Genomic DNA, 115,343 nt, shown 5'->3' on the forward strand with positions numbered 1-115,343 from the left:
CGTTATCCGTAAGCGCAGCGTTCCGTCATCCGTAAGCACTGCGTTCCGTTATCCGTGAGCGCAGCGTTCCGTTATCCGTGAGCGCAGCGTTCCGTTTTAAATCCCGTACTGATCGCGGTAAGCACTAACAGATGCTAGTTGCGCTTCCATACCCGGCTTGTCAGATAGGTAGTTGATCAAGTCTTCAAGCTTGATGATAGACACGATGTCACAACCAAAGTCACGCTCGACTTCTTGAATTGCAGACAACTCGCCCTTGCCCTTCTCTTGGCGATCCAGCGCAATCAATACACCCGCTAATGCAGCCTTGTGCGCTTCGATGATCTCCATTGATTCACGAATCGCTGTACCTGCAGTGATCACGTCATCAACTAGCATTACACGACCTTGTAGATCGCTACCTACTAGGCTGCCACCTTCACCGTGGTCTTTCTTCTCTTTACGGTTAAAGCAGTAAGGCATATCGATATCGTGGTGATCGCACAGAGCTACCGCAGTCGTGGTTGCAATTGGAATCCCCTTGTATGCAGGACCAAATAGCAAGTCATACTCCATACCTGAGTCAACAAGCGCCGCAGCATAGAAACGACCTAGACGCGCTAAATCGCGGCCAGTGTTAAATAGGCCAGCGTTAAAGAAATAAGGGCTAGTGCGGCCTGACTTTAACGTAAATTCGCCAAATCGAAGTACCTGACGCTCTAGGGCAAATTCAATAAACTCACGTTGATAGGCTTTCACAATCTCTCCTTAAAAATGTAGGGGTAATACTCAATCTACTAATTAGTATTATTGGTATTTTTTAATTTTACTTCACTTACAAAAAGGACCCCGTAGGGCCCTAATAACAAAAACAATAATTAGCTTAACGCCGCTTTCTGTGTATCGACGATTTCACGAATACCGTGCTTAGCTAACTCAAGCAGGCTCATTAGCTCTTCATGGCTAAATGGCTCGCCCTCTGCTGTACCTTGGATCTCAATGATCTTACCGGTTTCAGTCATTACCACATTCATATCAGTTTCAGCAGCGCTGTCTTCTACGTACTCTAAGTCGCAGATTGGCTCGCCTTTATAAATACCAACACTGACCGCAGCAATTAGGAACTTAAGTGGGTTAGTCTTTAAAATACCTTTACCACGTGCCCAATTTAGTGCATCAACTAACGCAACACATGCGCCAGTAATCGCAGCAGTACGAGTACCACCGTCCGCTTGGATCACGTCACAATCAATAACAATCGTGTTTTCGCCTAGTAGCTTCATGTCTACCGCAGCGCGTAGTGAACGGCCGATAAGACGTTGGATCTCTTGGGTACGACCAGACTGCTTACCGCGAGCGGCTTCACGCTGCATACGGCTATGAGTCGAACGTGGCAACATGCCATATTCAGCAGTAACCCAACCTTGGCCTTGGCCTTTAAGGAAACGCGGTACGCCTTCTTCAAAACTTGCAGTACACAGTACTTTGGTGTCACCAAACTCAACTAAAACCGAACCTTCGGCATGAGCAGTAAACTGGCGAGTAATAGTCACAGGGCGAGACTGTGCTGGAGTTCTGTTGCTTGGGCGCATGATGAATTCCTGTATTTAAGGGCATGGGTAATTTGGGTGCATATTATAGGGATATGTGCGCCACTATGCTATCTGAATCAGTCAACTGAGCCGAAAACAGCCTTTTAGTTAGCGTATAAGCGTGCAATAACAACAATAGAGCCCAAAAGCCGCGCACTGTTAGCGCATCAATAGCGCTACGTGAGCAAATTAAATGCACCTTGAATTTGTTTGAGTATATAATCACAACTCACTTAGACGAATCACACTGGAAATCATCAATGATCCAAAGCATGACAGCCTACGCTCGCATTGAGCACAAAGCAGATTGGGGCACAGCCTCTTGGGAAATCCGTTCAGTTAACCAGCGCTACCTAGAAACCTACCTGCGCCTACCAGAACATTTCCGCAGCTTGGAGCCTGTTCTTAGAGATCGTCTACGTAAACGCCTTAACCGCGGTAAAGTTGAAGTAAATCTACGCTACGACTTAGCCGAAAAGAGCGATAACCAACTGCAACTAAACCAAGACCTAGCCAAGCAGATCATCAATGCTGCTAACTGGGTAAAAAATGAAGCAGGTCAAGGTGAGCTAAACGTGGTTGACGTACTACGCTGGCCGGGCGTAATGTCAGGCTCAGAGCAAGACATGGACGCGCTTGGCAAAGAGTTACTAGTGGCGTTTGATTCGGCAATCGATCAATTTATCGAAGCCCGTGGCCGCGAAGGTGATGCAATCAACACCATGCTACAAACCCGCCTTGACCAAATTGTTGAGCAAGTTGCTATCGTGCGTGAGCACATGCCACAAGTGATGCAGTGGCAGCGTGATAAGCTAACTAACCGTTTAGCAGAAATCACCGGTGAACTTGACCCAGCTCGTATGGAGCAAGAGATGGTACTGCTAGCGCAGAAGATGGATGTTGCCGAAGAGATGGACCGTCTTGACGCTCACGTAGCAGAAACCCGCCGCATTCTAAAGAAAGGTGGCGCACAAGGCCGCCGTCTAGACTTTATGATGCAAGAGTTTAACCGTGAGTCAAACACCTTAGCGTCTAAGTCAATCAGCGCCGAAGTGACTGCTGCAGCGGTAGAGCTAAAAGTACTTATCGAGCAAATGCGCGAGCAAATTCAGAACGTAGAGTAAACCTCTATCGATTCAAGTTAGTGTTTTAAGCCCAGTTTATCGCTGGGCTTTTGTTTGCCCTTATGGAGAAAATTAGGCTCTTTGACTGGAACGTTAACCTCTAATTACTCAGCCATCAGTCGCTTTGCTCTATCCTTTAAACCATCCAAAATCGAATCCCTTATATGTACAGGAAAGTCACTCAACTACTGAGCTTTTACTGCTTTTCAAACTGCACATCAAAAAGTGTATCTTGCAACCCTTTTAAAGAGCACAACCGCACACATTATCTAAATGTGTACGATCATGCACTTTTAAGTAAAATCGTTGTCACTCACGGTAATAGTGTAGGTTGTTACACTTTAATCTTGATTCATGACATACAAAGCACTAAAGTAACCATAAGTACACTTTTACTGGCAACATCATGGTCACTCAACTAGATCCAAGCACCTTAGGCAAATTAATCAAAGACCGCCGAAAGGCCGCTAACATGACGCAGGAAGTCGCCGCATCATTTTGTGGTGTTACCAAGAAGACCTTGATCAGAGTAGAAAAAGGTGAAGATGTATACTTTTCAACTATCATCAAAATCCTCAGTGGCCTTGGTATAAAACTGACCGTCGATACTCCTAACAGCGAAAACAACTTAGGGGACAGCAATGAGTGGTTCTAACTTTCACACCTTAGAGATGCACTTTAGAGGCAAGATTATTGGGGCGATTAGTTTTGACATAGACACTGAACAATTTTCTATTGAATATACTAAAGCTTGGCAGCAAAATGGTTTTGCTATTTCACCAAAGCTCCCACTTAACGGGCAAGCTAGCAGTTCGCAAATATCTATTTACCTCACCAATCTACTACCCGAAAATAAAGGGCTTGATCACCTTATTGAAGCCCTAGGTATTACCAAAAGTAATACATTTGCTTTGATTAAAGGCATTGGGTTCGATACCTCTGGTGCAATATTGTATCTGCCTGAAAACATCAAACCACCAGTAACGTCTTTTAACCCGATTAGCAAAGAAGACCTTATCAAGCGAATCGAAGACCCAGAACATTGGCCAATGGAAGTCTGGGACGGAAAACCACGTCTTTCAGTTGCAGGGGTTCAATCAAAAATAAACCTATTCCACACCGACACAGAATACGGATTTGGTGAAGGTCAGCTCTGTTCAACCCACATCATTAAATTTGAAAAAAACAGTCAACAGTACCTCGTACTCAATGAATTTATAACCATGACTCTTGCCGGCCTCATTGGTATGCAGGTGGCCCAAGTAGAAATAATGCCAATAGGAAAATACAAAGCATTATCCGTCACCCGCTTCGATCGCATGTACGACCCTGAGCGCCATATTGTAATGCGTCGACACCAGATCGACGCATGTCAGGCTCTGGGATTTTCCGTCGCAAGAAAATATGAACGACATCTTGGTAGTGGTCGTGACGTACGAGATATCCGTGAAGGAGTAAGCCTAGAAAAACTGTTTAGCATCGCTGAGCACTGTGCTAACCCTGCACAAGCCAAGTTTGACATGCTTCGTTGGACAATCTTTAACTTACTCGTCTGCAATGCAGACTCGCATGGCAAAAACTATTCATTCTATGTCACTGCTAATGGGCTTGAACCGACCCCATGGTACGATCTAGTCAACGTGCAGATGTACCCTGATTTTGATCAAGAGCTTGCTATGGCTATTGGCGATGAGTTCGAGGCTGACAAGATCCACGCCTACCAATTAATGACATTTGCTGAAGAATGTGGAATTAAGCAAAACATACTTGAATTAACCCTCAAGCAACTGGCGAAAGCAATTATCGATAACCTAGATAAAGCGGCAAAACAAGCTGGGCAGCTTACGGATGCAGAATCCGAGTATGTTGAAGCGTACAAAGCAACCATTCAAGCACGATGTGAATACTACCTAACTCAGGTTGAAGAAATGAAGCACATTGAGCTATAGCGACGTAACAACGCTAATATCAACACCATGCTACAAACCCGCCTTGACCAAATCGTTTAGCAGAAATCACCGGTGAACTTGACCCAGCTCGTATGGAGCAAGAGATGGTATTGCTAGCGCAGAAGATGGATGTTGCCGAAGAGATGGACCGTCTTGACGCTCACGTAGCAGAAACCCGCCGTATTCTTAAGAAAGGTGGCGCACAAGGCCGCCGTCTAGACTTTATGATGCAAGAGTTTAACCGTGAGTCAAACACCTTAGCGTCGAAGTCAATCAGCGCCGAAGTGACTGCCGCAGCGGTAGAGCTAAAAGTGCTCATCGAGCAAATGCGCGAGCAGATCCAGAACGTAGAGTAAGTTTTCTGCATTTGGATTAGTCGCTTTAAAAGACAAATCGTAAAAGATACAAAGCCCAGCTAAATGCAGGGCTTTTTGTTGGCTGCAAATCTGGATTTCAAGCACAAATAACATGTTTGAACATCACTACTTATTTCTGTTAATCAATTCGGTTATTCTTAGTTAACTTAAAATAATTAAAGCACTTTTTATGAACCAAACCGGCATATACGAGCAACTGATAACTCAGTTAGTCGAACAGAAATTAGATCGAAAAGCTTTCTATGTTGGCGAACGTTCATTAGAAAATGGTGAAGCGGCCTCTTGGCTCTCTCGCTTTTTAACTCGAATAATCGAAATAGCAATCGACTCTGTGCCTAATGGCAATGATCGTGTTTTTGAGCAAATCAGTTTAGCCAATAAAGTCATTGAATGGCTTAGTGCTAACATTGGCGATAGTGAACTAATCAGTGAAAACCTGATTGATAGCCAAGGCAAAATCCTGACCGCATTGCTCGATAAGAAAAATCCCATATCGTCAGATTTGCCAAAGTACATTGAAGGCATCATGCCGCTAACAGGACTCACTCAGAGCGAGTTGTTTTGTGGGAGCAATGCAGGCTTATCTCTTGAAACTGAAATAAAACGAGAAATCCAATCTTCCGATAAAATCTATTGGCTGGTCTCATTCATTAAATGGGCAGGGATCAGGATCTTTAAAAAAGAACTAGAGGAGTTTACTCGCAGCGGTAAACAGCTAAAGATTATCACTACCTCCTATATGGGAGCGACAGATGCCAAAGCTGTTGAATTCTTAGCATCTTTGCCAAATACCGAGGTGAAGCTGAGCTATAACACCAACAGGGAACGCTTACACGCAAAGTCCTATCTATTTATGCGTAATTCGAGCTTTCACACTGGTTATATCGGGTCATCCAACCTGTCGCATTCAGCTTTAACCAGTGGCCTAGAGTGGAACTTAAAGATCACCTCGCAAGAGATCCCACATATTATTGAAAAATCTCTCAGTACATTTGAAACCTACTGGGAATCACCCGACTTCGAATATTTTGATGGTAAGGCTCAAAGCAAAAAGCGCTTAGTTAACGCCTTGCAAGAAGCCAGAGACACTTACGATACATCCGCACATAGCTTTTATTTTGATATCAAACCTCACTCACATCAGCGAGCGATCTTAGACAAACTAAAAGTAGAACGAGAGCTTCATGGTAGATATCGAAATCTTGTTGTCGCAGCAACTGGCACAGGCAAGACTATTATCTCAGCTTTCGATTTTGCGGAGTTTTATGCAGCAAACCCAGAGGTTAAGTTTTTATTTTTAGCTCATAGAGAGGAAATTTTAAAACAAGCGAGAAGTGCATATCGCGGCGTTTTAAAAAGTAATCAGTTTGGTGAGTTACTCGTAGGACAAAACAAACCACAAAAGTTTAATCAGTTATTCGCATCAATCCAAAGCTTAAACAATCAACTTGCGACGATTCAATTAACTAAAGATTACTTTGATTACATTGTTATTGATGAAGTCCATCACATAGCTGCAAACAGCTATCGAGCTATTCTAAAACACTTTACGCCACAAGTTTTACTCGGTTTAACAGCCACACCAGAGCGCCATGATGGCGCAGATATTCTTAAAGACTTTTGTAACGTCATTGCTGCTGAAATCAGATTACCAGAAGCGATTAATCAGCGTCATTTATCACCGTTCCAATACTTTGCAGTTGATGATGATACCGATCTGACAAAGATTTCATGGGCAAAAGGCCGTTATGATATCGCCGAGCTAACTAAGCTCTACACTCACAATGACCAAAGGGTTTTGCGAATACTGCAAAGCTTAGAAGAAATTGTCACTGACATATCACAGATGCGCGCATTGGCGTTTTGCGTCAGTAAAGATCACGCTAACTTCATGGCGCAAAAATTTACTTTAAGCAATATCCCTTGCGGCGTACTCACCAGTGACAATTTAAAAGAACGAGACATTCAGCTGCAACGTTTAAAATCAAAAGAAATTAACGTTTTGTTTGTGGTTGATATATTCAACGAAGGTGTAGATATTCCAGAGCTAGATACTTTGCTATTTTTAAGACCAACAGAAAGTCTGACTATCTTTCTTCAACAATTAGGTCGCGGCTTACGACTGACTAAAGATAAAGAGTGCTGCACCGTCATTGATTTCGTTGGTAACTCTCGTCCTGAGTATGACTTTTCGCATAAGTTTAGAGCGCTTATCGGCAAAACCAACCAATCTATTTCAAAGGAGATCAAACAAGGGTTTCCACATTTACCTTTAGGCTGCCGAATAGAGCTGCAAGAAAAAACGCAGCAAATAATCTTAAGGAACATATCGCTAGCAACCTTAAACAAAAACAGACTGCTGGGCTTAATTTCAAACTACCCCAACGTGACAGATTTACCTCTTACGCTAGCAAACTTTCTACATATCTATCCTGACTTGTCATTAGAGAATATCTATAAAGTAAAAGTAGGTAAGTTTGGTGGTTGGCGAGCACTTGTAGAAACAAGCCGCGGTGAGGAAGTACAACAGAACCAGTTAGACATTTATGCCGCTTACTATCGTGCAATCAACAATCGCTTATTAAGTTGTACTTCCATCTCTTATTTACGGTTCATACAAGCTTTGTGTGAATGTAACTTCTCACTACCGACTCAAACCAGTGTCATGCCAAAAGATGAGCAACACAATCTGCTTCACTCAACCATGTGTCATTATGACTTTTGGGATAAAACGGGTAAGCAAGCCGGATTTGATACCATTGAGCAGAGTTTACTTGCGCTAAAACATAAGAAACTACAAGACGAGCTTAATGAGGTTATTTCACTGCTTATTGAACGCTTAGCGACACAAGAATTTAAAATGCCTGCAGTTAGCAATGAAGTAGTGGATAATTCGCCATTGAAGATGCATGTACGTTATCCCAAGGAACATATATTAGTGGCGTTTGGCGATAGTACATTTAACAAGAAATCATCCAGTAGAGAAGGTGTACTTAATATTGCGGGAGCGAATACAGAACTGCTGTTTGTTACCTTGGATAAATGTGAAAAGCAGTTTTCTGCAACGACCATGTACCATGACTACGCAATTAGTCCGACGCTATTTCACTGGCAAACCCAAAACAGCGCCAAGCCAACTTCAGGCAAGGGCTTGGGCTATATAAACCAGCAAGAAAATAACAAGACATTTATCTTATTTGTTAGAGAACAAGCTAAAGATGAATATGGGAAGACCATGGGGTTTGTTAATTTTGGGCCCGTAGACTTTGTTAAGTATGAAGGCTCTCAACCAATGAATATTACATGGAAGCTAAAACAAGCTATGCCAGCATATATGTGGCATGACACAGCTAAACTAGCTGTCGGCTGATAGGTATCGAACCATAAGCCCAGTTCCCAACTATTAATCGAGTGGCTCTTTCTCAAAGTAAAAGTACGCCACTCCTCTCTAATCAACTCCAATAGCCCCCACCAACTAGCCTGTTTTTTTAAACACTGTTTTCTAATTTAAAATCATTGCCACACTCTACAAGTTCAACAAATAAGCAGGTTTTGAAATATCCTTACAAAACAAGTAGTAACAACAGCATAAATTTAGCGATAATCGTCAAGAATTGTGCACTTTTTAGGCCACCGAAACCGCAACAAGTATTTTACTTTTCATTTCGTTGTTTAGCCCAAATCTCGTTGCTACCATCCGCGCACTTTCCATTTGAAGTTATTTGTCATGCCAACTTGCGAGCAGCCAAAAGCTGAAAAGTTAGACCCTGAACACGTAAACTCTACCCAGTCACACAATGAAAAGTTACCCTCAAAAATGCTAAAACCTATCTTAGTTCAAGGCGCGATGGACGTTGAAGTCGAGACCCTCGTTGCCGCCCTAAACGATGTACAACAAAAAACATTTGGTTCGTGGACATTCTGGCAAGGCCTATTAGATGGCTACCCAGTTGTGGTGTCGCGCACCGAGATTGGTTTGGCTAACGCCGCCGCATCTACCACCCTTGGTATTGAGCACTTCCAGCCAAGAGCTATCATCAATCAGGGCACCTCTGGTGGCCACGATCCTAAGCTTTACCGCTCTGATATCGTCATTGGTGAAACCAGCTTTAACATGGGCGCTTACAAAATCGAGTTCGTAGAAAAAGGCCAAGGCATCCACCCTACGACTTGGCAGAACTTCGATATGCCAATGTACCTGCGTGAAAACGGTGTGGTGGTTGAGCACAATCACTTTAAAGCTGACCCTAAGCTTGTTGAAGTTGCCCTGTCGCAAGCCAGCAGTTACAGCCATGGCAAAGTGGTTGTAGGAAGAATTGGTAGCTGTGATGAATGGAACCGCGAAGTTGACCGTATTAACTGGTTCCACGAAACCATGGGTACCTCAGTTGAAGAGATGGAAACCTCTGCGGCTGCGCAAGTTGCCGAAGCTTACAAGCTGCCTTTTGTGAGTATTCGCGTACTGTCTAATACCGACCAACATAAACAAGAGTTTGAGCCACAAACGGCTATTGACTGTCAGGTTTATGTGCTTGATGTCATTAAGGCATTAATTAAGACCTTTTAAAACCAGTAAAAAACGAATAAGAGACGGGAATAACACTGCTATTCCCGCCCGCTTTCGCTCGCTTTTAAAACGTTAATTTGATGCTTATTCGCACTAAAAAGTGTTTATAGGTTGTTTTATCCATTGGGGGAGAAAACTCGCTTTCTCCTTTCATCAACTTAGATAGTAATAGACAAATTCAATGCAAATTTTAATCAGTATTGTTGGCATCATCGCCATTCTTGCCGTGGCGTTTTTGGCCTCTGAAAACCGTAAAGCCATTAACTACCGCACTGTGGGTATGGCATTTTTACTGCAATTAGTCATGGGTGCGTTCGTCATCTACTCGTCGTTTGGCCAAGCCGTTATTTTTAATATGGCAGAAGCAGTTTCAACCGTGATTGGTTACAGCAACCAAGGTATGTCGTTTATGTTCGGCGGCCTGGTTAGCGACAAGATGTATGAGTTATTTGGCTCTGGCGGCTTTGTACTTGCATTTAAAGTACTGCCAATTATTGTGTTTTTCTCGGCCATTTCTGCGGTGCTTTATTACCTAGGCATTATGCAATGGGTGGTGCGCATTGTGGGTGGTGCTCTGCAAAAAATCCTTAATACCAGCAAGGCAGAGTCTATGTCTGCTAGCGCTAACATCTTCTTAGGTGTGACTGAAGCGCCGCTGTTAATTAAGCCTTATATGCCAAAAATGACCCGTGCAGAATTGTTTGCAGTAATGTGTGGTGGTTTAGCGTCAATTGCCGGCACTATGCTAGCGGGTTACGCTCAGCTCGGCATTAAGATGGAGTACCTGTTAGCAGCCTCATTTATGGCGGCGCCAGGTGGTCTATTGTTCGCTAAATTGTTGATCCCACAAACTGAAAAAGTAGAAGATGAAAGCTTAGCGGTCGTTGAAGAAAATCCACCAGCTAACATTATTGATGCGGCAACAACCGGTACCATGAACGGTTTATCTCTCGCCATGGCTGTAGGCGCTATGCTGTTTGCTTTTGTCAGCTTAGTGGCATTAATGAACGGTATGTTGGGTGGCATTGGTAACTGGTTTGGTATTGATGGCCTTAGCCTACAAATGATTTTAGGTTATCTGTTTGCGCCTATTGCTTGGTTGATGGGTGTAGCTTGGGATGAAGCACTATTAGCGGGTTCTTTCATCGGCCAAAAGATTGTCATCAACGAGTTCTTTGCTTATATCAATCTAGCACCTTACCTAACGGGTGACATGATTGTTGAATCAACTGGCTTGCCGATGTCTGAGCGCACTCAAGTGATCCTATCATTCGCACTGTGTGGCTTTGCTAACTTAGGTACGGTAGCGATTGCGATTGCTGGTATTGGTGGTTTGGTGCCTGAGCGTCGCTCTGAAATTGCATCACTTGGCTTAAAAGCACTGTTCGCTGGTATCTTGTCTAACCTAATGGCGGCAACGATTGCGGGCTTGTTTATGAGCTTTGTTTAATCCGCTCATGACATACGCTAACTAAAAAACAGGCCCATTTGGCGAGTTGCCAAATGGGCCTGTTTGTTTTTGTAAAGCTTAACTTTAGCGATTAGCCAGCTTAAAGATGGCTAATATTCTATGCTAATTGGTTTGCACTGCAGCGCTGCGGAACATTGGGGTAATATTATCCCTTGCTTGTTCTGCTGCCATAACAGCATTACCTGAACAGATCGCTTGCACTAAAGCCTGATGGCTAGAAGCGCTATCTGATAAGTCATAATCTTGATGTGTTAGCGCAATATACGCCTGCAATGGGTAAAGTATTTGCTTGTATTGATTGAGCATGCGCGCACTGCCGCAGATCTCAACTATCAGCAGATGTAACTGCCAGTCCATCTCACTAATACGACGAGTATCGTCACCATGTTGTAAACACAGCAATTGGTATTCTTGGAAAAAGTCAGCTAAACGGCGCTTATCATCACTACTGGCCCACTTAGCGGCCATAGCTGCGGCCTCACCTTCTAGTGCTAAACGCATGTGGTATAGCTCCCACAAGTCTTGCTCGTTTACCTCTACCACTTGCCAGCCTGAATAGGGCTTTTGGATCACTAATCCGTCGTTGACCAATGAATTTAAAGCCATGCGCACTGTGCTGCGCGATAGCTCTAGCTCTTTGGCTAAGGCACTTTCCACCAGCTTTGCGCCTAACTTGATATGGCCTTCCAATATGTGGCTACGCAAATAGCGAATGGCTTGTGACTCTACACTTTCTTTGGTGATTTTCATGTTGGTTACTGCTGGCTCAAATCGTGAGTAGTTATCATGGTAAATAATTCAACAATTGAATTAAACTCGACTAATGTCGGGTTAATCCAATACCGCTTGGCGCACAAACTCCATAAAGTTAATGGCATGGGGTGATAAGGCTTTATTTTTGCGAGTTAGAATATAATACGCGCGCTGATGGCGCACTTTTAACTCTGGAAACGGCATCACCAAACGCCCATCTGCCAGTTCCTCTTGGATCTGCTGGTAGGCACACACAGCCACACCAAGCCCGCTCATCGCAAGCGACATAACCACTTGGCTTTCACTGGCATAATGGCACTTTTGCAGCTCTAACTTTGCCACTGGATAGTAGTCAAGCCAGTAACGCCAGTCGAAGTTATCGCGGTCATGAATAATACTGGCATTGGCTAAGTCTGCCGGTACAGTTAACGGTTTGCGCTTTAAATACTCAGGCGAACAAACTGGCACGTAATCTAAGCTACATAGAAATTGCGAATCAAAGCCTTCCCATTCACCGTCGCCCCACTTAATAGCCAATTCGGTTTGCGGTAAAAAATCAAAGTGATTGGTGGTCAGCATTTGACCGACTAGTAACTTAGGGTATTTGGCTAGAAACTTAGGCAGTAACTTGCTGATCACTTGCCGGCTAAATACCGGCTCCATTTCAATGTGCAGTGTATAGTGATCAGCATCGTTGTGGAAACCGTCAACCACGCCCATTAATTCTTGGATAGGTTGGTTAATTTGCCGCAGTAAACGCTGGCCGTCTTCTGTCAGCTGGATCTGTCTACCACCCCGATAAAATAGCTTAGTACGCAACACGGCCTCAAGCTTAGCAACCTGTTGACTAATGGCCGATTGTGTTAAACACAGCTCGCGGCTAGCCTCGGTAAAGCTTTGTTTATCGGCCACCGCTTTGAATGCCATAAACCAAGATAACTGCGGTAAGCGGGCACCTGTTGAACTAACTTGAGTGGTATTCATAACATCCTGCGTTTGGTAAGCCCCTATAGTGCTATTTATATAGGGGCGTTGCTTAACTCGCCACAGTTATCTCATGGCTAGCATTAACAATTAGGCTTAAAACGGAGTACAGTTTCTAAGCGCTGATCTTTTTGATAAAGGCTACAGTAGCTATAACCAAACTCTTCAATATTGGTTTGTTGCCCTTGGGCAACTTGGCTAACTTTAGCAACGATGCGTTCAGCTACACTTTCTACACCTTCTTCGGCGCGCATGATACCAGAAGCGTCAATATCTATATCTTCATTTAGTAAATATTGGTTACCGCTCACACGGATCACCGGCACGATAGGGTTATTAAAGCCTGCGCCGCCAGTTGTCCATAAAATCAGATGCGCGCCCAAAGCGGCAAAGTGCATACCTGCGCTACCACATAAGTGAGTGGCTTCTGATAGGTAGAATCCTGGCTGAGTTGGTTTTTCATGTATTAGGTGGTTTATCTGCAACACACCTTGAATTGGCCGAGTACCGGTTTTGCTCAATGCACCAAACGACTTTTCTTCTAACGTTGTTAATCCACCAACACTGTTACCAATACTCATGGTTTCTACTTCTGCACCATCGACATGCCAGCGTGCTTCTTCTTCATGGATTAAGCGCTCTAGTTTATCGGCTACTTCTGGCGATACTGCGCGCTGACGTAAAATCGCTTCGCAGCCCACCAGCTCAATCAGTTCACCGGCAATAGCAGTCGCGCCCAAATCCACTAGTGTATCGACCGCGCGGCCAACACTTGGGTTAGAGGCAATACCCGAACTGGTATCTGACCCGCCACACTTCACACCAATAACGAGATCTGAAATCGGCGTTTCTACTCGCGGCGCTGCATTGGCGGCTTGCTGTAGCTCTTGTGCTAACGCTTTACCTTGGTTAATAGTAGCGCGAGTACCTTGTTGCTTCATACATACCAGTGAAAATGCAGCGCGGCCCGTTGTGCGAATTGGCGCTGCTACAATTTCAGGATCGATACTGCCACAGCCCATAGCCAGCACCAACACACCTGCCACATTGGGGTTATTACCCGTGTGGATCATGGTGTTGATCATCTCTTCGTTGCCGCCATACATACAGGTGTTGTAGTTGGTGACCACTATGCCATTATCAATACTGTCAGCAATAGCACGGGCAATGCCCTCACAGCATTCATCAACGGCCATAATCAATACATGATTACGAATACCTACGCTGCCGTCAGCGCGACCAAATCCCATAAACGTGTTCATCATGCTTGTTCAATCCGCATCTGTTTAATAATTTCTTCAATGATATTGTCTGGAATATCGAGGCGTTGGCTACGCACATTTTGCACATGCACTAGCTCGCCGCGAGGAATTGGCATAATCGCTAAACCAATTGGATAACTTGCTTTAGTAATAAGCTGTTTGTCAGCAATATCACTCAGCGCAACCTTATTACCAAAACTAATAGCTTGTAGGCAGCGAACGCTATCAATCACTTGGTTATTGGCGGAGATGATTTCTATCTCGTCTCCCTTAACAGCATCAACCAGCAAAGTGGCTACGTTGTCGCTTGGGTCGAGTTGAATGGCTTTCTTCATATTGGCTCAAATCAAATTGTAGGACAATCCGACAATTTATCGATTTTTATTGATTACGCAATCTGCAAATGAACATTTTGCGCACGCTTACCACGCCACATATTACGAAATGTGATACAGCATCCATTTTAAGTGCTATCTGTTTTACTCATAACAGCAGCTAATGAGTTGACTGCTGCTATTTAAATTAATCTTGGCAAACTGCTTTAACTCGGTTTTTCGGCCAACAAAAGGCGACGCATGCCTCACTATTTCATCTGTACACCAAACAAGCTGTTAACAGCTAACACAGCCCCTCAACCTCGCGCGATAAATAACTACATATCGATTAATGTTTCCGCAATCACGCAGCTAAAAGTACCTAAGTGATCTAGCTCTTAGTATTACGTTTGCTAATAGCTAAATAAGTTTTTATTGTTGTCACTTTCTGCATATCTGGCCGAAAATCCGCCCGAATAAAATTACCCGTGCGGTTTACCCCAAGATGTAAATTGCACGACCACTTTAGTAAGGATGTAGTCGTGACAGATATAACAGCGGCACCGGCAGCAGAACCAACTGCGCCCCAGCAATCCCCAGCTCAAAACAATAAAGGGCAAAATGAAAAAGTTCAAAACGACAAACTGCTGATCTCGGTCAGTTTGGCCGTTGTATTTGCTGTTGTATTGATGTTGGTGTTTAACCCTGATCAAGTACAAGCTGCAGGCAAAACAGCCTTTGCTGCACTAACCAATACCTTTGGTTCATTCATCCAGCTATTTGCTTTTGCTTCTGTATGTACCATGTTGTACATCGCTGCAAGCCGTTACGGCACTATCAAACTTGGTGCTGGCGCACCTGAATACAGCAACATGAGCTGGTTGTTCATGTTTATCTGTGCAGGTCTTGGTTCAGCGACCATGTACTGGGCGTTTATGGAATGGGCTTACTACTACAATGGTATTGGTCTAAACATCGAAGCACAAAGTAACGAAGCGCTACGCACTAGCTTGTCGTACGTGATGTTCCACTGGGGCATTACGCCTTGGGCTATCTATGGTTTGGCGTCTATCGCAATGGCGTACCACTTCCATGTTAACCGTGCTAAAGGTCTTAACCTATCATCGTTAATGGTGTCTATTCTTGGTATGAAAGAAGACAGCACTGCTAGCCGTGTTTTAGGTCGCACGTTAGATCTTATCTTCCTATTCGCAACGTTTGGCGGTCTTATCTTAACCACAACCGTTACCGTTAACACGGTATCGACTGGTTTTGCAGAACTGTTTGGCATGGAAAATACCTTCATGATGAAGACCATCCTGCTAGCACTGATCACCCTAACCTTTACCCTAAGCTCTTACATTGGTATTGCTGAAGGTCTACAAAAAATCGCTCACGCAGCATGTGGTATGTGTTTTGTGTTTGCACTTATCGTACTCGTGCTTGGCGACACAGGTTTTATTGTTGACTTCTTTGTTAACTCACTCGGTCTAACTTTAAGCAACTTCGTTGAGATGAGCCTATTTACTGACGCGACTAATGGCGGCACCTTCAACAAAGATTGGACAGTGTTCTACTGGTTATACTGGTTCACGTATACGCCTGCGGTAGCTATCTTCGTTACTCGTATCTCTAAAGGTCGCTCAATTCGTCAGGTGGTTTTAGGTCTTATCGCCGGTGGTTGCGCAGGTTGTTGGTTCTTCTTTGGTGCACTAACAGGTTACTCTGTTGACGCTATGGTTGACGGCGTGGTGAACGCACCTGCATTGCTAAACACTGCAACTGGTGACATAGCTGTAGCTCAGCTTATTGCTAACCTACCGTTTGGTACCATCTTGTCAGTATTCTATTTCGTACTAATGATGTTGTTCCTTGCTTCTCACTTAGATGCGACTGCATTCACCGTAGCTGCAGTAAGTACTAAGAACCTAAAACAAGGCCAAGATCCAAGCCGTGAACTACGTGTGTTCTGGTGTGTAATGCTAAGTTTATTACCGCTAGCAATGCTGTATATCAATGCCTCTTTAGATACATTGAAAACTGCTGTAACCCTAACAGCTGCGCCATTTGTCATCGTACTAATGCTATGTATGTTCGGTTTAAAGAAATTCCTGTCAAACCACAAGTTTGATGACTGTGCTGAGAAATAAATCATGTTAAAAATTACCGATATTGAAGTGATCCACCTACGCGTTCCAGCAATGGATGCTGACTGTGAATGGGGTGAAGACGCCGTCATCGTTAAGGTACACACTGATAAAGGTATTGTGGGTGTTGGCGAAGCTGACTCTAGCCCACTAGTGGTTCAAGCTTGTATCGAAGCGCCACAAACTAACTTTTACTGCAACGGCCTTAAGCGTCTGTTGATCGGTGAAAACGCGCTAGAAATTGAGCGTCTGTGGAACAAGATGTACTGGGGCTCTAACTACATGGGTCGTCGCGGTGCAGGTATTCACGCCATTAGTGCCATCGACATCGCTCTGTGGGATATCGCAGGTCAGTTCTACGGTGTGCCTGTACACACGCTACTAGGCGGTAAGTACCGTGAAAAGATCCGTTGTTACGGTACTTTCATTCCGGCTGATAAGCCTGAAGATAACGTAGCGATTGTACAGGGCTTAAAAGACCAAGGTTTTACTAGCATTAAGTTTGGCGGCGGCGTGATGGGCGATGACCCAGACACAGATTACGCTATCGTTAAAGCGGTACGTGAAGCAGCAGGTCCAGAGATGGAAGTGCAGATCGACCTAGCCTCTAAATGGCACACCTGTGGTCATTCAGCCATGATGGCAAAACGCCTAGAAGCGTTTAACCTCAACTGGATTGAAGAGCCGGTATTGGCAGACAGCTTGATCAGCTATGAGAAGCTATCACGCCAAGTATCACAAAAGATCGCTGGCGGTGAATCACTAACAACTCGTTACGAGTTCCAAGAGTTCATCACTAAGTCGAATGCCGATATTGTGCAGCCAGACATCACTCGTTGTGGTGGTATTTCTGAAATGAAGAAGATCTACGATATCGCGCAAATGAACGGTACTCAATTGATCCCACACGGTTTCAGCACAGGTATTTTGTTGCATGCGTCAGTGCACTTCTTAGCAGCTTGTGAACACGGCACGCTAATGGAGTTCTCACAAAGCAGCAGCCCACTGTTCACTAGCTTAGTGAAAAACCAGCTGCAGTTCGACAACGGCTATGTTGCTGTGTGTGACAAACCTGGTTTAGGCATCGAGCTAGACGAAGAGTTAATTGCTAAATATCGTGTAAATTAATCAATCGCTTTAAGCTCGTTCAACTGAGTGACTAAAATAACAATGCCAGTAAGCTAAGCTTACTGGCATTTTTTTATTCTATATTGTTAATTATACGAAGCATTCTAGCTAGCAATGACACTCTCCATAGTGCTCATAACTACATATCCTAGAGATTTCTAATCACCACGCTATTTTAAGGCAAACTCAAACACTGTCTGATAATCACACCACCTATGCTTTGTAAGCGATAGGCTTAAAAGAAAAGAACCATGAGTGCACTTAAAGTAAATGCAAAATATCTCGCTTAATTTAGCCTCATGGTTCTAACCACCCTATTGGTAAGGTGTATGCAGGTCTGATTGCAAACGAGATAAATCATATGCAACAAAGTTTACACCTGTCAACCTTGCGATATGCTAAAGCTGTCATATGAGATCAACGCCTCTAAACACTTAAAATTTCGACTCAAATCACCATTATTTTATCTGCAAGCCTGATAGCTGCTAATAAGCACTTATTTAAGATCACGATTACAAGCTAATTTTTGACCAACCTCAAATAACAAGACAGCAAATTACACAACTGTATACCTATTGCGATCTAGATCACTCAAAAAGTAAACACCTGTCTCTACAATTACCTCGAAATAAGTACTAAAGATATTTAATTGCGTTTCTTTCGAAATGATAAGTGTGGGATAGATGATGAGAATCTTACTAAAAATCGGAGTGTTAATAGCTTTTACCGCTAGCTCACTCTTTATTACGCCTAGCGTAAGCGCTAACCAAGCAAGTACTCCCTTAGAGCAGGTATTGGTTAATAAATTCACCGAGGCAAAATACTCAAACAAAGGTGCTGACACCTGTATTGCATGTCATAAAAAGTCTCAATCTGTGATGGCAATTTTTAATACGCCACACGGTGATACTAATAAAGACCCTATGGCTGGTCTGCAGTGTGAAGCTTGCCATGGCCCTCAAGGCAAACACCGCGGAAAGAATGAACCCATGCTGACTTTCGGCAACGAGATCTCAGTAGAAGGCCGTAACAGTGTTTGTGAGTCTTGCCATACTCAAGAGCACACTCCGTTTCATGACCAAGCCTGTAGCGATTGTCACAACATTCACCAAGCAGAGTTGGCAGTCAAGCAACCTCAAGCTCAGTGTTCAAATTGCCATATGCAACAAGAGTCTGCCAAATTCAAACGCTCTACTCACTTAGAAAACTTAGCCTGTAGTGATTGCCACAACCCGCATCAAGAAGCCCCACTAGCAGTAAATGACACCTGTTACAGCTGTCACGCCGAAAAGCGTGGTCCTACGCTATGGGAGCACTCGCCTGTTGTTGAAGACTGTACCACCTGCCATAACCCCCATGGTTCGGTAAATGACAACTTACTTAACAGCCGCGCGCCCCAACTATGCCAAAGCTGCCATAGCCAAGCCGGCCATCCAGGTGATGTTCACAATAACTTAGACGGCTTCACTCAAGGTCAATCGTGCATGAATTGCCATAGCAAAATTCACGGTTCTAACCACCCTTCTGGCCACTTGTTTGAGAAATAGGAACTGATGATGAAAACTAAACTCACTTTAGTAGCACTCGCTGTTCTCTCAGTTAACGCTACCGCGGCAAACTTTTCAGTGCCGCTAGATATAGAAAAAGACTACGCCTGTAAACGCTGCGTTGCTAATGAACACAGCAATAGCCTTGGCGTAATGACAGAGCAAAGCACCCACTTAGATAGCCAATACGGTGCCAATGCTGATATCCGCAGTGAACACTTCAGTGTCGATGCTAACAATGCTGGTGCTGATAATGGTTACTTAAAGGCTGCGGCTTACTATGGCGACTTTGCCTTGGAGCTGGCTTATGTCGACCGCTGGAACTTAGATGACAACGATATTGGTGCGGAGCGCAAACAGTTAAGTGCTGGCGCCAAATACCAAAACCAGTTAATCACAGCCTTTGTAAAGGCAAGCAGTGAAGATAAGCAAGGCCAGCGCATTAGCTCTGTCGTTGACCCTAAGCCTACTAACTACTTAGAAACCATCGACCACACCACTCAGGTGATGAATGCAGGTGTACAGCTGCACGGTGACTTTTGGAACCTAGGTGTTGCCGCATTTAATTCTGACTTTACCGATAACGCAGGTGTTGATGCTGACAACAGTGCCCAGCAAGCCAGCGTAAAAGGTGGCCTTAACTTCGGCACCACCCGCCTGAGTGTGAGCGCGGCCTCGGGAAAAATGATCCAAGACGATGCCATTGAGCAAGAAAACTCATTAGTGCCTATCGCCAATTTTGATGGCGAAGTTGAAACCTTAGATTATAACGCTCGTATCAGTTCTCGCTTTGCAGGAATTAAACTCAATGGCTTTTATCGCTATAGCAACCGCGATAATGTCAGTGGTTCTTACCCGTTTTTCGATGCGATTAATACGCCTATCGATACCAGTAAAACTCAATATGGGTTCGATGCAAGCTACCGTTTAGGCAGTGCTAAGTTTAGCGCTGGCTTTGAACAGAACGACCGCACTCGCAACGATAGCGACCGTGAAGAAACCCAAGAAAATGAGCTATTTGCTCGTGTGGATTATCGCCTAAGCGCGTTTAACTCCCACATTAAGTTCACCACCGGTGAGCGTACCGGCTCAGATTATCGTATTGGCGATGATATTTTCGAAAAATACTACTTAGCAGACAGAGACCGCCTCAGCACTGAGCTTGGTCTTGGCTACAGCCGCAACAACTATGGCGCTAACCTAAAGGTTATTTTAGCCAGCGATGACTACTCAAATAGCTCTGCACTGAAAAAGTCTGATGAAGTACTAGTCAATCTCGACGGCTTCTACCGTTTCAATGACCAGTTAGTTCTAAATGCCTACGCAGGTACACAAACAATCGACAGTCTCGAGTTGCACAACACTGAGATTGCCGATGAGTTTAGCTACTTTGGATTTGGCCTAGAGCAATACCAAATTAATGACGATATCTCTGTCGGCAGCAGTTATACCTTCTCGTTTTCTGGCAGTGACACCTCTGTCGATAGCATCGAAATGGGTGACTACTACCAATACCAACACCTTGCTGAAGTCCATATGGATTACCGCATCAATGCGCGTTTCTCGACTCGCCTGGCTTACACCTACGAGCGCCACTACGACACGAATTACGCCAATCAACCGATTGAGAGCATCAATTCCATTGCTGATCTCAATCAGAATTATACCGACCACAAGATCGGTGCATTTTTCACAATTAAGCTGTAAGGGACAATTATGAAACGTCGCGACTTTCTCAAAGTCAGTGCAGCATCAGCCGCAGTAGCAACGGTTACAGGTTGTAGCTCTGACTCAGCAGATCCTGCTAAGCCAATCGAGCAACCTATCACTGATCCAATCGCTGGTGAAAGCCATGCTTGGGCACAGTGTCAAAGTAACTGCTGGGCCTGGTGTCCGCTCAAAGTCATTACTAAAGATGGCAAAATTATTCGTGTCGAACCACATTCAGAAGGTGACGATAACTTCAATACCGGCCGTATTCACAATAAAGCGTGTGCTAAAGGCTTGATGCTTAAAGAGCTTGTGTATTCTCCTGAGCGCTTAACTAAACCACTAAAACGCACAGGTCCACGTGGTTCTGGACAGTTTGAAGAGATCAGTTGGGAACAAGCTGCGAATGAGGTTGCTCAGTCGCTACGTAGCACTATTGATACCTGTGGTAACCGTGCTGTTATGCTAGGCAATGGCTCAGGCGCTGCCCATAGTTCTTACCCAATCATGGGCCCCCATGTGCGCCTAATGAATATGCTTGGCGGCTTCCAAAAAACGTATGGCTACTATAGCGCTAGCATGAAAGAGATGGCTATCGCTTACACCTTTGGTGAAGGCACCAAAAACTTTGCCTATGGTCAAGGCACGGGCTCTTCGTCTGTAACTGAGATGAAGTACTCTGACTACGTTTTATCATTTGGTTACAACCCAGTTGAAATGTTTATGACTGGCGGTGGTGAAGGTCACCACTTTATTCAAACTCTAGAGCAAAATGACCTCAAGTTTGTCTATATTGACCCGCGTTATACCGACACTTGTTTAGGCCGTGAAGATGACTGGATTGGCATTCGCCCGATGACAGATGGCGCGTTCATTGAAGCGCTATTTCATGAAATCCTCACCGCCTATTACATTGACGGCAGCCATGTCGAAAAACGTCAGTTTGCTGAGTCATTCATTCTTGGTCTAACGGCTGAGACATTAACTGAATACTCAGCAAATCTAAGCCCAAGTGATGACAACTATGGCTATAAAGATTACATCCATCCAGAAGAGAACCTAAAAGACTACATACTCGGTTTAGGTAAGTTTGCCGATGAAAATGGTGCTAACACACATGCTAAAACTCCCGAGTGGGCTGCACCAATATGTGGAATTCCAGCTCATAAAATCCGCCAAGTAGCGCAAGATCTACTATCAGCAAGTGCACCATTTATTTGCTCAGGACAAGGGGTTCAACGCTCAGCGCAAGGCGAGCAGGTAATGCGGATGATTTACACATTACCAGTACTGCTTAATGCAGTTGGTCGTCGAGGCACTAACAACGGTGACTTACCAATGGTGGCGTCGGCTGGCCCTGGTGCAGCTCCTATTCCAATGGCTGCTTGGTCCGACCCTACCTTCCCAGGCTTTTTAGGTGGTACAGCGCCAGCGACTGTGATTAAAGCCAAAATACCAACCTATAAAACCTATGAAGCCATGGAGCGCGGCTTTGAAATGACTAACCGCAGTGATGGGGTTCGAGGTCTAAAGTTTGATATTAAAGATCCGAGTAACGATGAAACTTACGGCACCAATATCAAATTCTTGATGACAGTCGCAGGCAACACAGTAAACCAGCACGGCGATATTAACGAAGTAAAACGGATTTTAAGCATCGAGCCAAGCTCACCTGGACAACCAGAAGAACCTGGGCTTGATATGCATGTGGTTATCGACACGCAAATGACACCAACTGCGCAGTGGGCAGATATTGTTTTACCCGATACCACTTGGACAGAGCGCTGGGATCTCATTGCCTCTGATAACGCAACCGTACTAACAGTGCCAAGCATTAAGCCTATTGGTGAAAGTAAGCCAATGTTCGAATTTATGGTAATGCTAGCGGACAAGCTTGGTTTAAGTGGCTATGCAACCAAAGGCAGAACTCAAGAAGCACTGACTAAAACATTCCTAGATGAAGCGATCAATGGCGTGTTAGGCGATACAACGCTCCCTCCATTAGAAGGTCATGAAAAGACAGGTTATGTCTATATTCACCCGTTTGATGAGCCAGCAATTGGAATGGAAAAAGAGTTCAGCAAGCCTGATAAACCAGGGCTAAGCACTCCGTCTAAGTTAGTCGAAACTTACTCGCCACGAATTGCATGGATGGCATCAGCCGAAGGCTGGGAAAAAGATACCGAAGCATATGGCGCAACAGGTGGCCTATCGGCTATCCCTAAATACGTGCCGACTTGGGAAAGCTTTGAATCAGACGATGACGGCTACCCACTGCAACTGGTGAACTATCACACTAAAGGCCGTGCTCACTCAACATTCCACAACTGCCCAACACTGCGCAAAGTCTATGAAGATGCAATTTGGGTTAATCCCTATGACGCCAATACTCTCGGCATTATTTCTGGAGAGATGCTGGATGTAACCAGCCCACGCGGCACCATTCAAGTTGCGGCAAAAGTAACTCCAAGAATCGCTATGGGTGTCGTCGCAATAGGCCAAGGTGCTTGGCATAAAGAGCTCGCAGGCAAAGATGTTGGCGGTTGTGCTAACACCTTAACTCGCCAAAAAGCGACTCCACTCGCCAAAGGTAATCCAATGAACACTGTGCGCGTTCGCATCACTAAAGCATAAGGAGCTTAATTATGACTCAAGCTAATGAAAATAAAGCTTTTGCGTTTTACTTTGATGCATCTCGCTGTAATGGCTGTAAAGGCTGTCAGGTGTCTTGTAAAGATGGCCGCGGCTTATCTATAGACCGCAACTTTCGTCGTGTTTATGAATACGGTGGTGGCACCTTTAGCCAAAATGGCGATGGCACCATGGAGCAAAGCTCATTTGCCTATTACGCCTCAGTGAGTTGTAACCACTGTGAAAAACCAGCGTGCACTAGTGCTTGCCCAACAGGTGCCATGCACAAAAAAGCCAACGGTATTGTCGCTATCCATGATGATATCTGTATTGGTTGCTCAAGTTGTGCAGAGGCTTGTCCCTACGATGCGCCACAGCTCGATACTAACCGCGGCAAGATGACTAAGTGCGATGGCTGCTTCGAACGCCTTGAATTCGGGCTTAAACCTTTTTGCGTGCAGTCTTGCTCTCAGCGTGCACTCGATTGCGGCACAGTCGCAGAACTGCAAGCAAGATATGGTGGTGCTCCCGGCGTTGGTCATATTGCGCCACTGCCAAATTCAAACATCACTCAACCGAATTTGTTGATCCGTAGTTCACCTTGTACTCGTCCAACAGGTGACACCAACGGCAGCGTACTTAACCCCAATGAAGTGTAACCAGCTTTAAGACAACTTTAATCAAATCAAGATCCGTGAGTAGCCGAGCTCCAACGTCAGCTACTCACTAAATAAAAAGGTAAATATGATGACTATGATGAGAAAACTACTCGCTGTATCTATCACCACAGCACTTACCCTTGGCATGACTGCTTGTAGTAGCGATGAAGAAACGGTAGAAATTGAAGTACCTGTTCCAGCTGCTCCGCTTGAAGTCACATTTGAGCGAGCTTATAAAGCCACACCTGATGGTGCTTGGTTTGGGCTACACGATGAACGTAACGAGCTAAACTATCAGGAATATAATGCAGGCCGCCCGATGCCAAATGGCGCAGAACCATGGATTAACTCCCAGTATGTTTTAGCTAGTACAGCAACTGAAACTAAAATTTGGTATGGCGCTGCTACCTCGGTTTATTGTTACTGGCCTATGGTATCTATGGCTATGCCAATGGCATTGATGAACTATGAAACCGAGCGTCAAGCTTGTCAGCTTATGGCACCTACTGGCCAAATGCCAGATGCACAAGCATTTGTATTTGATCCAGCAACAGGTGAAAACATTCACCTTAATGACAAGACTGTTAAAAATGGTGAGCAGTACTGGGCCGATATGATGGACTTCCATGGTCATGAAATCGGTATTAAGAATGCTGTTAAAGCACCTGAAGGTACAGATCCTAAATTAGTTGACGAAGATGGCTGGTTACTTGATGAAAGTGGCGATCTTGTTCTAGAGGACGACCAAACTCGCTACCCATTTAGCTTCCGAGGTAACGGTCAGTCACAGGGTCTTGTTTTCGTCATGGGCTATCTAACCACACCAGATCCAGACATGGTCAATAAAGGCGACTCTCCAAAAATTGGTTACAACCGTCTATTCGTCTTTAACGAAGCAGAGATGGAATACTTAGGTTACGCTGAATTTACCTATGACACCGTTCGTCGCTTTATCACAGTTGAACATAAAGATGGCAGTGAAGGTATGTATTGGTTTGGTGGTCCAGATCAATCAGGCGGACAAGCTGGTGTGGCTAAAAACCAAATGTTGCGCTGGGTTGGTACACCAGATGAACCGCTAAAAGGCGGGTCTCTAGGCAACGGCTTTGACATTGTTTCTGATGACAGCTTCCTGGATTATGGGGTTGTTGGTGACGTCGACATATTCCAAGACAAAGATGGCGACAACCGTCTAGTCATGTCTAGCTGGTACAACCCTACTGGCAGTGCAGCAGCCAAACCATATACAAGTAAAATGCCGGACTCAGGCTTTACAGCAGAAAACAAGGCAAGTTACAAAGATTTCTTTAAGTACGATCAATACGATCCCGATACAACTGCCGCCCATGGTTCGAAACTTGCTGCACAAGCTTTTTATGACGGTTACTTGTACTTTGGTTCATATCATCAAGGTACATCAGGCGCTTACGATCATCTGATAAAGAAACACTGCGTAACAGTTGGCTTCAATGACGACGGCACTCCAATTGAAGAAGGCTCACTATGTGAACTAAAAAATAGTATTCAACAGCAAGACGAGCTAACGATAGCTAAGCATGATGAGTTTATGATGAAGACTTGGCGCGCCCTTTCTCTGTTCCGAATAAAGACTGAGGATATCGTAGATGGTAGTGTCGATGATGTTGAACTCTTATATGGTAATGAAGAAGACTGGGTGTTTGTTGATGATGGTAAAGATGGTTACCATTTTGAAATGCAGCCAAACAAAATGGGGCAAAAGCCACTATTTGGTAAAGAAGGCTTTGGCCATGAAGGCCTAGTTTATGCTTTCACCATGACAGAGCATGACGGCAAGCTATTCTTGGGTACTTGGAATGCAACAGCAGGTCTTTACGATATCTTCGAAAATGGTATTGAGGGTTATAAGCATCCTGATAGCCATAATAAAGTAGCTTTAGGTACAGAGGTTATTAATCCAAATGATATCGCGGCTCAGATTGGCCAGGAAACTGAAAAAGGTATTTATGATGAAATGTACGCTCAATTTATAGCCGACGGTATGAGTCCAGAAGAGGCACATAAACAAGCCTTAATTATGTCTAAGCTTTTAAATCCAATCCCAACCGATGGCGGCATGGCTGGTGAAGAGCGTGTCGTACAAAACAATCCTGCATACTTTTTGTATAATGCAGTAAAAGAACAAAACCAAGATGATGATCTAGCTGGTCGTGGCGGCTGGTTAGCAGTGTTTGAAGATAGTCAAAACCCTGCAACTATCGTAGACAAATATGGTTTCGGTAACACTTGTAACAACGGTATCCGTAACTATTCTAAAGTTGGTGGAGAGCTTTACTTTGGTACAACGAGCTATTGTAACCTTGGTGATGAAGCTGGTCTTGAATTCTACAAGTACACTGGCGACAATCGTTAATCAATAACAACTAGTTGCTAACAAAGGCAATAAAGCCCAGCTTGAGCTGGGCTTTTTCTTACCTAGATGTTTGCGTCCCAACAAATAACTAATACCAATTAGTAAAAAATCATACCCAGATCAAATCTCAATCAAACACACCTGTATACACAAGAGAATATCTGACATAATTTCTATTATTGAAACACGCTAGTGGAGGTAGCTATGAACTTAATTCAACGACAGTTAAAAGTTGTCTCACTGTCATCAAAACTAGAATCATTTATCAGTGAACAACTTAATATTACGGGGATATTTAGATATGTCTCTTTAACGACTGTTTGCAACTATATTGCCACTTGCGCCATCGAACAGCCTGAAGAAAACGATGAGCTAGCCCAGTGTTTGATTGCGCTCGCCTTTTGTGCCGCGCAAATACCTGCCGATAGAAGTCCGACTCAGAATATCGCTCTGTATATCATTAAAGTCGCGGCGAAATCCTATCCTGGACTAATCCCATTATTAAATAAAGCCACCGTACAAATAAAGCCACGCAATATGCTTAGCTAATATTGTGAACTAAAAATGCTATTAACTAGCAATCATGCAGTTACGTTCAAACTTACCAATTGCCTTTAATATCTTTTCATAGTCAGTATCAATGTGACCTGATTGCCATTGAAGATTATCGGTATACTTAATCAAGTTTTCATACACATCATAAAGCGGCCTGCGGATCTGCCCCCCGATATTCATGATACTCTGCGGGATAAGCACACAACCTCGCTGATAAGGATAAACCGCAGCCATAACTTGTGTAATCTGCTCTTTCTCCGCAATCAGTGAACCATTTTTTACCGGCATCATCCAGAACTGGGTATGGATAACTCTGAGTTGCTCTAGGATCTGTTCTAATTGTTGTTGCTGTTTTTCACCAGCAAAAGAGTATATTCCAGGGTTAGCGCTCAAAAATGCAATACCTAAAGTGTTCTTTGTACTAGAAGATATAGAGACAGGCGCTAACATAGCAGTAAGCAGTTTTTCTCGATCATTAAGCTGCTCATAATTTAATATATCCACCAGCATTTGCCGCGTGTTACCTGCATCGTGTACAAATAAGCTAACTAATACATCTTCTTTACCTGAGAAGTATTTATATAGGGTAGCTCGAGATATCTCTGCACGTTTCGCAATATCTGTAAACTTAAACGACACCATCCCATCCTCAAGAATCAATTCTCTAGCGATGTCGAGCAACTTAGCTTCTCTATCCTGTCTCATCATTAATCGTAAAAGCCCTAATTAACCTATACCTGATAATGTACCAAAAGGGATTAATTTAAACTGCATTGAAAAGCGAAATAGTGATGAAGATCGGTGCTATTTAGGCAACTTTATCATAACCACTTCAAATGAGATCTGCTCCTTAGAAGTATAACTAAATATACATTACCATTATGATTAATAAGCGTAAAAGTGCAGCACTTGCTATAGCCACAAAAATATTTAAACGAAATTAAAGTCTACTTTTTTACAGTATGGTGACGAAAATTAATAGCGTAAGTCAGCAAGCATTATCTGTACGTGCCATTATCACCGGCATGGCTCTTGGCAGCTTGCTGGTTATGTGTAACCTGTATATGGGCCTTCGAATTGGCTGGTCTATAAACATGTCTGTTCTATCATCACTATTAGGCTTTATTATTTGGCGGGGTATAAGCGCTGCAACCCCCATTCGCGCTTGGGAGCCTCGGGAAGCCAATATCCAACAAACAGCGGCTTCTGCTGCAGGAGGCACAGTATCAGCAGGACTCGTATCAGCCATCCCTGCTTATATGATAATTAGTCAATCTACTTTTGATTACTGGCCCATGGTCGTTTGGATGGTAAGCATTAGCTTACTCGGGATTTGCGTGGCATCAGCCATCAGACCTGCCATGTTGCATAATGAGCGTTTACGCTTTCCTGCCGGTATAGCAACAGCTGAAGTTATCAACGATATGTTTAGTGGAGCTCGAGTCGCTCAGCACAAGACGATTGCCTTACTGTCTGCAATGGCTGTCACCATAATGCATCGCTTTTTTATTCCAGTGAGCTATAAAATTCCTCTGGGCTTTTCAATTCCCGGACAAGGAGCTGTTGCTGGTAGCAGCATTAGTGCCAAGAATTTAGGCTTTATTATTGATCCCTCATATATGTTACTCGCTTTTGGTGCCATTATAGGTACTAAATCTGCCCTAAGTTTATTCTTGGGCTCTCTCATCGCATGGCTGGCTGTGGGTCCCTATATTGTAAGCCAAGGTTGGGAAAAACCTGGGCCCGTTGATAGCCAATGGTTCAGCTACTTAATCGACTGGTTAGTATGGCCGGGAGTGGCGATGATGCTAGCCTCTGCAATAACGACCACCACAATATCGTTATTTAAATCGCAAAATAAAACTAAGCTGAAGTTAATGTGGGGCTGGCAAGAGTGTTTACTACTGGCCTTATTAACCCCCGTTTTAATTGGCTTACAAGTTTACTTATTTGGGATTAGCTTGTTTGCAGCAATACTGGCAGTACCATTAGCATTTATTTTTGCCATTGTGGCCGCACAAGTGGTTGGCGAAACAGGAATTCCTCCCATTGGAGCACTAGGCAAGTTATCACAATTAAGCTTCTCGGTAATTAGTCCAGGAAACTTAACCACCAACCTAATGACTGCTAACGTTGCTAGCGGCGCTGCGGGTCAAGCCACAGATCTACTGAATGACTTTAAAGCAGGACAACTGTTAGGCACTAACCCTCGCCAGCAAATGTTTGCCCAAGCGATGGGGATTTTAGTTGGCTGTCTAACCAGTGCTGCGGTGTTTATATTGCTGATCCCAAATCCAGCGGAGCAGTTAATGACTGAACAATGGCCCGCACCAGGAGTCGCAGCTTGGACGGCAATAGCCCAAGCCTTAACTCAAGGACTTGAGGCCATCCCCCAATCTGCCAGATATGCCATGTTTATAGGCATAGTCGTAGCAACAATAAATGAGTTGCTGTTGTTGCTCATCCCCCCCAAATGGCACCCTTATTTACCGAGCATGTCCGCTGTAGGCTTAGCATTTATCTTACCAGCACAAGTGAGCATGATGTTATCTATTGGTGCTTTATTAGCTTGGATTCTACGCAAATTAGCCCCACGCTGGTCAAAGCGATTTTTAATTGCATTAGCCGCTGGTTGTATTGCTGGTGAAAGTCTCGCGGGTGTATTGGGATCGCTAGTTTTTTTATTTAATTAACTTCATACTAAGTAAAGTGTTGCACCTTTATAACCGTAGCTCCCATGTGTGGCCGACTCAATATTATTGATGACATGTTTGTACAAGCCTTGATGGAAGACTTGCGGATTAACAATCAGCAAGAAATGCTGTTTGGCCGCTTTAAAATGCCAACGAACGACATCAGCATTGTGCGGGAAATAGATGGTGAGCGCCACTTACAAACTGCGACATGGTGGTTGTTACTCGATACCCTTTATGAAGGTTTTAAACCCAGTCGCTATACCTCATTTAACACTCGATCTGACAAACTAAATACACCAAATAGCGCAGGTTTTAACGCCTTTAGAGAAAGTCGCTGCTTAGTCATTGCTAGCGGTTTTGGCGAAACAGAAAAGAAAGGTAAACAAACCTATTACCATGACTTTATTGCTGACAACTCTGCAATTGTATTTGGTGGTTTATTTCGTGACTGGCAGCACCCAAAAACCGGTGAAACCATCACATCTTGCTCTATTATCACTAACCCGCCTCATCCGGACTTAATGCCTTACCACAGCAAAGCCAGTCCAATGATTTTGCCGCAAAACGATGAGGTGCTCGATGCGTGGTTAAACCCAGCCAACCAGCAAGTAGAGATGTTTGCTGATTTACTCAAACCAGCCCTGCGCCATGATTTCAGTGTGCAGCAAATAAATAAGCCGAGCCAATATCAACCTATTGGTCAAACTGCTCGGCTTATTCCTAACGATTATGTTGTAAATACCTAGTTTAAATAGGCGCTCAATGTTTCTTGTTGATTCAACAAGCTCTGATACATAGTAAACTGGTTCGCAGCTCGCTCTAGGTTATGACCTTGATGGTGAATCTGAAAGTACACATCGCCGTTTAAATGATCGGTTAAGAACCTAACACCAATCATCAAACACATCACTCTGGCCCCTAGCCATAAGCTCTTGCGTTCATCATCAGATAACACATCACCAAGCTCACTCAAATATCCTTTACAAATAGCACCGAAGATAGACTCTCTAACCTGCACTTTATCCAGTGCTGTGGAATCTTCCTCTTCAGGACTACAGAAGGTGCGTACCATATCGCCAAAGTCATACATGAGATAGCCTTTCATGCAGGTATCTAAATCGATAATAGCTAGACTCGACATATCACGCTTATCAAAAAGCATGTTATTGATTTTAGTATCATTATGACAAATGCGACGCGGCAGTTTAGCTTCAACTTGTGCAAGTTCTTGTAACAAGCCTTGCTGCGCCAATACAAAGTCAATCCACTGCTGACAACCTTCAACTCGGTTTTGACTATCAACACTGATTGCCTGTTGAAGTAACTCTATTCGCCCCGGCAAATGATGGAAGTTAGGGATCACATCTTCAATCTGATCAGCGTCAAGTTCAATTAACGCGCCAGAGAAGTGACCAAAAGCTTTTGCCGCCATCTCAGCATCAGCCTCACAACCGACTACATCAATACTATGACTGTACGGCAGATAATTCATTCCGCGCCAAAAACCTTGCTCACCAAGATCAACAAATAGGTCTCCATTCGCAATAGCTTCGGGTGAAACAACTTGCAAACCATAAGCACTTTCAGCGACTTTATTTTGCAAATGCTGGCTAATTTTATACGCATTATTTACTAGAGCATTAGGTGTTTTAAATACATCTGTATTAATTTTTTGCAATACAAAATCACGCTCATTTCCACGAACTAAAAAGGTATAGTTAATGTGGCCATTCCCCAACGGGGATACTTTGGCGCTACCGGCATCAACACCAAAATGTGACAAAACATGTTGTCTTATAAAATCAATCACCCAACACTCCAGCTATTTTTTAAATCACTTTGCTATCCAGTCTTTCTAGCATTTCCCTGCAAAGCATTAATTAACATCTTTAGTTAAACGACATACGCGGCTATCTAGCGTTAACCGCTTGTTGTAATTTTAATTTAACCCACTGCACATCTTCAGGGTAAGTCACCCCATACCAGGACTCTTGCGCCACACTAACGTTAACGCCCCAGCTTGATTTACTCTGTAAGCTTTTATCTATGCGGGCTTGCACCACGCTCGGCAAATAACACTCTGTTTTCGCCTGCTTGCCATTAAGCTTTATAAACTCACAAAACTCTTGTTCTATCACCGTAAAAATATCAGCTTTAAAACCCCAGCAAGTCATAGAGACCACTGCATTGTCATCAATGGTCGATCTTTCTTCGTTGAGCACACCAGTTAAGCCTGATGCGTCTTGACGGATCTCAAGCCACTCAGCCACATCAACAAGTTTACCGTCAACCACTTGGCAAACACCGCGGTTTACACCACCATTTTCAGACAAGGTTAACCCTATTGGGTAGCCAACCATCATCCAGTCATCATTAGCAACCGATAAGCCTTGCACCAACAAGCTAAAGGCACTGTCACCATAGAAGTCATCGGCGTTGATTACCGCCATAGGCTCATTCACATGGTGGCGTGCACTCCACAACGCATGTGCAGTTCCCCAAGGTTTTTGTCGCTGCGTTAGATCGGCATGCGCTCTCGCAGCTTCAGGTAAGTCATCAATGGACTGCAAGCAATACTCAATCTTAAAGTCATCATCAAACTTATCCTGTAGTGCTTTATCTAACAATGGCGCTAACTCGGGACGAATAACTAACACAGCTTTAGTAAATCCAGCCTTATAAGCACTCTTTAAAGAGAGCTCCAACATGGTTTCGCCATTAGGCCCAAGCTCAGCAAGCTGTTTATCACCACCAAAACGGCTGCCTAAACCGGCAGCTAAAATCACTAAGGTCAATTGTTGCTTGCAGCTATTCATGATTAAATTTGTCTCTCTGGTATGGCGTTAGCCGACACGCTAAATAAGGCGAGCGAGTTTAAAGACTCTGCTTTTCAATATCCAGCGCTAATCGCAAACAACTGTTATTGTGCTGCCGTTATTATAAAAATGCTCTAAACTCTGCCGTCTTACCTAATGCAGCCTGACTGCCCTTTAGGCTAAAGTTATAGCCACAAAGACTGACATTGCCCCTGCGCGCCATATCTACCACTATCGCCTCTGTATCCAACGGTGAAAAACGCGCCTCAGTACCAGTATCTGCTAGCAAATCCACAACCATAGGTCGATACTCTGTGCCATTATTAAAGCGTAAACGAGAACAGGTTTTATCGCCTTTTGCTGTGGCTAACGACCACAAATTTTCCGGCGTTCCGCTTTCTCCTAGCCAGCGCATAATCAGCACATCTTCTTCAAGTGCTAAGCTAAAACCATCTGGCATAGCGGTTGAGATCCGCTCAACTTTTGGCTCGGCGACTTCAGTCTCATCAACCACATTGACGCTTTCATTATGGGTCTCTGAGCTCGGGAGCAATGTCCATAGGCTTATCAATAACAAACACCCCACAACACTGCCTGCAGCAATTATTACCGCTTTGCGATTTGCTTCAATAAACTGTTGAATTGATGCTAGTTGAGATTGCGCCGTTCTACTCCGATTCCGAGTACTATCTTGATCTGTATAAGACTGATAACTCTCCGCTTTCACCTGCTGCTGATATTCAGTTTCAACGCTAGTTGGAATTGACTCTTCTCTTCCCTCACTCGGCGCGATGCCGCCCAGTGTTGGTTCAACTCGCGCACGACCACCTTGTGAGCGAACAGGCCGCGCTGCGTCACCCATCTCAACAGGACCAGAGTAACCTTGAACATAATCAAGGTTTCGAGCAGCTGGTAGCATAGCCAAATAACCGATAGCAAAAACCGCTAACACCATAAAAGTTAATAGCAACATCATGCTATGAACATGCACTAACGTAACAATGACAAATATAAAAGGTGCCATAGCCACTAGTGCTAGTTGTGCAGGTTTGCCTGCATCACGTAAACGGCGCAAACTGGTTAACGCCAAAATTGGCGCCAGTATTAACCCAGGTACGTACAGTAATCCCGTTGGCCCGACAAGCGCTACAGATATAAATAACGCTAAATAAATCAGACCACTAATCGTTGCAAAACGCTGGCTATTATCTAAACCTTTAACACACAAAAGCGACTTCATTTGCATACAATAACCACCCTAAAAATTCTTATACTGAGCCGATAATGTCACTGACTTAAGTAACAATAGGCTATTTATGCTCAGGCGAAAGCACAAAATCGAATCGGTTAGCCTACCGAATTTAGCATTCAATGTCAGTGCTTTCAGGCAATAAACTTGCTTCAGACTACGCAAGCTTTTCAAAGTCACACAGGGGAAAACCGCCACTAAAATGCGTAATAAATTCATCTGCGACTAGCACAAATATCACCCTAGGCTGTATAATGGCTCGCTTAATCTTTTACCCGCATGGACTTAAACCTCTAAATGTTTAATCCCGTGCACACATCGGATATAGCAGCTAATGACCGCTCGCGGAAACCTATTTATCGTCTCGGCGCCAAGTGGCGCAGGTAAATCATCGCTTATTTCAGCCCTATTAAGGGATCAACCGTTAGATAAGCAAGTTTCAGTTTCGCACACCACAAGGCAACCTCGCCCGGGTGAAGAGAACGGTCAACACTATCATTTCGTTAATCAAGATGAATTTAAACGCTTGATTGCTGAAAATGCATTTTTTGAGTGGGCTGAAGTATTCGGTAACTATTATGGCACCTCTCGAGTCACTATCGAGCAGACGCTAGCTAAAGGCATCGACGTATTTTTAGATATCGACTGGCAAGGTGCACAGCAAGTGAAAAAACTAATGCCAGAGTCGATTGGTGTATTTATTTTGCCACCATCGAAAGCCGAGCTTGAACGCCGCCTTACTGGCCGCGGACAAGATAGCGCTGAAGTCATTGCTGGCCGCATGGCACAAGCAGTTTCAGAAATGTCACACTACAATGAGTATGACTTCGTTATAGTAAATGATGATTTCGACAAAGCATTGGCCGATCTTTTAGCGATCATTCGCAGTCAAAGATTAACCTCTGCTAGCCAAATTCATACGCAGAATGATATGATTAAAGATCTGTTGGCAGGCTAACTGTCTTCATGTACAATTTTGCGTCATTTTTTTCAATCGATTAAACACTGGAGTTTCCAAACATGGCTCGCGTAACTGTAGAAGATGCCGTAAACCAAATCGGCAACCGTTTTGACATGATTCTGGTTGCAGCGCGTCGTGCTCGCCAAATCGCTGTTCAGGGTAAAGACCCTATGGTTGAAGAAGAGAACGACAAGCCAACGGTTATCGCCCTGCGCGAAATCGAACTAGGTTTAGTCACAGCTGATACTTTGGATGCTGATGAGCGCCAAACAGTTCGTGAACGTGAAGCAGCTGAAATCGCTGCTGTTGCTGCCATCGCTGAAGGCCGCAACGCTATATAAGGAGTGCTGTCACTTGTATCTGTTTGAAGGTCTCAAGGAGTCTGCTTCAGGTTATTTAGAATCTGAGCAGGTAGAATTACTCAAGCAGGCCTATCAGGTGGCGCGTGATGCCCATGAAGGTCAGATGCGCACGAGTGGCGAACCTTATATTACCCATCCGGTTGCGGTTGCCCGCATCCTGGCCGATATGCGTCTCGATCATGAGACGCTTATGGCCGCACTCTTGCACGACACTATCGAAGATACCCCTGTTACCAAAGAAGAACTAGCCGAGCTATTTGGCGAGTCTATTGCTGAATTGGTTGAAGGTGTTTCTAAGCTCGATAAGCTCAAATTCCGCGATAAGAAAGAAGCTCAGGCAGAAAACTTCCGCAAAATGATGATGGCGATGACCCAAGATATTCGCGTCATCTTAATCAAGCTTGCCGATAGAACCCACAACATGCGTACCTTAGGTGCTCTACGTCCAGATAAGCGTCGTCGTATTGCCCGAGAAACCCTTGAGATCTACGCTCCTATTGCCAACCGTCTTGGTATTCATAATATTAAGAGCGAGTTAGAGGATTTAGGTTTTCATGCCTATTATCCAATGCGATATCGCGTACTCAAAGAGGTCGTTAAAGCTGCCCGTGGTAATCGTAAAGAGCTAATTCAAAGTATTGAAGCTGCAATTAAAACCCGCCTCGAAGACACAGGTCTAGAAGGCGCAGTTAAAGGCCGCGAAAAGAACCTTTATTCCATCTACAATAAGATGCGTAATAAAGAGCTGCAATTCCAAGAAGTCATGGATATCTATGCCTTCCGAGTCATCGTTGACTCTATCGATACTTGCTATCGCGTAATGGGTGCAATGCATGGCCTTTATAAGCCGCATCCAGGCCGATTTAAAGATTATATCGCTATCCCTAAAGCCAACGGCTATCAGTCATTACATACTTCACTTTTTGGACCTCACGGCGTGCCAGTTGAGATCCAGATCCGTACCGAAGATATGGATCAGATGGCGGATAAAGGGGTCGCGGCTCACTGGCTGTACAAAAAAGGCAGCTCAGCCGAGCAAGGCACGACCACCCAAGTTCGTGCCCGTAAGTGGATGCAAAGCTTGCTCGAACTTCAGCAAAGCGCTAGCACCTCTTTTGAATTTGTTGAAAACTTTAAGACTGAACTCTTCCCTGAAGAGATTTACGTGTTCACCCCTGAAGGCCGCATTTTAGAGCTTCCAGTAGGGGCAACACCTGTCGATTTTGCTTATGAAGTGCATACCGACGTGGGTAACACCTGCGTTGGCGCTAAAGTAAATCGTCAAGCTTATCCGCTTAGTCAGCCACTGATCTCCGGCCAAACCGTTGAGATCATTACCGCAAATGGCGCACGTCCAAATGCAGCTTGGCTTAACTTTGTCGTGACAGGTAAAGCCCGCGCTAAAATCCGCCAGCTACTGAAGAGCTTAAAAGAAGATGATGCCATTTTATTAGGCAAACGCTTACTCAATCACGCTCTTGGTGAAACTAAGCTAGATAGCCTGTCAGCTGAACAGATTGAAAAAGTCGTTAAAGATACTAAGCATGACAGCCTTGATTCACTGCTTGCCGATATAGGTTTAGGCAATGCTATGAGCATTGTTATTGCTCAGCGTTTGCGTGGTGATCAAGTCGAGGCTGAAGAGCACAAAGAAACTCACACCATGCCTATTCGTGGTGCTGAAGGTATGTTGGTAACCTTCGCTAATTGCTGTCGCCCAATTCCGGGTGATGCGGTTATTGCCCATGTCAGCCCAGGTAAAGGCCTAGTGGTACACATGGAAAGCTGTGCCAATATACGCGGCTATCAAGGCGAACCAGATAAGTATATTCCTGTGCAATGGGACAGTGCTGAAGGCGTTGAGTATCAAGCCAACCTACGCGTGGAGATTGTTAATCACCAAGGCGCGCTTGCCAAAATCACTTCGATTGTCGCAGCAGAAGGCTCAAATATTCATAACTTGACTACAGAAGAGCGTGATGGACGGGTATTCCTGATCAACTTACGTATTTCTGTACGCGACCGTATTCACTTAGCTAACGTAATGCGCCGCATCAGGGTATTACCAGAAGTATTACGAACATCTAGGAATCGCTAACACACTCAAATTTGTACTCAGTAATCACAAGGAAAGATTATGGCAGAGAAAATCATTATCGCTACCGCCAAAGCACCACAAGCTATTGGCACCTACTCGCAAGCAGTAAAAGTGGGTAGTACGGTTTATTTATCGGGCCAAATCCCACTTGTTGCTGAGACAATGGAAATTGTCAGTGATGAGTTTGAGGCGCAAGTAGTACAAGTCTTTGAAAACCTTACAGCAGTTTGTGAAGCTGCAGGCGGTTCTCTAAGCGATATCGTCAAGCTTAATATCTTTATGACAGATCTAAGTAACTTTGCCACCGTCAACGAAGTGATGGGGCGTTACTTTGAACAGCCTTACCCAGCTCGCGCAGCTATCGGTGTTAAACAGTTACCGAAAGACTCGCAAGTTGAAATGGATGGAGTGATGGAGATCTAACGCTGCAATGACTCCAGAAAACGGGCGCCAAGGCGCCCATTTTACTATTTAGTGACTAACCGATTAACCGTACACAATAGAAGCCTAGCATGAGTCCTGAACGTTTCGCCCGCATCAATCAGATGCTTGATAATCGCCAACCTGATCTTACCGTTTGCTTAGACACTGTACACAAAGGTAATAATATTGCCGCGGTATTGCGTACTGCTGACGCTGCAGGTATTCATGAAGTACACGCGGTATGGTCTGATCTTGAAATGCGGGTATCGGGCAACACAGCCTCAGGTAGCCAGCAATGGGTTAAGACTCGCGTGCACCACACTATGGCAGAGGCTGTAGCGGAATTTCGTACCAAAGACATGCAAATTTTAGCCACCACCTTTTCAGACACTGCGGTTGATTTTCGTGAGATTGATTACACCAAACCCACAGTGATTATTATGGGTAACGAACGTGATGGTGTTAGCCCTGAAGGCATCGCGAGCGCCGATCAACATATCATTATCCCTATGATAGGTATGGTGCAGTCACTAAATGTGTCTGTTGCCTCGGCGCTCATCATGTATGAAGCGCAACGCCAACGCACTGAAGCAGGAATGTACGGCAAACGTAAGCTAGATGATGCCTACTGCCAAACTAAATTGTTCGAACAGGGCCACCCTATATACGCCAAAGCATGTCGCCGTAAGAAATTGCCTTATCCAAGAGTTGATGATCAAGGCCAAATCGTTGCCGATGAAGATTGGTGGCAAAAAATGCGCGCGCCGTCTGACGAGGAATAACGATTTCTCACCCAGCACTCACGCTTGCAGTGCTGGGAATACTTTCAAGCTTACTTGCCTCCTCTGCTCAATCATCTGCTTTTACATATCCACAAAAATGTAACACCCGTTTGAAAAAGTTTGTCTTAGATCACATTTTTCGCCATACTCAAGATAAAACCAGCTTATTAAACGAACGATTAAAACAACTTAAAAGTAATAAGCTGAATTGGAATCAACAAAATCAATATGGAAATGCGATGGAATCTTCTATGAAAACACCAATTGAGATGCTTGAACATTGGGTTGAAAAACAAGGCGATCAAGTTTATCTAAAGCAGCCAATTGATGGTCAATACAAAACGTTCACTTGGCGTGAAGTACAAACTAAAATGCAGCAAATTGCTGGCGCATTAAGACACCTTGGCCTCAACCCTGGCGACAAAGTTGCCGTACTTTCTAAAAATTGTGCCGAATGGTTTATTACAGACTTAGCCTTGATGCATGGCGGTTATATCAGCGTGCCAATCTACCCAACTGCCAATGCCGACACTATTCGCTACACGTTAGAGCATAGTGAAGCCAAAGCGATATTTATTGGCAAACTCGATTATTGGGCAGATCAAGAAGCCGGCGTAGGCGGTGATATTCTGCGCATAGCGATGCCATACGACACCATGCCGTCACAGTATCACTGGGATAAGATGCTCAATATGGGGCAGCCATTAATTGATGCACCACTGCCGACTGCCCAGCAGGTGATGACCATCATCTACACCTCTGGCTCAACAGGCAAACCCAAAGGCGCAATTCAAAACTTTGCTAGCTATGCATGGACCTGTACTGCAGTTGTGCGCGATTTAAAAACGACTGTTGAAGACAGATTACTTTCATACTTGCCACTGGCGCATATTACTGAGCGTGTAGCGATTCAAGGCTCATCATTCTATTCAGGTAGCAGCGTTGCATTTGTCGAGAGCTTAGATAGCTTTGTTGCCGACGTGCAGCGTGCAAGGCCTACGGTATTCTTCTCCGTTCCGCGCCTATGGAGTCTGTTCCAAAAAAATATCATCGACAAAATTGGTTACAGCAAACTCAATTTCTTACTCAAAGTACCTATTATTAGTGGCATCGTAAAACGTAAGATCCACCAAGGCTTAGGTTTAGAGCATTGTCACTTGCTAGGCTCTGGCTCAGCGCCAATTCCACCATCGCTAGTTGAGTGGTATCACAAGATAGGTCTCGATATCTCAGAAGCTTGGGGTATGACAGAGAACTGTGCTTATTCAATTATCAACCATCCATTTGATGTGAAAAAGATTGGCTCTGTTGGCCGCGCCGTTGAAGGCTGTGAAATCAAGCAATCAGATGTTGGTGAGCTACTCGTTAAAAGTCCGGGGTTAATGCAGGGCTATTATAAGCAAGAGGAGGAAAGCGCTAAATGCTTCGATGAAGACGGCTTCTTCCATACTGGCGACTTATGCTCGATTGACGAGCAAGGCAACGTTAGCATTACAGGCCGAGTAAAAGATAACTTCAAAACAGCTAAAGGTAAGTACGTTGCACCAGTACCAATTGAGCGCAAGTTGGCTCAAGACCCTCATGTCGAGATGATCTGCGTTATCGGTTCAGGTTTACCGCACCCTATTGCCCTAGTGCAACTATCAGAAGGCGCGGCATTGCAACCTAGAGAAGAAGTGCGTGCATCATTAAAGGACACTGTCGATGCCGTTAACCCACATTTAGAGTCCCATGAAACCGTTGACGCGATTGTTATTGTTAGCGAGCCATGGGATGTGGAAAATGATGTATTAACACCAACACTTAAAATTAAGCGTCATGTGCTAGAGAAGAACTTTAGTGAAAAAGTGGATGGTATTCGCGGTGGCAAAGTATGCTGGGAAGATGAAATCTAATATAAATTAGCGCGACTCAGTTGTTATAACGGCACACTTTAACGTGTGCCGTATTTATATCTGACAAATAATCATCAATTAACTAAATTTAATGCATTAGAAACCAGTTTTTGATTGCGCAATTTGTGAAAGAAACTATTCTTGCCATCCTTTCAGCGAAATCCAATTTATAGAGTTAACCATGCTAATTTTTATGTCGATACTCGGCGGCTTTTTGATTCTTACACTAGGCGCAGAAGCCTTAGTAAGAGGAGCAAGCCAAATAGCCCTAAGATTAGGACTTACACCACTTATTATCGGTTTAACCATTGTTGCCTTTGGTACCAGTGCCCCTGAACTTGCAGTCAGTGTGAAGTCTGCAATTGCAGGTAATAGTGGCATCGCCTTAGGTAACGTGATCGGCTCTAACATTGCCAACATTGGCCTAATCCTAGGTTTAACGGCATTGATCCGCCCGATCAAAATTGAATCACAAATGGTGCGTCGTGATATTCCGATTATGATTGCTGCATCACTGTTGTTTTGGAGCTTGTTACTCGATGGCGATCTAAGCTTTTGGGATGGTGCAATTTTAACGGCATTACTCATTGCTTATCTGATGTTCAGCTACTTCACCGCTGAAAAACAAACAGACGATGATATTGAAGATACTAAGCAAAACCCGTTGTTATCTGTGCTGTTTATCATTGTCGGTATCAGCATGTTAGTGGGCGGTGGTATTTTGTTTGTTGATGGCGCTGTCGCTATGGCGAAATCTTTCGGGATCAGCGAAGTGATTATCGGTCTAACTATCGTGGCTATCGGAACCAGTATGCCAGAGCTAGTGACATCTATTGTTGCCGCATTAAAAGGCGAAAGCGATATTGCGATTGGTAACGTTGTTGGCTCAAACCTATTCAATATTTTAGGTATTTTGGGTGTCACAGCGCTTATCCACCCAATTATTGGCGGAGAGATCAGCAACCTAGATTGGAGCGCAATGATTGCTTTTGCCGTGATCTTATTGCCGTTTGCCTATACAGGATTACGTATTGGTCGCCGTGAAGCTGCTCTGCTAGTGCTAGGTTACCTGGCGTATGTTGGCTACTTGGTGGCACAAGTTTAAACCTTAACTGATACGCAAAGACTAAGATGGAAATGGCCTAAAGCGAATGTGCTTTAGGCCATTTTTTTATCCTTAATCAACATAAACAGACCTTTAGTTGAAAATGACAAATGTCACCTTAAAGTCATGACGTTTGTGTCTGCATTTATTATTCGCAATCTCCAATACTAGAGCCGTAGCCAACAATACCAACCGCAATAAAGCCGGTATTACACTCAAATGGAGATTGATATGAAAACACTACTACTCACTACTTCACTCGCTCTATCGTCAGCACTAACAAGTCAGCTTGCCAATGCCGACAGTATTGACAATATCGATGCCGCAGCCAATCAGATGGATGTGAACACGCTTAAAAGCTATAGCCAACAAGATAGCGATTACAGCCAAGCTTATGCAAATTATCGCTTAGCCATAACCGCCAATATTGTAGGTCAACCTCAACTCGCCGTGAGCGCGTTACAAGATGCCAAAGCAAGCTTAGAAAACCTTACCGCTTCTAGCAGTAATGCCGACAATCAGGCACTACTTTCAGCGGTATATGGCATGCTCATCGCCTTAGACAACAGTAAAGCTGCTGTTTATGGGCCGAAAGCTGAACGTGCAATTGAACAAGCTAAACAACTTGATGCAACCAACCCTAGAGTTGCGCTTGTACAGGCTATCAGTGCTTTTAATACGCCAGCAATGTACGGTGGCAGCATGCAGCGCGTAGCAGACTTAGCGGGGCAAGCTATTGAACTTTATGCCAATCCTTGCGATAACATCTGCTGGGGACATGCAGAAGCATATACATGGCGCGGCCTAGCAAAACAAAACTTAGGCGATATTGATGGTGCACTCGCCGATTGGCAGCAAGCTTTAGCAGTTGAGTCAGACTACGCTTGGGCACAGTTTTTACTTAAGCAAAATGGTCAGCCAGTCGAGCAAAGTGCCAAAAGGTAGTCACCAGCAGAAACTTATTAAGCGATTCGCTTAAACAAGTCACAACGGAGAGTGCTGATTGCGAGGTACAGATCGCTAAGCATTCATTGCTAAGCGCTCTCCAACTAAAAGGAATTAACCATGTCACAAGACAGCATCAACTCAACATGCAAATCAGAAGACAAGTTTGCCTGGGTTTATCTCATCAATCTGGTTTTTTATTTTATTCCCTATTTCATTATCGACATGCCTGTATGGCAAATTGGCCTGAGTTTAGCGGCGTTAGTACCTTTTATTTATTGCTATTTTTGGGCTTATCGCAGCACGAGCAGTCGCGCTCACTTACCGATATTAGCCATGATAGCAATTGCCATCATCGCCACACCTCTCAATACTGGCTCGTTATCGCTATTTACCTTTGCCGGTTTTTTTATTGGTTTTTTTTACCCTTTACGCAAAGCCATGTTGTGTATATTAGCTCTGATCACCACGCTGTTTTTGCTCAATCAAGGACTTAACTTCGACCATTATTATTGGGTTATTTATGGCGCGGCATTAGTTATAGGCGTAAGCCTATTTGGTGTTGTTGAGCGCACACGTATTGAAAACAAACACAAACAACAGAAAAGCCAGCAAGAAATTCGTCAGCTAGCCACTATGCTTGAGCGCGAGCGCATTGCTCGCGATCTGCACGACATTATGGGGCATAGCTTGTCATCGATTTCTCTCAAAGCCGAACTGGCTGAAAAGCTATTAGCTAAAAATAATATTGAGCAGGCACAACTGCAACTCAGTGAGCTCAATAGCATTGCCCGTGACAGCCTTAGCCAAATACGCCAAACCGTATCAGGTTATAAACACAAAGGGCTTACAGCTAGTGTGACTAACTTGTGCCAAACCTTACGAGATAAAGGTTTAAACGTCGAGTTAGATGGAGATATCCCGACTCTCAACAACGACCTCGAAACTCAGGTGATCTTGAGCCTAACTGAGCTATGCAACAATGTGATCCGTCATAGCCAAGCCCAAGAATGCAGGTTAAGCTTTAGCCAAAATGAGCATGGCACCATTGTCCAAGTGACTGATAATGGTCAGCCCAAATCGATAGTTCAAGGTAATGGTTTAAAAGGCATTCAAGAACGTTTACAACAATTTAAAGGCTCGCTGACTTGGGATTTAAATCAGCACTGCCAATTTACAATTACATTGCCACAGCAATAATCAACACTGATTGAAGCAAGGGATATCGCTAACATGAAGATTCTATTAGCCGAAGATCAAGCCATGGTCAGAGGCGCATTAAGTGCATTACTGAGCTTGAGCGGTGAGTTTGAAGTGATTCAAGCCGCCGATGGCGATGAAGCACTATCGCTACTGCAACAGCAAGATTTTGATTTATTACTCACAGACATAGAGATGCCAGGAAGCACAGGTTTAGAGCTGGCATGCTGGTGCCAGCAGCATAAACCTGAATTAAAAATTGTCATTGTCACCACCTTTGGCCGCGCAGGTTACATCAAACGCGCGATAGAATCCGGTGTCGGTGGTTTCTTGCTAAAAGATGCCCCTTCTGACACCTTAATTGATGCAATTCATCAGGTAATGGCCGGTAAACGTGTTATCGATCCAGAGCTTGCGATTATGGCAATAGGCGAGCAAGATCCACTCAATGATAAAGAGCGCCGTGCCCTTAGGCTTGCAGCTGAAGGCAAAAGCACCGCCGAAATCGCAGCCAGCTTATTTATCGCTGAAGGTACCTTAAGAAACTATTTAAGCGAAGCAATGAGCAAACTACACGCGAGTAATCGCATTGATGCCGCCAGAATCGCCAGACAAAAGGGCTGGTTGTAATATCAGCCAGAGTAATAGTAATCAGTGTGATAATCGCCAATGATCAAATTTGCGTAAAGCTATAACTCTGATAATATATGTATAAATTTACAGTGTTTGAGCGCTAACCTTTTGCAAAGACTCGACCTTGTCCCGATTACAGCTCTCAAAGGCGTCGCTAAAAAGATGGCCGAGAGATTAGCTAAGCTGAGTATAACAACAGTGCAAGATCTGTTGTTTCATCTGCCGCTGCGCTATGAGGATCGTACTCAAGTCTACCCTATTGCCTCACTTTATCCCGGCAGTTACGGCACCATTGAAGCCGTTATTCAATCAAGTCAAATTATTCAAGGCCGCAAGCGCATGCTTACCTGTAATGTGCGCGACGACAGTGGCAGTTTAACCCTACGCTTTTTCAATTTTTCAGTTGCTCAGCGTAACGGGCTAGAGATAGGCATGACCATTCGTGCTTACGGTGAAATCCGTCGCGGCAAACACAACTCGGAGATCATTCATCCTGAATATAAATTGATTGCTCCCGGTGAAGATCTACAACTAAGTGACACCCTCACGCCAGTTTACCCAACCACTGAAGGGCTAAAACAAGCAAGCTGGATCAAGCTAACCGATCAAGCCCTAGCTATGCTCGAAGAGGGCGGCTTACAAGAGTTGCTACCACCTCACCTGCAACCAAATAATTTAGATCTCAAGCAAGCGCTGCAAATTTTGCACCGTCCGACTAACCAGGTTTCACTATTTGAGTTAGAGCAAGGTACTCATCCTGCGCAGCAACGCTTAATCCAAGAAGAGTTACTCGCCCATAACTTAAGTATGCTGCGCCTGCGCCAACGCAGTAATCGTGACCATGCAGTCAGCATGGCGGCAACAGGACAATTACTTAATCCTTTTTTAGCTTCACTGCCGTTTAAGCCAACAGGTGCACAGCAGCGAGTGGTTGCCGATATTGGCCGTGATCTTGAAAAAGCCGAGCCTATGATGCGCCTTGTGCAAGGTGATGTCGGCTCAGGCAAAACCTTAGTGGCCGCTTTAGCTGCGCTGCAAGCCATAGAGAGCGGCTATCAAGTTGCCATGATGGCACCAACTGAACTATTAGCCGAACAGCATGCAATTAACTTCGCAGCTTGGTTTGAGCCTCTAGGCTTAAAGGTCGGTTGGTTAGCAGGCAAACTAAAAGGCAAGGCTAGAGCCCAGTCATTAGCTGATATTGAGTCCGGCGATGCCCATATCGTGATAGGTACTCATGCGATTTTTCAACAACAAGTCGTATTTAATAAACTGGCGCTGATAATTATCGATGAACAGCACAGGTTTGGCGTGCATCAACGCCTAGGCTTGCGTGAAAAAGGGATTAGCCAAGGCTTTCATCCACATCAGTTGATCATGACGGCAACCCCTATCCCGCGTACACTGGCGATGACCGCGTATGCCGACTTAGATACTTCCATTATCGATGAACTGCCGCCGGGCAGAACTCCAGTTACAACCGTAGCAATTGCCGACCAACGTCGTGATGATGTGATTGAACGTGTCAGACAAGCTGCAATTAACGACAAACGCCAAGCCTATTGGGTATGCACTTTAATTGAAGAATCTGAAGCCCTTGAGTGCCAAGCTGCAGAAGATACTGCAGAGGAACTAAAGCTAGCCCTACCAGAACTAAAAATTGGCTTAGTGCATGGGCGGATGAAACCAGCTGAAAAGCAACAGATTATGGCCAATTTTAAAGCGGGTGAGCTCAATTTACTGGTTGCAACTACCGTAATTGAAGTTGGCGTGGATGTACCTAATGCCAGCCTTATGATTATTGAAAACCCTGAACGCTTAGGCCTAGCTCAGTTACATCAGCTGCGCGGCCGAGTTGGTCGTGGCGCAGTAGCTAGCCACTGTGTACTGCTTTATAAGGCGCCACTTTCAGCAACAGCCACCAAGCGTTTAGGGGTGCTTAGACAAAGTAATGATGGCTTTGTTATTGCCCAGCAAGATTTAGAGATCCGTGGACCCGGCGAAGTACTTGGCACTAAGCAAACTGGTATCGCCGATATGAAAATTGCCGATCTTATGCGCGATCAAGCACTTATTCCCCATGTTCAAAAACTCGCAGTGCATGTCATGCAACAAGCACCTGATAGCGTAGATGCTATTATTCAACGCTGGCTTGGCGACAGAGAACAATTTGTACAAGCGTAACATGCTAATTTTGTAAGCTTTTGAAATTAAATATACTTAATACAGCTGAAGCCTATAGACAATCTGTTGTATTTTTGCAAAATGGATTGAAACTGTATTTTATTATTAGGTCGTATCACTGCGAAGGCGCAGAGGAGTTAACATGCAACTCAGTCAAGAAGATAGAATTTCTCCACAAGAAAAAGGTTCAAGTACCAATGGCCTAGCGATTATCGCGATTATCGCCGTTGTGGCACTATCAGCAGGCGGCTACTACTATCTTAGCGGTAATGAAAAGCCCGCCGAACCGCAAATTATTGCACCAGTCGTCATTCCAGATCCTGTGCCAGAACAGCCACTTGAAACCGAAGCTGTGCCAGAGCCTGAGGTTGTTGAAGTGATACCAGAACCAGTACAACTTCCTGAAGTTGAGCCAACACCTGAGCCTGAACCACTGCCAGCGCTGAGTGATAGTGACGCATATGTACAAAAGCAAGTTACAGCAGTTGCTGATGGTATGGCAATTGAACCACTGCTAATTGAAGATAATGTTATCCGTCAATTCGTAGTATTTGTCGATAATCTGGCCCAAGGTGAGCTAGCGCGCAAAGTCAGCCCACTGAAATCACCGAGTACGAGTTTTACGGCATCTGATATTGCCAACAAGACCTATATCGATCCTGACAGCTATCATAGATATGATCTTTACGCTGACTTTTTGGCAAGCCTTAATGATGAGGAGTTAGCTAAAACTTACAAACAGGTTACACCGCTACTCAATGAAGCTTTCGCAGAGCTAGGCTACAGCCAAACAACTTTCGATGAGCGTATGCAACAAGCTATTGATGTGATGTTAGATGCACCAATTATCGAGCAACCAATTGAACTAGATGGTGTAAGTGTTAACTATCAATTTGTTGATCCTAAGCTTGAAGCACTGCCGAATGCACAAAAACTGATGGTGCGTATGGGCCCAGAAAATGCCCGCAAAGTAAAAGCAGCACTTCGCCGCCTGCAACAGCAGCTAAATTAATAACTCATTAGACTATCTAGGCGTAAGGAATTACGCCTAGAAAGCCACAGTATTTAACCTTATAGCTACCTATTAGTATCAATCGTATCGCAAAAGAGCTTATTACCGTCACGTTTAATGATGTAGAATAGCTGCCATTACCATTTACTTTGGCTAGAGACGCCAGAAAGTTTCAACGCCAAGTGATTTATTACAAATCAGGTCAATACGAAAGGATATTCGTATCTGAGGCAGTGCATTTGAAGTTCAGCATTCTTTCATGGGGCGCATGGTCGCCACAATATCAACAAGCCGCTGATTGGCTACACTGGCAAAGCGAAGCCACAGAAGATGCAGCGCCAAGTTCCGCTGCTCCCAAATTGGCACATGTGCCAGCAATGCAGCGTAGACGTCTAAGTAAACTCACAAAAATTGTTCTTGAAGCCGTGCATCAATGCGCACCAAAACCGCAATGCCGCAGCATTTTTGCATCACAACACGGTGAAATTAATCGCACTATCGACCTGCTCAACAACATTGTCGAAGGTGAAGCATTATCACCAACCGGCTTTAGTCAATCAGTACATAATACGGCCAGTGGTATATTCAGCATATTCAATGGTAACCGCGCCGCATCTACTTCCATTGCCGCTGGTAGCAATACATTTTCCCAAGCCTTTATTGAGGCCTATGCGCAACTGCATAGCAATCCAGAGCCACTACTATTAGTCTATGCCGACGAGCCCGTACCGCAGGTATATAGCCAATTTGCCTCACAACCAGAATGGCCTATCGCCATTGCATTTGTACTTGCACCAGCGGATGTAAACCAAGACAAAGTCGCAACCCTCAAGCTCAGTGCTCAAACTCAAACTGAAGTAACCGAGTTGCACTACGGCCAACTGCTCGCTAGCTTAGCCGCTAACGAGCCACTAACTGGGCGACTTTCTGGCTGGCACTGGGAGCTAAATTGTGACTAAAGCCACAGTAGAAAAAACCATGCAATTTCGGCAACCTCGAGCCAAAAAACTGACCGGCATCGCTTATCTGCCGCGCTGGATAGGTGGCACTCTGTGTTATATGTCGTTCGGTTTAGGTGGGCTATTGAGCTCGCTAACCATATTACCAATTTTACGATTCTGGCCCGGTACCCGCCAACAACGCATTGAACGCGTTCAGCTGGCAGTGCACATCATGTTTAAGGGCTTTGTACGCATGATGAGTTGGGTTGGCCTGATTAGCGTGAAGTATCAAGATATAAGCCGTCTCAGTAACGCCAAAGGCATGATCGTTACCGCTAACCATCCGACCTTAATTGATGTGGTGGTATTGATAAGCTTAATGCCAAACGCGGGCTGTATTGTCAAACAAGGTCTGTGGCGGAATCCATTCTTACGCGGCGTTGTTTCATGTGCCGGTTATATTCCTAACCGCGGTGCAGAACTGCTACTTGAAGACTGTAAATCGGTACTTGCACGCGGCACCAACCTCATTATTTTCCCTGAAGGGACTCGCACCGTTATTGGTGAGAAAATAAACCCATTCGCCAGAGGTGCAGCCAATATCACCCTGCGCACGCAAAGCGATCTATTGCCAGTGTTTTTAAAAACCAATACCGTTGGCTTTAGTAAGCAGCAAAAATGGTATCAACTTCCGCGACGCACTATTGGAATTGATATTGAAATTGGCGAAACCTTTGAATATTTGCGTTATGATGCTGCCGCAGGTGGCGATGCAAAAATGGCGCGACAAATGACACGCGACCTAGAAAACTACTATAAACAACAATTAGATAGATACTTATGAGCTTAGATAACGAAATTAAACAACTGATCATCGACTGCCTTGACCTTGAAGACGTCAGCATTGATGACATCGACTCTGAAGCCCCACTATTTGGTGAGGGTCTAGGGCTCGACTCAATTGACGCACTAGAACTAGGTTTAGCAATTAAAAAGCAGTTTGATATCAAAATCGAAGCGAACTCTGATGCAACCAAACAGCACTTTTACAGTGTTGCTAGCCTAGTCAGCTTTATCGAGTCACAACGAGCCTAGGAGGAAGTATGCAAACTCGTGAACAGATCCTAGACATGCTCACCCAAATTCTTGTCGACGAATTTGAAATTGATGCTGACGATATCACGCTTGAAGCATCACTTTATCAAGAGCTTGATTTAGACAGTATTGATGCGGTTGACTTAGTGATTAAGCTGCAACAAATGACCGGCAAAAAAATCAAGCCAGAAGAGTTTAAGGCAGTAAGAACTGTCAACGATGTGGTTACTGCGATTGAAGGCTTAGTAAAAGAGTAATGCGGCTGTTTTTGCAAATAGTGACTGCCACAATCGTTATCGCTTATCCGTTAGCGGTCTATTTTGGGCTGAACTATTTGCCAGCAGGCAGCATCGCCCTCGTCTTATGTGGTGTATTGGTTGTTAGGCTGTTACTACAACAGCAGCAAGTAAAAGCCCTATTGCTACCAATCATTGTTGGTATTAGCCTCACAGCAGGTAGTTTTATTGCTAAACAGCATGACTGGTTACTGTTGTACCCAGTGGTGATTAACCTGACCATGCTGAGCTTGTTTGGCTACTCGTTAAAGCGTGGACCGAGCATGATTGAAAGGCTTGCTAGACTCAAAGAGCCTGAGCTACCCGATGCAGCGATTGGCTATCTAAACCGGGTAACCTTGTTATGGTGTGGCTTGTTTATTTTTAATGGGGCAATGGCACTATATACGGCTCTGTATACTAGCCTGGAAACTTGGACCTTATACAACGGCTTGATCGCCTATCTGCTTATTGGCTCGCTACTTGGTGGCGAATGGTTATATCGAACATTTTGGTTAAAAAAGTCATGACGAATTTACTGAAAGCTTGGTTAAACCAAGGCCCTACAGCGCAGCAACTGATTAGCTTTAATCACCATGATATTGTCACTGGTTCGGCTTTTTGTGCCCAAGTGAATCAACTACATCAACAGTTACTTGCCGCAGAAGAGCAGCGTTGGTTACTTTGTAGTGATAGCAGTGACCTATTTGCTGTCGGCCTTTGTGCTGGTTTGCTTGCTGGTAAACAGGTGATTTTGCCAGCCAATGCCCAAGCAGGCACATTAAGTGAACTGACCCATGAATACGATGCAGTTATGGCCAATATGCCAATCTGCGAAGGCAAAGCTTTTATCCGCCTCGACAAAGAGCTCAATCCACCAGCGAGCAGTTGGCCGCAAGTACAAAGCTACGGCAAGCTGGTGCTATTCACCTCTGGTAGCAGCGGCAAACCCAAACGTGTCGTAAAAAGCATCGAGCAGCTCGATGCCGAGGTCAGTGTACTTGAGCACACTTTTGCTCAGCACTTACCTCATTGCAGCGTAATATCAACGGTGTCACACCAGCACATATACGGACTGCTATTTAAGATCCTCTGGCCGTTAGCGGCAAGTCGTCCATTTTTAAGCGACTTAGTTGAATACCCAGAAACCTTAAGCTACTACGCTAACCTGTTTCCCAATCTGTGCCTGATCAGCAGCCCAGCACAACTATCTCGGCTACCTGATGCACTCGACAATGAAAAACAACTGCGTGCGCCAAGCTTAGTATTTAGCTCTGGCGGCCCGCTAAGTTATGCGGCATCAAAAGCGGTAGCTAACTGTTATGGCCAGCCACCTATAGAAGTATTTGGTAGCACCGAAACCGGCGGTATCGCTTATCGTCGTCAGCACACCGACAATGCTCATTGGCAAACCTTTGACTCTATAGAAATAGCCCAAGCCGAGTCTGATGGCGCGCTCATGCTCAAATCACCTTACCTACCCGACAATGCTTGGCTAAAATGTGATGACAAAATTGAGCTACATAATGATGGTAAATTTAGCCTGCAAGGCCGCTTAGATCGCATTATCAAGGTCGAAGAGAAACGCCTATCGCTGGTGCAGATGGAATCATTATTAGAGAGCCACCCTTGGGTATCGAAAGCGGCATTAGTCATGCTTGAACAACCAAGAACTCAGCTTGGCGCTGCAATTGAGCTTACGCCTGCTGGCGTCGAACAACTTGAAGCCCATGGTAAATTGGCAATGAACAATCAGTTCAAAAATCACCTACTGAGCCAGTTTGAGCGTGTCACATTACCAAGACGCTGGCGCTACCCTGATGAGCTACCCGTTGATCAACAAGGTAAGCGAGTACAGGCTAATATGTTAGCCCTGTTTGATATCGATAAGTTTAAAAGCAAATGATTACATCTACCCTGCCAACCATTATCAGTTTCGCAAGCACAGATGATAGCGCAACTTGGCGTCTTGATATCGCAGCGGATCTTAACTATTTCAATGGTCATTTTCCCGAGCAACCAGTGTTACCTGGGGTCACGCAACTCGATTGGGCAATTAAGCTTGGCTGCAACCATTTTGGCTATAACGTCAATGTAGCGACTCTAGAGGTACTAAAGTTTCAACAGCTTATGTTGCCGGGTACTCAAGTTGAACTCGTCATTAGCCATAACCCTGCCAAGCAAAAGCTCACTTTTGCTTATAGCGAAGGTGACAAGCGCTTTGCTTCTGGGCGGATCGCGCTTAATTCAGATGTCTCAGCCACTGCGGTAAATAATTAATGCGTTTAGCTTTAGTCGTACCAAACTATAATCATCGCGGTGCAATTGAGCGCACGCTAGAAGCCCTTGCTGATTATCAGTTACCTTGTTACTTAGTTAATGACGGTAGCGATGATGAAACACGCTTTTTGCTTATCAAACTCGCAGAGAAATATGACTGGGTGACGCTTATCCATCACCCATACAATCGCGGCAAAGGAGCGGCGGTGATGACAGGCTTGCGCAGAGCCTACGCCGACGGTTTTACTCATGCGCTGCAAGTCGATGCCGATGGTCAGCATGACTTAGATGATATTCCCGCTATGATTGAGCGGGCAAAATCTGCGCCTGAAGCCCTAATTTCAGGGCTACCACAATACGATGAGTCAGTGCCTAAAGGCCGCTTGTATGGCCGTTATATCACTCATTTTTGGGTGTGGATAGAAACCCTAAGTTTTGACATTAAAGATTCCATGTGTGGCTTTCGGATCTATCCGCTTGCAGCCACAGAGAAGCTATTTTTAAGCCATTCACTGGGTGAGCGCATGGATTTCGATATCGAAGTCTTAGTGCGGCTATACTGGCAAGGGGTGACAATTATTCACCTGCCGACCCGAGTCATTTATCCTGAAGATGGCGTTAGTCACTTCCAAGGTCTTAAAGACAATGTGCGCATATCATTAATGCACAGTAAATTGTTTTTCGGCATGTTATCACGCCAACCAAAGCGACTGCTCAACAAAGTCAAACAACTCTTTGTCGCCTCAAATAAAAACAAGCATTGGTCGAACATGAGCGAGCGTGGCAGCTATTGGGGCATCAAGCTCATTGCCGACAGTTACCGCCTTGGTGGTCACTGGTTATGTCGTGCAATTATGTACCCAGTGATTGTGTACTTTTTTATCACTGGCAGCACTGCAAGGGCTGCATCAAAGCAGTTTTTGACTCATGTTCAGCAGCAACAACCCAATCATCCGCAACTAAATAATCCTGTCAGTTGGTATGACAGCCTTAAACACTTTTTTGCCTTTGGTAACGCCGCTCTCGATAGAATCGATGCTTGGTGCGATCGCATTAAGCTGGATCAAGTGGATTTTCCCAACCGAGAGATGCTGGCTAATGAGCTAGCCGCAGGCAATGGTGCCGTGTTGCTGGTGTCGCATTTAGGTAACTTAGAGCTGTGTCGGGCAATTTCAATCCATCAGCGTAAAGTTAAGGTCAATGTAATGGTGTTGACCGAGAACGCCGAAAATTTTAACCGTGTGCTCAAGCAGCTCAACCCCGACAGTGCACTTAATCTAATACAAGTTACCGAGCTCGGGCCAAGCACCTCCATGCTACTACAGCAAAAAGTTGATAATGGTGAGCTCGTTGTCATTGCCGGTGATCGCACCTCATCGCAAACAGCAGGTCGCGTTGTTTATCAAGACTTTCTTGGTGAGCCAGCGCCGTTTCCACAAGGTCCATTTATTTTGGCAGGACTACTAGACTGTCCGGTATATACCATGTTCTGCCTACGCCAAAACGGCCGCTACCATGTGCATTTAGAGCACTTTGCCGACACCTTAAAAGGCCCTAGAGCGGGTCGTGCACAGCGCATCGAACAAGCAGTAACAGAGTTTAGTACTCGCTTAGCGCAGCACGCATTAAGCGAACCGCTGCAATGGTTTAATTTTTATGATTTTTGGCGTAAAGATGAGCAAACTCAGCGCACAAACGCCAACACTAGTGATTGCAGTAATAGCTGCAATAGCAAAGGACAAGCAAGCAAATGATCCAAGACACTACGCCTCAACTACCAGCGGTAACATTTGGTTATAACAGCCTATCTCTCGAAGATGTCGTTGCCATTGCCAAAGGCGCAAAAGCTCAGCTCAACCAAACTGCTGAGTATCGCAGCTATATTCAAAAAGGCGCACAATTCATTGATAGCCTGTTACAAGAGGAAGGTGTGGTCTACGGCGTAACAACAGGCTACGGTGACTCTTGCACAGTAACTGTGGGCCTAGATTTGGTGCATGAACTACCGTTGCATTTAACTCGCTTTCACGGCTGCGGCATGGGTGAAATACTCTCACCAATGCAAGCTCGTGCTGTTATGGCTTGCCGCTTAAGCTCGTTAGCCATTGGTAAGTCAGGAGTTAGCTACGAGCTATTACAGCGCATTGAGACGCTACTTAACCTTGATATTACTCCGGTGATCCCAGAAGAAGGCTCAGTAGGCGCAAGTGGCGACTTAACCCCACTGTCTTACCTTGCAGCAGTGCTCGTAGGTGAACGAGATGTGATCTATCAAGGTCTGCGCCGCCCAACAAGCGAAGTCTATCAAGAGCTAAACATAACGCCATTAAAACTGCGTCCAAAAGAGGGCTTAGCCTTAATGAATGGCACTGCGGTAATGACTGCCCTAGCCTGCTTAGCCTACGATAGAGCCCAATATATAGCGCGCTTAGCGAGCCGTATTACCGCCATGGCATCGCTTACCTTAAAAGGTAACTCTAACCATTTTGATGATATTTTGTTTGCCGCTAAGCCACATCCAGGGCAAAACCAAATTGCAGCTTGGATCCGTGAAGACTTGAATCATCATGTTCATCCGCGCAACTCTGATCGACTACAAGATAGATATTCTATTCGCTGTGCACCACATGTAATTGGCGTATTACAAGATGCGCTGCCCTTTATGCGTCAGTTCATAGAAACTGAACTTAACAGTGCTAACGACAATCCCATTGTTGATGGTGAAGGTGAGCATGTCCTGCATGGTGGTCATTTCTATGGCGGGCATATTGCCTTTGCTATGGATGCAATGAAAAACGCCGTCGCCAATATTGCTGATCTTATCGATCGTCAGATGGCGTTGGTCATGGATCAAAAATTCAATAACGGCTTACCTGCTAACTTATCGGCAGCAACCGGCGAGCGCAAAGCAATTAACCACGGCTTTAAAGCCGTACAAATTGGTGTCTCTGCATGGACGGCCGAAGCGCTAAAAAATACTATGCCCGCCAGTGTGTTCTCACGCTCTACAGAATGCCATAACCAAGACAAAGTCAGCATGGGTACGATTTCAGCTCGGGATTGTATGCGGGTATTGCAACTAACTGAGCAAGTTGCTGCGGCGGCACTATTGGCGATGTCGCAAGGTATTCGTCTGCGGATCATGCAACAAGAACTTGAAGCCAGCTCGCTCACCCACTCTTTGGCCGTGACTCTTGCCCAAGTTGAAGCTGATTTTGAACTGTTGACCGAAGATAGACCATTAGAGCAAACACTGCGTGCAACTGTAGACAAAATCCAACACGGTTACTGGGAAGTGTGCGGAAAAGAATAAGGACATTGCGAATGAAAGGCATTTTACACGCAGAAATGGAAGTCGAAATTCCGTTCCACGATGTCGATTCGATGGGTGATAACTGTTGGCATGGTAACTGTTTGCATAGTAACTGGGTGTGCAGCACGCAAGTTCATCATGGTTTCAATCGAGGTATCAGCTAATGAAAGGCATTTTACACGCAGAAATGGAAGTTGAAATTCCGTTTCACGATGTCGATTCGATGGGGATCACTTGGCATGGTAACTACTTACGCTACTTTGAATTAGTGCGCTGTAAACTGCTAGATAAAATCGAGTATGGCTATCGAGCAATGCAAGCTTCTGGCTATAGCTGGCCAATTGTTGATGTGCAAATTAAGTATGTTCAATCAAGCACTTTTGAGCAAAAAGTACTGGTTAAAGCTGCACTGGTTGAGTGGGAAAACCGTCTTAAAATCAATTACCAAGTGCTTGATGCGCAAACCGGTAAACGCATCACAAAGGGTCATACCATTCAAGCGGCTGTTGATATGCAAAATCAAGAGCTTTGCTTAGTAACGCCACAAGTATTCATGCAAAAAATTGCCCACCTGTTACCAACACCGGCTCAGGAGCAGAATGCATTGTGATCAGATCTCTGCTGTTTACCATATTAAGCTGCAGCCTGCTTGTTAGCGGTTTAATCATCACTACCTTATTGACCCCAAGCTATGCCGCTGAGGCTGTGTCGCCTAATGAGGTAACAGTTGATTATCAAAAGCTTTTTGCTAAACCTGCAACTGATGCTGAGCTACTCGCCTTAAGCCAAAGCTTGTCACCGAGCCCACAAGCGAAAGGGAAATTTACTCAAGCCCGTTACCTGAAAGTGCTGAAAAAGCCCCTAATCAGTAGTGGCGAGTTCCTATTTGCTAACAACATTGGCGTGATTTGGCAACAGAACAAACCTTTCTCTAGCACATTGATATTAAAAGATAAAAAGCTAATCCAAATCGACAGCAATGGCAAAATTAGTGTTAATCATGCCCTGCAAGCCGGCGCTAATATGATGAGCGATATCATGCCGACACTGCTTAATTCCCTATTAAGCGGCGATATTAACGCACTAAAACAACACTTTGAGCTTAGCTTGCTAATGCCAAGCACTGATAAGCAGAGCGCTCCCAGCCAGCAAGCGTCAGCACAATGGCAACTTGGTCTAAAACCTCTTGATGCTATGGTACAAAAGGCGATGCCACAATTAGTACTCAGCGGAAAGCAGCAGATCCACAGTTTAGTGCTATTCAGTGGCAATGGTGATCGCAGCCAAATTACCTTCACTGCGGTCGACGAGTCTCCTCTTAGCAGTAGCGATATTGCTCGCTTTTCTCCTGAGGTGAACTGATCCCAATGCAGCAGCCTTTGCATCATTACTTAAATCCTAGCACCGCCAAGATCAGAGCCGTCATTTGGCTAGTGTTACTGGCTACCGCTGCGCTGTCTGGCTGGCTAGCGTGGCAAAGTGGTGCCCGAGTGCAAAGTGATATTTTGGCAATGCTACCTAAGGTAAGCGAAAGCCCGTTAACCCAGCGGGCAATGGCACAAGTTGAGCTGCAACTAGCTAATCGTATTTATCTTGGGTTTATCAGTGACAATGAACAAGCAGCCATTGACGCTGCGCAACTGGCAATGAGCGCGCTTCGACAGAACGATAATATATCAGACTCCAACAGCAACGCTTTTAGCAACATAAGTAGCGCAGATATAGCGCAAGCCGATGCGCTTAACCACTATTACTTTCAGCATAGGTTTCAACTGCTCACCAAAGAGCAACGCCAGTTATTACAGCAAGGTGATTGGCAACTGCTGAGCCAAGCGGCTTTAGAAAAACTGTATAACGCGTTTAGTTATGCCAGTAGTGACTTGATTAGCCGCGATCCCTTGCTGCTATACCCTGAGGTTTTACTCAGCTTAGTGCCCGCGCAGCAACTTACAGTTAAACAAGGGCTATTGATTGCCACCATTCAACCTACGACTGATAATCAAGCGCAGCGGTATGCTGCTATCGTAATGGCAAAAGGTCGAGACAGTGCCTTTAATCCCAACGCTCAACAGCAACAATTAACCGCCCTTGAAAAGGCCTTTAACGCTGTACACTCTCAAAATCAGCATATTGAAATGATTAAAGCTGGGGCGCTATTTCATGCTGCTGCGGCAACTGAAAACGCCAAGCAAGAAGTCTCTAGCATTGGTCTGTTGTCGTTAATTGGTGTCATTGGCTTAGTCTGGCTGGCATTTCGCTCGGTGATGCCACTGACTATCGCCGTAATAACAGTCAGTAGCAGCATGCTATTCGCTGTGGTTGCCACCAGCGTTATTTTTGGCGAACTGCATCTACTCACGTTAGTGTTTGGTACTAGCCTAATTGGGATCTCAATCGACTACTGCTTTCACTACTACTGCGAACGCTTAAATGAACCACAAGCGAGCAGCGATAGCGTTATTCGGCAGATTTTCACCGCGGTAAGTTTGGCGCTACTGAGTAGTATTATTGCCTATGGTGCCTTAGGGTTAGCGCCGTTTCCCGGGATGCAGCAGGTAGCGGTATTTTGTGCTGCGGGCTTGATTGGGGCGTATCTCACCTTGTTACTCGCCTACCCCGTTATTGCCGCAAGTCCATTGCGGGATGCTAGCCGAGCGCTCGAACTAGCCCAGCGCTATCAAACATTCATACTCGCGAGATTTACTCCCACACACTTATTAAGCAAGCTATTACTTACCACTGCCGCAATTGTGTTTATTGTTACCGGATTATTCCGACTCAGTAGCGATGACGATATAAGACAACTACAACATACGCCAACAGATATTCAAGCAGAAGAAGACCAGCTACGCCAACTATTAAGCGGCGGCACAGATAACCAATTTCTGTTAGTTAGTGGCACAACAGAAGAACAAGTTAAGCAGCAACTTGAACTGCTTGAACCGGTTTTACAGCAGGCAGAGCAAAACAAACTGATTGGCAACCATTTAAGTCTGAGTCGCTTCCTTCCAAGCCATGCAAGCCAAGCGCAAAACTATCAGTTACAGAGTGAAATCTATATTGAACATTTAGATGAGATCCTGACTCAGCTGGGTTTAGAACACGAGCTTAAAGCTGAACTCGTCAACGACTACCTCGCGGCGAAAAATCAGTTTATCAATGCCGGCAGTTTCTTAAATCATCAAGCAGGAGCAGGCTTTAAGCCCTTATGGTTAATGCCTGAACATACCTCAGGCTCAAGTGAGTATGGCGCTATCGTTCTGCTTGGCGGTATCACCAACTTAGATAAGTTTGCCGCTCTCTTTGAGGACAATGATCATGTCCAACTGGTTGACAAGGTCGCAGACATATCTGAAGTGATGGGGCATTATCGTCAGCTTACTTTAGCCTTTCTTGTTATCGCACTTATCGCCGCGGGCCTGATTTTTAGCGTCCGGTTTGGTAAAAAACTCGCCGCCATCGTGATTGCTGTGCCAGCTTTAGCTGCACTGTTCACCCTTGCCTGTTTAGGTTTACTTGCTGCGCCGTTAACCCTATTTCATGCCTTAGCACTCATTTTGGTATTTGGTATTGGTGTTGATTACAGTCTATTTTTTGCCGAATCTAAGCAACAAACTCGCGGCGTGATGTTGGCGGTGTCTATGTCTGCCATCTCAACACTGTTAGCCTTTGGCTTATTGGCATTTAGCCAAACTCCGGCCATCAATGCCTTTGGCTTAACTCTATTGCTGGGCATTAGTTTTACCTTTTTACTTGCGCCTTTCATTCAAAACTTTACAAGGAAGTCCGTTAATGTCGACTGATAACGCTGTTCAGCACGATTATGCTCCTAGCCTCAATGTTGATGTCGCCATTATTGGCGCAGGCCCTTCCGGCAGTATTGCGGCAAGTCTGTTACACGCCCAAGGTAAGCGGGTAGTGGTACTTGAAAAGCAACACTTTCCGCGTTTTTCGATTGGTGAAAGCTTGCTGCCTTGTTGTATGACAGTCATTGAACAAGCCAATATGCTCGCTGCGGTTGAACAAGCCGGCTTCCAATTTAAAAACGGCGCTGCATTTAAGTACCGAGACAAATACACCCAATTTGATTTTACCGATAAGTTTACCTCTGGACCGGGCACCACTTTTCAAGTTGAGCGCGCCAACTTTGACAAACTACTTGCAGATGAAGCGCAAAAACAGGGCGTAGACATTCGCTACGGTCACAGTGTTGAGTCAATAGAGCTGCAGGCTGAGCCAAAACTGGTATTGATAAATGAGCAAGGCCAACAGCAAATCGTCAACGCCCAGTTTGTTCTCGATGCCAGCGGCTTTGGTCGAGTGCTACCAAGGTTGTTAGATCTTGAAAAGCCATCAAGCCTGCCAAGCCGCAGCGCGGTGTTTAATCATATTAGAGACAATATCACTGATAAAAACTTTGACCGTAACAAGATTTTGATCAGCGTCCATCCTGACAACCAAGATATTTGGTACTGGTTGATCCCATTCAGTGACGGGCGCTGCTCAGTCGGTGTCGTAGGTAAAGCCGAGCAACTTGAAGGCTTAACCACAGATGACTGCGATTTAAATCAAGTACTCACAACCATGATTAACCAAGAGCCAGGCTTAAAACAATTGCTAGCAAATGCAGAGTTAATCAACCAGTCGGCTTTATTGAAAGGCTATTCAGCCAATGTCAGCACCTTAGCAACCGATAAGTTTGCCTTGCTGGGCAATGCCGGTGAGTTTTTAGATCCGGTATTTTCATCAGGTGTTACCATTGCCATGCAGTCAGCCTCTATGGCAACAAAAGCACTCATTAAGCAGCTCGATGGCCATCAAGTTGACTGGGATCAAGAGTACGCAGCCCCCTTAATGAAAGGTGTAGATACCTTTAGAACATACGTTGAAGCTTGGTATGACTGCCGCTTTCAAGATGCTATCTTCTTTGACGACCCCGATCCTAAGGTTAAACAGATGATTTGCTCCATCCTCGCAGGCTATGCTTGGGATGACAACAATCCATTTGTTAGTGAATCAAAACGCCGTTTAGATATGGTAGTAGAGCTATGCCGCAGTTAAGTATTGGTTTATGTTTTTTGATAGCGTTATTGCTGTTATCTGGCTGTAGCCAAACCCTAACGCGGCAAACCTGTGTAACACTCGCGCCCGAGGTCAGCTACTGTCTTGCACCTATTAATCAGCAAGTGCTAGGCTCAGCTCAACAAACCATTAGTGCAATGCAAAAAGCCAGCATTAATACCCAAGCTAGCCAACATGAGCTACTGACTCAGTTAGAGCTTAACCAGCAGCAACTGACCTTAGTTGGCCTTGCGCCGCTTGGGCAAGCACTATTTACCCTTAACTACGATGGCCACAATCTGATTAGTGAGCAAAGCCAACTGTTGGGGGAGCAATTCAAGGCGGAATATTTGCTGGCGATAATGCAGCTCATTTACTGGCCGGATAATAGTGTTAACCAGTACTTACAAGGCGCTACAATAACTCGCTATCAGTGTGATACCGCTTTGTGTCGAGGGGTATTTTTTGCTAAAAGTAACCCCAATTATCAAGCCGATAATCAGCAAGCACTAATCACTATCCGCTATAGTGATTTAACGCCGTGGCAAGCCGAGGTTGAACTTAATATTCCAGCGGCTAATTTTCAGCTAAATATTAGCCCTCTTTAACCCTAATTGGTGGTAATAACAGTGAACTCCGCAACAGCTATCGCAATCACCCATCTTGGTTTATGCACGCCATTAGGGCAAACACCGCAATCTGTGCGCGACAACTTAGTTGCTGGCAGCACCGAGGGTATGCATTGGCGTGACGATCTGCTTTTTGATCGTTCTGTACTTGTCGGCCAAGTCGATAGCCCGCTACCTAAAATACCGAGCAGACTTAAACGCTTTGATACCCGCAACAATCAGCTCACCTTGCTGATTGCTCAGCAAATTGAAGCGGCAATTATGACGGCGAAAGCTCAATATGGCAGCCATCGTATTGGTATTATCCTCGGCACTAGTACCTCAGGTATTGCCACTGGCGAGCAGGCATTAGCGCAACTGCAAGCAGATGGCCAATTCCCAGAAGATTATGATTACGCCAAGCAAGAGCTCGGTGATACCAGTCAGTTCTTGCAAGCTTACTTCGAGCTAAATGGCCCTTGCTACACGGTATCCACCGCTTGTTCTTCAAGCGCCAAAGTGTTTGCCAGTGGCCAACGCTTAATTGATGCGAACATCTGTGACATGGTGATTGTTGGCGGGGTTGATACTCTGTGTAAACTCACCTTAAATGGTTTTTACTCATTAGAATCTATCTCTAACGGCCACTGCCAACCCTTTAGCGTCAACCGTGATGGCATCAATATTGGTGAAGGCGGCGCACTGTTTACTCTTGAAAGAGCAACGGCAGACAATCATATCCTCTTCAGTGGCATAGGAGAGTCTAGCGATGCTCACCATATCTCAGCACCACATCCTGAAGGGCAAGGCGCTATAGCCGCCATGCAAGCTGCACTAGAGATGGCTAATCTTCGCCCCGAGCAAATTGATTACCTCAATTTACACGGCACCGCGACACCTAAGAATGACGCAATGGAGAGCCGAGCGGTGCAGCAAGTATTTCAATCGCACTTACCAGCTTGTAGCTCGACTAAACCATTAACAGGCCATACGTTGGGTGCTGCCGGTGCGATTGAAGCAGCATTTTGCTATCTGCTACTGAGTGATTACAATAAGCCACAATATTTGCCGCCGCAGGTTTGGGATCAACAAGCGGATCCTGATAACCCGAGCTTAGCGCTGGTAAGCGCCAATACACAGGCTAAAATTCAGCATGTGATGAGCAATTCATTTGCATTTGGCGGCAGCAATGCCAGTGTGATATTTAGTCGCTTAACAGTCCCTTGTGACGCAAAAGAGAGAGCTTAAGATGTTTAATGCCAAAGCACTTGCCGAGCAAGATGTCGCTGACTTTATTCCCCACCGCGAGCCGATGATTTTAATAAGCAAGCTATTAGCCCATGGCGAAGATACCTTGCTGACACAAACGGATATCAGTGCCAGCAGCCCCTATTTTGATAACAAGCTAAATGGCGTGCCTAATTATGTAGGCATTGAATATATGGCACAAAGCATAGCGGCATTAGCAGGTGTTGAAGCCCATATGCGCAACGACATTATTCGGGTTGGCTTTTTACTCGGTAGCCGCAAACTGCAGATGCATATTAGCCATTTTGCAGCAGGTCAAAGCTATCAAACCCGAGTCACACGCTTATATCAAGAAGACAGCGGTTTGGCCGTTTTTGACTGCCAAATTTTGCACAATCAAGTTGTGGTAGCCGAAGCAAACGTTAACGTGTTTCAACCACAAGACACCCAAGCCTATATCGCTGACGCAACTCAATAGTTTTACACCGTAGTCGAGCCAATATAATAACCACAGCTGACGATTACGCAGGGAGCAATAAGATGACAAAAAGAGTATTAATCACAGGTTCAAGCCGAGGCATAGGTAAAGCTATCGCCCTTAAACTTGCGGCCTCGGGGCATGATATCGCCATGCATTTTCACAGTAACCAAGATGCGGCAAATGCCACTCGAGCAGAGCTAGAGCTGTTAGGTGTTCAGGTCAGCTGTTTACAATTTGATATTGGTGACAGAGCCGCTGTCAAACAGGCCATTGAACAAGATATCGCGCAACACGGCGCATACTACGGTGTGGTACTCAATGCCGGTATTAATGCTGACACCGCTTTTCCGGCGATGACTGAAACCGAATGGGACAGTGTCGTGCACACCAATCTTGATGGTTTTTACAATGTTATTCATCCGACAGTTATGCCTATGGTGCAGTCACGCCAAGGTGGCCGTATTATCACTCTTGCGTCAGTCTCAGGGATTGCGGGTAACCGTGGTCAAGTCAACTACAGTGCCTCAAAAGCAGGTATTATTGGTGCAACCAAAGCCCTATCATTAGAGCTAGCTAAGCGAAAGATCACTGTCAACTGCATTGCACCGGGCTTAATTGAAACGGATATGGTCAGCGACATTCCTAAAGATATGGTCAACACCTTAGTGCCTATGCGCCGCATGGGTAAGCCCGCAGAGATTGCCGGACTGGCCAACTACTTAATGTCTGACGACGCAGCCTATATTACTCGCCAAGTCATTTCGGTAAACGGAGGCATGGTATGAGTCAGGCATCATTGCCGCGCCGCGTAGTGATCACAGGTATTGGCGGGATCTCGGCCTTAGGCCACGACTGGCCAAGCATAGCTGCCAGCCTAAAAGCCCAAAAGAACTGTGTCGTACGCATAGATGAATGGGATAGGTTTGCCGATCTACATACTCGTTTAGCGGCGCCAGTGACCGACTTTGAAGTACCGAGTCATTATAAACGAAAAAAAATTCGCTCCATGGGTCGTGTCTCTATTATGGCGACTCGCGCTAGCGAACTGGCGCTAATTGATGCCAACTTACTTAATGACCCTGTTGTGACTTCTGGTGCTATGGGGATAGCTTATGGCTCTTCAACCGGCAGTACCGACCCGATTATCGCCTTTGGCGATATGCTCAAAGACGGTGATATGTCTGGGGTTACTGCAACCAGTTACATCCGTATGATGGCGCACACAACAGCAGTCAATGTTGGGGTATTCTTTGGACTAAAAGGCCGAGTACACACCACCAGCAGTGCCTGTACATCGGGTAGCCAAGGCATAGGTTATGCCTATGAAGCGATTAAGTATGGCCAGCAAGATTTAATGCTTGCTGGCGGTGGTGAAGAACTGTGCCCAACCGAAGCGGTTGTGTTCGATACCTTGTTTGCCACCAGCACACAAAACGATGCGCCGAATGAAACGCCACGCCCATTTGATAAAGGCCGCGATGGTTTAGTGATTGGGGAAGGTGCCTGCACCTTAGTGCTGGAAGAGCTGGAGCATGCTCAAGCTCGCGGCGCAAAAATCTACGCTGAAATCGTCGGCTTTGGTACCAATGCTGACGGCTTACATGTAACTCAACCCAATAGCGAAACCATGGAAGTGGCCATTCGCTTAGCCTTAAAAGATGCAGCGATAACCCCTGATAAGATTGGTTATATTAATGCCCATGGCACGGCCACTGATCGTGGTGATATCGCCGAAACTCAAGCGACTAACGCCGTCTTTGGCTCAGCACAGCCAATCTCGTCAATTAAGAGCTATACCGGACACACTCTCGGTGCTTGTGGCGCGTTAGAGGCGTGGTTCAGCATAGAGATGATGAATGAAGGCTGGTTCGCACCAACCCTAAACCTAACAGAGATAGATCCTGAGTGTGGGGAGCTAGATTACATCAAAGATGAGATCCGTTTGCTTGAAACTGATTACGTGATGAGTAATAACTTCGCCTTTGGCGGTATCAATACTTCACTCATCTTTAAGCGCTGGCAGGATTAATTAAAAAGCCTCCACTTGGGAGGCTTTTTAATATTTGAGTCTAGCTTTTAGGTACGCTGACATAAAGCCCTGAAAAGCTCGCACAGAGTTTATCTTGGCAATAAAGCTCAACCTCTAAACCGAGTTTCACTCGACGCCCTTGGGTCAACTTAGTTAAATCAGCCTCTGGCCAACGCACCTTAGCAATAGGCTTGTTATCAATAGGGGCAAGATAGCGCACGCTAGCATCTGCTAATACAATGTCACCATCGACACCAGCTAACTGCTGTTGCAGCCATAACATGCCCCAACCTGTCAGTGTCATCAAAGTATAAATACTGCCAGCAAACATAGTGTTATGCAGGTTGATATTAGGAGCGAGTGGTGCAGTTACGCTGAAGCCTTCTGCATCAAATGCCAAAGGGGTAATCTGCATAAATTCACTCACAGGTATGGTCTGATGCCATGTCTGCTGTAGTTGTTCAAGCAAGGTTTTCAGCTGTGATGTCATGCCCACTTCCTTTGACTACTAACTCGTTTGATGCCATTGCCGATATAGGCAACTAGCGCTACACCTGCAAGTTAAAGGTTACTGGGCCATCATTTAATAGAGAGACTTTCATATCTGCGGCAAATTGGCCTGTTTGAGTATTCACGCCTTTTGACTGACAGAAATCAACAAATGCGTTATACAGCTCGCGAGCTTGATCTGGCGTACCTGCGCCAGAAAAACTTGGACGTAAACCGCGGCTAGTATCAGCAGCTAAAGTGAATTGTGATACCACTAATAAACTGCCACCCGCTTGCTCAAGATTAAGGTTCATCTTGCCATTTTCATCAGAAAATACGCGGTAACTCATTACCTTAGTCGCAAGCTTTTGCATCTTCTCGATATCATCACCTTGCTCAACCCCCAGCAATACTAATAGCCCTTTGCCGATCTCGCCGATAGTTTCCCCTTCAACCACTACTTTTGCTTCACTTACACGTTGGATCAAGGCAATCACGTACAATACTCTCCGATAAAAAAATAAATAGAAAATGAAAAAGCGAAGACGAAAGCTTCGCTTTAAAACTAGGTTCTAGGTTCTAGGTTCTAGGTTCTAGGACGCTTCGCTTCGAGGACCTAGGACCTAGGACTTTTCTTAGCCCTTCCTAGGACCTTTCTTAGCTCTTCCTAAGACCTAGGACCTTCTTTAAGTCGACTGAATATTCTGCATCACCGGAATAGGCTTAATCACATCTTCAGCACCTTCAGGCATCGACTGTCCGACTTGGCGTAAGCCTTCGTCAATCCACAATATAAAGCGACGGATCTCTTCCATGCTAATAGTATCAACAAAAGTTGCTGCACCTTGTACTTGGATCACAGCACCGTTATCGCGTACAACAAACTTAGCAAAGTTCAGCTTCTGATTAAGCGTGCCGATCATAAACAGCATCTCTTTGCTGCCAACATACTTAGGGTGAATCGCATAGAAACGGTTCATCATAATGCGATCGATACCATCGGGGTTAATGCTCGGCTGCAGAATGAACTGGCTATTATCAAAGTTTACTGCAACCCCATTTGGGCCGGCTCTAGAAGCTAAATAGTTTTTACTTAATAGGGCCTCAAGTAACTTAGTTGTCGCATCTTCATTAGACAAGCCACCTAGCTCAACACTTTCAGGCGCCAACACGCTAGTCTCATTGTTGGCGGTATTATCTGTAGCAGTACAAGCACCTAGACTCATGACTAAGCCTGCAAGAATAAGTTTTTTCATAGAATCTATGTTTCCTTGTTTATTGTTTGGCCATTTCCCGTATGGCGTTTATTACCGCTTTGGCCATCTTAGCATCGGCTAAAGCATGATACCCACCTTTAATCTCGGTCACTGTCAGCAATGGGGTTTGCTGTTGTTGCAAAAAATTTTTTAGCAATTTCATTGGACAAACCCAATCAAACTCACCTTGTAAAATGTGGGTTCGACATTGGATCAGCGGCGTTTGTTGAGACAGCTTTGCAAATGCACCAAAGTAGTTGTTAGCTACATAATAAAGCTCAATGCTTGCTAAAGACTGACTGAACGCGGTATTTCTACTTTTAAACATATGACACGGATAGGCTAACGTCATCTCCCAACGTTGCCAACGCATAGCAAACTCTTGCCGTATATCAGCACATTGATGATTTAATCCTGCTCGGTACTCCGCAAACAATTGGACTAAATCAACATCAGCATCACAGCGACCTGTAAATTGCTGGTAGTGCTTTTTAAATACACTGGCGGCAACGGACTGACCATAAAGAGCTGCAATACCATCATCACTAGGAATAAACAGCCCCCATAACACCTGTGATAGCACTCGACTTGGGTAATATGCAGAGTAGATAAGCGCTAATGTTGCACCAAATGAACCACCTGCAAGCATCCAGCGTGAAATATTGAGCCAACATCTAACCGACTCAATATCACTGAGTAAATGCTGTAAAGTATTATGCTTAAGCTCACCACGTGGACGAGAACGCCCAGCCCCACGCTGATCGAGTAAAATGACGTGGTAAATTGAAAGATCAAATAATGCTAGATCGGCAATCGAACATCCCGCACCTGGACCACCGTGCAAATAAAGGATCGGGATGCCGTCTGGATTGCCGTATTGAGCCACATAAATCTGGTGCCCTTGGCCGACATTAAGCCAGTTTTGACGAATGAGTTTTGCTTGAGAAGTCGGCACTAGCCTTTGCTTGCCTCACTTTTACCGCTCGGTGTTACATCATGAGAGCTAATATCCTCACCTCCTGAGCCTTGCGCCACTTTTTCCGCTGGGCTCTCTGCGGCTCGAGTAATGCCATCCACCTCGACCTCTTTAGCAGCTACGGCTTTCTCACGGATTAACTTACACTCATGCAGGTACTCAGGCAGCCCGGCGGTGATCTCTGCGCCAACAAGCACTATCACCCAAGAAACATATACCCAGACAAATAAAATCGGAATAGTTGCTAATGCGCCATAAATGGCTTCGTAACTAGGAAATTGCGTCACATAAAAAGCAAAGCCTTTCTTACCTAACTCAAATAACATGGCTGCCACTAATGCACCGAGTAAAGCGTGCAGAAACTTAACCTTTTTAATAGGCACCACCATGTAAAGTAGTAAAAAAGCCGCAACCGAGAACAACATCGGCAAACGCTCAATTAATAACGGCACTACACCAGAAAGCTCACCATCACTAAATAGCTTTAACGACACTAAATACGACGTCGCAACCAAACTTGCACCGACTAATACCGGACCTAAAGTTAATACCATCCAATACATTGAAAACGACACCGCTGCTTGGCGCTTTTCTTTAGTACGCCATATACTGTTAAGCGCCTTATCGATTGCCGAGATCAGCATTAACGCCACCACCATAAGTGCCGCAATACCTACGCTAGTGCCCTTAGAAGCATTGGCAACAAACTCGTTAATGTAAATCTGCACTGTGTCGCCTGCGGCAGGCAAGAAGTTGTCATACACAAAAGCTTCAAGCTTTTCACGAATACCGGAAAATACTGGAAAGGCTGACAACATAGAAAACATAACGGCGACAATTGGCACCAAAGACAGCAAGGTCACATAGGCCAAATGCCCCGCTTTAATATTGACTTGATCCTCTTTAAAACGGCTGAGTAGATGCAGGGCAAAAGCCCAAATACTCAACAAAAAAGAACGAAGCTGATTCATCACCATGTTATTTTTCACTTGTTACTCTTGATTCTGTTAAAGTTAGTCTTATAAATGCCTATATTGGTACAATAAAGCTTATAACCTTCTCTTTACAAGCATAAGGATTGAATTGATGTCACAACAAGGATCTGCAGGCAATGTTATTGCCGCTATTGCGAGCTTTTTCTTCCCAGGGCTTGGACAATTAGTTCAAGGACGTATTCTTGCCGCCTTAGTTTTCTGTATCGTCGCTGTTGTTGGTTACGCACTGTGGTGGCTAATTGTTCCGGCTATCATAGGTGCTATTGCTCATCTATGGAGTATTATCGATGCAGCGAAATTCCGCTCATAGTAACTCACTCAATTTGGGGAATAACTAACGATGAAAAAATTAATTACCACGGCGATATTGAGTACTAGTTTGCTACTTGGTGGCTGTCAAAGTGCCTACTACGGTGCGATGGAGAAAGTGGGCTACCATAAGCGTGACATAATGGTTGACCGAGTTGAAGATGCCAAAGAATCTCAAGAGGAAGCGCAACAGCAATTTAGCTCTGCATTAGAAGAGATGCAGGCGCTGCTCAACCATGACGGTGGCGATCTTGAAAGCGCATACAACAAGGCTAAAGATGAATACGAATCTGCCCAAGATGCCGCTGATGATGTGACAAGCCGTATCGACAAAGTTGAAGATGTCGCTGAAGCGCTGTTTGACGAATGGCAGTCTGAAATAGGCGAAATAAGCAAAGCGAGTCTTCGTCGCAACAGTGAATCTAAACTAAAAGAAACTCGCCGCTCTTACACTCAACTGGTGAAAAGCATGCGCCGTGCTGAAAGCAAAATGGAGCCAGTGTTAACAGCAATGAAAGACAATATGCTGTATCTAAAGCACAACCTAAACGCACAAGCTATCGGCGCGATTAAAGGTGAGTTTGCCAGCCTACAGACTGACATTTCCGGCTTAATCAAAGAGATGAACAAGTCTATTGATGAATCCAACAAGTTTATCGCTTCATTAGAAAACAAATAAGCATTAACTAAAGTGCGGTTCCTAAGCGATTCAGCTTAGGAGCCAAACTTGTGAGCCGTCACCGCATTTTTACTATTCCATTAGTAAAATTCTGATCTTCTGCACAAGCTAATTAGCATTTAAGAACTTCTGTCTAAAAAAAGTTTCACAATGGTATCAATCATCATTGAACTGATACATTTATGAGCTTCATCGAATCATTAACTCTCGCACTCGCACTCACCTACAGTGTTAGCTTGCTGTATTGGAGCGGCAAAAAATGGGGGGCGTTAATTTCTGGCGGATTATTAACCGCCGCAGTGATATCTAGCCTATATTGGCCACTGATTGTCGCCTTAGCTATCGCCGCCGTAGGAGCTGGCTTAGCCGCTAAGTTGCGCCCAGAATTAATTCAGGGACAAAGCCGAGCTAACAACTTACGTGAAGGTGTGCAGCACTTACTGGCGTTATCCATGCTTATCGTTGGCGTTCAGTTTGCGGTGAATGCTGCTTTATTAAAATCAGGGATCACTCCGTGGTTAATGCGTCCCGATGTTGGCGATGCGTTCTTACCTATCGCTGGCGGCATCGAATTAAAAGCGATTGTTAGTTTAGGTATTTGGGATAAACATCATCCCGCTGCGGCTGTGATGCTCAGCGCTGTTTTGCTGACGGGCCTGCTATGTAAGCGCGCCTTTTGTGGCTGGGCTTGTCCATTAGGGTTAGCTGGAGAATACCTTTATAAGCTACGTAAGCGCGTCATCAAACAAGAGCTAGCGCCACCCGCTTGGCTTGACTGGCCACTGCGTATGCTGAAATACCTACTACTGCTAGCACTGCTGTATATCATTATCAGCATGCCAACTATGAGCATTCCAGGTTATTTAAACAGTAATTATCATCAAATTGCCGATCTAAAAATGGCGCTGTTTTTTGTCACTCCAGGGCTCGTCACCATTATCTGTTTTGCCATCATTCTCGGTTTGGCAGCTTGGCGTCGCCAAGGCTTTTGCCGCTATATCTGCCCCTATGGTGCGTTATTAGGCTTAGTGAGTTTTTTAAGCCCGTTTAAAATCCGCCGCAATACCGAGCACTGTTTGATTGACGCAAAAGGCATGAGTTGCGACAAATGTACGCGAGCCTGCCCAGCCAGCATAAAAGTACACCAACAGATAAATGTTCGCTCAGACGAATGCCAAGCTTGTATGCGCTGTATTTCTGCTTGCCCTAAGAATGAAGCCTTACAGTTTAAAACTCGTAACGGCTGGCAACTTTCAGCACGTGGGCTCACCATTATGCTACTAACAATCATGTTCTTATTGCCACTAGTCGCTTATTTAGGCGGATTCTGGCATAGCGAAACACCAGTTGAAGCAAGAATGTATTTAATCCAGCATTTAGACAAAATTGGTCATTAATTAACAATACAATGCTAAAACACAAAGTGCGCATAAGGCGCACTTTGCTTATCAGCCAAAGCACTAATACTAATTGGTATAACAGAATGTAAAGCGCTGCCTACGCGGTGTACCTTTGCCATATGAATTGTTACTCTGTGCTGAAATTGAATTGTATTTAGGTCTACATGGAATCGTCGACACCAACACACTCCCCCCAGAATGGACGCAATGCCAACCTTGATGCTATCCGCGGCATAGCTGTATTAGGTATTTTGTTTCTCAATATTTACTATTTCGGTAATGGCTACCTAGGCTACACCAATCATGCTGTGATCCCTTGGTACGATAATCTTATTGATATCTTTAATAGCTTTTTCTTAGAAGCGCGATTTTTAACCCTATTCTCAATCCTATTTGGCGTAGGGCTCGCGATTCAAATTGATAAAGTTATTGATGAAAACCAAGCCAATAAGGTGAGATCTAGGCTCAAATGGTTGACACTTTTTGGCCTATTACATGGCATTTTCATCTGGTTTGGCGATATCTTATTTACCTATGGTCTGGCTGGACTCGTGGCGCTCTGTTATATCAAGCAGCCACTACAGCCAATGCTCAATAAAGCACGATTATTTTTACTCATTGGCTTTGGCAGCATGTTTATCATCGCCGCACTCTTAAATGAGCCGCTACTCGAAAGAGGCAGTGTTGAAGCCCTTGCTCACCAGCAAATTTGGAGCGGAGGCTACACAGAGCAGCTGATTGAGCAATTTAGCCTATTTTTGGCTATCGCTATTAGCACTCCACTCTCAAGTATGTGGTATATGGCAGGGTTGATGCTATTAGGAGTGTACCTATACCGTACTGGCGTATTTGAATTGGGTTTTGATCGTAAACCATTGTTATTACTGGTTGTTGTAGCACTATTGCTATCAACTGTAGATAGCATATTTACCCTAGCGGGTTCGCCACTTTTACAAAGCTTAAGCCCTGCAATAGTATTGATTAGCGCACTGCCTACTGCGCTGGTTTATATTCACTTCGTGGTTAAAATATGCCAAAACAACAGCAATATTCTCGCTCCATTTCAACGAGTTGGACGCTTAGCATTTAGCCTATATATCCTGCAGTCCATTGTGATGGTATTGCTATTTAGATACTTGGCGCCAACGTTAGTATTAAGCCTTGATAGACCAGGTTACGTAGCTATAGCAATTGCGTTTTCAGTGCTACAACTGCTGCTTGCCCACCTTTACTTACGCCGGTTTAATCAAGGACCGCTTGAGTGGTTATGGCGTAAATTGGTCGACATGAGTCACAAACCAACACCAGCAAAGTCAACGGGCGGTGCGCCGTATTAACCAGCTCGCTAGCGATTAAAAACAAAAGCCCTGAGTTGTGGCTCAGGGCTTTAGAAACTAAGGCTTATACCAATTAGTATAAAGATTTTTAACTACACCTTTAATGCGCGTGCTTTTATCTCAGGTGCTGCAATTGCATCTTGAGCACGAATAAGCTGCAGCTCATAAGCGCCTTGATTAAAGGTTTCTAGCAATACTGCGTCAACTGACGCATTGGTGCGTTCAAATGCCTCTACAGCATCATAACCAGCCTGTAAGTTGGCTAACATCAAGCCGCTGATCAAATCACCTACACCCACTGGTTGTTTTGCAAATTCATACAATGGTCGCGACACTAAATAATTGCCATCTTGAGTGACCAGCAACATCTCAAACTGCTCTTTGCTGGTTGCAGCTTTTGCAAGGTGCTTAACCACAACCATCTGCAGCCCTTGTGCTAACAAACTCTGACAAGCCTTAATTACTTGCTCTAGGTTGTGCAGCTCTGTGTCTGTTAAGGTTTCTAGCTCTAACAAGTTAGGCGCAATAATATCGGCAACAGCCAAAGCTTGAGTCTTTAGAAACTCTTGCACGCCCGGTGACACAATACAGCCCTTTTCAGGGTGCCCCATAACGGGATCGCAAAAGTAGATAGCCTTAGGATTAAGCGCTTTCATTTTGTTAACCGCTGCAGCAATCTCACCGCCCTGCTCTGCACTACCTAAATAGCCGCTTAATAGTGCATCACAATGTTGCAACTCTCCGATATTATCTAAGCCTTGCACCAAATCAGTGATCTGCCCTACTGGCATAATCATGCCGCTCCAACCTTGTGCATATTGAGTATGATTTGAAAACTGCACTGTATTAATCGGCCAAACTTCCATTCCTAAACGACGCATTGGGAATACGGCGCTGCTATTACCCGCACAGCCAAATACCACATGAGATTGAATGGATAAGATCCGCTTCATTGGTCACTACCTTTACTTTTGTTAGCGATATAAATTAATAGGGCTAGATAGCCAATGTGATTATCAGCTATCTGAAATTTTGCCGATTATAGCAACTAGACTAAATTAGTATTCTCAAACTTAATCAGCTTGTGAGCTATTTTGCAGTTATTGGGAGCTTAAGGTTTAACTATGCTGTTAACTCCCTGCCAGCCTCTGATAAGCTGACTAAATGTATTACAACAAAAAGCCCCGAGCACATACATGCTCAGGGCTTTTAGATTATAACTTTCAGCTTAGAAGCTAAAGAGTATTAACCTGCATCTTTCGCAGCACGACCAGCGCGCTTACGATCGTTTTCAGTTAGGTGACGCTTACGAACACGAATGCTCTCTGGCGTTACTTCTACTAACTCGTCATCATCGATGAACTCTAGCGCTTGCTCAAGTGTCATCTGGATATGCGGAGTTAGTACTTGAGCTTCGTCAGTACCAGACGCACGCATGTTAGTTAGCTGCTTACCTTTCAAACAGTTAACTGTTAGGTCGTTTGCACGAGCATGAATACCAATAACTTGGCCTTCATAAACTTCTGCAGCGTGACCAATCATTAGACGACCACGATCTTGTAGACCGAATAGTGCGAAAGTCAGTGCCTTACCCGTTGCGTTAGAGATCAACACACCGTTTTGACGTTGACCAATTTCACCACCTTTGAATGGACCATAGTGGTCAAATGAGTGGTAAATTAGACCAGTACCAGAAGTCGCTGTCATGAATTCAGTTTGGAAACCGATTAGACCACGGCTAGGAATGATAAAGTCGATACGTACACGACCCTTACCATCTAACTGCATGTCTTTCATGTCACCCTTACGGATACCTAGCTTTTCAATCACAGCGCCTTGGTGCTCTTCTTCAACGTCAACTGTTAACGTTTCGAAAGGCTCACATTTAACACCGTCAATCTCTTTAACGATAACTTCTGGACGAGAAACAGCTAGCTCGTAACCTTCACGACGCATGTTTTCGATCAAGATAGATAGGTGAAGCTCACCACGACCCGATACGCGGAAACGATCTGGGCTATCTGTTTCTTCAACACGTAGCGCAACGTTGTGTACTAGTTCTTGTTGTAAACGCTCAAGGATGTTACGTGAAGTTACGTACTTACCTTCTTTACCCGCGAACGGAGAAGTGTTTACTTGGAAAGTCATTGTTAGTGTTGGTTCGTCAACAGACAATGGCGGTAGTGCTTCAACAGTTGTAGTAGCACAAATAGTATCAGAGATCTGTAACTGACCAAGACCTGTAATCGCAACGATGTCACCAGCATTTGCTTCAGTAACTTCGTGACGGTCTAGACCCATGTAACCTAATACTTGGCCAACTTTACCGTTACGCTTCTTACCTTCAGCATCGATGATAGTCACTTGCTGGTTAGTCTTAACGCTACCACGCTTGATACGACCAACACCGATAACACCTACGTATGAGTTGTAGTCCAGCTGCGAAATTTGCATCTGGAAATCACCTTCAGCGTCAGCATCTGGTGAAGAAACTTTTTCAATGATCGTTTCGAATAGCGGAGTCATATCTTCGCTAACTTCGTCTGGATCTAGAGAAGCAAAACCGTTTAGTGCAGAAGCATAAACGATTGGGAAGTCTAGCTGCTCATCAGTCGCACCTAAGTTGTCGAATAGATCGAATACTTGGTCGATAACCCAATCAGGGCGAGCGCCTGGACGGTCAATCTTGTTGATAACAACGATTGGCTTTAGGCCTTGAGCGAATGCTTTCTTAGTTACGAAGCGAGTTTGTGGCATTGGACCATCAACAGCGTCAACAAGTAGCAATACACAGTCAACCATAGATAGAACACGTTCTACCTCACCACCAAAGTCGGCGTGGCCTGGAGTATCAACGATGTTGATACGGTAATCGTTCCACTTGATGGCAGTGTTCTTGGCCAGAATCGTGATACCACGTTCTTTTTCAAGATCATTTGAATCCATCACCCGCTCAGCGGCTTCTCCTCGAGACTCAAGGGTTCCTGACTGCGCCAGCAACTTATCAACCAAGGTAGTCTTACCATGGTCAACGTGTGCAATAATGGCGATGTTACGTAAATTCTCTAACACGGCTAAACCTCTTACCATCGGTATATAAATAGGGGGGATTTGCAGCTCACTAAAACCAGTTTAGTATAGTAGTTGCAATAAAAAGCGTGACATTCTACTCTAGCTCGGCGTTATCTCACAGGATTATTTTTAACCAATCGTTAAAAATAACTCTTTTGCATCGGTTTTTTTCGCCTTAACGTCCGATTTTTATACACTTTTATTGTAATTTGGCTATGTGACACTATTTAGTGCTCGTCATTTTAATTTTCCGCTCCACCCAAGTTAAACCGATTTTAATACCCATTTTTGATGCCAAAGTGGCGTAACTAGACACTGTCTTTAATTTCAATAAGTGTTATTAAAAATTCAATGCGATTTCCTTGACTTACACCCTATAAAATTACATCCCCCTTCGCTATTCTCACTAGTCGGCTTGGCACCTAGATAAAACCATAGTATCTGCAACTGCACCGTATTGGCGCGCGCACCATAAAGATCCATAACGCGCACCAAAACAGTGCACCCTGATTTATCTATTGCCCCCCACAAAACACCAAACACATATTATTCAGATAGTTACAAGTTTGGCACGACTCTAGCTTTACTAATGACAGATTCGCGTTAAGCGCTAAATATTGAAAGATAAAACAAAGGGACAACCCTTTGCCCTACTCGGAGATTTGAGAATGTCAGCAGAATCAGTTTTACAACAACTAAAAGAACTAGAAGTTAAGTTTGTTGATCTACGTTTTACCGATACCATTGGTAAAGAACAACACGTTTCAATTCCTACTCATCAAGTTGATGCTGACTTCTTCGAAGACGGTAAAATGTTCGATGGCTCTTCAATTAAAGGTTGGAAAGGCATTAACGAATCAGACATGGTATTGATGCCTGATCCAGATAGCTTTGTACTTGACCCTTTCACTGCCGAAACTACAGCTAACATCCGTTGTGACATTCTAAACCCTGGCACAATGACAGGTTACAACCGTGACCCTCGTTCTATTGCTAAGAAAGCTGAAGACTACCTACGTTCAACAGGTATTGCTGACACTGTATTGATTGGTCCAGAGCCAGAGTTCTTCCTATTTGATGATGTTAAGTACAGCGCAGACATGTCTGGTTGTTTCTACAAAGTTGATGCTGAAGAAGCAGCATGGAACTCAGCAACTAGCTACGAAGATGGCAACAAAGGTCACCGTCCAGGCGTAAAAGGCGGTTACTTCCCAGTAGCACCAGTTGACTCTTCACAAGATATCCGTAGTGCGATGTGTTTAGTACTAGAAGAGATGGGCCAAGTAGTAGAAGCACATCACCATGAAGTGGCGACAGCAGGTCAAAACGAAATCGCAACTCGCTTTAACACACTAACACTTAAGGCTGACGAAGTTCAGGTACTTAAGTATGTTGTTCATAACGTTGCTCATGCTTACAACAAGACTGCGACATTTATGCCTAAGCCAATCGTTGGTGACAACGGTAGCGGCATGCACGTACATCAGTCTCTAGCAAAAGACGGTGTTAACCTATTTGCTGGTGACAAGTACGGCGGGCTAAGCGAAACAGCACTATTCTACATTGGTGGTATCATTAAGCACGCTCGCGCAATTAACGCATTTGCTAACCCATCAACTAACTCATACAAGCGTCTTGTACCGCACTTTGAAGCGCCAGTAATGCTTGCATACTCTGCAGCTAACCGCTCTGCTTCTATTCGTATCCCAGTGGTACCAAGCGCTAAAGCACGTCGCATCGAAATTCGTTTTGGTGACCCAGTTGCGAACCCATACTTAGCGTTCTCTGCAATGCTAATGGCGGGCCTTGACGGTATCCAAAACAAGATCCACCCAGGTGAGGCAATGGATAAAGATCTATACGATCTTCCTGCTGAAGAAGCAGCTGAAATCCCAACAGTTGCAACTTCACTAGAAAATGCACTTGAGTGCCTAGATGCTGACCGTGAGTTCTTAACTCGTGGTGACGTTTTCACTAACGACTTTATCGATTCTTATATCGCTCTTAAGTCTGTAGATGTTGAGCGCATCAACCAAACAACTCACCCAGTAGAATTCGAGCTTTACTACAGCTTGTAATCCTCTCTACTGACCAGCTAAACGCCTGTGCGGTTAGCTTTAAAGCCCTAAACAGTGATGTTTAGGGCTTTTTTATTACAGCAATAAAAAACAATATAAATCAACAAATTAAAAATATGACACTCGAAGTGTCATATGCCTTTTTTATGCCTGTCATATCCATGGCGCAGTATAGCTCGGCTATTTATGCTGCACTTGCTCTCGTTAACCGCAACTGTCAACATAACGAGGCAACAGTATGGAACGCTCAATCAAACACCACAAAATGGATAGTCAAATGCAGCATGTGACAATCAACAATGGCTACTGGTATTACTTTAATGATCAGGAGCTACGCATCACCGCCCACGGCTCTGGCTACTCGGGCAAAGAAACAGTCTACCTTAATGATGAAGTCGTTAGTGATAAACGCAATTTAGGTATGCGCAGCAGTCATAAGTTTCGTCATCAAGACAATAACTATGAAGTGAGGTTTGAAGTTACAAGCCTACTTAAGGGAGGTGTTGAGTGCAGTTTATATCGCAACGGACAACATATTGCCACCGAGACTAAAGCCTTTCTAGACAAAAATAATAAGGCAGGTTACAAGCAAATCATTCTCTGCTTTATAGCAGGATTAGTGTTTGGCGGATTGTGCGCTTTTCTGACCCATTATTTTTTCGGGTAAACAGATATATGTTACCAGTTTACAAAGGAGCTAGCGGAGTCAGGTATGGAAGTTAACCCGGTTGCAATTAAGGCACTAAGGCAAGAAAAAGGTTGGACTCAGCAACACTTAGCAGACGCCTGCGCTATCAGCCTACGCACAGTGCAACGAGTCGAGAAACAAGGTAGTGCATCGAACGACACACTATTGGGTTTATGTGCCGTATTTGGTGTAGAGCAAAAACGGCTATTAATACTCCCAGAGCCAACAGATCCACAAATACAAGCCACGTCGCCATATCAGCACTGGATTTTACTCCTATGTACTACTTTTATTGGTGGCTGCATCGGGGCATTAATTATGTACCTGGTATTACAAAGCGCTTAGGGCTTAGGGCTTAGGGCTTAGGGCTTAGCATTAAAACTGATACACAGCGACGCGGCCATTATGTCCGGCCGCAACTAAGGTATTGTCCTCGATTGCGAGCGTAAAAAAGCCCTGTGATTCACCATTGATCAACAATGGCTTCCAGCTATAACCATGGTCATGAGATATATCCGTCGATAGCTTACCCGTAGCAATACAGATTTCTTGGTAACAGGCCATTGCTGTGCGCAAGCCGGGGGTAGTGCCAGGCGGCTTATGCCATACGTAGCCTTTGCGGTACACCATGTTGGCATCATGTTTGTCACGTTGTTGGTAATCACCACCAAACACAAATAGATCGCCTAAGGTGTTAAAAGCTAAGCCATACCCTCCTGCTGTTTGGGTATCGTCATAAAGCGCCACAGGCCGGCGACGCCAGTGCTCACCACTATCCGCGCTGCTATATGCAGAGCTACTGAACCCGCCAGAGGTAAACCATGCTCGACCAGGTTTCCCTACCACTAAGGTGTTGCCACTGGCGGCAAAAGCGACCTCTTTATCGAGCATTTCAGGTAACTCAGCTTGAGCGATACGCCGCCACGTTTGGCCGCCATCTGTGGTACGTAATATGACAAAGCTACCGTCGACAGGATCGCCTAATAATAAGCCGTTATTACGATCCCAAAAGGCGATTGAATTAAAAAAACCAAGTTCATCAGGGTTATCAAATAACAGTTGCCAGCTAAGACCCTGATTATAAGTAATGTAAAGCTTAGATAAGCCACCAGCACCGGCGCCCATCACAATCGCTGTATTAGCGTCAAATACCTCAATATCACGCAGATCAATGAACGGTAGCCCTTTAACAGACACGTCTTGCCAAGACTGACCCGCATCTTTAGAAATATATACCTGACTTTTGCTGCCTGTTACCCAAACAATACCATCTGACACCGCGCTGCCCCGAAATGAAGTATCCGCTGCAAGTGATTGAATTTTCCAATCCATCCCTGAAGCAGCAAAACTACATAGGCTAATTAACAGCATGAGTATCTTCATTAAAATCCCTTCAGTAACAAGTGCCTGTTCATCTTACTATCGACCAAAGTTGATGCTTAATCAAGCGAGTCAACGCGCCTTATCGACGCCGATAACTCGACCTCACAATCACCCGCCTAAATTAGTTAAAGCTAAATAAAACACTATTAAACAACAACTTAATAACAAAAAACACTGGACTCTGCCTAAAATATAAACTAGATTAAAAACGTGACAAAGATCACCATTTGATAAAAAAGGATACCAATATGACAAAATCACTTAGCCAAGCAGCGTTATTGACCGCCGGATTACTACTTTCAAGCGCAAGTGTTGCGGCAATGGATCCGATTGCTAAATGTAATGATTGCTCAAGCCAAGCAGCGCTGCAAACTGCAACAGAGCTTGAGAACAGCAGTGTTTATGTTGTTGACTTTGTAAATCGCACAGCAAAAAAGTTTGTGACTAACGATAAAGGCGATACCTTGCTAACTAAGCTATCAATCGGCGAGCTTAACCAAATTAATCAAAAATATGATTACCGCAAAACTTACCTAAGAGCCGTACAGCCTTAATCAAGTAAACAGATAATTTAGCAGCAGGCCTAGCGCCTGCTGCTTTCGTTTTAACTATGCTCTACCGCAGTGATCAGTCTATTAATATCTTCAGCATCATTATAGATATGTGGTGATACTCGGATCCCTTGACTACGCACATCAATACTCACGTTCGCTAACTTCAATGCGCTTAAAACACTTTGCTGTTGTGCTCCAAAATTTAAAATGGCTGTACCACTACACTTACTCGCTAATGATGGTGATACCACTATATCTCCAAAATGTTGATGCAATAAATTAACTAGATTTTGGTTATGCTCACGCAAATGCTGACTACCAATATTAGCGAAGTAGTCGATGCTATGTGCAGCTATCGCATAGGGGGCAATTGCAGGCGTCCCTCCCCAAAACCTCAGCGCGCTAGGGTGGTAACGAAAATCATGGATATCAAATTCAAATGGGTTTTCATGACTAAACCAGCCGACATCAATTGGCTGACAACTGTCGATATGTATTGAATTAACCCACAAATATGCCGCGCCGGGCCCACCACAAAGCCATTTAACACAAGAACCAATTAAAAAGTCTGGCTGTAACTGCTGTAGATCAATAGGAATAATTCCTGCCGACTGCGCGACATCAATCACCGTTAGCGCTTGCTTAGACTTTGCCGCAGCCACAATGTCAGCTAAGGGAGCTTGTTGGCCTGTATTGGAGTAAACATGGCTCACAAATACCAAATCAACATCATCGCTAATATAGGTTTGCCAAACTGCCGCATCAGTCATGTCTAAGTCTTTAGGGATGAAGCGCAATTCACAGCTATCTGGCAGCGCTTTTTGTAAAACAAAGCCCATACTTGGAAAGTCTATTTCACTCATCAACACAACGGTATTAGACTGCTGCAATTGCGGCAGAGACATCACTAACTTTGTCAGTGCGCTCGAAAGATTAACCTGCGGGCAAAACTCATTTGCTTCAGCATTAAACAAACGCGCTAAACTTGCATTAAAGCCATCAATCACCTTTAGCCATTCAGGCCAAGGCTCACTAGCTGAATGTTGCCACGGTATAAAAAACTGCTCGTTAAAATGCTGCTGAGTCGTAACTAATGGCCGACCTACCGAGTGGCTAAGTAAATAACTATCAGTGGTTAACACAAAATCTTGCTTAAACGATCCCATATCAACATACCTCTAAGCTGGCTTTTAGCGTCGCAACATCGGCAAAGCGTGTATTAATATCATCACGCTTTCTTGCAGCTCTTCTATCTCTTAATTGTTCTAATGAGTTAAGTAGTACCGGCAAAGGTGGCCCGCTAGCGGTCACTTTTTCAAGATGCGGTTGCTGTAACTTAATTGATGGCTTGGCAATGTATTTAGTCACGAGTTGGTTGTGATGTTGAATCGCAGTTTCGCCATGTAGTTTGCACACTTCCAAAAACAGTTTTACGTTTTGTTGATACCAGCTTTGATGGTTAAGATGAGTCATATTTAGTAGCTCATCCATAAAGCTATTACGGCGCATGCAATCCCTTAATATGCTTTGATCTTCTGGCATCATATATAAGAACTTATCGACTAACATCTGCGAATACTCAGGCTCATTGGCCGCACATAACCCAAGCAGCATATCAATCACGTTAATCCCGGCAAAATCACCAGCATTAGCGCCACGGTACACTTGGCTGCCCACGCGATAAGGTTTGTAATACGGCCTGACACAATAGAAAAAATCATCCGCATCTAGCTGCTGAAACAACACCTTGTTTGAATCGATCACATCACGTAAAGCGCGCTTTGCAACCAGCAGCAAATCGTACGCTATAGGGTGATCTATCCCTAAAGGCTGGATTTTAAGTAACGCATCAGCGGCACGTTTATAGGCTAAAATCCCCTTGGTGTTGTAGTCGACAAACAGTTTCTCGGCATCTAAATTGGTAAAACGCTTGTATACGCCTTGCTTGGCACGGTTATGGGTAGTCAAGTGAGCAGTAGCAAATCGAGGGGTGACACCAATGGAAGCGCCAATATGCATAGCTAAGGCCGACGCCTCAACTAATGGTGAAGTGGTCTCTCTAGAGGGCTCGGTAATTTCATGCCTGCGACAAGCGGCCATATATAAACCGACATTACCTAACAAATCAAAAGCATGATCAAAGCCTTCATCAGTATTCCCCTCAGCCAATAAGCTAACAATTAACTCTCTACCTTCATGCTCAAGCTGCAACTTTAATTCATCACCTATACCGACCACATTGGCTCTATCTTGTTGCTGGGCGTACAAAACTTCTAATTGACTATTAAGCTCAACAAAGCGAGTACGGATCCAATGATCGAATGCTTGGGTATTGCGTGTCATTTTCTGATCCTTGTTATTATTCGAGTACAGAATTCATTTAATTAGCCTAACAGCATCTGTTCGGTTTAAATCGGCAATCTAGCTCTAAAAACTTTCATTTAAGATCGAAATCCACTATAAAAGGACTTGTTAATATTGATTACCACCAAGATAGAAAAAGAACCCCACAATGGACAATAAAGATCGCAACATACTGGCAATTCTGCAGCGCCAAGGCCGTATCGCAATTAGTGAGTTAGCTGCAAAGCTCAATATGTCTGACACCCCTTGTTTACGCCGCGTAAGAAAGCTCGAACAATCAGGAGTGATCAGTGGTTATGCAGCACAGATTGACCCAAAAGAAGTGGGTTTAAATGTGGTGGTATATGCATTTGTAAGATTAAAAGAGAACTCAGATCAACACGCTATCTTATTTGAAGAAAGCATGGAGAACTTAGAACAAGTAATGGAATGCTCAGTAGTGACAGGTGCACACGACTATTTGCTCAAAATTGTTGCTAGCGACTTACTCAGCTACGAAAGCTTTGTTAAAAAATCACTCGGTAGCTTAAATTGCATCGCCGGTATTGAATCAACCGTAGTGTTAAAACAAAACTTCTCCCGTAATACCTTGCCACTACAGCCAGTATAATACCAATCAGTATAAACATTTAGTCACTCAGCGAGAGTTTAGCGGTTTTGAGGCAAGGCAACGAGTGAAGAGCATAGTTATTCTACGGTTAAGCTCGTTAACACAGCATCAGAATCGCTAAAACTCGCCATTCTGGAGCGTTTTTGGCTGCCTACTTCTGCGTTGATTAGCTTTATAAGGGAATCACCATTATTGCAGCTATTCGCCTTGAATTAGTTTGCCAAAAACCGCTCTGAGTTGATCAAATTCTTGTACTGATTGGTATAGTACCCATTAAGATAAAGATTTAATCGCTCTGAGTAGATCAATTTCTTGTACTAATTGGTACCACTCCGCAGCTTGCTGCTTATTCCATTTAGCAATAAGCATGTAACAACACAAACTAGACGACCGGTCTAATAATATTTAAGCTGCAGTGATGAATAAGAGTATTAAAACCGATCCCCAACAAACTCGTCAGCATATTATTGACTCGGGTTATAACCTGATTTCGAGCAAAGGGTTTACCCATGTTGGCCTAGCGCAAATTTTAAAGTTTGCTGATGTTCCCAAAGGTTCTTTTTATCACTACTTCAAATCAAAAGAGCAGTTTGGCGAAGAGATTATTAACAGCTTCTTTGATAGTTATCTGGCAATTATCGACCAGCTGTTTGCAGCAAAACAAGGCAATGCCCACGACAGATTAATGAGTTACTGGTTACATTGGCAAAGTACCCAAACCAGTGAGTGTAATGATCAAAAGTGCTTAGTGGTAAAACTCAGTGCTGAAGTTGCTGATCTGTCAGAAGCCATGCGTATCGCCCTAAATAAGGGCTCTACCGCTGTTATTGCACGTATCGCAGAGGCTATAGAAGCCGGTATTACAGATGGCTCAATACCACAGGTTCATCCGCAAAATACCGCCGAAATGCTGTATCAACTGTGGCTAGGTGCGAGTTTGCGTAATAAGCTCGCTCGCGATCCTGCAGTGCTTGAGCGCGCTTTAGCTATGACTAAATCACTACTGGCGCAGCCTATTTCAGCGATGAAATAGCACAAAGTTTATCTCTCCCGTCTAAGTCTCTACCGCTTAGGCGGGTATTTTTTAACTGTTTACTAGACGACTGGTCTACTTAAGTTTACGCAACAGATTATTCGACTCGATGTTAGTCGGCAAATAGGACAAGATTATGTATAGCTTCGATTTCTACAACCCAACCCACATCAGCTTTGGTGAAGGCAAAATTGCCGAGTTAGATACACTCGTGCCGCAAAACGCAAAAGTATTAGTGCTATTTGGCGGTAACAGCGCACGTCGTACCGGCACACTTGATGAAGTGAAAACAGCACTAAAACAGCGTGAAGTTGTTGAGTTTGGTGGTATTGAAGCCAACCCAACCTACGAAACCCTAATGCTAGCTGTCGAAGTAGTTAAACAGCAAAATATTGATTTCTTACTTGCTGTTGGTGGTGGCTCAGTCATTGATGGCACTAAGTTTGTAGCTGCCGCAGCACTGTTTGACGGCGAACCTTGGGACATTCTTTTAAGCTGGGGCGCCAAGGTCACTCAAGCTATGCCATTTGGCACAGTGTTGACTTTACCTGCCACAGGGTCTGAGATGAATAGTGCCAGCGTGGTCACCCGCAAAGAGCTACAAGCTAAACTGTCTTTTATGAGCAACCATGTCTTCCCTAAGTTCTCAGTATTAGATCCAAGCAAAACCTTTACCTTACCAGAGCGTCAAGTTGCCAACGGCGTGGTAGATGCTTTCGTACATATCACAGAGCAGTACTTAACATATCCAGTCAATGCGCCAGTACAAGACCGCTTTGCAGAGGGGTTATTACAAACCTTAGTCGAGTTAGGCCCTAAAGCACTCAGCGAACCACAAGACTACGACGTACGCGCTAACTTGATGTGGGTAGCAACTATGGCACTGAGTGGCGTGATAGGTAAAGGCGTACCACACGACTGGGCTACCCATATGATTGGTCATGAGATCACCGCTCTTTACGATGTTGATCACGCGCGCACACTTGCCATGGTATTGCCGGGGTTACTCGATGTTCGCCGCCAAGGTAAGCAACAAAAACTGCTGCAGTACGCCAACCGCGTATGGGCAATAACTCAAGGAACTAAAGATGAAATCATCGACCAAGTGATTGACAAAACCCGCCAGTTCTTTGAGCAAATGGGGGTGCAAACTCGTTTATCAGACTATGGTTTAGACAGTAGCAGTATCGACACCATCATTGCTCAGCTGGAAGCTCACGGCATGACAGCGCTAGGTGAAAAGCAAGATGTAGATTTAGCCATGAGTCGCCAAATCTTAGAACGTAACCTATAAACCCTTAGTAATAGTTAACAACCAATATGAGACCTCAGTTGACTAACAGTGCTGTAACGGCTGTTAGTTAGCAAACCAACAGATAAAAAGGACAACAATATGCATGTACTAATGATACTGACTTCACACGACAAACTTGGCGATACTGGTTTGAAAACCGGATTCTGGTTAGAAGAGTTTGCCAGTCCTTTTTACTGTTTCAAAGACCAAGGCTTTGAGGTGACTTTAGCTTCACCTGCAGGCGGGCAACCACCGCTTGACCCAAGTAGTGAACAAGCAGACTTTCAAACCACGGCAACCGAACGCTTTAATCAAGACCCTAAAGCCAAACAGCAACTCGCTACTACCTTAGTGTTGGCCGATATCAACCCTAACGATTACGACGCGATTTTCTATCCGGGTGGTCATGGTCCGCTTTGGGACTTAACCAATGACGCAGATTCAATTGCACTGATCCAAGCTTTCCATCAAGCCAATAAACCTGTAGGTCTTGTTTGTCACGCTCCTGGCGTACTGAAAAACGTCAATAATGCTGATGGCACACCTCTCGTCGCAGGTAAGCAAGTTACTGGCTTTAGCAACAGCGAAGAAGCGGCAGTACAGCTCACCGATATCGTGCCATTTCTAGTCGAAGATATGCTGCAACAAAATGGTGCTCATTTCAGTAAAGGCGAAGACTGGAGTAGTTATCTTGTTGTCGACGGCAAACTTATTACCGGGCAAAACCCTGCATCTTCTGCAGCCGTTGCTAATGAGCTCATCAAGCAACTTAGCTAAACAACATGCGAAACAAAATTAAGCAACGACAAGGAATTATCAATGATCACCCTACATCACCTTAATAAGTCGCGCTCAAAGCGTATAATCTGGTTATTGGAAGAGCTAGGCTTAGATTATCAAATCAAAGCCTATCAACGTGATAGTCAAACCTTTTTAGCGCCGCCAGAGCTAAAAGCGATTCACCCGCTGGGTAAGTCACCTGTGATTGAATATAACCAACAAGTGATCGCCGAATCTGGTGCCATTACAGAGTATTTAATCGACACTCATGCAGCAGGTGTTTTAGCGCCAGAAAAAGGCACTGCAGAGTACGTTGAATATCTGCAGTGGCTGCATTTTTCTGAAAGCTCGGCCATCTTGCCGTTACTATTAAGAATGTTTGTCGCTAAAGATGGTTGTCAAACTAACTTCTTAGAAGGTTATGCAGCCATAGAGACAGAAAAAGTTCTCAGCTATGTGAATCAGTCACTTGAAGGTAAGCGCTACCTTGTCGCCGATAAACTGACTGGCGCAGATATCATGATGTCGTTTATTGTTGAGCTACTCAGTCAAAGTGGAGAAGTACAAAAGTACCCACATATTGCCGCTTATGCTGAACAACTAAGTAAGCATGACAATAGCGTCAAGGCCACACAATTAGAGCAAGAGTACGATAAAAGCTAATCTCGGCGACAAAAAAGCAGCCCATTGGCTGCTTTTTATAGGCTACCGCTTTAGCTGACACTGATAACTATCACCTAAATATTGCACGCTCGCTTCACCTTGATGCTCCCAAAACTCAAAATTACGCCCTTGGTATTTTGCACCACTACCACTACGAACATTGGTTGCTAATATTTGCTGCTCAGCAAAGCTAAATACACCAGTCACAGGATCTAATTGGGTATAAATCGCTGCCGTTATTGACGGACGCTCACCACATTCGAAAACCACATTGACCGGCGCCTGTAACAAACCACCGCTAATTTGTAATTCAATCATCCGACTTTGATAATTAGCTAACACACACTGACGTACATCTTGTGACTTCCAGCAATCATTACGACCTTTTATCCAACCTCGCTGCATCGCTTTAGGTTGCTCAGCGGCTGGAATGTTAACCACCGCTTGTTGATAGATCTCAGCCATTTTTCGATCTAACGCTGCCAACTCAGCGTCGTTGCAAATTAGTGTTTCAACTTGTCCCTGCGCTTTATTACAATCAAAACTTGGGGATACAACGGCTTGTTGCGAGCTCACCTTTGAATCCATATCAGTCTCTGTGGTTGGCTCTGTCGTTTGACACGCTGCAAGTAAAACCAAGCAACCACCCAGAATATATTTTTGCATCACACTATCCCTAACTATTAACTATCGTTACCCACCACATTCAGACAAATCTAAACCAACAATAGGTAATACTCCCTTTTGGGTCACATTGTTGTCATTGGGGGTAAAGTAATACAAATAGCATTGATCGTTATTAAGATTATTACCACGTGGGAAGATCACAAATCCTCTTCCAACAGTGGCAGTCGTTAAGCCTCGACTGGTAAACCAACCTAAACCGCGATTTCGTGCACACCAAACCGTATCTGAATTATTCTCGGTACAGTTATTAGAGGTAATATAGGTTACCGAATCAAAATCGACTATACGTGAAAAGGTGTTATTCCAGCGCCCATCAGGGTAATAGCCTCGCACCCGGATATTCTGTCCATTTTCTAAGGTAAAGCGGCTTTGTGCATTATTAAGATTCTCTGGCCGCAATTCGATTTGCGCCGCAACCAAATCTCGCGCCGACTTAATACTCGCCTGCATACCTTTAAGCACAGCAACATCGGCATCGGTTCTAAGGTCAATAAACTTAGGTAAGGCCACCACAGCTAATATGCCTAATACAATAATCACAACGACAAGTTCGATTAAGGTAAAACCCTTTACTCTTGCATATTGTGTCATGCTTTCTATTCCGCCTTTGTCTTATCAATATGTTGAATAACTAAATCTGATTAATCGCTATTTTATCATTTAAAGATAGCAAGGATTGCTGCTCCATTCTTTTTTCTCTAACTTATCCCTATAAATTTCATGATTTCTAAGAGAAAAAGCGCTAATCTCTGATAATTACAACTCTGTAACATAGGATGTCACAATGCGTATCGCTTTAATACTACTGCTATTGCTGAGCACAATGTTTGCGCATGCAACCGTGTATAAATGGGTCGATGAAAACGGCAAAGTGCACTTTTCAGATGAACCGATAAAAGACGCAGAAGTTGTTGAGTTTAAAGAAAACACCCAAAATAATATCAAATTACCCGAAGTCACAGCACTCCCCAGTGCCCCGAGTGAACCCGCAGTCAAAAGCATCGACTATAAAATGAGTATTGTCTCTCCGACTGAAGAAGAGACCATTCGCAATAATGAAGGCGACATCACCATTATCACTAACATTAGTCCACAATTAGCCTCTACTCACCAACTCGGTCTTTTTATGGATGGCAAACAGATGGGGAGTATGCAAACCATAGGTTTGTTCAAACTTACCAATATCGATCGCGGTGAACATAGCTTTGTCGTTAAAGTTTTTGATAAGAGCGGCAAAAAAATTGCATCAACTCCGACCAGAAAGATATTTCTGCATCGGACAAATTTGAATCAACCTAAATTTATTAGACCACAGCCAAGAACTAACTAATAAAACCCTATAAATAGATAAACTTAGGATTATCTTGATTCAGTCTACATTCCGATGATGTCTAGTTGCAGCTTGCACCAACTTGGTGCACCATAATAGTGCAAGCAACTTAACTGCCCAAACTGGTGCATACGCATTTTTCGGAGTAACTGATGGATACAAATTTACTGCTCAACCATCTGGTAACAGCGGTGCTGGTGATTAATGAAGAGCTTGAATTACTCTATGTTAATGCCGCCACTGAGCAGCTGTTTGGCGTTGGCAGCAGCCGCTTAACCGAACAATCTTTACCTGAATATTACCAGTTACTTGGCGTAGAGCCGCAGGTGCTCAAAGCGGCCATTCGTGATGGACAAGGCCTAAGCATCAATACTGTCCCCTTAGTTACCATCGACGGCCAACAACACACAGTCGATGTCACTTTGACCCCGCTGGAAAACGAACAAAACCTCGCCCTGATTGAGCTGCGCCAAGTCGATCAACAACGGCGCATTCATCAGCAATTAACTCAAGATGCTCAGCAGCAAGCAGCACAATATTTAGTGCGCAATCTAGCCCACGAGATCAAAAACCCACTCGGGGGGCTGCGCGGCGCAGCGCAATTATTGTCACGTGAGCTAAAAGAGCCTGAGCTGAACGAATTTACCGATCTTATTATCGAACAAGCTGACCGTTTGCGTAGTTTGGTGGATCGTTTACTTGGGCCACAGAAGCCGACACAACATAGCTTGTACAATATCCATGAAGTGATCCAAAAAGTGGTCAAACTGGTCAATGTTACCTTGCCAGCCAATATCTTATTAACCCAAGATTACGACCCCTCGATCCCAGATATTGAGATGGATCCCGACCAATTACAGCAAGCGATTTTAAATATTGTGCAAAACGCCATTCAAGCTCTTGAGCCTGTTGGCGGTAACATTCGTTTAAAAACCCGCACCCAACATCAAATCACTATCGGTACTAAACGCCACAAATTAGTATTGATGTTATCAGTGATTGACGATGGCCCCGGTATTGCTCCAGAGCTAATGGACACCCTGTTTTATCCTATGGTGACCAGCCGTGAGCAAGGCTCAGGGCTTGGCTTATCAATTGCGCATAACTTTGCCAGACTCCATGGCGGCCGCATTGAATGCGACTCAACTGTCGGCCATACCGAATTTACCATTACCTTACCCATCAATAGTTAATAAGAGGAATACACTCAATGACTGAACAAGTTTGGATCCTCGACGACGATAGCTCGATCCGTTGGGTATTAGAAAGAGCACTACAAAGTGCCAAATTTAGCTGCGCTAGTTTTGCGGCAGCTGAGTCATTATGGGAAGCCCTAGAAATGGCGCAGCCACAGGTAATCGTGTCGGATATTCGTATGCCGGGCACTGATGGCCTCACTTTGCTAGAACGGCTGCAAAATCACTACCCGCATATTCCTGTGATCATCATGACCGCCCACTCAGATCTTGATAGTGCAGTCAGTGCCTACCAAGCAGGGGCATTTGAGTATTTGCCTAAGCCGTTCGATATCGACGAAGCTATCTCTCTCGTTGAGCGAGCGCTGACTCACGCCAAAGAACAATCATCCAGTGCAACTGTAAGCGAACCTCTGGTTGCTACTCCAGAGATCATTGGTGAAGCCCCAGCGATGCAAGAGGTGTTTCGCGCCATTGGTCGTCTGTCGCGCTCATCAATCAGTGTATTGATTAATGGCCAGTCAGGTACAGGTAAAGAGTTAGTCGCTAGCGCACTGCATAAGCATAGCCCTCGTAAAGACAAACCATTTATCGCTATTAACATGGCTGCGATCCCTAAAGATCTGATTGAGTCAGAACTGTTTGGCCATGAAAAGGGGGCATTCACAGGAGCTGCGAGTGTACGTCAAGGCCGCTTCGAGCAAGCCAATGGTGGGACGCTATTTTTAGATGAAATAGGCGATATGCCACTTGATGTACAAACTCGCCTATTAAGGGTATTGGCTGATGGTCAGTTTTACCGCGTCGGCGGCCACTCACCAGTTCAGGTCGATGTACGTATTATTGCTGCAACTCATCAAGATCTAGAGCAACTGGTACATGATGGCGATTTTCGTGAAGATCTATTTCACCGCCTCAACGTTATCCGAGTACACTTGCCACCGCTATCGCAGCGCCGCGAAGATATTCCACAGCTAGCACGCCACTTTTTAATGATTGCAGCTAAAGAGATCGCAGTTGAGCCCAAAGTACTCACCAAAGAAACCGCCAACAAATTATCGCAACTACCATGGCCGGGCAACGTTCGTCAGCTTGAAAACACCTGTCGCTGGCTAACAGTAATGGCCTCAGGCCAAGAGATCTTGCCACTGGATTTGCCGCCTGAGTTACTGCAAGAGCCTAAAGTTAACAGCAAAGCTACTGATAGCAATGACTGGCAAGATGCCCTAAGACTGTTTATCGACCAACGCTTAACCGAGGGAAACAGCGATTTACTCACCGAAGTACAGCCGGCATTTGAGCGTATTTTATTAGAAACAGCCCTTAAACATACTAACGGCCATAAACAAGAGGCTGCTAAACGTTTAGGCTGGGGACGTAATACCTTAACCCGTAAACTCAAAGAGCTTGAGATGGATTAAAATGCAAAAAGGATATCCAGTGGATATCCTTTTTTGTACTGATTAGTATTACACTGGGTCTTGGTGAATAATCACTTCGGCGTCCGTAAACTCCGCTCTAACCCTTTCGGAAGTCGCAACCGCTATCTTATGCGCTTGATGCAAACTCAAGTCACCATCAAGCTCTAAATGGAACTGGATAAACATGGTTTTACCTGACTCTCGTGTACGTAAATCATGAATACCTTTTACCTGCGGATCTTGCTCTGCAATCTCAGTGATTTTAGCCCGAGTCTCGTCATCTAGTTCTCTATCCAGTAACGATTGCACCGACCGATAAGCTAAGCCTATCGCTTGCTGACCAATATAGAGCGCAATTAATAGTGCAAATAAACCATCTGCCCACCACCAGCCATATTGCGCTAGCACTAACGCAAGCAGCACCGCAGCATTTAAAAATAGGTCCGATTTATAATGCAATGAATCTGCTTCAACTACGGTACTTGATGTCGCTGCGAGAGCGCGTTTTTGCAACATCACTAAGGCAAATGTCAGCACAATAGCAATCGCAGAGACCACCACACCTAAAGTGGCGTGCTTCACTTCAACTGGATTAATTAAACGCTCGCTACCGTGGAAAAATAATAAGAAAGCCGAGCCTAAGATAAACGCAGATTGCGCTAACGCGGCCAAGGGTTCTGCTTTGCCGTGACCGTATCTATGGTCATTATCTGCAGGCACAATCGCATAGCGAATCGCAATAAAGTTAACAATAGAAGCTAAAGCATCGGCGAAGGAGTCAGTTAACGACGCCAACATACTCGCAGAGCCAGAATACATCCAAGCAGCAAGTTTGATGATAATAAGGGTTAAGGCTGTCACAACCGCAGCGCGGCTTGCCAGCTTAACCCAAAAATCGTATTGGGAAGTGTCATTCATAAAATCTGTTTACTAAATAAAGTAAGGGAAGCACAGATCTTAAGTTTATAACAACTTGAGTAAAAATCGGGTGATTTCCCTCAAGTAACGACCAATCGACTTAATAGAAAAATCCTATTAAGTCAGCTTAGCCCTTATCTTTTATGGTGCTTAGCAAAACGCTTTTGAAACTTTTCTTGCTGCTCTGGAGTGAGCAATTGATAAGCTTGATTTTGCAGCTTTAACATATCAACCGCTTTTTGCTGACGCGCTTCTTGCTTTGCTGCTAATGCTTGTCTTACTGCATCTTCACTAAAGTTAGTAGTAGTGATGAACTCTAGCATTTGTGCTTTTTGTGCCGCACGTTCCTCTTTAGAAGGACGGTTTTGCTTCATTTCATCACGGTAAGCAGTAAATAGCGCTTTCATTTCTGTTTTCTGCTCGTCCGTTAGATCTAAGCCACGGAACATCTTACGTAAGTCATGGTGACCGCCATGCTTACCTTTCATATGATGGTACCCTTGCTTGCCATCACGTGAACCATAGTTATCGTCACCAGCGTGAACGCCAGCAGTTAATAGTGCAGTACTGGCAACAACGGCAAGCAAGCCTGCTTTAAGTGTGTTCTTTTTCATCTTGGTAGCCTCAATTAAATGTGCCTAGCCCTGCTAAGCTTGTTTTGACGGTTACAAGTGTAGCCAGTCCAATGTAAGCTAGGGTTTATTTAGCGTAAAGCTCTGTAAAGCAGTTTAAATATTGGCCGTGTATGCCAGACAACCGAATCTTTACGTAGCATTACACTCCTTAACTGCAATTGACATCAAACAAGGTATACTCGCCTTAGTAAGAGTAATAATACCAATCAGTAGAAAGGGTATATATGAGCCGTATATTATTGATAGATGATGACTTAGGTCTATCTGAGCTGCTTGCACAGCTACTAGAGTTAGAAGGTTTTCAACTGACATTAGCCCACGATGGCCAGTCAGGGCTAGATCTTGCGCTCGAGCAAGCATTCGACCTTATTTTACTCGATGTTATGCTACCTAAACTCAATGGCTTTGAAGTACTGCGAGCATTACGCAGTAAGAAACAAACGCCGGTACTGATGCTCACTGCACGTGGTGATGAAATTGACCGTGTGGTTGGCTTAGAAATTGGTGCAGACGACTACTTACCTAAACCATTTAATGATCGCGAACTCGTGGCTCGCATCCGTGCGATTATTCGTCGTACCCATGTGCAAGCAACCGAAACGCCCCAGCCAACTCATCAATACGGCGATATCAATTTAGATCCAGGTCGACAAGAGGTTCATTGCCAAGATCAACTGATCATTCTGACAGGAACTGAGTTCAGCTTACTGTTTGAGCTGGTTAAAAATGCCGGTGAATTAGCGACAAAAGAAGAGTTAAGCGAAAAAGTACTCGGCAAGAAACTGATGCCTTTTGATCGTAGCTTAGATATGCACTTGTCTAATTTACGTAAGAAGATGCCTGAGCGCAGTGATGGACGCCCAAGGGTAAAAACCATCCGTGGTAAAGGCTATATTTGGTTACCTTAGATGCAACTAAGAAAAACCCCAAACAACATATTTGTTAAGCTGCTACTGGGCTTTTGGCTCTGTAGTTCGTTGATCATTGCATTAATTGGCCTACTGCCATTGATGCAGCAAAACCACGATCAATCTGCGATCCCTGAACCACTTGAGCGCTTATTAGCAAAAAGCGCCAAACGGATCAGCCAAAATCCGCAAATTTTAGACTCTGACAAGCTCAAACATTGGAGTCGATTTAAAGAGTTTAAAGGCCGACCAGCGCGCATTTACTTAGTTGATGAATACGGTAAAGTGCTCAATAGCCATAAATCGTCACGCTCATTAAGACGCTTTATGTTGCTGGCAGATGAAGCCGGTGAACCAATTAAACACCAATTTAGAGATGAGCTGATATTCGGCCCTTATAACTTTACTGCAAACGGTAAAAATTACAGTTTATTTGGCCGCTTACCAGAGCATCATCCGCGACCTTGGTTCTTCTTTTTTATCGACAATAAGCTGTTAACACTCAGCATCGCCATTCTGCTATCAGGCTTATTGTGTGGCTTATTTGCATGGCATTTAGGTAAACCTCTGCGCTCATTAAAACGCAGTGCCGATGCCCTAGCGGATGGAGATTTAAGTAGCCGAGTCGATATGGCAACAGTGAAGCGCAATGACGAAATTGGCCAATTAGCTCAAGCCTTTAACGGCATGGCTGATTCGGTAGAAGATATGGTTAAGAGCCAGCAACGACTGATTAGCGATATTTCCCATGAACTGCGTACCCCACTGACTCGACTAAAACTGTCATTAGCATTAAGCCGTAAAAAGGGTCACGCAACCCCTGAAACAGAGCGGATTGAATATGAAGCCGATCAACTGGAACAGATGATTGCCGAACTGTTAGAACTGTCTAGGGTTAAGCTCAATGCTAATGATAACAAGCCAAGTTTAGAACTAGCGGAAACCTTAAGCCAAGTGCTCGATGACGCTGAGTTTGAAGCCCAACAACAGCAAAAACAGCTGCATATTGATATCGATGAATCGATTATTTTGCCACTGTATCCGCGACCTTTATGTCGTGCAGTAGAAAACTTGCTACGCAATGCAATTCGATACGCTGAAAGCCAAGTCTCTATTCAGGCAATAAAATTAGCTGACAGTGTGCAGATAGAGATCATTGACGACGGCCCGGGCATAGAGAATGAAGCCGATCTCGAAGCGATTTTTAAGCCTTTTTATCGACCACAAACAGCGCGCGAGCGTGAATCTGGCGGCTGGGGCTTAGGACTTGCCATTGCCAAAGCGGCCATACAGGCTCACCAAGGTAAAATTGTCGCTAACAACAACCGTCCGACAGGCCTAAAAATTACCATTAGCCTGCCGTTACAGTAACAATCACCTAAGCTGCGTTTGCCGCGTCCTCTTGACTGGCAAGCCAGCTAACATAAGCACGCTGAGTTGGGATTCGCTTATCTGAGTGGCCCATTAATTGTGATAATGCATAACTAAACTGATAGTACATACTGGCATCGTTATAGTGCTTACCCGCATCATCACAGTTAATTTGTGCACCACGTAAATAGTTAGCCACTAATTCTGCACGATCAAAGCCTTCAACCACCCCAACCGCTTTAATAAGCTCGTTATTCCATTGAATATAAGCACCATAAATTTGTTCAAATGCCATACGGTTCTCATCGGTTACTTGAGCAAGTAACTCAGGGTTAGGCATTACCCGTGAAATAATAAAGCGATCATAAAGCAAGTCATCACGTAAGCCCCAGCAATGATGCATTAAAAAGCGGGTTAAACCATCTGGGTAGAGCGATTGATCAAAGTAAGCCCGTTCAAGACGCTTCTTATAATGGGCTGTGGCAACAGCCACAACTAAGTCAGCTTCGGTTGGGAAGTGATTGTAGATAGTGCCTTTGGAGATCTGACTTGCTTCGACCAGATGCGAACGCCGTAAATCAAAACTTTTATGACCACGCAAACAGCGTTCAGCAATATCCGTTAAATAGCTTTCTCTTTGCTGCCAGTTACTCATGTCGACCTCTTCACAAATCCAACAATCAATTGAAATTTAGTTCACATTCATAAAATAGCACCCTAGGTGGCAAGCAGATATTGAGTAATACTGATAGCACTATGAATAAATTCAATATCTCATGCTAAAAATTGAACTATTAGAAAGCTTTATCGCGGTAGTTGAATGCGGAAACCTATCCAAAGCAGCTGAGAAGCTCTGTCGCACCCAGTCAACTATCAGTCTACAAATCAAGAAGTTAGAGGAGAGTGTTGGCCAACCTTTGTTATTACGAGATAACAAAGGCGTGACATTAACCGAGCCAGGAAAAACCCTACTTAACTACGCATACAAGATGCTACAACTCAGCTCACAAGCTATTGACGAGTTAAAAGAATGTCAAAACCGTGAAGTCATACGCCTAGGTGTACCAACTGACTACATCAACCGTTATCTCGGTAGCTTCTTATTAGAGTTTATTCGTGAATTTACCTGTATTGAGTTAGTCATAGATACCGATGTCAGTGGTAACCTATATAAGCGTTTACATAATGGCGAGTTTGATGTGATTGTCGCGACTCACTGGCAAACCCCAGCAGCAGGACATGGCGAACTGTTGTTTGAACGCCGTTTTCATTGGGTTGCCGCCAAAGGTGGCAGTGCCCACAAACGTGAAACTGTGCCTATGGCGCTGTATCCAGAAAACTGCCCAATTCGCGCCCAAGTATTTGCTAATCACCAAATCTCCATGCGCCCAATGAGTGTACTGTTATCAACACCGTCACCAACGGCTATGTGTATGGCGGTTGAAAATGATTTAGTGATTGCGCCAATTGCCGAGTTCCGCATCAATGATAAGATGCAGATCATCGATCCGATTGAACATAACATTCCGCCATTACCGGCCTTTAATGAGTCGCTGTACCTCAATCCTGATACGCAGACAGAAGCGACCAATCAGCTAATTAACCTGATTAAAGCAAACGTATTAGAGCTAGGCGAAGTGAGTCTGCACAGCGAATATGGCTATTAATACTAATTGATATAACAATAAAAAATGCCAGCAAACATGCTGGCATTTTTATCGCTAGTATTTGGGCTTAGAAGTAATAAGCAAGGTTAATATTGAAGCGCTGATCCCAGTCATCATTTTCCTGAGCCAAACCTAGGCTATTGCCCCCTAACCACACTACGTTCTTCGCCATATAGTAATCAACGTAAACAAATAGCGGGCCGTAAGAGATTGATACACCCGTGGTGTTCAATAGTGAATCATCAAACTCTTCAACATCTGGCTGCACCATGCTGAAGTCATTATAAAGGGTGTAACTGCCCCAAGAGGTGTTAAATTTCTTAGATAAGTTAGCGGTATAAATATTGCCTTTACTCGCCACTTCAAAGAAGCCATCAAGCATGCCCATACCAATCTTATTTGGATCTATCTGACCATCATCGTACTGATCATAATCAAAGGCTAAATACTGCGCCTGAAATCCCCAGCCGTCATAATTCAAATCGATATGAGCAGCGTAGTTTAAGGTATCACCGTTTTCACCCGCCACAGTGTTGTATAGTTGCCCATATTCAACTGACGCTCCTAAAACCGCAGTAAGGTCACCATCAGCTATGGTATAGCTTTGACGCGCAGCAAGAGTATTTTTCTCTTCGTTATTATATTGGGTACCATTAATTTCACCCTGCGCAACAGTACCAGCAAAGTCACGATGATCTGTACCGCCATAAACAGCGCCTTTAATAAAGGCCACTTCGGTTAACGATGCACCTTTGCTGTAGTTAACACTGGCACCTACACCATAATCATCTTCAAAACCAAGATAGTAGTTTAAGCTGTACCACCAGTTGTGCGAGGCATAATTCTTATTACCAAAAGGCTTACTAATTGCGCCCAGGTTAACCACTAAATCGTCGCTAGCTTCCCAATAACCGTAACCATACTTTAAATAGTCATAGCCTTTCATAAAACGGTATTCAGCGGCAACGCCAATATCATTCCACTTATCAGAAACCTTAATAGAGACTAAATTAAAATCAAAGTCACCAGCATTATCTTTTGACTCATCAGAATAGTCTATGTAGCTATAGTTAGCTCTCACTGAGCCGCCAATTTTCAAATCATCTGCAATAGCTGGAGCTGCCATCATAGATAATAACGCACTGGAAATTGCTAAGTTAACAATTGATTTTTTCATAATAATCCCTAATTTATTATTTAAATGATCACTTAGACTATTTTCAAAGCAGCCAAAAACATCTCAAATATTCAAGAATGATTTAAAGTTAGAATGTGATCTGGTTTACTTTTTAGAATTTGTATTTAACTGGCTTACAGTCAACATTGGCATTTTTATTATTAATATTACTTTTATCTAACGATTTATCTTGCAGCTCACATAATGTAGTTCCACCATAATTCGGTGTCACACTTCGAGCCCAAATTGCGACATGAGCTGATTTTTTAGGTTCAGCTTCACAGTGTTCTTTTAAATCAAAAGCGTGTATTGAATTAGTTGGAATATAAATAAGCGGATCTTTCTCTGTGGTTGTTGACACAAAATAATGATCAATATCTTTAATATCCTGACCATTATAATTTAACTTGGTATATTCACTTGTTCGCTCAAGGACTTTTAGAGCAGGATTATTCTCTTTTAAAATAAGTTGTTTAGTACTATTTAAACAAGCTGGTTCACGAATTGTGTGGTAAATCTCTTGCGCAATATGGAAGTGATAAGGATAAAAAGAATCCATACGCTGTACCGTCATACCAATTTCAGCACCGACTTCTTCACCATTAATCTTATCTATTTGTAATAGCCCCCATTTGCCCATCACTTCGGCATAGGCATAACCGGCACGGAAAGCCGATTCTCCGGCTGTTAGCGATCGATGATCCTCTTTAGAATACATAGGTGCCCAGCCAACACTTGCCCATAAGTTAGGTAAGGCATTAGCGCTGATATCAAATGGAAAGTTAGCCGGCATTTGAATATCACTGCCAGTGATCATCTCTGCAAAGTTATCAGCAAACTCAATACCCGCTTTGTTAAGGGCTTTATCTGATAAATTAGCAAAGTAATCCTTCATTTCAGGTCGGTTAATCCAGCGAGCAACCGCCGAACCTTGAGTCATGGTTTCACTAGGGCTGAGCAAAGAGGTACTATCTTTCTTAGCAGAAAAACATTGCTTAGCTTTATCAGGATTATTCAAGACTGCGTAAATATGTTTAACCATGACTTGCATGTCGCGGTTATCCATAATGCATTGATAAGTTGGACCAGTTAACCCGGGACGGTTAGTTTCGGTCATAGCTAACGCCGAGCTCTGGCATTGCTCACTATCGGAAGAGGTTAATGCTACTGCGTAACCCTCTACATATTTTAATGTTTCTTGCCATAACACATCGATATGCTTTTGTTCAGCCGCGCTATATTTCACCGGCGCGTTAATACAACTAAACTCAGCATTCTCAACCGTCTTTTCATCAATAAAATCAGGCACAGCGTAAGCAGCATGACTCATGAGCGCTGCACAAACCACAGACAAACTACGTAACTTACTCATTGTATACCTCTAGCGAAACACCTTGATTAAATAACTCAAACTTCCGTGGCGTGGGTGGCGGGGGAGCACCTACCACCCATACCCATCAAGCGATTACCATTTAACTTTTGTTAAATCGCATTGAATCACTTCACCGCGCTTAGCAGGTGTGCCTGGATTTGCGGCAGACTCACATAGCAAGGTAGTACCATAGTCATTGCGCTTATCATGAGCGTTGCTGCGCGCCCAAACAGATACAATTGCACGCTCTTCAGGCTTAGCTTCACAGCTACCATCTACATCAAAAGCGTGGATTGTGTTTTGGTGGAAATAGATCAATGAGTCTTGCTCAGCACTACCCGATAACCACATGGTTTGTGAGTTATGCTGCCCTTCATCAAACTGCACGCGGCGCACTTTATCGTCTTCTTTCACCGTTTTAACTAGTGGTGAATCTTCACGAACAGCCATGGTTTTGAATTGGTTAGTACATGCAGGAATACGCATGTTGTAGTACATTTCAGAAATCGCATGGTTATGGAAAGGATATAGGGTATCCACAGCCTGTACTGTCATACCGACTTCAGCACCCACTTTTTCACCATTGATCTCATCAATACGTAATAAGCCCCAGTGACCAAAGATTTCGGCATAAGCATAGCCGCCGCGAATGTTGTTAAAGTTCTTATCGTTACGCTTACTTTCTTCTGCATACATAGGGAACCAACCTGCGGCAGCCCATAGGTTTGGTAGCGAGTTAGCGCTAATGTCATATGGGAAGACAGCTGGCATTTTAACTTCATCACCCGTCACCATCTTGTAGAAGTTGTTAGTGAAGCTTTTGCCGTATTGCTTTACTTGTTTATCTGTGACTTTTTCATCGAAGAACTCAGTGAAAGTCGTACGCTTAAAATGCTGAGCGACAGGTGAGTTTTCAGTTAATTCTCCACCCGGGTTATAAATCCAACTAACATCTTCACGGGCACCAAAACATTTCTTAGCTTCATCTGCGTTATTGATCACTTGGTAGATGTTTTTAACCATCAGTTTCATGTCACGGCGATCCATCACACACATGTGTTGACCACCTTCAGTAGAATCTACCATTGCAGTATCAGAGTTTAAGCAGCCACTGTTTTGATCATTGGTTAATGCTTCTGCATAGGCACGTAAATAAGTCAGGGTTTCATCCCACAAAATATCAATATACTTTTGATCTTTTGCGCTATAAGTTGGTGATTCACCTAAACACTGAAATTGCGCATCATTAATATCGTTTTTATCTAAAAAGTCTGGGATCTCTCCAGCCACTAAACCATTTGATAATAATAAGCTGCTTAGTAATATTGTATATTTCATATCTAAAACCCATTTTGTTATATTTTAAAACTCATCATCGAGTTAAATAATATATATGGAACTAGTTCCAAAAATATAACCAAGCCATGTTTATAGATTGATAACGACGAACCGATCACAGTTACATAAAAAAGCATCATAATTAACAAATAGCACTTTACTATCACGTTATTTAGCATTAATTAAAGCTTGAGAACACTAGATCACAGTTAATATAAAAGTGCACTCATCATCACACTTAAAGTTCCAAAGTAAAAACCAAGTCAATATAAATTCAAGATATAAAATCTATTTCACAACTGCATTTATTTTGAGATAAGCATCAACAAATAAATTCAATTTAAAACTGCCAATAAAAAAGACCACCGAAGTGGTCTTTTTTATTGCAGGGATAATACAAAGTAATAGTAAAGAGATGAAGTTTACTTATTACCTTTTAATAAACACCGGGTTTATTCTTTATGCTTGTCGTATTTAAATGTATGACAGTTACTACATAAAGGCTTCTTAGTGCCATGTTCGCTATGACATTCTTGGCAAGGAAGCTCTTTACCATAGTGCAAGTTGTTATGTGGATTCTGCCACTTATCTTCTTCACTACGTGCTGTTTGCTCTGCTAAGTCATCAACATCATGACACTGCAAACAAGCTTGATCTGACGGGAATTGCTTGATGCCATTGTCATGACATGTTTTACAATCTTTACCGATCACTTCTTTGTGGTGGTCACGGATTTCCACAGCTTGCGCAGACAAAGTTAGTAGGCAACCAAAAGTTAGCGCTAATACCGTTGTTAGTTTACTCATCACTCATTCCTCTTAAATTATCTGCTGACTTAGGCTTTCATCATGCTGCGAGCAGCAGTCATACCCATCACCATGCATTCAGGAATTGAGCAACTACCCAAACGGCTCACACCATGAATACCACCACACACTTCGCCGGCTGCGTATAAACCAGGAATGGCTTGACCGGTAAAGCTATCTTTCACTTCAGCTTTAGTGTTGATTTGCACACCACCTTGGCAGTAGTGAACTTTTGGCCATAAGCGCACAACGGTAAATGGCGCTTTAATATATTTGCCCTTAGCTTCAGTCATGTTCTTACCGAATTGAGGGTCATTTTGTGTCTTAACGTAGTCGTTATACTCAGCAATTTGTTGCTTAAGCGGTGCTAATGGCACATCAAAGTGTTTAGCAAGCTCTTCAATTGAATCAAACTTCCAACCTACGTTGTACTTAAGTACTTTCTTAGTGTTTGGATGCTTCTTCGAATCTTCATAGCTAGTGATTAGGATTGGAGGTAGCGCATTACCCTTAGCATCACGACAGTTCAACTCTGCATCAGCACGAGTCTTACGGTCAGCGATTTCATTCATGAAGCGCTTACCGGTTAAACGGTCAATCGCAACTGAATGTGGGAAGTTGTAGATTGAGTAGTTAGACACATAACCAAAACCACCTTCATCTGGTGATGCCCATGGGCCTGACTGGATGTGTGCTAAGTGAACAGGTACTGCACCTAGACGGAACATTTCGTACATACCTTCACCCGTTGCGCCAGGTGCGTTAGTACAACCTACTTCAGCAGTTAATGTAGGGTCTTGCGCCATACGTAAATCAACGTTTTGTGCAAAACCACCAGTAGCCATAATCACACCACGTTTAGCGCGGATATTGCTCACTTTACCTGGCTGATCTTCACCGAAGTGGTAGTTGTCACGCATTTTAACGCCAAGCACTTCGCCTTTGTCGCCCACTAAGAAACCTTCAAACTTTGAACGGTTATGAGTATGAACCCCCAGCTTGCGGCACTCGTGTAATAGCGGCTGAGTAATACCAGCACCACAGCTTACTGTCGTTTGATAAGTACGTGCTACTGAGTGGCCACCTAACTGCTGTAGGTAAGGGTGATATTCAGAACCTGCATCTAAAGTCATCTGTAGTGCTTCTACAGCGTGCTCTGCAACGTGGCGAAGTAGCGCTTCGTCTGCAATACCACGGCCAGAAGCTAGCTGGTCGGCAACCATAATTTCTACTGAATCTTTAACACCTTCTTGCTTTTGCATTGGTGTACCCGGTGCTGCGAACAGACCACCGTTAATGGCAGAGTTACCGCCAAAGTAAGACATCTTTTCAAAAATATGAACATCTTTTGCGCCTTTACGCGTTGCTTCAATAGCAGCCGCTAAGCCCGCAAAACCTGAACCGATAATTAGGACTTCTACTTCTTTGTCCCATTTAACGCCATCCGCTTTCTCTGATACGGCCAATGCTGGTGCAGCCATTGCTACGCCTGCTGCAGCTCCGAATCCTTTAATGAAATTGCGGCGTCCTAGCAGATCTTTATTACTCATCTGTCATCACCCTAGTTAGTTTTTATTAGACGCAAGAATAATAAGACTGGAATGAGTTCCAAAACGGGAGTTCAACAAGGATTTGCTATATACAATAAAACAACATCTGCGAAGTTTAACCTAGATCTAACGTTTGGTTTTTTTATTACTTTAGAGGTATTTTGGAACTCATTCCAAATACCAATCAAGTGCAAGCAATCAAACAAAAAGTCCGCGTTATTACTGAGTTTGCGCGATTTTATTTGCATTATTTTTTAAGTGGTATATTTCTGTTGCCCCAAGCTTAATCGCCATACCGAATGCCTACAGCAAAAAGTAACTGACTTGTAAACAAAAAGCCTTTATCGACATCTGAAATTGATTGTTTTCGGGCTTACAACTATGTGTCATCATTAAGCTATCGCTGATAAATCTGCTATAGCAATCATGCCCAATACTCAAAAGTAACCAATATGGAATTAGAAGAGATTTACCGCCAAGATCTCAGCCTGCTTATCGCACTGCAAATTTTGGTTGAAGAGCGCAGTGTCACTTTAGCTGCTAAACGCCTGCATTTAAGTCAGTCGGCCACCAGCCGTATTCTTGCGCGCCTGAGGGAAATGCTCGACGACCCGTTATTTTCTCGTGTTGGCCAGCAGTTAGTACCCACCTCTTTTGCACTCGAGTGCTACCAACAGTTGCGCCAACCCACCGGGCAGTTAATAGAATTACTGACACCTAAAGCTTTTGTGCCGCAGGAGTGTCAGCAGCAGTTTTCTATCGCTGCCACAGACTATGCCATGCAAGCACTTATTCCGTTTATTTTGCCGAATATTTATCAGCAAGCACCCAATATACGCCTCGAAATTGTGCCAGTGCAGCAAAAAGAGCTGCAAGCCCAGCTAAGCGTAAAAGGCGCAGACATGGCGATTTGCCGTGCAATTGGTCAAACAGGAAATCTGCAACACACCTTTCTTGGCAAAGTAGGCGTGAGCTGTTTAGTTTCGCCCAATCACCCGTTGGCCGATAGTGACATTAGCCTTGAAGATTACCTGCATTACCCCCATGCCACGATTGCAATTAGTGATGGAGTCAAAGCATTGCTCGATGACGCTATCAGTCAGTACCCGCCACGTACTGAACTGTTAAGGACACCACATTTAGATACAGCGTTAGCGCTGCAATCGGTTAATCCGCTAATTATTACCGTACCAGAGGGCATGGCAGCCATCGCCGCCGAGCGCCACCGCCTCAAGGTAAAACCACTGCCGTTTAAGCTACAAAGTTTAGATTACAACCTGTTTTGGCATTCACGCTGTGAACAAGACAAGGCACAAAAATGGTTACGCCAACAGATAGCCAGTGCCACCCAAACAATCCTTTCACAGACACCACAAAACAGTTAGCCTTGCTCTGCCGCGTACAAAAAAGCCCAGCAATTTGCTGGGCTTTAGTTTGATTGATTGCAACTTAAAGCTGAACTAATACTCGACCTGTCACTTGGCCTTTAATAATACGCTGTGCATATTCAGGCACTTGTTCAAGTGCGATAGTCTCACAAGCATCTTCAAAATAACTTTCAGGTAATAAGTTAAGTACCGCTTGCCATGCCGCTTGGCGCTTTTCAAATGGACAAGCAACTGAGTCAACACCCAGTAGATTCACGCCACGCAAGATAAATGGCATAACCGTTGTTGGCAGTGCAAAACCACCCGCTAATCCACAGATTGCCGCCGCACCGCCGTAGTTCATTTGTGCCAATGCACTTGCCAATACTTTATTACCAACCGTATCAACCACACCTGCCCAACGCTGCTTTTCAAGTGGACGAGCATCGCCTTCAAGCTCGCTACGGTCAATCACTTCACTTGCACCTAACTTAGTTAGTAGTGCACTGTTTTGTGCCACACGACCAGAGCTTGCTACAACACGATAACCTAACTGCGCTAGCAAGGTCACCGCAACTGAGCCAACACCACCACTGGCGCCGGTCACTAAAATATCACCATCAGCAGGCTTAATGCCGGCATTTTGTAAAGCTTGTACACATAGCATAGCGGTTAAGCCAGCAGTACCAATTTGCATCGCTTTAGCAGCGTCACAATTACTTGGCATAGGCACTAACCAATCTGCTTTAACGCGGGCTTTTTCAGCAAGGCCACCCCAATGGTTTTCACCTACGCCCCAACCAGTCAGAATCACCTTATCGCCAGCTTTATAACGCGCATCACTCGACTCAAGTACAGTGCCTGCAAAATCGATCCCCGGAACCATAGGGAAATTACGAATAATTTTGCCAACACCCGTTACCGCTAAACCATCTTTATAGTTAAGTGATGAGCAAGCCACATCAACTAAGACTTCGCCTTCAGGCAGATCGGTTTCTGCAATTTGGCAAACGTTAGCGATAGTTAGCTTTTCTTCTTGGGTTAAAACCAGTGCGTTAAACATAACAAGTTCCTATTTAAACTGATGACAAAAGCATAGGCTATAAATAACCATGAATGAAGTGCATATTTTGCATTAAAGCAATGCGTCACATGCATACATAAGAAATAAGCCAAGCAAATGATCTTGCTCTACCAGATTAGACTAAATAATTAACCTATCGCTAGTCGACTTTATTCCTATACAGCAGCCGCTCTTTTATAGACTACACTGAGTTGTCGAACAAAAAACGTACAAGGAAGATAAGTATGATTTATAACAAGCCAGGCACACCCGGCGCAAAGGTTAACTTCAAGTCACAGTACCAAAATTTCATTGGTGGTGAGTGGGTTAAACCCGTAAACGGCCTCTATTTTGACAACAGCTCACCGGTGGACGGCCAAGTATTCTGCCAAGTCCCGCGCTCAGATAATCACGACATTGAATTAGCACTGGATGCCGCCCATGCCGTCAAAGACACTTGGGGTAAAACCGCAGTGACTGAACGCGCTAATATCTTGCTACGCATTGCCGATCGCATCGAGCAAAACATCGAAAGCTTAGCCATAGCTGAAACTTGGGATAACGGCAAAGCCGTGCGCGAAACTCTCGCCGCAGATCTCCCCTTAGTTGTCGATCATTTCCGCTATTTTGCCGGCTGTATTCGCGCCCAAGAAGGCAGTGCCGCAGATATTGACGCCAATACGGTAAGCTATCACTTCCCTGAGCCTCTTGGGGTTGTTGGGCAAATAATTCCATGGAACTTTCCACTATTGATGGCAGCCTGGAAAATAGCGCCAGCACTCGCAGCCGGTAACTGCATTGTGTTAAAGCCTGCTGAGCAAACTCCAGCGTCACTGATGGTCATGCTTGAGCTTATTGAGGACCTATTACCAAAAGGTGTGCTCAATGTGGTTAACGGCTTTGGCGCAGAAGCAGGTCAAGCTTTAGCAACTAGCAGTCGCATTGCCAAACTGGCATTTACTGGCTCAACTGAAGTCGGTCATCATATTTTAAAATGCGCCGCCGACTCACTTATCCCATCTACCGTTGAGCTTGGCGGTAAATCCCCTAATATTTACTTTGCTGACGTCATGGATCATGAAGATGAATATCTAGATAAAGCCGTTGAAGGCATGCTACTGGCCTTTTTCAATCAAGGTGAAGTTTGCACTTGCCCTTCACGAGTACTGATCCACGAAGGCATTTACGATAAGTTTATCGCTAAGGTGATTGAGCGCAGCAAAACCATCAAACAGAGCAACCCGCTCGATACCGACACTCAGGTTGGCGCACAAGCCTCGCAGGAGCAGTTTGATAAGATCTTAAGCTATTTGCAGATAGGTAAAGATGAGGGGGCAGAAGTGCTACTAGGCGGCGATTTATGTCAGCTAAGTGGCGAACACAGCCAAGGGTTTTATATTAGCCCTACCATTCTAAAAGGCACTAATGACATGCGCATCTTCCAAGAAGAAATTTTTGGCCCAGTGATCTCAGTGACCACCTTTAAAGATGAGGCCGAAGCCTTAGCGATAGCTAACGATACTGAATATGGCTTAGGCGCGGGCGTGTGGACCCGTGACATGAATACTGCCCAACGTATGGGACGTGGCATACAAGCTGGCCGCGTGTGGATTAACTGTTATCATGCCTATCCTGCTCACGCAGCATTTGGCGGTTATAAAAAGTCAGGGATCGGCCGCGAAACCCACAAGATGATGCTAGATCATTATCAAAACACCAAAAACCTATTAATCAGCTACGACGTTAATCCACTCGGCTTCTTCTAAGCTTAATAGGCAGGCTAACGCCTTGGTTAGCCTGCTCCTCTCTGTCACTCACTGCCACTTGCCACAAGATCGACAAAGTTGCGATCTCACGCTGGCGATTTCCATATTGGAAATCACTATTTAGCAGTTTTTCACTATCTGAATTCAATCTCTAAGCAGTAAAATCTCAGCAAAACATCTTTGTGGATATTGCACCATGACACCGCAAGCGCGATTCGCTGAAATTAGCCGTAACCCTCTATTATCACCAAAACAAAAATCTGGTTTACTCGCCTTAGAAGCCGAAGCATCTATACCTTATGTCGCGATCTCTGCTGCAGTAAAGCAAGCAATGGCACAAGGGGCTATTTGCGACATGTTTGAAGGCCACGCACCATTTAAGCCACGTTATGTGTTGCCCGACTATGCCAAATACTTGAAAAACGGCTCTGAATACTTAGAGTTAGCTCCAGCACAAGATCTTGATGAAGCACTTAATGCGTTGACTATCATTTACCATCACGTGCCATCGGTCACCAATATCCCAGTTTACTTAGGCCAGCTTGATGATGTGCTATTGCCCTATTGCCAAGGCTTAGATGACGACACGATTTATCGTAAGCTTAAGCTGTTTTGGATCATGTTAGATCGCACCTTGCCTGATGCCTTTATGCACGTAAACATCGGTCCGACAGACAACATCGTTTGCCGTACCATTTTGCGCATCGATGCTGAACTCAAGCAGATCGCGCCAAACCTAACCTTTATGTACGATCCCGCCGTCACTCCAGATGAGCTGCTGCAGATTGCCGCCAGCAATATTTGTGAATGTAGTAAGCCACACATCGCCAACTACCCTATTCACGCCAGCACATTTGATCAGCAAGGTTTTGGTATTGTCAGCTGTTATAACTCACTGCCGTTAGCCGGTGGCGCTAACACTTTAGTCCGCCTGAATTTAAAAGAAGTGGCGCTACAAGCCAGCAGCATAGGTGACTTTTTTACCAATGTATTGCCACACTATTGCCAGCTGACTTTTGAATTAATCGATGCTCGCGCCACATTCTTACACCAAGAATCAAACTTCTTTAATAGCTTTTTAGTGCAAGAAGGCCTTATCGAAGAGTCACGCTTTGCACCTATGTTTGGTATCTACGGCATGGCTGAAGCCGTTAATATTTTACAAGGCACACCAGACTTTAACGAAGACAGCTTAGATAAACCAAGTAACCATTATGGGCATAATGCTGCTGCCAACGAACTCGGACATCAAATCTCTAAAGCACTCGATGCCATCGTTAAATCGACACCAGTAAAATTCGGGTATAACGGCCGCGCACTATTGCACTCACAAGGTGGCATGAATACAGATAGGGATGTGACCCCAGGCGTGCGTATTCCTTACGGTACCGAACCCAATCCAATTACTCATATTCAAGCATTGGCCGAGCATCACCAATATTACACCTCTGGCATTAGCGATATTCTGACTATCGATGAGACCGTTAAGGCCAATCCACAAGCCATGATGCAGCTATGTAAGGGCGCACTCAAGCTAGGTTTCCGCGAATTTAGTGCTAACGTCGCGACTAACGATTTAGTTCGAGTAACCGGTTATATGGTCAAATTGTCGGATATTGCTCGCTATAAAGAGCAAGGCTCGCGTACTAACACCACCAGCTTAGGTGCCGATGCCGCGCAAAATACCAATATTTTAGCGCGTCAACCAAGAGTGGTCGCCCACGAACTAACGCCAGCGCATAGCAAGTAATCCTAGGTAATATTGATGGGCAGAGTAGCCACAGTTAACAACATCATTAACTTCTCTTGTGTTGATGGTCCCGGCAGTCGCTTAGTGATCTTTATGCAAGGGTGTAACTTTAACTGTAAAAACTGCCACAACCCTTACACCATAGATATGTGTGACAGTTGTGGTGATTGTGTGGCTAGCTGCCCAGCAAACGCGTTGTCACTGACTCACAATGCTCAGGGGAAACCTAAAGTTGAGTGGCACAGTGAACTCTGTACTCAATGCGATACCTGTTTATCCATCTGCCCTAAGCAATCTAGCCCTAAGACTCGCCAATACAGCGTGCCGCAAGTGCTAGCACTTATTCGCAAGCAAGTGTTTTTTATCAACGGTATAACGGTTAGCGGCGGCGAAGCAACGCTGCAACTGCCGTTTATTATTGAACTATTTCAAGCCATAAAAAGCAGCGACGATTTAAGCCATTTAAGCTGTATGATTGACAGCAACGGCTACTTAGCCACAAACGCTTGGCAGCAAGTGATGCCTTACTTAGATGGCGCCATGATTGATTTAAAGTCATGGCAACAGCAAACGCACCGTTACATCACTAACCGCGATAACCACAGGGTATTTGCCAGTCTAAAGTTATTGGCAGAGCAAGATAAGCTGTATGAGATCCGCTTATTGCATATCCCTGGAGTGAGTGATTTTGATAGCGAAATCGATGCAGTGGCGGCTTACTTAAAACAGCTACCAGCCAGTGTTAGAGTCAAGCTTAATGCGTTTCAGCAACATGGAGTCACCGGAGAAGCCCGTCTTTGGGAGTCTTGCACTGAACAGCAGATGCAAACGTTAGCAGCACGGCTAACTGAACGTGGTGTGGCTAATCTTATATTACCCAATGTTTATTTGTAGGCGTTCTTGCCCGCCGAGTGTAGGCGCTTTAGGTTCAAGCGCTGAACCTTTGGGTTGCGTGTTCATAGGTAGTATTTGCTGTATCTTCCAACATCAGTGGTTCCAATGGCTTGCAGCCGGCGTTTTGATACGCGGTTCTAGCCAACGCATTAGGGCAATCAAAGATAGAACCTTGCATTGCTCAGTTTCTTTTGAAGCATCAAACCAACTTCCAGCATTGGTGGTTCCAATGGCTTGCAGCCAGCGTTTTGATACGCGGTTCTAGCCAACGCGTTAACGCTAGGTAGAATCTACAGCAGTGAACCTTTAGATTCTTCATCACTTGAATCTTCAAACCAACTTCCAGCATTGGTGGTTCCAATGGCCTGCAGCCGGCGTATGTGTAGACGCTGCCGTGACACGCTACTAGTCCATCCATGGAAGCTCGGCCATGACGTCCATGTCATGGACGGTCACGGCCGCATCTACACTAGGTTGGAACAGCGTAACTTTTAGCTTATGGCGTATTTTTTGAGTGGCAAAAATCTAAAGCGCTGAACCTTTGGGTTGTTCGTTATTTGAATCTTCAAACTAACTTCCAACATTGGTGGTTCCAATGGCTTGCAGCCGGCGTATGTGTAGATACTTCTTAGGCACGCTTTACGTCATCCCTGACCGCTCTGCGAAAACATCCATGTTTTCGAAGGCCTAAGCCGCATCTACACTGGGTTAGAAAAGCAGAAAAGTTTCACCTATTGCGTTCTCAACAAAGAGCAAAAGACTTAGATTCGCATAAGACTCACAGGGAACACCGATTCCCCATCGGAGTTACCGAGGTCATTGAAGATAAATCGCGTGAGCGAGTCATGGATGACGAGGTAGCCTTAGTAGAGCCATGGATGGCGATTCTGAGGCGATAGCGATTTTCGAAAATGACTGAGGATCAACAACTTCGTCGGGGGCGGCAGGGGAGATCCAAGAGGGGATTGCTGTTGATCCCCTCTTGGCCGAGTGTGAGCAGGAAGCTCACGACCTTTATCAAACGAAGTTTGATTACTCAAGTTCAGGCGCAGCCTGATAAGTGGCAAAGCCACAATATGAATGGTTAGACAGAGTCTAACCATCAACCCAAACTGCAAAGCAAAAAAAAGCATCCCAATGGGATGCTTTTTTGTTTTACTGCCTAAGATAAAACTCAACTACTTAGACTTTCAAAGTTACTCGTAAGTAACTTAATGGGTATCCGATAATGTACGCAAGAGTCGGATTGAAAAGTAGTCCGGTCGAAGCTTCTAATAGCAATGCCTCAGCTCTGTCGAATCCGGCCCAGCCAGCGGAGCTAGCTAATGTCGAACTCCCAGTCGATTGAGTCCTCGTTATATCGTTGAACACTCCGACCTAAACCGCTGAGTTCAAACTAGCAAAAAAATGTGACGCACGTCAACACTTTTATTTTACAGATTTAAATATTGATTAACATTCGCTCTAAAACGAATAATCCTGATGTTGAATACCAGAGCAAACCAATACAACATAATCCACTAATATTGCATCAGCTAACATTGCAGCTATCACAGTAAAATTAGCAACCAAACTAAACTGATTTAAACTCAGCTTGAGTAAACTCAAGTAGTTGTTCGTACAGCCATCGATGCGCAGGATCATTAATACTTTGTTTGTGCCACACCAAGCTATAAGCCACCTCACCGTAATCCAGCGGTAAAGGCTTCACCACTAAGCCTTGAGCCTGCAAAGCGCCTTCCGCCCAACGCCGAGAACAGGTAAATAGTAATTCGCTATGGTGACACAAGAGCGCCGCACTACCAAAGTCAGCTACAGAAATCGGCACCGCACGGTTTAATTGCTGCTGCGCAAGTTGCAGTTCAAAAAACGGCGTGTTTAAGTCGGTATCGCTAATGCCTATATGACTGTAGCTAAGATAATCATGCATAGTTAGCTGCGCTTTATTAACTAACGGATGCGCCGGATGCATCAAGCACACCATCTCATCGTTAATAATGGTCTGCCACACCAATTCATGGCGTAAAATCGGTGGCTGACTTCTGTCATGGGGTAACACTATAAAGTCTAAATTACCTTTAATTAGCCCCTCAAAACCGACACTGTCTTTTGCCACGATATCTAAGCGAATATTGGGCGCTTGATTAAACACATGAGCACAAAATTTTGCAGCTAATAGCTCAAAGGTACTTTCACGCATCGCTAACGAAAAACGCCCTTCATATTGCGCGGGATTAAACGCTTCTTGAGTGACCAACTGGTTCATATCGTTAATGATCTGATGCACACTTGGACCAAGTCTACGCGCCATTGGCGTGGCAACTAGCCTGTTTCCATGACGATAAAATAGCTCGTCGTCTAAACTAAGCCTTAGCTGGCTTAAGGTTTTGCTCACCGATGAAGGGCTTAAACATAAACGCTCTGCACTGGCTGTAACACTCAGGGTATCGAGCATTACATGCAAGGTGATCAAGTGTTTCATGCTGATCCGAGAGAGCTTGACGAGATCCATAAATGGCCTAATAACAGTGTGTATCGATTAACTGCAATATAGACCTAATTATCGATGCGGTATATTAGCAAACTCCATAATCACGAGACGCTTCACGCCTTACTGACACAACGGCTAATATCTTAAGGTAGCTGACAACCCCGCGCTATTTTCCGCATTGGCGTTTTTACCGTATAATCTCGGCTCACCAATTTTTAGGTAGGCTAGCATGTTTCATATCGCGCTTTACGAACCGGAAATCGCTCCAAATACCGGTAATATTATCCGTTTAATTGCCAACAATGGCTGTCATCTACATCTTATTGAGCCACTAGGCTTTGATTTAGAAGATAAAAAGTTACGCCGCGCCGGTTTAGACTATGCCGATTTAGCCAATGTCACCCACCACAAAAACTTCGAGGCATTTCTTGAAGCTATGGCGGGTAAACGCATTATGGCTTGTACAACTAAAGGTAGCCGCCCACACTCAGAGCTAACCTTTAAGCAAGACGATGTTCTGCTATTTGGCCCTGAAAGTCGTGGTTTGCCTGCTGACATTATTGATTCAATTCCAACCGAGCAGCGTCTGCGTATTCCTATGATGTCCACCAGCCGCAGCCTGAACCTATCGAATGCGGTAGCCATTATTAGCTATGAGGCTTGGCGCCAGCTCGATTACGCTGGTATTTAAAGCGTTGCAAACACAACGCCAAAAGCTATCCATCCATGGGCTTTTGGCATAAGTGTTCCAGACACAACGCCAAAAGCTATCCGTCCATGGGCTTTTGGCATAAGTGTTCCAGACACAACGCCAAAAGCTATCCGTCCATGGGCTTTTGGCATAAGTGTTCCAGACACAAAAAAGCCGCGATAATCGCGGCTTTTTGCTGTGGGTAATCACTATATTTCAGTGTTAACCACCAAAACCAACATCAGTCATATTGACTTGTTTTACCTTGCCGTGCTCTTTGGCAATTGGTGCAATTTTCGCTGCATTACCAATAATCACAAACTGCAGGTTTTTCTGCGGGAAGTAAGTGTCAATCAAACGTTTAGACTCTGCTAACGTTAAGCCGTCAACCTTAGCTTGAAACTCATTAATAAAGGCATCGTCAAAGCCATATAAGTACATATCAGACATTAAACCCGCGAGCTGACCACTGGTTTCATACTTAGGTGGGAACTGACCTTTTACATAGGCTTTGGCTGAATCAAGGGTCGCTTGATCTAAGCCTTTCTCCCACAGTCTGGCATAGGTTTTTAAGGCTAAGTCGATGGTCTCTTTAGTGGTAGCCGTTTGAGTAAAAGTACTGATTTTGAAGGTACCTGACGCCGAATAAGCACTAAAGCCTGAACGCGCGCCATAGGTTAGGCCAGCATTAACACGTAGCTCGTCATTAAGCCATGAGGTAAAACGGCCTCCTAACACTGTATTAATCACGCTAAGGCCGACAAAATCAGGGTTGTCACGGCTAATCCCCATGCCGCCAATTAAAAACGTGGTTTCAATGGCATCAGGCTTATCTACGAGCAATACATCAGCTTCATCTAGTGTTGGTAAGCCTGTTGACAGGTCGATGAGTGCTGCAGGTTCAGTGTCTTGCCAGTCAGCAAACAAACTTGCTAACTTAGCCTGCATTTCGGCAGGATCAAAGTCACCCACTACACTGATGGCCGTATTTGATGGCTGGTAAAAACTCTTATGAAATGCGCGTAATTGATTCACTGTTAGCTCAGATAACGAGTCACGGTTACCTGAAGTGGCATTGCCATACGGATGCTCACCAAATACCAATTTATCATAGTAGCGATTAATTACCGCCCGCGGGCTCTCTTTCGCTTGTGATAATCCAGCGATTTCTCGTTGACGCAGCTTATCGAATTCACTCGCATCAAAGTCTGGTGCCACTAAAATATCTTTAATCAGTGGTAGCATTTTATCGCTATCTTTAGCCATAAAATCACTACTTATATAGCTGCCTTCTTTACCTGCACCACTGTTTAAACTCGCCCCTAAAAAATCGACCTCTTGTTCGATTTCCAACTTAGTCTTACCGCCAGCACCTAGCATAAGCCCCGCCGCAGTTAGCTCTGCCACGCCCGATGTGGTGTCGTTGACCGCCCCCGCTCGCACTGTCGCATTCACCGTAATTAACGGCACTTCACGCTGCGGCATTAAATACACAGTTAAACCATTTGCCAGCGTGACTTGCTGGTAGGCCGGCACACTGAAGCTACCGGTATCAACAGTTGTTGCGACAGGTGTTGTTGCACAACCAGCAAGCGTTAATGCGCCAGCTATAGCCACCGCGGTTAGTAACTGTTTAGGGTGCAGTAATGTCAGCCCACCTTTAGATGAATCAAATGTTTTCATTGGTCAGCCTCCTCTTCTGCAGCCAGCACTGCAACGGTACGATTTGAACGTTTTAGATAAGTTTGTGCTACGCGCTGAATATCCGCAGGTGTGACCTTGTTATATTGCTCTGGCGCATTAAACAACTTGTCGTAACTGCCAAAAAACAGCTCGTATGTACCAATAGTATTGGCTTTACCATTGATGGTTTCCATGGTGCGATAAAAGCCCATTAGCTTGATGTTTTTGACTTTTTCAAGCTCTGTCTCAGTCACGCCCTCTTCGGCGATTCGCTTAATTTCGGCAAGCATTGCTCCTTCTAACTCTGCTGCCGTCACTCCAGGATTAGCTACGCCCATAACGTAAAACAGGTTCGGATCAAACGACATTGGCATGTAGGTATCCACTTGAATTGCCACTTGCTTGTCGACCAGCCCTTGATACATGCGCGAGCTATTACCCGTGGTGAGGATTGATGACAACAGATCCA

General features: G+C 44.4%; 106 protein-coding genes and 1 pseudogene (1 of these 107 running past the window's edge). 72 read left to right on the forward strand and 35 right to left on the reverse strand.

The window, feature by feature from the left end:
- Window positions 1-96: 96 nt before the first annotated feature.
- Window positions 97-738 (reverse strand): orotate phosphoribosyltransferase, encoded by a 642-nt coding sequence (pyrE, locus tag L884_RS0120715; RefSeq protein WP_037411385.1) that lies wholly within the window; start codon window positions 736-738, stop codon window positions 97-99.
- Between the two features lie 119 nt (window positions 739-857).
- Window positions 858-1,571 carry a ribonuclease PH gene (rph, locus tag L884_RS0120720; RefSeq protein WP_028769282.1) on the reverse strand — a complete coding sequence of 238 codons (714 nt, stop codon included), beginning with the start codon at window positions 1,569-1,571 and terminating at the stop codon, window positions 858-860.
- Window positions 1,572-1,831: 260 nt separating this feature from the next.
- On the opposite strand from rph, the gene L884_RS0120725 reads away from it, so the two are divergent.
- From L884_RS0120725 to L884_RS0120755, 7 genes and pseudogenes are all read left to right on the forward strand, one after another.
- A complete protein-coding gene (locus L884_RS0120725) occupies window positions 1,832-2,695 on the forward strand; it encodes a YicC/YloC family endoribonuclease (RefSeq protein ID WP_028769283.1) in 864 nt (287 codons plus the stop codon).
- Window positions 2,696-3,101: 406 nt separating this feature from the next.
- On the forward strand, window positions 3,102-3,350 hold the full coding sequence (locus L884_RS0120730; RefSeq protein WP_028769284.1) for a helix-turn-helix domain-containing protein: 249 nt from the start codon (window positions 3,102-3,104) through the stop codon (window positions 3,348-3,350).
- Complete coding sequence (locus tag L884_RS0120735) at window positions 3,337-4,644, forward strand: HipA domain-containing protein (RefSeq protein WP_028769285.1); 1,308 nt, start codon at window positions 3,337-3,339, stop codon at window positions 4,642-4,644. The genes L884_RS0120730 and L884_RS0120735 overlap by 14 nt, the downstream gene beginning before the upstream one ends.
- A gap of 50 nt (window positions 4,645-4,694) precedes the next feature.
- Window positions 4,695-5,000, forward strand: a pseudogene (locus L884_RS22490) (endoribonuclease YicC domain-containing protein); the annotation flags it as partial.
- Between the two features lie 190 nt (window positions 5,001-5,190).
- Window positions 5,191-8,391 carry a DUF3427 domain-containing protein gene (locus tag L884_RS0120745; RefSeq protein WP_028769286.1) on the forward strand — a complete coding sequence of 1,067 codons (3,201 nt, stop codon included), beginning with the start codon at window positions 5,191-5,193 and terminating at the stop codon, window positions 8,389-8,391.
- A 357-nt stretch (window positions 8,392-8,748) separates the two neighbouring features.
- Entirely contained in the window at window positions 8,749-9,588 is an 840-nt protein-coding gene (locus tag L884_RS0120750; protein WP_028769287.1) for a 5'-methylthioadenosine/S-adenosylhomocysteine nucleosidase, read from the forward strand.
- 181 nt (window positions 9,589-9,769) lie between these two features.
- Window positions 9,770-11,038 carry a NupC/NupG family nucleoside CNT transporter gene (locus L884_RS0120755; RefSeq protein WP_028769288.1) on the forward strand — a complete coding sequence of 423 codons (1,269 nt, stop codon included), beginning with the start codon at window positions 9,770-9,772 and terminating at the stop codon, window positions 11,036-11,038.
- A 123-nt stretch (window positions 11,039-11,161) separates the two neighbouring features.
- Here L884_RS0120755 and L884_RS0120760 read toward each other — a convergent pair whose 3' ends face one another.
- The 4 genes from L884_RS0120760 to L884_RS0120775 form a co-directional block, all read right to left on the reverse strand.
- On the reverse strand, window positions 11,162-11,809 hold the full coding sequence (locus L884_RS0120760; protein WP_028769289.1) for a GntR family transcriptional regulator: 648 nt from the start codon (window positions 11,807-11,809) through the stop codon (window positions 11,162-11,164).
- A gap of 81 nt (window positions 11,810-11,890) precedes the next feature.
- Window positions 11,891-12,796, reverse strand: a complete 906-nt coding sequence (locus L884_RS0120765; protein WP_028769290.1) for a LysR family transcriptional regulator — start codon at window positions 12,794-12,796, stop codon at window positions 11,891-11,893.
- An 83-nt stretch (window positions 12,797-12,879) separates the two neighbouring features.
- A complete protein-coding gene (locus L884_RS0120770; RefSeq protein WP_028769291.1) occupies window positions 12,880-14,061 on the reverse strand; it encodes a UxaA family hydrolase in 1,182 nt (393 codons plus the stop codon).
- On the reverse strand, window positions 14,058-14,393 hold the full coding sequence (locus L884_RS0120775) for a UxaA family hydrolase (protein ID WP_028769292.1): 336 nt from the start codon (window positions 14,391-14,393) through the stop codon (window positions 14,058-14,060). The genes L884_RS0120770 and L884_RS0120775 overlap by 4 nt, the downstream gene beginning before the upstream one ends.
- A 521-nt stretch (window positions 14,394-14,914) precedes the next feature.
- On the opposite strand from L884_RS0120775, the gene L884_RS0120780 reads away from it, so the two are divergent.
- From L884_RS0120780 to L884_RS0120815, 8 genes are all read left to right on the forward strand, one after another.
- Window positions 14,915-16,522 (forward strand): BCCT family transporter, encoded by a 1,608-nt coding sequence (locus L884_RS0120780; RefSeq protein ID WP_037411387.1) that lies wholly within the window; start codon window positions 14,915-14,917, stop codon window positions 16,520-16,522.
- A 3-nt stretch (window positions 16,523-16,525) separates the two neighbouring features.
- Window positions 16,526-17,647, forward strand: a complete 1,122-nt coding sequence (locus tag L884_RS0120785) for a mandelate racemase/muconate lactonizing enzyme family protein (RefSeq protein WP_028769294.1) — start codon at window positions 16,526-16,528, stop codon at window positions 17,645-17,647.
- Window positions 17,648-18,330: 683 nt separating this feature from the next.
- A complete protein-coding gene (locus L884_RS0120790; RefSeq protein ID WP_028769295.1) occupies window positions 18,331-19,194 on the forward strand; it encodes a DmsE family decaheme c-type cytochrome in 864 nt (287 codons plus the stop codon).
- Between the two features lie 9 nt (window positions 19,195-19,203).
- A complete protein-coding gene (locus L884_RS0120795) occupies window positions 19,204-20,901 on the forward strand; it encodes an MtrB/PioB family outer membrane beta-barrel protein (RefSeq protein WP_028769296.1) in 1,698 nt (565 codons plus the stop codon).
- A gap of 9 nt (window positions 20,902-20,910) precedes the next feature.
- Window positions 20,911-23,538 (forward strand): molybdopterin-dependent oxidoreductase, encoded by a 2,628-nt coding sequence (locus tag L884_RS0120800; protein WP_028769297.1) that lies wholly within the window; start codon window positions 20,911-20,913, stop codon window positions 23,536-23,538.
- 11 nt (window positions 23,539-23,549) lie between these two features.
- On the forward strand, window positions 23,550-24,194 hold the full coding sequence (locus L884_RS0120805) for a DMSO/selenate family reductase complex B subunit (RefSeq protein ID WP_028769298.1): 645 nt from the start codon (window positions 23,550-23,552) through the stop codon (window positions 24,192-24,194).
- A gap of 85 nt (window positions 24,195-24,279) precedes the next feature.
- Window positions 24,280-26,586, forward strand: coding sequence for a hypothetical protein (locus L884_RS0120810; RefSeq protein ID WP_156925733.1), 2,307 nt, complete (start codon window positions 24,280-24,282; stop codon window positions 26,584-26,586).
- A 204-nt stretch (window positions 26,587-26,790) separates the two neighbouring features.
- On the forward strand, window positions 26,791-27,135 hold the full coding sequence (locus tag L884_RS0120815) for a hypothetical protein (protein WP_028769300.1): 345 nt from the start codon (window positions 26,791-26,793) through the stop codon (window positions 27,133-27,135).
- Between the two features lie 21 nt (window positions 27,136-27,156).
- Here the strand turns inward: L884_RS0120815 and L884_RS0120820 are convergent, their stop codons facing one another.
- The gene (locus tag L884_RS0120820) at window positions 27,157-27,849 is read right to left on the reverse strand and encodes a TetR/AcrR family transcriptional regulator (RefSeq protein ID WP_028769301.1); all 693 of its coding nucleotides are present in this window, start codon (window positions 27,847-27,849) and stop codon (window positions 27,157-27,159) included.
- 254 nt (window positions 27,850-28,103) lie between these two features.
- Here L884_RS0120820 and L884_RS0120825 point away from each other — a divergent pair, with 254 nt between their 5' ends.
- Both L884_RS0120825 and L884_RS0120830 read left to right on the forward strand, forming a co-directional pair.
- Window positions 28,104-29,834, forward strand: a complete 1,731-nt coding sequence (locus L884_RS0120825) for an OPT/YSL family transporter (RefSeq protein ID WP_028769302.1) — start codon at window positions 28,104-28,106, stop codon at window positions 29,832-29,834.
- 44 nt (window positions 29,835-29,878) lie between these two features.
- Complete coding sequence (locus tag L884_RS0120830) at window positions 29,879-30,583, forward strand: SOS response-associated peptidase (RefSeq protein ID WP_028769303.1); 705 nt, start codon at window positions 29,879-29,881, stop codon at window positions 30,581-30,583.
- Here L884_RS0120830 and L884_RS0120835 read toward each other — a convergent pair.
- The 3 genes from L884_RS0120835 to L884_RS0120845 all read right to left on the reverse strand — a co-directional run bounded on the left by L884_RS0120835 (window position 30,580) and on the right by L884_RS0120845 (window position 33,899).
- Window positions 30,580-31,647 (reverse strand): phosphotransferase enzyme family protein, encoded by a 1,068-nt coding sequence (locus L884_RS0120835; protein ID WP_028769304.1) that lies wholly within the window; start codon window positions 31,645-31,647, stop codon window positions 30,580-30,582. The genes L884_RS0120830 and L884_RS0120835 overlap by 4 nt on opposite strands.
- 100 nt (window positions 31,648-31,747) lie before the next feature.
- Window positions 31,748-32,653: a nucleotidyltransferase family protein gene (locus L884_RS0120840; RefSeq protein WP_028769305.1), complete on the reverse strand. Its 906-nt coding sequence runs from the start codon at window positions 32,651-32,653 to the stop codon at window positions 31,748-31,750.
- Between the two features lie 121 nt (window positions 32,654-32,774).
- Window positions 32,775-33,899 (reverse strand): DUF805 domain-containing protein, encoded by a 1,125-nt coding sequence (locus L884_RS0120845; protein ID WP_028769306.1) that lies wholly within the window; start codon window positions 33,897-33,899, stop codon window positions 32,775-32,777.
- 337 nt (window positions 33,900-34,236) lie between these two features.
- On the opposite strand from L884_RS0120845, the gene gmk reads away from it, so the two are divergent.
- The 31 genes from gmk (at window position 34,237) to L884_RS0121000 (ending at window position 64,833) form a co-directional block, all read left to right on the forward strand.
- Window positions 34,237-34,860, forward strand: a complete 624-nt coding sequence (gmk, locus tag L884_RS0120850; RefSeq protein WP_028769307.1) for a guanylate kinase — start codon at window positions 34,237-34,239, stop codon at window positions 34,858-34,860.
- Window positions 34,861-34,922: 62 nt separating this feature from the next.
- Window positions 34,923-35,204, forward strand: coding sequence for a DNA-directed RNA polymerase subunit omega (gene rpoZ / locus L884_RS0120855; RefSeq protein WP_012275521.1), 282 nt, complete (start codon window positions 34,923-34,925; stop codon window positions 35,202-35,204).
- A 13-nt stretch (window positions 35,205-35,217) separates the two neighbouring features.
- Window positions 35,218-37,323, forward strand: coding sequence for a bifunctional GTP diphosphokinase/guanosine-3',5'-bis pyrophosphate 3'-pyrophosphohydrolase (gene spoT / locus L884_RS0120860; RefSeq protein WP_028769308.1), 2,106 nt, complete (start codon window positions 35,218-35,220; stop codon window positions 37,321-37,323).
- 39 nt (window positions 37,324-37,362) lie between these two features.
- On the forward strand, window positions 37,363-37,746 hold the full coding sequence (locus L884_RS0120865) for a RidA family protein (protein WP_028769309.1): 384 nt from the start codon (window positions 37,363-37,365) through the stop codon (window positions 37,744-37,746).
- Between the two features lie 89 nt (window positions 37,747-37,835).
- Window positions 37,836-38,528 (forward strand): tRNA (guanosine(18)-2'-O)-methyltransferase TrmH, encoded by a 693-nt coding sequence (trmH, locus tag L884_RS0120870; protein WP_028769310.1) that lies wholly within the window; start codon window positions 37,836-37,838, stop codon window positions 38,526-38,528.
- A gap of 239 nt (window positions 38,529-38,767) precedes the next feature.
- Window positions 38,768-40,423: an AMP-binding protein gene (locus tag L884_RS0120875; RefSeq protein ID WP_028769311.1), complete on the forward strand. Its 1,656-nt coding sequence runs from the start codon at window positions 38,768-38,770 to the stop codon at window positions 40,421-40,423.
- Between the two features lie 181 nt (window positions 40,424-40,604).
- The gene (locus tag L884_RS0120880) at window positions 40,605-41,528 is read left to right on the forward strand and encodes a calcium/sodium antiporter (RefSeq protein ID WP_028769312.1); all 924 of its coding nucleotides are present in this window, start codon (window positions 40,605-40,607) and stop codon (window positions 41,526-41,528) included.
- Window positions 41,529-41,759: 231 nt separating this feature from the next.
- Window positions 41,760-42,473 (forward strand): tetratricopeptide repeat protein, encoded by a 714-nt coding sequence (locus L884_RS0120885; RefSeq protein ID WP_028769313.1) that lies wholly within the window; start codon window positions 41,760-41,762, stop codon window positions 42,471-42,473.
- Between the two features lie 120 nt (window positions 42,474-42,593).
- Window positions 42,594-43,673, forward strand: coding sequence for a sensor histidine kinase (locus L884_RS0120890; protein WP_028769314.1), 1,080 nt, complete (start codon window positions 42,594-42,596; stop codon window positions 43,671-43,673).
- A gap of 33 nt (window positions 43,674-43,706) precedes the next feature.
- On the forward strand, window positions 43,707-44,303 hold the full coding sequence (locus tag L884_RS0120895; protein WP_028769315.1) for a response regulator transcription factor: 597 nt from the start codon (window positions 43,707-43,709) through the stop codon (window positions 44,301-44,303).
- Window positions 44,304-44,414: 111 nt separating this feature from the next.
- On the forward strand, window positions 44,415-46,490 hold the full coding sequence (gene recG / locus L884_RS0120900) for an ATP-dependent DNA helicase RecG (RefSeq protein ID WP_028769316.1): 2,076 nt from the start codon (window positions 44,415-44,417) through the stop codon (window positions 46,488-46,490).
- Between the two features lie 142 nt (window positions 46,491-46,632).
- Window positions 46,633-47,502, forward strand: coding sequence for a DUF3014 domain-containing protein (locus L884_RS0120905; RefSeq protein ID WP_028769317.1), 870 nt, complete (start codon window positions 46,633-46,635; stop codon window positions 47,500-47,502).
- 233 nt (window positions 47,503-47,735) lie between these two features.
- The gene (locus L884_RS0120910) at window positions 47,736-48,461 is read left to right on the forward strand and encodes a beta-ketoacyl synthase chain length factor (protein WP_028769318.1); all 726 of its coding nucleotides are present in this window, start codon (window positions 47,736-47,738) and stop codon (window positions 48,459-48,461) included.
- 19 nt (window positions 48,462-48,480) lie between these two features.
- Entirely contained in the window at window positions 48,481-49,287 is an 807-nt protein-coding gene (locus L884_RS0120915) for a lysophospholipid acyltransferase family protein (protein WP_028769319.1), read from the forward strand.
- Entirely contained in the window at window positions 49,284-49,538 is a 255-nt protein-coding gene (locus L884_RS0120920) for a phosphopantetheine-binding protein (protein WP_028769320.1), read from the forward strand. Before L884_RS0120915 ends, L884_RS0120920 begins: the two co-directional genes overlap by 4 nt.
- A gap of 8 nt (window positions 49,539-49,546) precedes the next feature.
- Window positions 49,547-49,795: an acyl carrier protein gene (locus L884_RS0120925; RefSeq protein ID WP_028769321.1), complete on the forward strand. Its 249-nt coding sequence runs from the start codon at window positions 49,547-49,549 to the stop codon at window positions 49,793-49,795.
- Window positions 49,795-50,343, forward strand: coding sequence for a COG4648 family protein (locus tag L884_RS0120930; RefSeq protein WP_028769322.1), 549 nt, complete (start codon window positions 49,795-49,797; stop codon window positions 50,341-50,343). The genes L884_RS0120925 and L884_RS0120930 overlap by 1 nt, the downstream gene beginning before the upstream one ends.
- Window positions 50,340-51,719 carry an AMP-binding protein gene (locus L884_RS0120935; RefSeq protein WP_028769323.1) on the forward strand — a complete coding sequence of 460 codons (1,380 nt, stop codon included), beginning with the start codon at window positions 50,340-50,342 and terminating at the stop codon, window positions 51,717-51,719. Before L884_RS0120930 ends, L884_RS0120935 begins: the two co-directional genes overlap by 4 nt.
- On the forward strand, window positions 51,716-52,093 hold the full coding sequence (locus L884_RS0120940) for an ApeI family dehydratase (protein WP_028769324.1): 378 nt from the start codon (window positions 51,716-51,718) through the stop codon (window positions 52,091-52,093). Before L884_RS0120935 ends, L884_RS0120940 begins: the two co-directional genes overlap by 4 nt.
- Window positions 52,093-53,847 (forward strand): glycosyltransferase family 2 protein, encoded by a 1,755-nt coding sequence (locus L884_RS0120945; RefSeq protein WP_028769325.1) that lies wholly within the window; start codon window positions 52,093-52,095, stop codon window positions 53,845-53,847. Before L884_RS0120940 ends, L884_RS0120945 begins: the two co-directional genes overlap by 1 nt.
- Window positions 53,844-55,406, forward strand: a complete 1,563-nt coding sequence (locus L884_RS0120950; protein ID WP_028769326.1) for an HAL/PAL/TAL family ammonia-lyase — start codon at window positions 53,844-53,846, stop codon at window positions 55,404-55,406. Before L884_RS0120945 ends, L884_RS0120950 begins: the two co-directional genes overlap by 4 nt.
- A gap of 11 nt (window positions 55,407-55,417) precedes the next feature.
- The gene (locus L884_RS23470; protein ID WP_425423504.1) at window positions 55,418-55,570 is read left to right on the forward strand and encodes a hypothetical protein; all 153 of its coding nucleotides are present in this window, start codon (window positions 55,418-55,420) and stop codon (window positions 55,568-55,570) included.
- The gene (locus L884_RS0120960; protein WP_028769417.1) at window positions 55,570-56,016 is read left to right on the forward strand and encodes an acyl-CoA thioesterase; all 447 of its coding nucleotides are present in this window, start codon (window positions 55,570-55,572) and stop codon (window positions 56,014-56,016) included. Before L884_RS23470 ends, L884_RS0120960 begins: the two co-directional genes overlap by 1 nt.
- Window positions 56,013-56,768: an outer membrane lipoprotein carrier protein LolA gene (locus L884_RS22495; protein ID WP_156925734.1), complete on the forward strand. Its 756-nt coding sequence runs from the start codon at window positions 56,013-56,015 to the stop codon at window positions 56,766-56,768. Before L884_RS0120960 ends, L884_RS22495 begins: the two co-directional genes overlap by 4 nt.
- A 5-nt stretch (window positions 56,769-56,773) precedes the next feature.
- Window positions 56,774-59,209, forward strand: a complete 2,436-nt coding sequence (locus tag L884_RS0120970; RefSeq protein ID WP_028769327.1) for an MMPL family transporter — start codon at window positions 56,774-56,776, stop codon at window positions 59,207-59,209.
- On the forward strand, window positions 59,199-60,467 hold the full coding sequence (locus tag L884_RS0120975) for an NAD(P)/FAD-dependent oxidoreductase (RefSeq protein WP_028769328.1): 1,269 nt from the start codon (window positions 59,199-59,201) through the stop codon (window positions 60,465-60,467). The genes L884_RS0120970 and L884_RS0120975 overlap by 11 nt, the downstream gene beginning before the upstream one ends.
- The gene (locus L884_RS0120980) at window positions 60,455-61,075 is read left to right on the forward strand and encodes a DUF3261 domain-containing protein (RefSeq protein ID WP_028769329.1); all 621 of its coding nucleotides are present in this window, start codon (window positions 60,455-60,457) and stop codon (window positions 61,073-61,075) included. Before L884_RS0120975 ends, L884_RS0120980 begins: the two co-directional genes overlap by 13 nt.
- Window positions 61,076-61,096: 21 nt before the next feature.
- Window positions 61,097-62,323: a beta-ketoacyl-[acyl-carrier-protein] synthase family protein gene (locus L884_RS22500; RefSeq protein ID WP_051435714.1), complete on the forward strand. Its 1,227-nt coding sequence runs from the start codon at window positions 61,097-61,099 to the stop codon at window positions 62,321-62,323.
- A gap of 1 nt (window position 62,324) precedes the next feature.
- The gene (locus tag L884_RS0120990; protein ID WP_028769330.1) at window positions 62,325-62,801 is read left to right on the forward strand and encodes a hotdog family protein; all 477 of its coding nucleotides are present in this window, start codon (window positions 62,325-62,327) and stop codon (window positions 62,799-62,801) included.
- A 62-nt stretch (window positions 62,802-62,863) separates the two neighbouring features.
- Window positions 62,864-63,589, forward strand: a complete 726-nt coding sequence (locus L884_RS0120995; protein ID WP_028769331.1) for a 3-ketoacyl-ACP reductase FabG2 — start codon at window positions 62,864-62,866, stop codon at window positions 63,587-63,589.
- On the forward strand, window positions 63,586-64,833 hold the full coding sequence (locus tag L884_RS0121000) for a beta-ketoacyl-ACP synthase (protein ID WP_028769332.1): 1,248 nt from the start codon (window positions 63,586-63,588) through the stop codon (window positions 64,831-64,833). Before L884_RS0120995 ends, L884_RS0121000 begins: the two co-directional genes overlap by 4 nt.
- 40 nt (window positions 64,834-64,873) lie before the next feature.
- Here the strand turns inward: L884_RS0121000 and L884_RS0121005 are convergent, their stop codons facing one another.
- The 5 genes from L884_RS0121005 to L884_RS22505 form a co-directional block, all read right to left on the reverse strand.
- The gene (locus L884_RS0121005) at window positions 64,874-65,323 is read right to left on the reverse strand and encodes a thioesterase domain-containing protein (RefSeq protein ID WP_028769333.1); all 450 of its coding nucleotides are present in this window, start codon (window positions 65,321-65,323) and stop codon (window positions 64,874-64,876) included.
- Between the two features lie 58 nt (window positions 65,324-65,381).
- Entirely contained in the window at window positions 65,382-65,819 is a 438-nt protein-coding gene (dtd, locus tag L884_RS0121010) for a D-aminoacyl-tRNA deacylase (protein ID WP_028769334.1), read from the reverse strand.
- A 189-nt stretch (window positions 65,820-66,008) separates the two neighbouring features.
- The gene (locus L884_RS0121015; RefSeq protein ID WP_028769335.1) at window positions 66,009-66,578 is read right to left on the reverse strand and encodes a M14 family metallopeptidase; all 570 of its coding nucleotides are present in this window, start codon (window positions 66,576-66,578) and stop codon (window positions 66,009-66,011) included.
- A 19-nt stretch (window positions 66,579-66,597) separates the two neighbouring features.
- A complete protein-coding gene (locus tag L884_RS0121020; protein WP_028769336.1) occupies window positions 66,598-67,533 on the reverse strand; it encodes an alpha/beta fold hydrolase in 936 nt (311 codons plus the stop codon).
- Entirely contained in the window at window positions 67,533-68,531 is a 999-nt protein-coding gene (locus L884_RS22505) for a virulence factor BrkB family protein (protein ID WP_084221483.1), read from the reverse strand. The genes L884_RS0121020 and L884_RS22505 overlap by 1 nt, the downstream gene beginning before the upstream one ends.
- A 109-nt stretch (window positions 68,532-68,640) precedes the next feature.
- On the opposite strand from L884_RS22505, the gene L884_RS0121030 reads away from it, so the two are divergent.
- The 4 genes from L884_RS0121030 to L884_RS22510 all read left to right on the forward strand — a co-directional run bounded on the left by L884_RS0121030 (window position 68,641) and on the right by L884_RS22510 (window position 72,274).
- The gene (locus L884_RS0121030) at window positions 68,641-68,859 is read left to right on the forward strand and encodes a hypothetical protein (protein WP_028769337.1); all 219 of its coding nucleotides are present in this window, start codon (window positions 68,641-68,643) and stop codon (window positions 68,857-68,859) included.
- 30 nt (window positions 68,860-68,889) lie between these two features.
- On the forward strand, window positions 68,890-69,537 hold the full coding sequence (locus L884_RS0121035; protein WP_028769338.1) for a DUF2959 domain-containing protein: 648 nt from the start codon (window positions 68,890-68,892) through the stop codon (window positions 69,535-69,537).
- 182 nt (window positions 69,538-69,719) lie between these two features.
- Window positions 69,720-70,934: a 4Fe-4S binding protein gene (locus tag L884_RS0121040; protein WP_028769339.1), complete on the forward strand. Its 1,215-nt coding sequence runs from the start codon at window positions 69,720-69,722 to the stop codon at window positions 70,932-70,934.
- 167 nt (window positions 70,935-71,101) lie between these two features.
- Window positions 71,102-72,274: a DUF418 domain-containing protein gene (locus L884_RS22510; protein ID WP_051435716.1), complete on the forward strand. Its 1,173-nt coding sequence runs from the start codon at window positions 71,102-71,104 to the stop codon at window positions 72,272-72,274.
- 92 nt (window positions 72,275-72,366) lie between these two features.
- Here the strand turns inward: L884_RS22510 and pdxY are convergent, their stop codons facing one another.
- On the reverse strand, window positions 72,367-73,227 hold the full coding sequence (gene pdxY, locus L884_RS0121055; RefSeq protein WP_028769340.1) for a pyridoxal kinase PdxY: 861 nt from the start codon (window positions 73,225-73,227) through the stop codon (window positions 72,367-72,369).
- A 292-nt stretch (window positions 73,228-73,519) separates the two neighbouring features.
- Window positions 73,520-75,346 carry a translational GTPase TypA gene (gene typA, locus L884_RS0121060; RefSeq protein ID WP_028769341.1) on the reverse strand — a complete coding sequence of 609 codons (1,827 nt, stop codon included), beginning with the start codon at window positions 75,344-75,346 and terminating at the stop codon, window positions 73,520-73,522.
- A gap of 668 nt (window positions 75,347-76,014) precedes the next feature.
- Here typA and glnA point away from each other — a divergent pair.
- The 3 genes from glnA to L884_RS0121075 all read left to right on the forward strand — a co-directional run bounded on the left by glnA (window position 76,015) and on the right by L884_RS0121075 (window position 78,457).
- Window positions 76,015-77,424: a glutamate--ammonia ligase gene (gene glnA / locus L884_RS0121065; RefSeq protein WP_028769342.1), complete on the forward strand. Its 1,410-nt coding sequence runs from the start codon at window positions 76,015-76,017 to the stop codon at window positions 77,422-77,424.
- Window positions 77,425-77,662: 238 nt separating this feature from the next.
- Entirely contained in the window at window positions 77,663-78,091 is a 429-nt protein-coding gene (locus tag L884_RS0121070; protein ID WP_237162513.1) for a hypothetical protein, read from the forward strand.
- 45 nt (window positions 78,092-78,136) lie between these two features.
- Window positions 78,137-78,457, forward strand: a complete 321-nt coding sequence (locus L884_RS0121075) for a helix-turn-helix domain-containing protein (protein WP_028769344.1) — start codon at window positions 78,137-78,139, stop codon at window positions 78,455-78,457.
- A 30-nt stretch (window positions 78,458-78,487) separates the two neighbouring features.
- Here L884_RS0121075 and L884_RS0121080 read toward each other — a convergent pair whose 3' ends face one another.
- A complete protein-coding gene (locus L884_RS0121080; RefSeq protein WP_028769345.1) occupies window positions 78,488-79,495 on the reverse strand; it encodes a WD40/YVTN/BNR-like repeat-containing protein in 1,008 nt (335 codons plus the stop codon).
- Between the two features lie 248 nt (window positions 79,496-79,743).
- Here L884_RS0121080 and L884_RS0121085 point away from each other — a divergent pair, with 248 nt between their 5' ends.
- Window positions 79,744-80,049 (forward strand): hypothetical protein, encoded by a 306-nt coding sequence (locus L884_RS0121085; protein ID WP_028769346.1) that lies wholly within the window; start codon window positions 79,744-79,746, stop codon window positions 80,047-80,049.
- Window positions 80,050-80,099: 50 nt separating this feature from the next.
- On the opposite strand, the gene L884_RS0121090 is transcribed toward L884_RS0121085, so the two are convergent.
- Both L884_RS0121090 and L884_RS0121095 read right to left on the reverse strand, forming a co-directional pair.
- On the reverse strand, window positions 80,100-81,215 hold the full coding sequence (locus L884_RS0121090; protein WP_028769347.1) for an aminotransferase class V-fold PLP-dependent enzyme: 1,116 nt from the start codon (window positions 81,213-81,215) through the stop codon (window positions 80,100-80,102).
- A 1-nt stretch (window position 81,216) separates the two neighbouring features.
- Window positions 81,217-82,392 (reverse strand): PrnB family protein, encoded by a 1,176-nt coding sequence (locus L884_RS0121095; protein WP_028769348.1) that lies wholly within the window; start codon window positions 82,390-82,392, stop codon window positions 81,217-81,219.
- A 169-nt stretch (window positions 82,393-82,561) separates the two neighbouring features.
- On the opposite strand from L884_RS0121095, the gene L884_RS0121100 reads away from it, so the two are divergent.
- The 5 genes from L884_RS0121100 (at window position 82,562) to L884_RS0121120 (ending at window position 86,793) form a co-directional block, all read left to right on the forward strand.
- Window positions 82,562-83,023 (forward strand): Lrp/AsnC family transcriptional regulator, encoded by a 462-nt coding sequence (locus L884_RS0121100; protein ID WP_028769349.1) that lies wholly within the window; start codon window positions 82,562-82,564, stop codon window positions 83,021-83,023.
- A 430-nt stretch (window positions 83,024-83,453) separates the two neighbouring features.
- Window positions 83,454-84,056 (forward strand): TetR/AcrR family transcriptional regulator, encoded by a 603-nt coding sequence (locus L884_RS0121105; protein ID WP_028769350.1) that lies wholly within the window; start codon window positions 83,454-83,456, stop codon window positions 84,054-84,056.
- A 136-nt stretch (window positions 84,057-84,192) separates the two neighbouring features.
- Window positions 84,193-85,350: an iron-containing alcohol dehydrogenase gene (locus tag L884_RS0121110; RefSeq protein WP_028769351.1), complete on the forward strand. Its 1,158-nt coding sequence runs from the start codon at window positions 84,193-84,195 to the stop codon at window positions 85,348-85,350.
- 99 nt (window positions 85,351-85,449) lie between these two features.
- The gene (locus L884_RS0121115; protein ID WP_028769352.1) at window positions 85,450-86,127 is read left to right on the forward strand and encodes a type 1 glutamine amidotransferase domain-containing protein; all 678 of its coding nucleotides are present in this window, start codon (window positions 85,450-85,452) and stop codon (window positions 86,125-86,127) included.
- Window positions 86,128-86,169: 42 nt separating this feature from the next.
- Window positions 86,170-86,793 carry a glutathione S-transferase family protein gene (locus L884_RS0121120; protein ID WP_028769353.1) on the forward strand — a complete coding sequence of 208 codons (624 nt, stop codon included), beginning with the start codon at window positions 86,170-86,172 and terminating at the stop codon, window positions 86,791-86,793.
- Window positions 86,794-86,835: 42 nt separating this feature from the next.
- On the opposite strand, the gene L884_RS22515 is transcribed toward L884_RS0121120, so the two are convergent.
- Together L884_RS22515 and L884_RS23410 are read right to left on the reverse strand one after the other, a co-directional pair.
- Window positions 86,836-87,459 carry an MliC family protein gene (locus tag L884_RS22515; protein ID WP_028769354.1) on the reverse strand — a complete coding sequence of 208 codons (624 nt, stop codon included), beginning with the start codon at window positions 87,457-87,459 and terminating at the stop codon, window positions 86,836-86,838.
- A gap of 27 nt (window positions 87,460-87,486) precedes the next feature.
- Window positions 87,487-88,071, reverse strand: coding sequence for a type II secretion system protein (locus L884_RS23410; protein WP_051435717.1), 585 nt, complete (start codon window positions 88,069-88,071; stop codon window positions 87,487-87,489).
- Between the two features lie 193 nt (window positions 88,072-88,264).
- Here L884_RS23410 and L884_RS0121135 point away from each other — a divergent pair, with 193 nt between their 5' ends.
- The 3 genes from L884_RS0121135 to glnG all read left to right on the forward strand — a co-directional run bounded on the left by L884_RS0121135 (window position 88,265) and on the right by glnG (window position 91,427).
- On the forward strand, window positions 88,265-88,810 hold the full coding sequence (locus tag L884_RS0121135) for a DUF4124 domain-containing protein (protein WP_028769355.1): 546 nt from the start codon (window positions 88,265-88,267) through the stop codon (window positions 88,808-88,810).
- Between the two features lie 152 nt (window positions 88,811-88,962).
- Window positions 88,963-90,003: a nitrogen regulation protein NR(II) gene (gene glnL / locus L884_RS0121140; protein WP_028769356.1), complete on the forward strand. Its 1,041-nt coding sequence runs from the start codon at window positions 88,963-88,965 to the stop codon at window positions 90,001-90,003.
- 17 nt (window positions 90,004-90,020) lie between these two features.
- Window positions 90,021-91,427 (forward strand): nitrogen regulation protein NR(I), encoded by a 1,407-nt coding sequence (gene glnG, locus L884_RS0121145; protein WP_028769357.1) that lies wholly within the window; start codon window positions 90,021-90,023, stop codon window positions 91,425-91,427.
- Between the two features lie 48 nt (window positions 91,428-91,475).
- Here glnG and fieF read toward each other — a convergent pair whose 3' ends face one another.
- Together fieF and L884_RS0121155 are read right to left on the reverse strand one after the other, a co-directional pair.
- On the reverse strand, window positions 91,476-92,345 hold the full coding sequence (gene fieF, locus L884_RS0121150) for a cation efflux pump FieF (protein WP_028769358.1): 870 nt from the start codon (window positions 92,343-92,345) through the stop codon (window positions 91,476-91,478).
- A 134-nt stretch (window positions 92,346-92,479) separates the two neighbouring features.
- Window positions 92,480-92,959, reverse strand: coding sequence for a Spy/CpxP family protein refolding chaperone (locus tag L884_RS0121155; RefSeq protein WP_028769359.1), 480 nt, complete (start codon window positions 92,957-92,959; stop codon window positions 92,480-92,482).
- Window positions 92,960-93,204: 245 nt separating this feature from the next.
- Between L884_RS0121155 and L884_RS0121160 the strand changes: the two genes are divergently transcribed.
- On the forward strand, window positions 93,205-93,888 hold the full coding sequence (locus tag L884_RS0121160) for a response regulator (RefSeq protein WP_028769360.1): 684 nt from the start codon (window positions 93,205-93,207) through the stop codon (window positions 93,886-93,888).
- Window positions 93,889-95,259: an ATP-binding protein gene (locus tag L884_RS0121165; RefSeq protein ID WP_028769361.1), complete on the forward strand. Its 1,371-nt coding sequence runs from the start codon at window positions 93,889-93,891 to the stop codon at window positions 95,257-95,259.
- A 7-nt stretch (window positions 95,260-95,266) separates the two neighbouring features.
- Here L884_RS0121165 and L884_RS0121170 read toward each other — a convergent pair whose 3' ends face one another.
- Window positions 95,267-95,914 carry a TetR/AcrR family transcriptional regulator gene (locus L884_RS0121170; protein WP_028769362.1) on the reverse strand — a complete coding sequence of 216 codons (648 nt, stop codon included), beginning with the start codon at window positions 95,912-95,914 and terminating at the stop codon, window positions 95,267-95,269.
- Window positions 95,915-96,035: 121 nt separating this feature from the next.
- Between L884_RS0121170 and L884_RS0121175 the strand changes: the two genes are divergently transcribed.
- Complete coding sequence (locus L884_RS0121175) at window positions 96,036-96,926, forward strand: LysR family transcriptional regulator (protein WP_028769363.1); 891 nt, start codon at window positions 96,036-96,038, stop codon at window positions 96,924-96,926.
- 67 nt (window positions 96,927-96,993) lie between these two features.
- Here L884_RS0121175 and L884_RS0121180 read toward each other — a convergent pair whose 3' ends face one another.
- From L884_RS0121180 to ardA, 5 genes are all read right to left on the reverse strand, one after another.
- Window positions 96,994-98,103: a hypothetical protein gene (locus L884_RS0121180; RefSeq protein ID WP_051435718.1), complete on the reverse strand. Its 1,110-nt coding sequence runs from the start codon at window positions 98,101-98,103 to the stop codon at window positions 96,994-96,996.
- A 112-nt stretch (window positions 98,104-98,215) separates the two neighbouring features.
- On the reverse strand, window positions 98,216-99,475 hold the full coding sequence (locus tag L884_RS22525; protein WP_051435719.1) for a cupin domain-containing protein: 1,260 nt from the start codon (window positions 99,473-99,475) through the stop codon (window positions 98,216-98,218).
- Window positions 99,476-99,568: 93 nt separating this feature from the next.
- On the reverse strand, window positions 99,569-100,813 hold the full coding sequence (gene dddY, locus L884_RS0121190; RefSeq protein ID WP_028769365.1) for a dimethylsulfoniopropionate lyase DddY: 1,245 nt from the start codon (window positions 100,811-100,813) through the stop codon (window positions 99,569-99,571).
- A gap of 452 nt (window positions 100,814-101,265) precedes the next feature.
- Window positions 101,266-101,619 (reverse strand): acrylate reductase cytochrome subunit ArdB, encoded by a 354-nt coding sequence (gene ardB, locus L884_RS0121195; protein WP_028769366.1) that lies wholly within the window; start codon window positions 101,617-101,619, stop codon window positions 101,266-101,268.
- A 29-nt stretch (window positions 101,620-101,648) separates the two neighbouring features.
- On the reverse strand, window positions 101,649-103,169 hold the full coding sequence (gene ardA / locus L884_RS0121200; RefSeq protein WP_028769367.1) for an acrylate reductase flavoprotein subunit ArdA: 1,521 nt from the start codon (window positions 103,167-103,169) through the stop codon (window positions 101,649-101,651).
- A 452-nt stretch (window positions 103,170-103,621) separates the two neighbouring features.
- Between ardA and L884_RS0121205 the strand changes: the two genes are divergently transcribed.
- Complete coding sequence (locus L884_RS0121205) at window positions 103,622-104,554, forward strand: LysR family transcriptional regulator (protein WP_028769368.1); 933 nt, start codon at window positions 103,622-103,624, stop codon at window positions 104,552-104,554.
- A gap of 64 nt (window positions 104,555-104,618) precedes the next feature.
- Here L884_RS0121205 and acuI read toward each other — a convergent pair whose 3' ends face one another.
- Complete coding sequence (gene acuI, locus L884_RS0121210) at window positions 104,619-105,599, reverse strand: acrylyl-CoA reductase (NADPH) (RefSeq protein WP_028769369.1); 981 nt, start codon at window positions 105,597-105,599, stop codon at window positions 104,619-104,621.
- 245 nt (window positions 105,600-105,844) lie between these two features.
- On the opposite strand from acuI, the gene exaC reads away from it, so the two are divergent.
- The 3 genes from exaC (at window position 105,845) to L884_RS0121225 (ending at window position 110,009) form a co-directional block, all read left to right on the forward strand.
- Window positions 105,845-107,365, forward strand: a complete 1,521-nt coding sequence (gene exaC / locus L884_RS0121215; protein ID WP_028769370.1) for an acetaldehyde dehydrogenase ExaC — start codon at window positions 105,845-105,847, stop codon at window positions 107,363-107,365.
- 196 nt (window positions 107,366-107,561) lie between these two features.
- Window positions 107,562-109,115 carry a YjjI family glycine radical enzyme gene (locus tag L884_RS0121220; RefSeq protein WP_028769371.1) on the forward strand — a complete coding sequence of 518 codons (1,554 nt, stop codon included), beginning with the start codon at window positions 107,562-107,564 and terminating at the stop codon, window positions 109,113-109,115.
- A gap of 15 nt (window positions 109,116-109,130) precedes the next feature.
- Window positions 109,131-110,009: a YjjW family glycine radical enzyme activase gene (locus tag L884_RS0121225; protein ID WP_028769372.1), complete on the forward strand. Its 879-nt coding sequence runs from the start codon at window positions 109,131-109,133 to the stop codon at window positions 110,007-110,009.
- 1,573 nt (window positions 110,010-111,582) lie between these two features.
- Here the strand turns inward: L884_RS0121225 and L884_RS0121235 are convergent.
- Window positions 111,583-112,521 (reverse strand): LysR family transcriptional regulator, encoded by a 939-nt coding sequence (locus L884_RS0121235; protein WP_028769373.1) that lies wholly within the window; start codon window positions 112,519-112,521, stop codon window positions 111,583-111,585.
- Window positions 112,522-112,729: 208 nt separating this feature from the next.
- On the opposite strand from L884_RS0121235, the gene trmL reads away from it, so the two are divergent.
- Entirely contained in the window at window positions 112,730-113,191 is a 462-nt protein-coding gene (gene trmL, locus L884_RS0121240) for a tRNA (uridine(34)/cytosine(34)/5-carboxymethylaminomethyluridine(34)-2'-O)-methyltransferase TrmL (RefSeq protein WP_028769374.1), read from the forward strand.
- Here trmL and L884_RS23145 read toward each other — a convergent pair.
- From L884_RS23145 to L884_RS0121255, 3 genes are all read right to left on the reverse strand, one after another.
- The gene (locus L884_RS23145; protein WP_169731798.1) at window positions 113,188-113,343 is read right to left on the reverse strand and encodes a hypothetical protein; all 156 of its coding nucleotides are present in this window, start codon (window positions 113,341-113,343) and stop codon (window positions 113,188-113,190) included. The genes trmL and L884_RS23145 overlap by 4 nt on opposite strands.
- 70 nt (window positions 113,344-113,413) lie before the next feature.
- Window positions 113,414-114,874 carry a M16 family metallopeptidase gene (locus L884_RS0121250; RefSeq protein WP_028769375.1) on the reverse strand — a complete coding sequence of 487 codons (1,461 nt, stop codon included), beginning with the start codon at window positions 114,872-114,874 and terminating at the stop codon, window positions 113,414-113,416.
- Window positions 114,871-115,343, reverse strand: partial view of a M16 family metallopeptidase gene (locus tag L884_RS0121255; protein WP_028769376.1) — the final stretch only. Its footprint extends 859 nt past the window's final position; only the last 473 of its 1,332 coding nucleotides appear in the window; its start codon lies beyond the right edge, outside the window — the gene reads right to left on this strand; the stop codon is at window positions 114,871-114,873. Before L884_RS0121255 ends, L884_RS0121250 begins: the two co-directional genes overlap by 4 nt.

Source organism: Shewanella fidelis ATCC BAA-318 (assembly GCF_000518605.1).
Classification (GTDB): Bacteria; Pseudomonadota; Gammaproteobacteria; order Enterobacterales; family Shewanellaceae; genus Shewanella; species Shewanella fidelis.

What these genes read in the sequence shown, in the direction of transcription:
- rph (WP_028769282.1), bottom strand. Translation starts at nt 1,571, where the DNA reads ATGCGCCCAAGCAACAGAACTCCAGCACAGTCTCGCCCTGTGACTATT.
- L884_RS0120725 (WP_028769283.1), top strand. Translation starts at nt 1,832, where the DNA reads ATGATCCAAAGCATGACAGCCTACGCTCGCATTGAGCACAAAGCAGAT.
- L884_RS0120730 (WP_028769284.1), top strand. Translation starts at nt 3,102, where the DNA reads ATGGTCACTCAACTAGATCCAAGCACCTTAGGCAAATTAATCAAAGAC.
- L884_RS0120735 (WP_028769285.1), top strand. Translation starts at nt 3,337, where the DNA reads ATGAGTGGTTCTAACTTTCACACCTTAGAGATGCACTTTAGAGGCAAG.
- L884_RS0120745 (WP_028769286.1), top strand. Translation starts at nt 5,191, where the DNA reads ATGAACCAAACCGGCATATACGAGCAACTGATAACTCAGTTAGTCGAA.
- L884_RS0120750 (WP_028769287.1), top strand. Translation starts at nt 8,749, where the DNA reads ATGCCAACTTGCGAGCAGCCAAAAGCTGAAAAGTTAGACCCTGAACAC.
- L884_RS0120755 (WP_028769288.1), top strand. Translation starts at nt 9,770, where the DNA reads ATGCAAATTTTAATCAGTATTGTTGGCATCATCGCCATTCTTGCCGTG.
- L884_RS0120760 (WP_028769289.1), bottom strand. Translation starts at nt 11,809, where the DNA reads ATGAAAATCACCAAAGAAAGTGTAGAGTCACAAGCCATTCGCTATTTG.
- L884_RS0120765 (WP_028769290.1), bottom strand. Translation starts at nt 12,796, where the DNA reads ATGAATACCACTCAAGTTAGTTCAACAGGTGCCCGCTTACCGCAGTTA.
- L884_RS0120770 (WP_028769291.1), bottom strand. Translation starts at nt 14,061, where the DNA reads ATGATGAACACGTTTATGGGATTTGGTCGCGCTGACGGCAGCGTAGGT.
- L884_RS0120775 (WP_028769292.1), bottom strand. Translation starts at nt 14,393, where the DNA reads ATGAAGAAAGCCATTCAACTCGACCCAAGCGACAACGTAGCCACTTTG.
- L884_RS0120785 (WP_028769294.1), top strand. Translation starts at nt 16,526, where the DNA reads ATGTTAAAAATTACCGATATTGAAGTGATCCACCTACGCGTTCCAGCA.
- L884_RS0120790 (WP_028769295.1), top strand. Translation starts at nt 18,331, where the DNA reads ATGATGAGAATCTTACTAAAAATCGGAGTGTTAATAGCTTTTACCGCT.
- L884_RS0120795 (WP_028769296.1), top strand. Translation starts at nt 19,204, where the DNA reads ATGAAAACTAAACTCACTTTAGTAGCACTCGCTGTTCTCTCAGTTAAC.
- L884_RS0120800 (WP_028769297.1), top strand. Translation starts at nt 20,911, where the DNA reads ATGAAACGTCGCGACTTTCTCAAAGTCAGTGCAGCATCAGCCGCAGTA.
- L884_RS0120805 (WP_028769298.1), top strand. Translation starts at nt 23,550, where the DNA reads ATGACTCAAGCTAATGAAAATAAAGCTTTTGCGTTTTACTTTGATGCA.
- L884_RS0120810 (WP_156925733.1), top strand. Translation starts at nt 24,280, where the DNA reads ATGATGACTATGATGAGAAAACTACTCGCTGTATCTATCACCACAGCA.
- L884_RS0120815 (WP_028769300.1), top strand. Translation starts at nt 26,791, where the DNA reads ATGAACTTAATTCAACGACAGTTAAAAGTTGTCTCACTGTCATCAAAA.
- L884_RS0120820 (WP_028769301.1), bottom strand. Translation starts at nt 27,849, where the DNA reads ATGATGAGACAGGATAGAGAAGCTAAGTTGCTCGACATCGCTAGAGAA.
- L884_RS0120825 (WP_028769302.1), top strand. Translation starts at nt 28,104, where the DNA reads ATGGTGACGAAAATTAATAGCGTAAGTCAGCAAGCATTATCTGTACGT.
- L884_RS0120830 (WP_028769303.1), top strand. Translation starts at nt 29,879, where the DNA reads ATGTGTGGCCGACTCAATATTATTGATGACATGTTTGTACAAGCCTTG.
- L884_RS0120840 (WP_028769305.1), bottom strand. Translation starts at nt 32,653, where the DNA reads ATGAATAGCTGCAAGCAACAATTGACCTTAGTGATTTTAGCTGCCGGT.
- L884_RS0120845 (WP_028769306.1), bottom strand. Translation starts at nt 33,899, where the DNA reads ATGCAAATGAAGTCGCTTTTGTGTGTTAAAGGTTTAGATAATAGCCAG.
- gmk (WP_028769307.1), top strand. Translation starts at nt 34,237, where the DNA reads ATGACCGCTCGCGGAAACCTATTTATCGTCTCGGCGCCAAGTGGCGCA.
- rpoZ (WP_012275521.1), top strand. Translation starts at nt 34,923, where the DNA reads ATGGCTCGCGTAACTGTAGAAGATGCCGTAAACCAAATCGGCAACCGT.
- L884_RS0120865 (WP_028769309.1), top strand. Translation starts at nt 37,363, where the DNA reads ATGGCAGAGAAAATCATTATCGCTACCGCCAAAGCACCACAAGCTATT.
- trmH (WP_028769310.1), top strand. Translation starts at nt 37,836, where the DNA reads ATGAGTCCTGAACGTTTCGCCCGCATCAATCAGATGCTTGATAATCGC.
- L884_RS0120875 (WP_028769311.1), top strand. Translation starts at nt 38,768, where the DNA reads ATGGAATCTTCTATGAAAACACCAATTGAGATGCTTGAACATTGGGTT.
- L884_RS0120880 (WP_028769312.1), top strand. Translation starts at nt 40,605, where the DNA reads ATGCTAATTTTTATGTCGATACTCGGCGGCTTTTTGATTCTTACACTA.
- L884_RS0120885 (WP_028769313.1), top strand. Translation starts at nt 41,760, where the DNA reads ATGAAAACACTACTACTCACTACTTCACTCGCTCTATCGTCAGCACTA.
- L884_RS0120890 (WP_028769314.1), top strand. Translation starts at nt 42,594, where the DNA reads ATGTCACAAGACAGCATCAACTCAACATGCAAATCAGAAGACAAGTTT.
- L884_RS0120895 (WP_028769315.1), top strand. Translation starts at nt 43,707, where the DNA reads ATGAAGATTCTATTAGCCGAAGATCAAGCCATGGTCAGAGGCGCATTA.
- L884_RS0120905 (WP_028769317.1), top strand. Translation starts at nt 46,633, where the DNA reads ATGCAACTCAGTCAAGAAGATAGAATTTCTCCACAAGAAAAAGGTTCA.
- L884_RS0120915 (WP_028769319.1), top strand. Translation starts at nt 48,481, where the DNA reads ATGCAATTTCGGCAACCTCGAGCCAAAAAACTGACCGGCATCGCTTAT.
- L884_RS0120920 (WP_028769320.1), top strand. Translation starts at nt 49,284, where the DNA reads ATGAGCTTAGATAACGAAATTAAACAACTGATCATCGACTGCCTTGAC.
- L884_RS0120925 (WP_028769321.1), top strand. Translation starts at nt 49,547, where the DNA reads ATGCAAACTCGTGAACAGATCCTAGACATGCTCACCCAAATTCTTGTC.
- L884_RS0120930 (WP_028769322.1), top strand. Translation starts at nt 49,795, where the DNA reads ATGCGGCTGTTTTTGCAAATAGTGACTGCCACAATCGTTATCGCTTAT.
- L884_RS0120935 (WP_028769323.1), top strand. Translation starts at nt 50,340, where the DNA reads ATGACGAATTTACTGAAAGCTTGGTTAAACCAAGGCCCTACAGCGCAG.
- L884_RS0120940 (WP_028769324.1), top strand. Translation starts at nt 51,716, where the DNA reads ATGATTACATCTACCCTGCCAACCATTATCAGTTTCGCAAGCACAGAT.
- L884_RS0120945 (WP_028769325.1), top strand. Translation starts at nt 52,093, where the DNA reads ATGCGTTTAGCTTTAGTCGTACCAAACTATAATCATCGCGGTGCAATT.
- L884_RS0120950 (WP_028769326.1), top strand. Translation starts at nt 53,844, where the DNA reads ATGATCCAAGACACTACGCCTCAACTACCAGCGGTAACATTTGGTTAT.
- L884_RS23470 (WP_425423504.1), top strand. Translation starts at nt 55,418, where the DNA reads ATGAAAGGCATTTTACACGCAGAAATGGAAGTCGAAATTCCGTTCCAC.
- L884_RS0120960 (WP_028769417.1), top strand. Translation starts at nt 55,570, where the DNA reads ATGAAAGGCATTTTACACGCAGAAATGGAAGTTGAAATTCCGTTTCAC.
- L884_RS0120970 (WP_028769327.1), top strand. Translation starts at nt 56,774, where the DNA reads ATGCAGCAGCCTTTGCATCATTACTTAAATCCTAGCACCGCCAAGATC.
- L884_RS0120975 (WP_028769328.1), top strand. Translation starts at nt 59,199, where the DNA reads ATGTCGACTGATAACGCTGTTCAGCACGATTATGCTCCTAGCCTCAAT.
- L884_RS0120980 (WP_028769329.1), top strand. Translation starts at nt 60,455, where the DNA reads ATGCCGCAGTTAAGTATTGGTTTATGTTTTTTGATAGCGTTATTGCTG.
- L884_RS0120990 (WP_028769330.1), top strand. Translation starts at nt 62,325, where the DNA reads ATGTTTAATGCCAAAGCACTTGCCGAGCAAGATGTCGCTGACTTTATT.
- L884_RS0120995 (WP_028769331.1), top strand. Translation starts at nt 62,864, where the DNA reads ATGACAAAAAGAGTATTAATCACAGGTTCAAGCCGAGGCATAGGTAAA.
- L884_RS0121000 (WP_028769332.1), top strand. Translation starts at nt 63,586, where the DNA reads ATGAGTCAGGCATCATTGCCGCGCCGCGTAGTGATCACAGGTATTGGC.
- L884_RS0121005 (WP_028769333.1), bottom strand. Translation starts at nt 65,323, where the DNA reads ATGACATCACAGCTGAAAACCTTGCTTGAACAACTACAGCAGACATGG.
- L884_RS0121015 (WP_028769335.1), bottom strand. Translation starts at nt 66,578, where the DNA reads ATGAAAAAACTTATTCTTGCAGGCTTAGTCATGAGTCTAGGTGCTTGT.
- L884_RS22505 (WP_084221483.1), bottom strand. Translation starts at nt 68,531, where the DNA reads ATGGTGATGAATCAGCTTCGTTCTTTTTTGTTGAGTATTTGGGCTTTT.
- L884_RS0121030 (WP_028769337.1), top strand. Translation starts at nt 68,641, where the DNA reads ATGTCACAACAAGGATCTGCAGGCAATGTTATTGCCGCTATTGCGAGC.
- L884_RS0121035 (WP_028769338.1), top strand. Translation starts at nt 68,890, where the DNA reads ATGAAAAAATTAATTACCACGGCGATATTGAGTACTAGTTTGCTACTT.
- L884_RS0121040 (WP_028769339.1), top strand. Translation starts at nt 69,720, where the DNA reads ATGAGCTTCATCGAATCATTAACTCTCGCACTCGCACTCACCTACAGT.
- L884_RS22510 (WP_051435716.1), top strand. Translation starts at nt 71,102, where the DNA reads ATGGAATCGTCGACACCAACACACTCCCCCCAGAATGGACGCAATGCC.
- pdxY (WP_028769340.1), bottom strand. Translation starts at nt 73,227, where the DNA reads ATGAAGCGGATCTTATCCATTCAATCTCATGTGGTATTTGGCTGTGCG.
- glnA (WP_028769342.1), top strand. Translation starts at nt 76,015, where the DNA reads ATGTCAGCAGAATCAGTTTTACAACAACTAAAAGAACTAGAAGTTAAG.
- L884_RS0121070 (WP_237162513.1), top strand. Translation starts at nt 77,663, where the DNA reads ATGGAACGCTCAATCAAACACCACAAAATGGATAGTCAAATGCAGCAT.
- L884_RS0121075 (WP_028769344.1), top strand. Translation starts at nt 78,137, where the DNA reads ATGGAAGTTAACCCGGTTGCAATTAAGGCACTAAGGCAAGAAAAAGGT.
- L884_RS0121080 (WP_028769345.1), bottom strand. Translation starts at nt 79,495, where the DNA reads ATGAAGATACTCATGCTGTTAATTAGCCTATGTAGTTTTGCTGCTTCA.
- L884_RS0121085 (WP_028769346.1), top strand. Translation starts at nt 79,744, where the DNA reads ATGACAAAATCACTTAGCCAAGCAGCGTTATTGACCGCCGGATTACTA.
- L884_RS0121090 (WP_028769347.1), bottom strand. Translation starts at nt 81,215, where the DNA reads ATGGGATCGTTTAAGCAAGATTTTGTGTTAACCACTGATAGTTATTTA.
- L884_RS0121095 (WP_028769348.1), bottom strand. Translation starts at nt 82,392, where the DNA reads ATGACACGCAATACCCAAGCATTCGATCATTGGATCCGTACTCGCTTT.
- L884_RS0121100 (WP_028769349.1), top strand. Translation starts at nt 82,562, where the DNA reads ATGGACAATAAAGATCGCAACATACTGGCAATTCTGCAGCGCCAAGGC.
- L884_RS0121110 (WP_028769351.1), top strand. Translation starts at nt 84,193, where the DNA reads ATGTATAGCTTCGATTTCTACAACCCAACCCACATCAGCTTTGGTGAA.
- L884_RS0121115 (WP_028769352.1), top strand. Translation starts at nt 85,450, where the DNA reads ATGCATGTACTAATGATACTGACTTCACACGACAAACTTGGCGATACT.
- L884_RS0121120 (WP_028769353.1), top strand. Translation starts at nt 86,170, where the DNA reads ATGATCACCCTACATCACCTTAATAAGTCGCGCTCAAAGCGTATAATC.
- L884_RS22515 (WP_028769354.1), bottom strand. Translation starts at nt 87,459, where the DNA reads ATGCAAAAATATATTCTGGGTGGTTGCTTGGTTTTACTTGCAGCGTGT.
- L884_RS23410 (WP_051435717.1), bottom strand. Translation starts at nt 88,071, where the DNA reads ATGACACAATATGCAAGAGTAAAGGGTTTTACCTTAATCGAACTTGTC.
- L884_RS0121135 (WP_028769355.1), top strand. Translation starts at nt 88,265, where the DNA reads ATGCGTATCGCTTTAATACTACTGCTATTGCTGAGCACAATGTTTGCG.
- glnL (WP_028769356.1), top strand. Translation starts at nt 88,963, where the DNA reads ATGGATACAAATTTACTGCTCAACCATCTGGTAACAGCGGTGCTGGTG.
- glnG (WP_028769357.1), top strand. Translation starts at nt 90,021, where the DNA reads ATGACTGAACAAGTTTGGATCCTCGACGACGATAGCTCGATCCGTTGG.
- fieF (WP_028769358.1), bottom strand. Translation starts at nt 92,345, where the DNA reads ATGAATGACACTTCCCAATACGATTTTTGGGTTAAGCTGGCAAGCCGC.
- L884_RS0121155 (WP_028769359.1), bottom strand. Translation starts at nt 92,959, where the DNA reads ATGAAAAAGAACACACTTAAAGCAGGCTTGCTTGCCGTTGTTGCCAGT.
- L884_RS0121160 (WP_028769360.1), top strand. Translation starts at nt 93,205, where the DNA reads ATGAGCCGTATATTATTGATAGATGATGACTTAGGTCTATCTGAGCTG.
- L884_RS0121165 (WP_028769361.1), top strand. Translation starts at nt 93,889, where the DNA reads ATGCAACTAAGAAAAACCCCAAACAACATATTTGTTAAGCTGCTACTG.
- L884_RS0121170 (WP_028769362.1), bottom strand. Translation starts at nt 95,914, where the DNA reads ATGAGTAACTGGCAGCAAAGAGAAAGCTATTTAACGGATATTGCTGAA.
- L884_RS0121175 (WP_028769363.1), top strand. Translation starts at nt 96,036, where the DNA reads ATGCTAAAAATTGAACTATTAGAAAGCTTTATCGCGGTAGTTGAATGC.
- L884_RS0121180 (WP_051435718.1), bottom strand. Translation starts at nt 98,103, where the DNA reads ATGAAAAAATCAATTGTTAACTTAGCAATTTCCAGTGCGTTATTATCT.
- L884_RS22525 (WP_051435719.1), bottom strand. Translation starts at nt 99,475, where the DNA reads ATGAGTAAGTTACGTAGTTTGTCTGTGGTTTGTGCAGCGCTCATGAGT.
- dddY (WP_028769365.1), bottom strand. Translation starts at nt 100,813, where the DNA reads ATGAAATATACAATATTACTAAGCAGCTTATTATTATCAAATGGTTTA.
- ardB (WP_028769366.1), bottom strand. Translation starts at nt 101,619, where the DNA reads ATGAGTAAACTAACAACGGTATTAGCGCTAACTTTTGGTTGCCTACTA.
- ardA (WP_028769367.1), bottom strand. Translation starts at nt 103,169, where the DNA reads ATGAGTAATAAAGATCTGCTAGGACGCCGCAATTTCATTAAAGGATTC.
- L884_RS0121205 (WP_028769368.1), top strand. Translation starts at nt 103,622, where the DNA reads ATGGAATTAGAAGAGATTTACCGCCAAGATCTCAGCCTGCTTATCGCA.
- acuI (WP_028769369.1), bottom strand. Translation starts at nt 105,599, where the DNA reads ATGTTTAACGCACTGGTTTTAACCCAAGAAGAAAAGCTAACTATCGCT.
- exaC (WP_028769370.1), top strand. Translation starts at nt 105,845, where the DNA reads ATGATTTATAACAAGCCAGGCACACCCGGCGCAAAGGTTAACTTCAAG.
- L884_RS0121220 (WP_028769371.1), top strand. Translation starts at nt 107,562, where the DNA reads ATGACACCGCAAGCGCGATTCGCTGAAATTAGCCGTAACCCTCTATTA.
- L884_RS0121225 (WP_028769372.1), top strand. Translation starts at nt 109,131, where the DNA reads ATGGGCAGAGTAGCCACAGTTAACAACATCATTAACTTCTCTTGTGTT.
- L884_RS0121235 (WP_028769373.1), bottom strand. Translation starts at nt 112,521, where the DNA reads ATGGATCTCGTCAAGCTCTCTCGGATCAGCATGAAACACTTGATCACC.
- trmL (WP_028769374.1), top strand. Translation starts at nt 112,730, where the DNA reads ATGTTTCATATCGCGCTTTACGAACCGGAAATCGCTCCAAATACCGGT.
- L884_RS23145 (WP_169731798.1), bottom strand. Translation starts at nt 113,343, where the DNA reads ATGCCAAAAGCCCATGGACGGATAGCTTTTGGCGTTGTGTCTGGAACA.
- L884_RS0121250 (WP_028769375.1), bottom strand. Translation starts at nt 114,874, where the DNA reads ATGAAAACATTTGATTCATCTAAAGGTGGGCTGACATTACTGCACCCT.